The organism is Rhizobium sp. BK591 (assembly GCF_014195045.1).
Taxonomy (GTDB): domain Bacteria; phylum Pseudomonadota; class Alphaproteobacteria; order Rhizobiales; family Rhizobiaceae; genus Rhizobium; species Rhizobium anhuiense.
Window position 1 is genome coordinate 1 of record NZ_JACIAZ010000003.1, and the last position, 113,199, is coordinate 113,199.

General features: G+C 61.6%; 109 protein-coding genes and 1 tRNA gene (1 of these 110 only partly in view). 58 read left to right on the forward strand and 52 right to left on the reverse strand.

The features are described from left to right. The 7 genes from FHX10_RS13060 to FHX10_RS13090 all read left to right on the forward strand — a co-directional run. Positions 1–804, forward strand: an 804-nt coding sequence (locus FHX10_RS13060; RefSeq protein ID WP_281413911.1) for a cytochrome c-type biogenesis CcmF C-terminal domain-containing protein, incomplete at its 5' end; no start/stop codon positions are given. After that, positions 801–1,256, forward strand: coding sequence for a cytochrome c-type biogenesis protein CcmH (locus FHX10_RS13065; RefSeq protein WP_132574664.1), 456 nt, complete (start codon positions 801–803; stop codon positions 1,254–1,256). The genes FHX10_RS13060 and FHX10_RS13065, both read left to right, overlap by 4 nt. 213 nt (positions 1,257–1,469) lie before the next feature. Further along, on the forward strand, positions 1,470–3,062 hold the full coding sequence (locus FHX10_RS13070) for a Do family serine endopeptidase (protein ID WP_025570247.1): 1,593 nt from the start codon (positions 1,470–1,472) through the stop codon (positions 3,060–3,062). Between the two features lie 66 nt (positions 3,063–3,128). Next, complete coding sequence (locus FHX10_RS13075; protein ID WP_373289194.1) at positions 3,129–3,884, forward strand: response regulator transcription factor; 756 nt, start codon at positions 3,129–3,131, stop codon at positions 3,882–3,884. Continuing rightward, a complete protein-coding gene (locus FHX10_RS13080) occupies positions 3,881–5,290 on the forward strand; it encodes a sensor histidine kinase (RefSeq protein ID WP_184389479.1) in 1,410 nt (469 codons plus the stop codon). Before FHX10_RS13075 ends, FHX10_RS13080 begins: the two co-directional genes overlap by 4 nt. Before the next feature lie 135 nt (positions 5,291–5,425). Next, a complete protein-coding gene (locus FHX10_RS13085) occupies positions 5,426–8,398 on the forward strand; it encodes a bifunctional [glutamine synthetase] adenylyltransferase/[glutamine synthetase]-adenylyl-L-tyrosine phosphorylase (RefSeq protein WP_184389481.1) in 2,973 nt (990 codons plus the stop codon). 103 nt (positions 8,399–8,501) lie between these two features. Next, positions 8,502–9,152: a glutathione S-transferase family protein gene (locus FHX10_RS13090; RefSeq protein WP_063474875.1), complete on the forward strand. Its 651-nt coding sequence runs from the start codon at positions 8,502–8,504 to the stop codon at positions 9,150–9,152. A 25-nt stretch (positions 9,153–9,177) separates the two neighbouring features. Here FHX10_RS13090 and FHX10_RS13095 read toward each other — a convergent pair whose 3' ends face one another. From FHX10_RS13095 to FHX10_RS35460, 3 genes are all read right to left on the reverse strand, one after another. Beyond that, entirely contained in the window at positions 9,178–11,487 is a 2,310-nt protein-coding gene (locus FHX10_RS13095; RefSeq protein WP_025570257.1) for a PAS domain-containing sensor histidine kinase, read from the reverse strand. Positions 11,488–11,679: 192 nt separating this feature from the next. Beyond that, complete coding sequence (gene pepN, locus FHX10_RS13100) at positions 11,680–14,328, reverse strand: aminopeptidase N (RefSeq protein WP_184389483.1); 2,649 nt, start codon at positions 14,326–14,328, stop codon at positions 11,680–11,682. 188 nt (positions 14,329–14,516) lie between these two features. Further along, positions 14,517–15,623 (reverse strand): methyl-accepting chemotaxis protein, encoded by a 1,107-nt coding sequence (locus tag FHX10_RS35460; protein WP_184389485.1) that lies wholly within the window; start codon positions 15,621–15,623, stop codon positions 14,517–14,519. 341 nt (positions 15,624–15,964) lie between these two features. Here FHX10_RS35460 and FHX10_RS13110 point away from each other — a divergent pair, with 341 nt between their 5' ends. Both FHX10_RS13110 and FHX10_RS13115 read left to right on the forward strand, forming a co-directional pair. Beyond that, positions 15,965–16,903: a DMT family transporter gene (locus FHX10_RS13110; protein WP_097545380.1), complete on the forward strand. Its 939-nt coding sequence runs from the start codon at positions 15,965–15,967 to the stop codon at positions 16,901–16,903. 245 nt (positions 16,904–17,148) lie between these two features. After that, on the forward strand, positions 17,149–18,021 hold the full coding sequence (locus FHX10_RS13115; protein ID WP_097596419.1) for a hypothetical protein: 873 nt from the start codon (positions 17,149–17,151) through the stop codon (positions 18,019–18,021). Here FHX10_RS13115 and FHX10_RS13120 read toward each other — a convergent pair whose 3' ends face one another. From FHX10_RS13120 to FHX10_RS13145, 6 genes are all read right to left on the reverse strand, one after another. Continuing rightward, a complete protein-coding gene (locus tag FHX10_RS13120; RefSeq protein WP_179867927.1) occupies positions 18,022–18,180 on the reverse strand; it encodes a hypothetical protein in 159 nt (52 codons plus the stop codon). A 94-nt stretch (positions 18,181–18,274) separates the two neighbouring features. Further along, a complete protein-coding gene (locus tag FHX10_RS13125; protein WP_047616129.1) occupies positions 18,275–18,466 on the reverse strand; it encodes a hypothetical protein in 192 nt (63 codons plus the stop codon). A 132-nt stretch (positions 18,467–18,598) separates the two neighbouring features. Beyond that, positions 18,599–19,489, reverse strand: a complete 891-nt coding sequence (locus tag FHX10_RS13130) for a uracil-DNA glycosylase family protein (RefSeq protein WP_097545377.1) — start codon at positions 19,487–19,489, stop codon at positions 18,599–18,601. A gap of 68 nt (positions 19,490–19,557) precedes the next feature. Further along, positions 19,558–20,850, reverse strand: a complete 1,293-nt coding sequence (locus FHX10_RS13135; protein ID WP_097545376.1) for an Hsp70 family protein — start codon at positions 20,848–20,850, stop codon at positions 19,558–19,560. A 216-nt stretch (positions 20,851–21,066) separates the two neighbouring features. Next, the gene (locus FHX10_RS13140) at positions 21,067–24,183 is read right to left on the reverse strand and encodes an efflux RND transporter permease subunit (RefSeq protein WP_184389487.1); all 3,117 of its coding nucleotides are present in this window, start codon (positions 24,181–24,183) and stop codon (positions 21,067–21,069) included. Further along, positions 24,180–25,481: an efflux RND transporter periplasmic adaptor subunit gene (locus FHX10_RS13145; protein ID WP_184389489.1), complete on the reverse strand. Its 1,302-nt coding sequence runs from the start codon at positions 25,479–25,481 to the stop codon at positions 24,180–24,182. The genes FHX10_RS13140 and FHX10_RS13145 overlap by 4 nt, the downstream gene beginning before the upstream one ends. A 297-nt stretch (positions 25,482–25,778) precedes the next feature. Here FHX10_RS13145 and FHX10_RS13150 point away from each other — a divergent pair, with 297 nt between their 5' ends. Further along, entirely contained in the window at positions 25,779–26,657 is an 879-nt protein-coding gene (locus tag FHX10_RS13150; RefSeq protein WP_063474868.1) for a phosphotransferase family protein, read from the forward strand. Between the two features lie 10 nt (positions 26,658–26,667). Here FHX10_RS13150 and FHX10_RS13155 read toward each other — a convergent pair whose 3' ends face one another. After that, positions 26,668–27,456: an SDR family oxidoreductase gene (locus FHX10_RS13155; protein ID WP_184389490.1), complete on the reverse strand. Its 789-nt coding sequence runs from the start codon at positions 27,454–27,456 to the stop codon at positions 26,668–26,670. A 251-nt stretch (positions 27,457–27,707) separates the two neighbouring features. On the opposite strand from FHX10_RS13155, the gene FHX10_RS13160 reads away from it, so the two are divergent. Both FHX10_RS13160 and FHX10_RS13165 read left to right on the forward strand, forming a co-directional pair. Further along, positions 27,708–29,372 carry an electron transfer flavoprotein-ubiquinone oxidoreductase gene (locus FHX10_RS13160; protein WP_184389491.1) on the forward strand — a complete coding sequence of 555 codons (1,665 nt, stop codon included), beginning with the start codon at positions 27,708–27,710 and terminating at the stop codon, positions 29,370–29,372. 136 nt (positions 29,373–29,508) lie between these two features. Continuing rightward, the gene (locus FHX10_RS13165; RefSeq protein ID WP_047616146.1) at positions 29,509–30,123 is read left to right on the forward strand and encodes a L,D-transpeptidase; all 615 of its coding nucleotides are present in this window, start codon (positions 29,509–29,511) and stop codon (positions 30,121–30,123) included. A gap of 81 nt (positions 30,124–30,204) precedes the next feature. On the opposite strand, the gene FHX10_RS13170 is transcribed toward FHX10_RS13165, so the two are convergent. Beyond that, positions 30,205–31,110 carry a DMT family transporter gene (locus FHX10_RS13170; RefSeq protein WP_048338694.1) on the reverse strand — a complete coding sequence of 302 codons (906 nt, stop codon included), beginning with the start codon at positions 31,108–31,110 and terminating at the stop codon, positions 30,205–30,207. A 95-nt stretch (positions 31,111–31,205) separates the two neighbouring features. On the opposite strand from FHX10_RS13170, the gene FHX10_RS13175 reads away from it, so the two are divergent. Then, entirely contained in the window at positions 31,206–31,727 is a 522-nt protein-coding gene (locus FHX10_RS13175; protein WP_174824460.1) for an Lrp/AsnC family transcriptional regulator, read from the forward strand. A 27-nt stretch (positions 31,728–31,754) separates the two neighbouring features. Here FHX10_RS13175 and mgtE read toward each other — a convergent pair whose 3' ends face one another. Continuing rightward, positions 31,755–33,128, reverse strand: a complete 1,374-nt coding sequence (mgtE, locus tag FHX10_RS13180) for a magnesium transporter (RefSeq protein WP_048338692.1) — start codon at positions 33,126–33,128, stop codon at positions 31,755–31,757. Between the two features lie 311 nt (positions 33,129–33,439). After that, on the reverse strand, positions 33,440–34,453 hold the full coding sequence (locus tag FHX10_RS13185; RefSeq protein ID WP_183903985.1) for a zinc-binding alcohol dehydrogenase family protein: 1,014 nt from the start codon (positions 34,451–34,453) through the stop codon (positions 33,440–33,442). Between the two features lie 103 nt (positions 34,454–34,556). On the opposite strand from FHX10_RS13185, the gene FHX10_RS13190 reads away from it, so the two are divergent. Then, positions 34,557–34,994 (forward strand): winged helix-turn-helix transcriptional regulator, encoded by a 438-nt coding sequence (locus FHX10_RS13190; protein WP_052215230.1) that lies wholly within the window; start codon positions 34,557–34,559, stop codon positions 34,992–34,994. Here the strand turns inward: FHX10_RS13190 and FHX10_RS13195 are convergent. After that, entirely contained in the window at positions 34,920–36,146 is a 1,227-nt protein-coding gene (locus FHX10_RS13195) for an MFS transporter (protein ID WP_063474204.1), read from the reverse strand. The two genes, FHX10_RS13190 and FHX10_RS13195, sit on opposite strands and share 75 nt — an antisense overlap. A gap of 300 nt (positions 36,147–36,446) precedes the next feature. Here FHX10_RS13195 and FHX10_RS13200 point away from each other — a divergent pair, with 300 nt between their 5' ends. Then, positions 36,447–37,391 (forward strand): diacylglycerol/lipid kinase family protein, encoded by a 945-nt coding sequence (locus tag FHX10_RS13200; protein WP_047616159.1) that lies wholly within the window; start codon positions 36,447–36,449, stop codon positions 37,389–37,391. A 19-nt stretch (positions 37,392–37,410) separates the two neighbouring features. Here FHX10_RS13200 and FHX10_RS13205 read toward each other — a convergent pair whose 3' ends face one another. Next, on the reverse strand, positions 37,411–38,763 hold the full coding sequence (locus tag FHX10_RS13205; protein WP_097594999.1) for a glutamine synthetase family protein: 1,353 nt from the start codon (positions 38,761–38,763) through the stop codon (positions 37,411–37,413). Between the two features lie 81 nt (positions 38,764–38,844). On the opposite strand from FHX10_RS13205, the gene FHX10_RS13210 reads away from it, so the two are divergent. After that, positions 38,845–40,212 (forward strand): aspartate aminotransferase family protein, encoded by a 1,368-nt coding sequence (locus FHX10_RS13210; protein WP_097595000.1) that lies wholly within the window; start codon positions 38,845–38,847, stop codon positions 40,210–40,212. Between the two features lie 252 nt (positions 40,213–40,464). Here FHX10_RS13210 and FHX10_RS13215 read toward each other — a convergent pair whose 3' ends face one another. Further along, positions 40,465–40,989 carry a prepilin peptidase gene (locus tag FHX10_RS13215; protein WP_097595001.1) on the reverse strand — a complete coding sequence of 175 codons (525 nt, stop codon included), beginning with the start codon at positions 40,987–40,989 and terminating at the stop codon, positions 40,465–40,467. Between the two features lie 258 nt (positions 40,990–41,247). Here FHX10_RS13215 and FHX10_RS13220 point away from each other — a divergent pair, with 258 nt between their 5' ends. From FHX10_RS13220 to FHX10_RS13285, 14 genes are all read left to right on the forward strand, one after another. Then, a complete protein-coding gene (locus FHX10_RS13220; RefSeq protein WP_097595002.1) occupies positions 41,248–41,442 on the forward strand; it encodes a Flp family type IVb pilin in 195 nt (64 codons plus the stop codon). A 99-nt stretch (positions 41,443–41,541) separates the two neighbouring features. Next, positions 41,542–42,459: a Flp pilus assembly protein CpaB gene (gene cpaB, locus FHX10_RS13225; protein ID WP_097595003.1), complete on the forward strand. Its 918-nt coding sequence runs from the start codon at positions 41,542–41,544 to the stop codon at positions 42,457–42,459. 55 nt (positions 42,460–42,514) lie between these two features. Beyond that, positions 42,515–44,002: a type II and III secretion system protein family protein gene (locus tag FHX10_RS13230; protein WP_047616169.1), complete on the forward strand. Its 1,488-nt coding sequence runs from the start codon at positions 42,515–42,517 to the stop codon at positions 44,000–44,002. Continuing rightward, complete coding sequence (locus tag FHX10_RS13235; protein ID WP_097595004.1) at positions 43,986–44,291, forward strand: hypothetical protein; 306 nt, start codon at positions 43,986–43,988, stop codon at positions 44,289–44,291. The genes FHX10_RS13230 and FHX10_RS13235 overlap by 17 nt, the downstream gene beginning before the upstream one ends. Positions 44,292–44,385: 94 nt before the next feature. Continuing rightward, positions 44,386–45,987, forward strand: coding sequence for a TadE/TadG family type IV pilus assembly protein (locus FHX10_RS13240; RefSeq protein WP_184389492.1), 1,602 nt, complete (start codon positions 44,386–44,388; stop codon positions 45,985–45,987). After that, entirely contained in the window at positions 45,984–46,463 is a 480-nt protein-coding gene (locus tag FHX10_RS13245; protein ID WP_063474209.1) for a TadE/TadG family type IV pilus assembly protein, read from the forward strand. Before FHX10_RS13240 ends, FHX10_RS13245 begins: the two co-directional genes overlap by 4 nt. Further along, on the forward strand, positions 46,457–47,083 hold the full coding sequence (locus tag FHX10_RS13250; protein WP_184389494.1) for a TadE/TadG family type IV pilus assembly protein: 627 nt from the start codon (positions 46,457–46,459) through the stop codon (positions 47,081–47,083). Before FHX10_RS13245 ends, FHX10_RS13250 begins: the two co-directional genes overlap by 7 nt. A 28-nt stretch (positions 47,084–47,111) precedes the next feature. Then, a complete protein-coding gene (locus FHX10_RS13255; protein WP_184389495.1) occupies positions 47,112–48,254 on the forward strand; it encodes a pilus assembly protein in 1,143 nt (380 codons plus the stop codon). Beyond that, positions 48,251–48,790: a L,D-transpeptidase gene (locus FHX10_RS13260; RefSeq protein ID WP_184389497.1), complete on the forward strand. Its 540-nt coding sequence runs from the start codon at positions 48,251–48,253 to the stop codon at positions 48,788–48,790. The genes FHX10_RS13255 and FHX10_RS13260 overlap by 4 nt, the downstream gene beginning before the upstream one ends. Positions 48,791–48,809: 19 nt before the next feature. Continuing rightward, a complete protein-coding gene (locus tag FHX10_RS13265) occupies positions 48,810–50,258 on the forward strand; it encodes a CpaF family protein (protein WP_028758839.1) in 1,449 nt (482 codons plus the stop codon). Next, positions 50,255–51,208, forward strand: a complete 954-nt coding sequence (locus FHX10_RS13270; protein ID WP_028758840.1) for a type II secretion system F family protein — start codon at positions 50,255–50,257, stop codon at positions 51,206–51,208. Before FHX10_RS13265 ends, FHX10_RS13270 begins: the two co-directional genes overlap by 4 nt. 7 nt (positions 51,209–51,215) lie before the next feature. Continuing rightward, positions 51,216–52,160 (forward strand): type II secretion system F family protein, encoded by a 945-nt coding sequence (locus FHX10_RS13275; protein WP_184389498.1) that lies wholly within the window; start codon positions 51,216–51,218, stop codon positions 52,158–52,160. Positions 52,161–52,175: 15 nt separating this feature from the next. After that, positions 52,176–53,480: an AAA family ATPase gene (locus FHX10_RS13280; RefSeq protein ID WP_184389500.1), complete on the forward strand. Its 1,305-nt coding sequence runs from the start codon at positions 52,176–52,178 to the stop codon at positions 53,478–53,480. A 60-nt stretch (positions 53,481–53,540) separates the two neighbouring features. Beyond that, the gene (locus FHX10_RS13285; RefSeq protein WP_028758843.1) at positions 53,541–54,101 is read left to right on the forward strand and encodes a hypothetical protein; all 561 of its coding nucleotides are present in this window, start codon (positions 53,541–53,543) and stop codon (positions 54,099–54,101) included. 220 nt (positions 54,102–54,321) lie between these two features. Here FHX10_RS13285 and FHX10_RS13290 read toward each other — a convergent pair whose 3' ends face one another. Beyond that, positions 54,322–54,840: a tetratricopeptide repeat protein gene (locus tag FHX10_RS13290; RefSeq protein ID WP_028758844.1), complete on the reverse strand. Its 519-nt coding sequence runs from the start codon at positions 54,838–54,840 to the stop codon at positions 54,322–54,324. Positions 54,841–55,098: 258 nt separating this feature from the next. Between FHX10_RS13290 and FHX10_RS13295 the strand changes: the two genes are divergently transcribed. After that, the gene (locus FHX10_RS13295; RefSeq protein ID WP_028758845.1) at positions 55,099–55,599 is read left to right on the forward strand and encodes a hypothetical protein; all 501 of its coding nucleotides are present in this window, start codon (positions 55,099–55,101) and stop codon (positions 55,597–55,599) included. Positions 55,600–55,627: 28 nt separating this feature from the next. Here FHX10_RS13295 and FHX10_RS13300 read toward each other — a convergent pair whose 3' ends face one another. The 4 genes from FHX10_RS13300 to FHX10_RS13315 all read right to left on the reverse strand — a co-directional run bounded on the left by FHX10_RS13300 (position 55,628) and on the right by FHX10_RS13315 (position 61,273). Next, positions 55,628–57,112 carry an ArnT family glycosyltransferase gene (locus tag FHX10_RS13300; RefSeq protein ID WP_184389502.1) on the reverse strand — a complete coding sequence of 495 codons (1,485 nt, stop codon included), beginning with the start codon at positions 57,110–57,112 and terminating at the stop codon, positions 55,628–55,630. Position 57,113: 1 nt separating this feature from the next. Next, a complete protein-coding gene (locus FHX10_RS13305) occupies positions 57,114–58,613 on the reverse strand; it encodes a glycosyltransferase family 39 protein (protein WP_184389504.1) in 1,500 nt (499 codons plus the stop codon). Between the two features lie 12 nt (positions 58,614–58,625). Beyond that, positions 58,626–59,642, reverse strand: coding sequence for a glycosyltransferase family 2 protein (locus FHX10_RS13310; protein WP_028755911.1), 1,017 nt, complete (start codon positions 59,640–59,642; stop codon positions 58,626–58,628). Positions 59,643–59,779: 137 nt separating this feature from the next. Then, positions 59,780–61,273, reverse strand: a complete 1,494-nt coding sequence (locus FHX10_RS13315) for a glycosyltransferase family 39 protein (RefSeq protein ID WP_183908349.1) — start codon at positions 61,271–61,273, stop codon at positions 59,780–59,782. Between the two features lie 180 nt (positions 61,274–61,453). Here FHX10_RS13315 and FHX10_RS13320 point away from each other — a divergent pair, with 180 nt between their 5' ends. Further along, positions 61,454–62,416, forward strand: a complete 963-nt coding sequence (locus FHX10_RS13320; RefSeq protein WP_063474218.1) for a lysylphosphatidylglycerol synthase domain-containing protein — start codon at positions 61,454–61,456, stop codon at positions 62,414–62,416. Here FHX10_RS13320 and FHX10_RS13325 read toward each other — a convergent pair. From FHX10_RS13325 to FHX10_RS13340, 4 genes are read right to left on the reverse strand one after another with little or no spacing between them, the layout of a single operon-like run. Beyond that, complete coding sequence (locus FHX10_RS13325) at positions 62,384–63,625, reverse strand: RNA polymerase sigma factor (RefSeq protein WP_127430681.1); 1,242 nt, start codon at positions 63,623–63,625, stop codon at positions 62,384–62,386. The genes FHX10_RS13320 and FHX10_RS13325 overlap by 33 nt on opposite strands. 9 nt (positions 63,626–63,634) lie before the next feature. Further along, a complete protein-coding gene (locus FHX10_RS13330) occupies positions 63,635–63,994 on the reverse strand; it encodes a YciI family protein (protein ID WP_028755915.1) in 360 nt (119 codons plus the stop codon). A 2-nt stretch (positions 63,995–63,996) separates the two neighbouring features. Continuing rightward, on the reverse strand, positions 63,997–64,356 hold the full coding sequence (locus tag FHX10_RS13335) for a YciI family protein (protein ID WP_028755916.1): 360 nt from the start codon (positions 64,354–64,356) through the stop codon (positions 63,997–63,999). A 10-nt stretch (positions 64,357–64,366) separates the two neighbouring features. Continuing rightward, positions 64,367–64,723 carry a YciI family protein gene (locus tag FHX10_RS13340; RefSeq protein ID WP_183908347.1) on the reverse strand — a complete coding sequence of 119 codons (357 nt, stop codon included), beginning with the start codon at positions 64,721–64,723 and terminating at the stop codon, positions 64,367–64,369. Between the two features lie 154 nt (positions 64,724–64,877). Between FHX10_RS13340 and FHX10_RS13345 the strand changes: the two genes are divergently transcribed. Then, complete coding sequence (locus tag FHX10_RS13345; RefSeq protein WP_183908345.1) at positions 64,878–65,093, forward strand: hypothetical protein; 216 nt, start codon at positions 64,878–64,880, stop codon at positions 65,091–65,093. Positions 65,094–65,102: 9 nt separating this feature from the next. On the opposite strand, the gene FHX10_RS13350 is transcribed toward FHX10_RS13345, so the two are convergent. The 3 genes from FHX10_RS13350 to FHX10_RS13360 form a co-directional block, all read right to left on the reverse strand. Beyond that, positions 65,103–66,608 carry an AMP nucleosidase gene (locus FHX10_RS13350; protein WP_183908343.1) on the reverse strand — a complete coding sequence of 502 codons (1,506 nt, stop codon included), beginning with the start codon at positions 66,606–66,608 and terminating at the stop codon, positions 65,103–65,105. Positions 66,609–66,695: 87 nt separating this feature from the next. Next, complete coding sequence (locus tag FHX10_RS13355; RefSeq protein ID WP_028755920.1) at positions 66,696–66,875, reverse strand: hypothetical protein; 180 nt, start codon at positions 66,873–66,875, stop codon at positions 66,696–66,698. Positions 66,876–67,136: 261 nt separating this feature from the next. Then, a complete protein-coding gene (locus FHX10_RS13360; protein WP_097631093.1) occupies positions 67,137–67,475 on the reverse strand; it encodes a DUF2147 domain-containing protein in 339 nt (112 codons plus the stop codon). A 447-nt stretch (positions 67,476–67,922) separates the two neighbouring features. Between FHX10_RS13360 and FHX10_RS13365 the strand changes: the two genes are divergently transcribed. Next, on the forward strand, positions 67,923–68,189 hold the full coding sequence (locus tag FHX10_RS13365; protein WP_028755922.1) for an SEL1-like repeat protein: 267 nt from the start codon (positions 67,923–67,925) through the stop codon (positions 68,187–68,189). 135 nt (positions 68,190–68,324) lie between these two features. Here the strand turns inward: FHX10_RS13365 and FHX10_RS13370 are convergent, their stop codons facing one another. The 3 genes from FHX10_RS13370 to FHX10_RS13380 form a co-directional block, all read right to left on the reverse strand. Beyond that, positions 68,325–69,440 carry a pyridoxal phosphate-dependent aminotransferase gene (locus FHX10_RS13370; protein ID WP_184389509.1) on the reverse strand — a complete coding sequence of 372 codons (1,116 nt, stop codon included), beginning with the start codon at positions 69,438–69,440 and terminating at the stop codon, positions 68,325–68,327. A 104-nt stretch (positions 69,441–69,544) separates the two neighbouring features. Beyond that, complete coding sequence (locus FHX10_RS13375) at positions 69,545–69,946, reverse strand: pilus assembly protein PilZ (RefSeq protein WP_028755924.1); 402 nt, start codon at positions 69,944–69,946, stop codon at positions 69,545–69,547. A gap of 222 nt (positions 69,947–70,168) precedes the next feature. Next, positions 70,169–70,570 (reverse strand): DUF2177 family protein, encoded by a 402-nt coding sequence (locus FHX10_RS13380; protein WP_183908341.1) that lies wholly within the window; start codon positions 70,568–70,570, stop codon positions 70,169–70,171. Between the two features lie 162 nt (positions 70,571–70,732). Between FHX10_RS13380 and FHX10_RS13385 the strand changes: the two genes are divergently transcribed. After that, positions 70,733–71,179 (forward strand): host attachment protein, encoded by a 447-nt coding sequence (locus FHX10_RS13385; RefSeq protein ID WP_028755926.1) that lies wholly within the window; start codon positions 70,733–70,735, stop codon positions 71,177–71,179. 53 nt (positions 71,180–71,232) lie between these two features. Here FHX10_RS13385 and FHX10_RS13390 read toward each other — a convergent pair whose 3' ends face one another. Beyond that, the gene (locus tag FHX10_RS13390) at positions 71,233–72,099 is read right to left on the reverse strand and encodes a LysR family transcriptional regulator (protein ID WP_028755927.1); all 867 of its coding nucleotides are present in this window, start codon (positions 72,097–72,099) and stop codon (positions 71,233–71,235) included. A 91-nt stretch (positions 72,100–72,190) separates the two neighbouring features. On the opposite strand from FHX10_RS13390, the gene FHX10_RS35115 reads away from it, so the two are divergent. Continuing rightward, positions 72,191–72,442 (forward strand): hypothetical protein, encoded by a 252-nt coding sequence (locus FHX10_RS35115; RefSeq protein WP_063474224.1) that lies wholly within the window; start codon positions 72,191–72,193, stop codon positions 72,440–72,442. Here FHX10_RS35115 and FHX10_RS13395 read toward each other — a convergent pair. Further along, positions 72,393–72,725: a hypothetical protein gene (locus tag FHX10_RS13395; protein WP_028755928.1), complete on the reverse strand. Its 333-nt coding sequence runs from the start codon at positions 72,723–72,725 to the stop codon at positions 72,393–72,395. The genes FHX10_RS35115 and FHX10_RS13395 overlap by 50 nt on opposite strands. Before the next feature lie 46 nt (positions 72,726–72,771). Further along, positions 72,772–72,909, reverse strand: a complete 138-nt coding sequence (locus FHX10_RS13400) for a hypothetical protein (RefSeq protein WP_168332345.1) — start codon at positions 72,907–72,909, stop codon at positions 72,772–72,774. Between the two features lie 170 nt (positions 72,910–73,079). On the opposite strand from FHX10_RS13400, the gene FHX10_RS13405 reads away from it, so the two are divergent. Continuing rightward, a complete protein-coding gene (locus tag FHX10_RS13405) occupies positions 73,080–73,517 on the forward strand; it encodes a glyoxalase superfamily protein (RefSeq protein WP_183908339.1) in 438 nt (145 codons plus the stop codon). Positions 73,518–73,604: 87 nt separating this feature from the next. Next, a complete protein-coding gene (locus FHX10_RS13410) occupies positions 73,605–74,972 on the forward strand; it encodes an MATE family efflux transporter (RefSeq protein WP_097623047.1) in 1,368 nt (455 codons plus the stop codon). Between the two features lie 90 nt (positions 74,973–75,062). Here FHX10_RS13410 and FHX10_RS13415 read toward each other — a convergent pair whose 3' ends face one another. From FHX10_RS13415 to FHX10_RS13450, 8 genes are all read right to left on the reverse strand, one after another. Next, the gene (locus FHX10_RS13415) at positions 75,063–75,224 is read right to left on the reverse strand and encodes a hypothetical protein (protein WP_164735939.1); all 162 of its coding nucleotides are present in this window, start codon (positions 75,222–75,224) and stop codon (positions 75,063–75,065) included. A 101-nt stretch (positions 75,225–75,325) separates the two neighbouring features. Further along, complete coding sequence (locus tag FHX10_RS13420; protein WP_168332343.1) at positions 75,326–76,162, reverse strand: helix-turn-helix transcriptional regulator; 837 nt, start codon at positions 76,160–76,162, stop codon at positions 75,326–75,328. A gap of 66 nt (positions 76,163–76,228) precedes the next feature. Beyond that, positions 76,229–76,402 carry a DUF1127 domain-containing protein gene (locus FHX10_RS13425; RefSeq protein WP_184389510.1) on the reverse strand — a complete coding sequence of 58 codons (174 nt, stop codon included), beginning with the start codon at positions 76,400–76,402 and terminating at the stop codon, positions 76,229–76,231. 122 nt (positions 76,403–76,524) lie between these two features. After that, entirely contained in the window at positions 76,525–77,322 is a 798-nt protein-coding gene (iolB, locus tag FHX10_RS13430) for a 5-deoxy-glucuronate isomerase (protein WP_183908337.1), read from the reverse strand. 154 nt (positions 77,323–77,476) lie between these two features. Next, a complete protein-coding gene (gene iolE, locus FHX10_RS13435; protein WP_097542958.1) occupies positions 77,477–78,394 on the reverse strand; it encodes a myo-inosose-2 dehydratase in 918 nt (305 codons plus the stop codon). A 66-nt stretch (positions 78,395–78,460) separates the two neighbouring features. After that, the gene (gene iolD / locus FHX10_RS13440) at positions 78,461–80,311 is read right to left on the reverse strand and encodes a 3D-(3,5/4)-trihydroxycyclohexane-1,2-dione acylhydrolase (decyclizing) (RefSeq protein WP_183908335.1); all 1,851 of its coding nucleotides are present in this window, start codon (positions 80,309–80,311) and stop codon (positions 78,461–78,463) included. A gap of 194 nt (positions 80,312–80,505) precedes the next feature. Next, a complete protein-coding gene (gene iolC, locus FHX10_RS13445) occupies positions 80,506–82,440 on the reverse strand; it encodes a bifunctional 5-dehydro-2-deoxygluconokinase/5-dehydro-2-deoxyphosphogluconate aldolase (RefSeq protein ID WP_028758256.1) in 1,935 nt (644 codons plus the stop codon). Between the two features lie 92 nt (positions 82,441–82,532). Next, positions 82,533–83,408, reverse strand: a complete 876-nt coding sequence (locus FHX10_RS13450) for a MurR/RpiR family transcriptional regulator (protein WP_028758255.1) — start codon at positions 83,406–83,408, stop codon at positions 82,533–82,535. A gap of 207 nt (positions 83,409–83,615) precedes the next feature. Here FHX10_RS13450 and FHX10_RS13455 point away from each other — a divergent pair, with 207 nt between their 5' ends. The 4 genes from FHX10_RS13455 (at position 83,616) to FHX10_RS13470 (ending at position 88,141) form a co-directional block, all read left to right on the forward strand. Then, positions 83,616–84,731, forward strand: a complete 1,116-nt coding sequence (locus tag FHX10_RS13455) for a Gfo/Idh/MocA family protein (protein ID WP_183908333.1) — start codon at positions 83,616–83,618, stop codon at positions 84,729–84,731. A gap of 184 nt (positions 84,732–84,915) precedes the next feature. Further along, on the forward strand, positions 84,916–86,133 hold the full coding sequence (locus FHX10_RS13460) for an NAD(P)/FAD-dependent oxidoreductase (RefSeq protein WP_183908331.1): 1,218 nt from the start codon (positions 84,916–84,918) through the stop codon (positions 86,131–86,133). A gap of 241 nt (positions 86,134–86,374) precedes the next feature. After that, positions 86,375–86,465: transfer RNA gene (locus tag FHX10_RS13465), tRNA-Ser, on the forward strand. Positions 86,466–87,133: 668 nt separating this feature from the next. Further along, the gene (locus tag FHX10_RS13470) at positions 87,134–88,141 is read left to right on the forward strand and encodes a porin (protein WP_097661205.1); all 1,008 of its coding nucleotides are present in this window, start codon (positions 87,134–87,136) and stop codon (positions 88,139–88,141) included. A 90-nt stretch (positions 88,142–88,231) separates the two neighbouring features. Here FHX10_RS13470 and FHX10_RS13475 read toward each other — a convergent pair whose 3' ends face one another. Both FHX10_RS13475 and FHX10_RS13480 read right to left on the reverse strand, forming a co-directional pair. Further along, on the reverse strand, positions 88,232–89,128 hold the full coding sequence (locus FHX10_RS13475) for an alpha/beta fold hydrolase (protein ID WP_047616240.1): 897 nt from the start codon (positions 89,126–89,128) through the stop codon (positions 88,232–88,234). 65 nt (positions 89,129–89,193) lie between these two features. Further along, the gene (locus FHX10_RS13480; protein WP_048338679.1) at positions 89,194–91,269 is read right to left on the reverse strand and encodes a lytic transglycosylase domain-containing protein; all 2,076 of its coding nucleotides are present in this window, start codon (positions 91,267–91,269) and stop codon (positions 89,194–89,196) included. Positions 91,270–91,483: 214 nt separating this feature from the next. Here FHX10_RS13480 and dapA point away from each other — a divergent pair, with 214 nt between their 5' ends. Then, complete coding sequence (gene dapA / locus FHX10_RS13485) at positions 91,484–92,368, forward strand: 4-hydroxy-tetrahydrodipicolinate synthase (protein ID WP_028758248.1); 885 nt, start codon at positions 91,484–91,486, stop codon at positions 92,366–92,368. A gap of 116 nt (positions 92,369–92,484) precedes the next feature. Then, entirely contained in the window at positions 92,485–92,964 is a 480-nt protein-coding gene (smpB, locus tag FHX10_RS13490) for an SsrA-binding protein SmpB (RefSeq protein WP_012557117.1), read from the forward strand. Between the two features lie 108 nt (positions 92,965–93,072). Here the strand turns inward: smpB and FHX10_RS13495 are convergent, their stop codons facing one another. Further along, positions 93,073–93,654, reverse strand: coding sequence for an NYN domain-containing protein (locus tag FHX10_RS13495; protein WP_028758247.1), 582 nt, complete (start codon positions 93,652–93,654; stop codon positions 93,073–93,075). A 297-nt stretch (positions 93,655–93,951) separates the two neighbouring features. Here FHX10_RS13495 and rpoZ point away from each other — a divergent pair, with 297 nt between their 5' ends. From rpoZ to FHX10_RS13555, 12 genes are all read left to right on the forward strand, one after another. After that, positions 93,952–94,356 carry a DNA-directed RNA polymerase subunit omega gene (rpoZ, locus tag FHX10_RS13500; protein WP_003574261.1) on the forward strand — a complete coding sequence of 135 codons (405 nt, stop codon included), beginning with the start codon at positions 93,952–93,954 and terminating at the stop codon, positions 94,354–94,356. Positions 94,357–94,537: 181 nt separating this feature from the next. After that, positions 94,538–96,772 (forward strand): RelA/SpoT family protein, encoded by a 2,235-nt coding sequence (locus tag FHX10_RS13505; protein ID WP_047616251.1) that lies wholly within the window; start codon positions 94,538–94,540, stop codon positions 96,770–96,772. A gap of 194 nt (positions 96,773–96,966) precedes the next feature. Then, the gene (locus tag FHX10_RS13510; RefSeq protein ID WP_080759973.1) at positions 96,967–97,116 is read left to right on the forward strand and encodes a DUF3563 family protein; all 150 of its coding nucleotides are present in this window, start codon (positions 96,967–96,969) and stop codon (positions 97,114–97,116) included. Between the two features lie 157 nt (positions 97,117–97,273). Further along, on the forward strand, positions 97,274–97,864 hold the full coding sequence (locus tag FHX10_RS13515; RefSeq protein WP_028759157.1) for a DUF2062 domain-containing protein: 591 nt from the start codon (positions 97,274–97,276) through the stop codon (positions 97,862–97,864). A 38-nt stretch (positions 97,865–97,902) separates the two neighbouring features. Beyond that, positions 97,903–98,307 carry a holo-ACP synthase gene (gene acpS, locus FHX10_RS13520; protein ID WP_028759158.1) on the forward strand — a complete coding sequence of 135 codons (405 nt, stop codon included), beginning with the start codon at positions 97,903–97,905 and terminating at the stop codon, positions 98,305–98,307. Between the two features lie 149 nt (positions 98,308–98,456). After that, a complete protein-coding gene (lepB, locus tag FHX10_RS13525; RefSeq protein WP_028759159.1) occupies positions 98,457–99,200 on the forward strand; it encodes a signal peptidase I in 744 nt (247 codons plus the stop codon). Continuing rightward, entirely contained in the window at positions 99,197–99,916 is a 720-nt protein-coding gene (gene rnc, locus FHX10_RS13530; RefSeq protein WP_047616253.1) for a ribonuclease III, read from the forward strand. The genes lepB and rnc overlap by 4 nt, the downstream gene beginning before the upstream one ends. A gap of 7 nt (positions 99,917–99,923) precedes the next feature. Beyond that, entirely contained in the window at positions 99,924–100,865 is a 942-nt protein-coding gene (gene era, locus FHX10_RS13535) for a GTPase Era (RefSeq protein ID WP_047616255.1), read from the forward strand. A gap of 151 nt (positions 100,866–101,016) precedes the next feature. Then, entirely contained in the window at positions 101,017–101,769 is a 753-nt protein-coding gene (locus FHX10_RS13540) for a Crp/Fnr family transcriptional regulator (protein ID WP_047616257.1), read from the forward strand. Positions 101,770–102,093: 324 nt separating this feature from the next. After that, positions 102,094–102,579 carry a response regulator gene (locus FHX10_RS13545; RefSeq protein WP_063474238.1) on the forward strand — a complete coding sequence of 162 codons (486 nt, stop codon included), beginning with the start codon at positions 102,094–102,096 and terminating at the stop codon, positions 102,577–102,579. Positions 102,580–102,644: 65 nt separating this feature from the next. Next, positions 102,645–103,415, forward strand: coding sequence for a DNA repair protein RecO (recO, locus tag FHX10_RS13550; RefSeq protein WP_047616261.1), 771 nt, complete (start codon positions 102,645–102,647; stop codon positions 103,413–103,415). A 101-nt stretch (positions 103,416–103,516) separates the two neighbouring features. Then, positions 103,517–104,512: an aldo/keto reductase gene (locus FHX10_RS13555; RefSeq protein WP_127430669.1), complete on the forward strand. Its 996-nt coding sequence runs from the start codon at positions 103,517–103,519 to the stop codon at positions 104,510–104,512. Positions 104,513–104,788: 276 nt separating this feature from the next. On the opposite strand, the gene FHX10_RS13560 is transcribed toward FHX10_RS13555, so the two are convergent. From FHX10_RS13560 to FHX10_RS13570, 3 genes are all read right to left on the reverse strand, one after another. Further along, positions 104,789–105,646, reverse strand: a complete 858-nt coding sequence (locus FHX10_RS13560; protein WP_048338678.1) for an MOSC domain-containing protein — start codon at positions 105,644–105,646, stop codon at positions 104,789–104,791. 362 nt (positions 105,647–106,008) lie between these two features. Then, positions 106,009–106,668: an HD domain-containing protein gene (locus FHX10_RS13565; protein WP_174824459.1), complete on the reverse strand. Its 660-nt coding sequence runs from the start codon at positions 106,666–106,668 to the stop codon at positions 106,009–106,011. Between the two features lie 180 nt (positions 106,669–106,848). After that, positions 106,849–108,753 (reverse strand): putative bifunctional diguanylate cyclase/phosphodiesterase, encoded by a 1,905-nt coding sequence (locus FHX10_RS13570; protein WP_184389511.1) that lies wholly within the window; start codon positions 108,751–108,753, stop codon positions 106,849–106,851. Positions 108,754–109,162: 409 nt separating this feature from the next. On the opposite strand from FHX10_RS13570, the gene FHX10_RS13575 reads away from it, so the two are divergent. Continuing rightward, positions 109,163–109,516, forward strand: coding sequence for a hypothetical protein (locus FHX10_RS13575; RefSeq protein WP_174824458.1), 354 nt, complete (start codon positions 109,163–109,165; stop codon positions 109,514–109,516). A gap of 142 nt (positions 109,517–109,658) precedes the next feature. Beyond that, entirely contained in the window at positions 109,659–110,174 is a 516-nt protein-coding gene (locus tag FHX10_RS13580; RefSeq protein ID WP_063474242.1) for a superoxide dismutase family protein, read from the forward strand. Positions 110,175–110,284: 110 nt separating this feature from the next. On the opposite strand, the gene FHX10_RS13585 is transcribed toward FHX10_RS13580, so the two are convergent. The 4 genes in view from FHX10_RS13585 to FHX10_RS13600 are tightly spaced (at most 57 nt apart) and all read right to left on the reverse strand, a layout consistent with a single transcriptional unit that may run on beyond the window. Beyond that, a complete protein-coding gene (locus FHX10_RS13585) occupies positions 110,285–111,175 on the reverse strand; it encodes a mechanosensitive ion channel family protein (protein WP_063474243.1) in 891 nt (296 codons plus the stop codon). A gap of 57 nt (positions 111,176–111,232) precedes the next feature. Next, positions 111,233–111,763, reverse strand: coding sequence for a tyrosine phosphatase family protein (locus tag FHX10_RS13590; RefSeq protein WP_097595039.1), 531 nt, complete (start codon positions 111,761–111,763; stop codon positions 111,233–111,235). Then, complete coding sequence (locus tag FHX10_RS13595) at positions 111,760–112,368, reverse strand: YfbR-like 5'-deoxynucleotidase (RefSeq protein ID WP_097595040.1); 609 nt, start codon at positions 112,366–112,368, stop codon at positions 111,760–111,762. Before FHX10_RS13595 ends, FHX10_RS13590 begins: the two co-directional genes overlap by 4 nt. Beyond that, positions 112,365–113,199, reverse strand: the 3' portion of a protein-coding gene (locus FHX10_RS13600; protein WP_184389512.1) for a YgfZ/GcvT domain-containing protein. Its footprint extends 29 nt past the window's final position; 835 of the gene's 864 nt are visible here — the last part of the coding sequence; its start codon lies off the right edge, out of view; it ends in the stop codon at positions 112,365–112,367. The genes FHX10_RS13595 and FHX10_RS13600 overlap by 4 nt, the downstream gene beginning before the upstream one ends.

Genomic DNA, 113,199 nt, shown 5'->3' on the forward strand with positions numbered 1-113,199 from the left:
ATGGCGCCGCTGATCGTCATCGTGCCCTTTGGGCCGATGCTTTCCTGGAAGCGCGGCGATCTGCTCGGCGCCCTGCAGCGGCTCTATGTCGTCGCAGCTCTCGCCTTCCTGGCCGCCGTGGCCTTCTTCTATGTCCAACATGGCGGACCGGTGCTGTCAGTGCTCGGGCTGGCGGCCGGCCTGTTCCTCATCCTCGGCGCCATCGCCGATCTCTGGTATCGCGCCGGTATCGGCAAGGTTTCCGCCAGTATCGCCTGGCGCCGGCTTTCCGGCCTGCCGCGTTCGGCCTTTGGCACCGCTCTTGCCCATGCCGGGCTCGGCGTCACCGTGCTCGGCATCGTCGCCGTCACGACCTTCCAGAGCGAATACGTCATCGAGATGAAGCCCGGCGCGATCACCGAGGCCGGCGGTTACAGCCTGCATTTCGACGGCATGCAGCCGGCGACCGGGCCGAACTATACCGAGGAGCGCGGCCACTTCACCATCCGGCGCGCCGGTGTCGCGGTGGCCGATACCTGGTCGGCCAAGCGTCTTTACACCGCCCGGCAGATGCCGACGACGGAGGCCGGCATTCTGACCTTTGGGTTCAGCCAGCTCTATGTCTCGCTCGGCGACGCCACCAAGGACGGCGGCATCGTCGTGCGCATCTGGTGGAAGCCGTTCATTCTCTGCATCTGGGGCGGAACGGTGATCATGGCCTTCGGCGGCCTCGTCTCGCTCACCGACCGCCGCCTGCGCGTCGGCGCCCCGCGTAGGAAGGCGAAAGCCGCGAAGCCTGCTGCTGCAATGGAGCCGGCGGAATGATGCGGCGTCTCTTGCTGGCTTTCGCTTTGCTGCTGATGGCGGCCCCCGCCTTTGCGGTCAATCCGGACGAGGTGCTGGCCGATCCGGCGCTTGAGGCGCGCGCCCGCGCCCTGTCGGCGGAACTGCGCTGCATGGTCTGCCAGAACCAGTCGATCGACGATTCCAATGCCGATCTGGCCAAGGATCTGCGCCTGCTGGTGCGCGAGCGCATCAACGATGGCGACAGCGACGAGGCGGTGCTGAACTATATCGTCTCGCGCTATGGCGAGTTCGTGCTGTTGAAGCCGCGTGTCGGCATGAAGACGGTGCTGCTCTGGGGCGCACCAGTGCTGCTGGTGATCGCCGGCGGGCTGTCATTGCTGGTCTTTGCGCGCAACAGGGCCGGTAAGCCGACCGGCAGCAAGCTGACAGCCGACGAACAGGCGAAGCTGAGTGAGCTTCTGAAGAAATAACCGACCGGGCTGAGCCGGCGGACGAGCATATCTGGCCGCGTCCGCGCTACCCGGGAAGCTGGCGGCACGTTTGGCCAAAAGCAAACATTACAAACATTACCAACTTTTCATTGGCCGGACAGTTCGCAGTAAGGTGCGGCGTCCTATATCTTCATTCATCGACTGATCCGGCGTCGCCGGTCTGAAGATTTAAGAACAAGAGAAGGTGCTCCAATGCTCAAGAATTTCAACGGACGTCCGTCCCTCGCCACTGTGCTCAAGGCTTCTACCGTCGCCGGTATCGCAGCCGCTGTGCTCGCAACCGGCGTTCCGCTCGAAATCACCCGGTCTTATGCCGAAGCTGTCAAGGTTCAGGCGCCTGCCGTTCCGAGCTTCGCCAATGTGGTCGACGCCGTCTCGCCGGCTGTCGTTTCCGTCCGGGTCGAAAACCGCGTCAATCCCGTCTCCGACAACAATGACGGCTTCTCCTTCGATTTCAACGGCCGCGGCTTCGACGACCTTCCCGACGATCACCCGCTGAAGCGGTTCTTCAAGCAGTTCGGCCAGGATCCGAATGACCAGCAGGGTCATCCCAGGCGCTTCGGCCAGAACGGCCCGAATGGCGGCCCGAACGGTCCGGGCGGCAAGGGTCGTCTGCGCCCCGTCGCCCAGGGCTCCGGCTTCTTCATCTCCGAAGACGGCTATATCGTCACCAACAACCACGTCGTGTCCGATGGCCAGGCCTTCGTCGCCGTGATGAATGACGGCACCGAGCTCGATGCCAAGCTGATCGGCAAGGATCCGCGCACCGACCTCGCCGTCCTGAAGGTCGACGGCAAGGGCAAGAAGTTCACCTACGTCAACTGGGCCGACGACAACAATGTCCGCGTCGGCGACTGGGTCGTTGCCGTCGGCAACCCCTTTGGTCTCGGCGGCACGGTCACAGCAGGCATCGTCTCGGCCCGTGGCCGCGATATCGGCTCCGGCCCTTATGACGATTACCTGCAGGTGGATGCTGCCGTGAACCGTGGCAACTCCGGCGGTCCGACCTTCAACCTCAGCGGCGAAGTCGTCGGCATCAATACCGCGATCTTCTCGCCGTCGGGCGGCAGCGTCGGCATCGCCTTCGCCATTCCCGCCTCGACCGCCAAGGATGTCGTTGCCGATCTGATGAAGGACGGCCAGGTGTCGCGCGGCTGGCTGGGCGTGCAGATCCAGCCGGTGACCAAGGATATCGCCGAGTCCATCGGCCTGTCCGAGCCGAGCGGCGCCCTTGTCGTGGCCCCGCAGGCCGGATCGCCGGGTGACAAGGCCGGCATGAAGGCGGGCGACGTTGTCACTGCGCTGAATGGCGAAACGATCAAGGATGCACGTGATCTCAGCCGCCGCATCGGTGCGATGCAGCCGGGCAGCAAGGTCGAGCTTTCGGTCTGGCGTGCCGGCAAGGCCCAGTCTCTCACCGTCGAGCTCGGCACGCTGCCGATCGATCAGAAGGATGCGTCGGCCGATGACAACAACCAGCCGCAGCAGCCTGAGGCACCGGCTTCCGAGAAGGCGCTTGCCGATCTCGGCCTGACGGTCGGTCCTTCCGACGACGGCAAGGGCCTGGCGATCACCGGCATCGACCCGGATTCCGACGCTGCCGACAAGGGCATCAAGGAAGGCGAGAAGATCACTTCGGTCAACAACCAGGAGGTCTCCAGCCCCGAAGATATCGTCAAGGTGCTGAACCAGGCCAAGAAGGACGGCCGCACCCGTGCGCTGTTCCAGATCCAGTCCGGTGAAGGAAGCCGTTTCGTTGCGCTTCCGATCAACGGCCAGGGCTGATCCTTAAGAAAACGAGAGCCGTGCGGACGAAAGTCCGCGCGGCTCGATTCTTCTGAGCTTTGAAGGATGATCGCCATGAGCGCCGCCCCGCAGGAAAATGCTTTGAGCCTTGCCGAAACGCAGCCGGTGGGTAATGTCGGCCGCATGAAGATTCTCATCATCGAAGATGATCTCGAAGCCGCGGTCTACCTCACGAAAGCCTTTCGTGAGGCGGGCATCGTCGCCGATCACGCCAGCGACGGCGAGAGCGGCCTGTTCATGGGGTCGGAAAATACCTACGACGTCATCGTCATCGACCGCATGTTGCCGCGCCGCGACGGGCTCTCCGTCATCAGCGAGCTGCGCCGCAAGGCCATCCATACGCCTGTCCTCATCCTCTCTGCACTCGGTCAGGTCGATGATCGCGTCACCGGTCTTCGCGCCGGCGGCGACGACTACCTGCCGAAGCCCTATGCCTTCAGCGAACTTTTGGCGCGCGTCGAAGTGCTCGGCCGCCGCAAGGGCACGCCGGATCAGGACGTCGTCTATCGCGTCGGTGATCTCGAACTCGACCGGCTCTCCCATGAGGTGCGCCGCAGCGGCAAGGAGATCCTGCTGCAGCCGCGCGAATTTCGCCTGCTCGAATATCTGATGAAGAATGCCGGCCAGGTGGTGACCCGCACCATGCTGCTCGAAAATGTCTGGGACTACCATTTCGACCCGCAGACCAACGTCATCGACGTACATGTCTCACGCCTGCGCTCGAAGATCGAGAAGGACTACAACCAGCCCCTCCTGAAGACCATCCGGGGCGCGGGGTACATGATCAAGGATGAGGGATGAGCCGTTTCAGGGTTCTCTTCAAGTCCACCGCAGTCCGCCTTTCGGCACTCTATATCCTGCTTTTCGCCATCTGCGCCGCGACGCTGGTCTTCTATGTGACGGCGATGTCGGAACGGCTGCTGACCGGCCAGATCCGCGACGCCGTCCGCCAGGAGGTGGAGCAGGTGCAGCGCGCCTATGACACCGGCGGCATGAACCTTCTCCTGCGCACCATGGAGCGGCGTGCCCGCCAGCCGGGCGCCAATCTCTACATCATCGCCGGTCCCTCGGGCGATATTCTCGCCGGCAACGTCGCGTCGGTGCAGCCGGGTGTCTTCGAGGAGATCGGCTGGACCTCCGCGCCCTTCATCTATCAGCGCTATACCGACAGCGGTATCGAGCGCCGCCACAAGGCGATCGCCAATATCTTCGTGCTCGACAACGGTCTCAGAATCCTGATCGGCCGCGACCTCGGCGATCCCGAGCGTTTCCGTCTGCTGGTGCGCCAGGCGCTGATGGTGGCCCTGGCGATCATGGGGCTCGGCGCCATCATCATCTGGTTCGCCATCGGCCGCAACGCGCTGAAACGCATCGACCGCATGTCCGATGCCAGCAAGAAGATCATGGCCGGCGACCTGTCGCAGCGCCTGCCCGTCGGCGGCTCGGGCGATGAATTCGACCGTTTGTCGATGTCTTTGAACACCATGCTGGAGCGTATAGAGAAGCTGAACGAGGGTCTGCGGCAGGTGTCCGACAACATCGCCCACGATCTCAAGACGCCGCTGACGCGGCTGCGCAACAAGGCGGCCGATGCGCTCGATATCAGCGATGGCGATACGCGGCGCGCAGCACTGGAAGGGATTATTTCCGAATCGGATCAGCTGATCCGCACCTTCAACGCCCTGTTGATGATCTCCCGCGTCGAGGCCGGATCGGTCGCCGCCGAGATGTCGCCCGTGGAGCTTTCGGCGATCGTCTCCGATAGCGCCGAGCTTTACGAACCGGCGGCGGAAGAAGCCGGGCTTGGCCTCAGTTCGAGCATCGAACCGGATGTCGAGGTGCAGGGCAATCGCGAGCTGATCGGCCAGGCGATCTTCAATCTGCTCGACAATGCGATCAAATATTCCTCCGATACCGAAGGCGCGGGCAAAGTATCGCTGAAGCTTTCCCGCCGCCCTGATGGTATCTGCCTGTCGGTCGCCGACCACGGACCGGGCGTTCCGGCCGACCGGCGCGACGATGTGGTGAAGCGCTTCGTCCGCCTCGACGAAAGCCGGTCGAAACCCGGGACAGGCCTCGGGCTTTCGCTGGTGGAAGCGGTGATGGAGCTGCACAACGGCCGGCTGGAACTCTCCGATACCGATCCCGACAAACCCGAACAGCGCGGATTGACCGTCAGCATGATCTTCCCGGCCAAGGCTGCCTGATCTCTTCCGCCGAAATACGATCGGTTGAATCGCGTATTGGCGGTTTTCGGCCAAGACCCTAGTTTAATCTCGATCGAAGGCGCGGACTGCGATTCTGCGTCGTCGTTTCCTGAGGTGCCAAAGCAGGGAGAGCGCATGCTGACGAAATCGACGCATGGCCTGAAGGATGTCGCCGAAGGGCTGCTGCGTCCGCTGAACCAGACGGAATTGAAGTTGGCGCTGGCCGACCTTCAAGAGGCCGGCAAAAGCGAGCCGTCGGTGGCGACGATGCTGAAGACGGAAGGGCCGCTTCGCGATTTCATTGCGGCGGTGCTGACGCTGTCGCCCTTCCTGCGCGAAATCGCCAATCTCGACCCCGCCATCCTCGCCGGCGCCGTCACCGAGCCGCTGGAGCCGCAGATCGAGGCGCTGGTCGCCGAGGCCAGGGGGTGCTGGCGACCGGAAGGCGAGGGGGCGGCACCCGCCGAATCCGTGGTGATGAGCAGGCTGCGCATCATCAAGCGCAAGGTGGCCTTCCTCGTGGCGCTCGCCGATCTCTCGCGCATCTTCGACGGCCGTGCGACGACGGCCTGGCTGAGCGAGCTTGCCGAGGCTTCGGTCGCTGCTGCCATCGACCATCTGCTGCTTGCTGCGCATGAGGGCGGGAAGCTGCGGCTGCGGGATCCGGCGGCACCGAGCAACGGCTCAGGGCTGATCGTGCTCGGCATGGGCAAACTCGGCGCATCCGAACTCAACTATTCCTCCGATATCGACCTCGTCGTCTTCTTCGACGAAGAAGCAGGCATGGTACCCGACCCGGATGACGCGATCGAGGTCTTCCCGAGAATGATGCGCCGGCTGGTGCGCATCCTGCAGGAGCGCACGGCCGACGGCTACGTCTTCCGCACCGATCTCAGACTGCGCCCCGATCCCGGCTCGACGCCGCTGGCGATCCCGGTCGATGCGGCGATGATCTATTACGAGGGCAGGGGCCAGAACTGGGAGCGGGCAGCCTTCATCAAGGCGCGCGCGGTTGCCGGCGACTTGGCGGCGGGCGGCGATTTCCTGCGCGGACTCGCCCCTTTCGTCTTCCGCAAATATCTCGATTACGCGGCGATCGCCGATATCCATTCGATCAAGCGGCAAATCCACGCGCATAAGGGCCACGGCGCGATCGCGGTCAAGGGCCACAATGTCAAGCTCGGCCGCGGCGGCATTCGCGAAATCGAATTCTTCGTCCAGACCCAGCAGCTGATCGCCGGCGGCCGCATGCCGGCCTTGCGCGGCCGGGCGACGGAAGAAACGCTCTGTGAACTCACCAAGGCGAAATGGATCGACGCGGAAACCCGTGACGAACTGACGGAGGCCTACTGGTTCCTGCGCGATGTCGAGCACCGCATCCAGATGGTGCGCGACGAGCAGACCCATCTGTTGCCGGAGACGGATGCCGACCTGAAGCGCATTGCCTTCATGATGGGATTCACCGACACGCCGAGCTTCTCCGAGCGGCTGGTCGGCGTGCTGAAAACGGTCGAGCGGCGTTATGCCCACCTGTTCGAGCAGGAGAGCAGGCTTTCCACCGATACCGGCAACCTGGTCTTCACCGGCCAGGGCGACGACCCCGATACGCTGGAGACGCTGAAGAAACTCGGTTTCACCAGGCCGTCCGACATTTCCCGCATCATCCGCACCTGGCATTATGGCCGCTACCGCGCGACGCAATCGGTGGAAGCGCGCGAAAGGCTGACGGAATTGGCACCGGAGCTCTTGCGGGTCTTCGGCGAAAGCAAGCGCGCCGACGAGGCGCTGCTGCGCTTCGACAGCTTCATCTCGGGCCTTCCCTCCGGCATCCAGCTTTTCTCGCTGCTCGGCAGTAATCCGGCGCTCTTGTCGCTGATCGTCAACATCATGTCCTCGGCCCCCCGGCTTGCCGAGGTGATCGCCGCCAAGCCGCATGTCTTCGACGGCATGCTCGACCCCGGCCTGATGGCCGAACTGCCGACCCGCGATTATCTCGGCGAACGGCTGAAGGGCTCGCTCGCCCAGGCGCGCCACTATGAGGAGGTACTCGACCGGCTGCGCATTTTTGCCGCCGAGCAGCGTTTCCTGATCGGCATCCGCCTGCTGACCGGCGCGATCAACGGTGCGATGGCCGCACGCGCCTTCACCCATCTGGCCGATCTCATCATCGCGGCGGCACTCGATGCCGTGGTGAGCGAAATGCGGGCCGCCCATGGCGACTATCCCGGCGGCCGCATCGCGATCGCCGGCATGGGCAAACTCGGCAGTTTCGAGCTGACGGCCGGTTCCGACATCGACCTGATCCTGCTCTATGATTACGACGATGCGGCCTCTGAATCCGATGGACCGAAGCCGCTCGACGCGACGCGTTATTTCACCCGCATCACCCAGAGGCTGATCGCCGCCTTCTCGGCGCCCACCGCAGAAGGTGTGCTCTATGAGGTGGACATGCGGCTGCGCCCGTCCGGCAACAAGGGGCCGGTCGCCACCCGCATCAATGCTTTCGGCAAGTACCAGCGCGAGGAGGCATGGACCTGGGAGCATATGGCGCTCAGCCGCGCCCGACTGATCTGCGGCAATGAAAGCCTGATCGCCGAAGCCGAGCATATCGTCCAGGAGGTGTTGTCGGCCGATCGCGACGTTGCCAAGGTGGCGCATGACGTCGCCGAGATGCGCGAAATGGTCGACAAGGAAAAGCCGCCATCCGGCCCGTGGGATCTGAAGCTCATCTCCGGCGGCGTCATCGATCTCGAATTCATCGCCCAATATCTGGCGCTGATTGCGCCGACCAGAGGCGTCGGCATTGCCGTGAACGGGATGAGTACCGGCGAGGCCCTGAAGGTGCTTGGCGACCGGCTGATGGCGACAGCCGATCTCGACACATGCCTTGAGGCCTTCGCGCTTTATACCGGCCTCTCGCAACTGATCCGCCTGTCCATTGACGGTCCGTTCGATCCGAAGGAGGCGCCGTCGGGTCTCGTCGAACTCGTCTGCCGCGCCGGCGACTGCCCTGACATCAAGACCCTGGAAGCCGAGGTAAAGCGGCTTTCGAAAGCGGTTCGGAAAATATTCCAGAATGTCGTGAAGCCCGGTAATTCAGGCGCATGATTTCACATCAGCTGGAATGACCGCGAGGATTATCTCGAACATGGGCTGTCGGAATCTCGTTTAGCCGGTCGTCTTCAAGGCAGGCACGCTCGGGAGAACACCAATGACGATTACCATTACCGCCTTTGAACACTCGCCCGATCGCGGCAAGGGGCTGGCGCGTGACATGCGCGTTCGCTGGGCACTCGAAGAAGTGGGGCTGCCTTACGACGTTCGCCTTGTTTCGTTCAAGGCGATGAGAGAACCCGCGCATCTCAGACTTCAACCGTTCGGACAGATTCCGACCTATGAGGAAGGCGATCTCGCGCTGTTCGAGTCCGGAGCAATCGTCTTCCATATCGCCGAGCGTCATGCGGGCCTGCTGCCGGAGGATGCGAATGCCCGGGCGCGCGCGATCGCATGGATGTTTGCCGCGCTCAACACCATAGAGCCGCCGATCTTCGACCGCGCTCTCGCCAGAATCCTGGAGCGCGACGAGCCTTGGTATGAGCAGCGCCTGCATGCCCTCGAGGTCAGCATCCGGAAACGGCTGGACGATCTTTCCCGTCGCCTTGGCGATGCCGACTGGCTGGACGGCGCCTTCAGCGCCGGTGATCTTCTGATGGTGACGGTGCTGCTCAGGCTGAAGGGATCGGATATATTGGACGATCATCCGAACCTCTCCGCCTATGTCGCCCGCGGCGAAGCGCGGCCCGCATACAACAGTGCTTTCGCCGCTCAGTTGGCGGTTTTCACCGCCGCATCGGCCGGCTGACAACGGTCGGATTTTGACGTGGCCTTTAAATATCGTCGGGGATGCGCAGCGAGATCACGGTGCCCACAGCTTCGCGTGAGCGGATTTTCATGCGGCCGCCATGCAGCGAGGTCAGCGAGCGGGAGATGGCGAGCCCGAGGCCGGAGCCGCCCTTGCTCTTGGCATACTGGCTTTGCACCTGTTCGAAGGGCTGGCCGATTTTTGCCAGCGCCGAGCGGGGAATGCCGATGCCGGTGTCGGCGATGGTGACGAGGACGGCGCCGTCGACGCGGCGGGTGCGCACCGCGACGCGGCCGCCATTGTCGGTGAACTTCACCGCATTGGAGAGCAGGTTGAGCAGCACCTGTTTCATTGCCCGGCGGTCGGCCATCAGCGTCAGGCCGGAGCAGATGCGTTGTTCGATGACGATGTTCTTTTCGGCCGCGGGCATGGCGGTGAAGCGCAGGCTTTCCTCGATCAGCGGCACGAGGTCGATGCGCTCGCGGTGCAGCCGGAGGTGGCCGGCCTCGATCTTCGACATGTCGAGAATGTCGTTGATGACGTTGAGCAGATGTTTGCCGCTGTCATGGATATCGCGGGCATATTCGTCGTATTTCAGCGAGCCGAGCGGCCCGAACATCTGGTTCTGCAGGATTTCCGAGAAGCCGAGGATGGCGTTGAGCGGCGTGCGCAGCTCATGCGACATATTGGCGAGGAATTCCGATTTCGCCTGGTTGGCAGCCTCGGCGCGTTCCTTCTCCGCCTGATAGTTGGCGTTGGCCGTCGAAAGCTCGGATTTCTGGATCTCCAGCGTCTGGCGCGAGGCCGAGAGATCGCCGATCGTCGCCATCAGCCGGCGTTCGGATTCGCGCAGCCGCTCCTGATGGCGCTTCATCAGCGTGATGTCGGTTCCGACCGAGACCCTGCCGCCATCGCGGGTGCGCCGCTCGTTGATCTGCAGCCAGCGCTCGTCGGCAAGCTGCACTTCCGTTGTGCGCGAATAGCCCGAACCGTCGGCATCGGCGATCCGCCGCTCGATGACGGGACGGGCGGCGGCGGCATTGACCACCGAGCGCTCGGTGCCGGGCACCAGCACACTGTCCGGCAGACCATAGGCCTGCTGGAAATGCGTGTTGCACATGACGAGGCGATCGTTCTTGTCCCAGAGCACGAAGGCTTCCGAGGTGCATTCGATGGCGTCGGCCAGGCGCTGGTCGGCTTCCGCGTAGCGCTGGGCGAGCCGATGCTGTTCGGTCACGTCCATGGCGATGCCGATCAGGTGCATGCGGCCGGAATTGCTGCGGATCACCTGGGCGCGGGCGCGCATCCAGACATAATGGCCGCCGGCGTGGCGCATGCGGAAGATCTGATCGACCTGGCCGGAATCACCCTTGGCGATGGCGCGGGCGATCTCGTAGAGCCCGCCGTCATCGGGATGCATCAGCCGCGCGGCTTCGCCGAAGCCCATCGTCTTGTCGGAACCCGGCAGGCCGAGCATGTCGTACATCGAACGCGACCAGAAGAATTCGCGATTCTCGAAATCGAAATCCCAGAGGCCGCAGCGACCGCGCGACAGCGCCGTCTCGACGCGCAGGTTCGATTCCAGGAAGATGTCGTCGGCATCGCGGGCGCGCTTCACCTGGGTGTAATAGGCGTAGAGGATGACCAGCAGGATCGAGGAGATGCCGGCAAACAGCGTGACGTTAAGCGCCAGTTGCTCGCGCCAGAGCCGGCCGATCTCGTCGAGCGAGGTGGCGGCGACGATATAGCCGCCGGCATTGCCCATCAGCGTGATCTCGGCATAATGCGGCACGCCGCCGATCGTCGTTTCGATGACGCCGGCGCGATCGCCGAAACGCCGGATCGCCGAGACCTCGGGGAAGAAATCGCCGACATTGCTGCCCACATGCGAAAGCCCGGCGGTGGTCGAGGCAAAAACCTTGCCGCTTGCCTGGACGAGCAGCACGAAGGCGCCGTTGTCCAGCCGGTCCTGCGGCAGGAATTTGGCAAGCCGGGCCTGCGCTTGGCCGACGTCGCCGCTATCGAAGATGTCGGCTGCATCGGCAAACACGGCAGAGGCGGTTGCCGCCGAAAGGGCCGTGGCATGGCGGGCCGAGGACTCCAACCGTCCATATTCGCTCATCATGCCGAAGAAATGCGAGGCGGCGACGACGGAGAGGAAAGCGACGATCAGCGCCGGAATGGCCCGCTTCAGCACGAGCTCGGCTTTCGGCAGATGCCGAAGCAGCGGTTCCGATGTCGCGCGGCCTGAAAGGCTGTCTCGCCAGGCTTTCAGCCCGTCAAAATCGACACGCAGCCGTCCTTCGGCCACGGTTGCCCGTCGCACGTCCATCATCTCTTCGCCTTGTCCCTCGTGTGATTCGCGCGCCGCTCGCTCGAACCTGACTTAGAGAATCATGGGTGATTCGCCTTGTCCAGAGGCAAAGGTAAAAATCCGTTAACTATTTATAATTTTGTGCTTTTCAGACGATTCGAACCGATCGGCGACCGGCCGCCGAGTTTTCGTCGGCGGCCAGTCGAATCAAAACTACCCTTTAAGCGTGCGCTCGACGATATCGCGCACGTCGGTCGAAAGATCGGCCGACTGCTCGATCTCGGTCAGCGCCGAGCGGGCGTGATCGGCCCGCACCCGTTCCAGCGAGCGCCAGGAGCGCATCGAAGTGAGAATGCGGGCGGCAAGCTGGGGGTTGCGCTCGTCGATATCGAGAATCTGGCCGGCGAGGAAGCGATAGCCTTCGCCGTCGGCGCGGCCGAAACCGGTCGGATTGGTAAAGGCGAAGGTGCCGACCAGCGAACGCACCCGGTTCGGATTGGTCCGCTTGAACAGCGGGTCGTCCATCAGGGCGAGGACCCGCTCCAGGGTTTTTGCGCCAGGAATGCCGGCCTGGATCGCGAACCATTTGTCGATGACCAGGGCATTGTCCGCGAAGCGGTCGCGGAAAGTTGCCAGCGCCTCGCTGGTCTCCGCGCTGTCAGGGAAACGATGGGCGAGGATCGTCAGCGCATGGCTGAGATCGGTCATGTTGTTGGCCGCATCGAAGGCGGCCTTGGCGCGGGCCGGAGTCTGTTCGGCATGCGAGAGGTAGGTGAGGGCGGTATTGCGCAGCGCCCGCAGGCCGGCGCTTTTCGCATCCGGGCTGAAATCGCCTGACGTCGTCATCGCCGCGTAAAGGCCGGCAAAGACGTCCTTTCCGGCATCGGCGATCTGGTTCAGGATCGCCTGCCGGCCGGCATGGATGGCATCGGGATCGTTGTTGCCGCCGAGTTCGCGGGCGATATCGGATTCGCTCGGCAGAGCCAGCGCCTGGGCGCGGAAGGCAGGTTCGAGGCTCTCGTCGGCCGCTGCCGCAATCAGCGCCTCGATGAAAGTCGCCTCGCAGACGACTGGCTTGCCCTCGCGGGCGTCGCGTGCCGCTTTCAGGAGGTTCGGCAGCGCCAGATCGGTCAGCGCCTGCCAGCGAGCGAAATGATCGGTCTCATTGCGGGCGAGACGGGCGAGGTCGGCCGGGCTCTGATCGAAATGGAGGTTGATCGGCGCCGAGAAGCTGCGGTTGATCGAAACGACCGGCCGCGAGCCAACACCATGGAATACCGCCGTCTGGGTGCGGCCGGTGAGATGCAGCACCTCGCCGGCATATTCCGCACCGTCGACCGCGGTCGGTTCGATCTTGCCGCCGTTTTCGCCAAACAGCGCCAGGCTGAGCGGAATATGCATCGGCTCCTTGCTCGGCTGGCCGGGCGTTGCCGGGATCATCTGTTCGAGCGACAGGGAGAAGCTGCCGGCTGCCGCATCATAGCTGCCCGATGCGGTGACGAGCGGCGTGCCGGCCTGATGGTACCAGAGCGAGAATTGCGTGAGATCGCGCCCGCTCGCATCCTCGAAGCATTTGACGAAATCCTCGATCGTCACCGCCTGGCCGTCATGGCGGTCGAAGTAGAGATCCATTCCCTTCTTGAAGCCGTCCTTGCCGAGCAAAGTCGCGATCATGCGCGTGACTTCGCTGCCCTTTTCATAGACGGTCGTCGTGTAGAAATTGTTGATCTCGCGATATTTCGTCGGCCGCACCGGATGAGCGAGCGGGCCGCTATCTTCCGGGAACTGCTCCGATTTGAGATGGCGCACTTCGGCAATGCGCTTGACCGGGCGCGAGCGCTGGTCGGACGAGAATTCGTGGTCGCGATAGACCGTCAGGCCTTCCTTGAGGCACAGCTGGAACCAGTCGCGGCAGGTGATGCGGTTGCCGGTCCAGTTGTGGAAATATTCATGCGCGATGATCGCCTCGATATTGGCATAGTCGGCATCGGTCGCGGTCTCGGGATCGGCAAGCACGTATTTGGCGTTGAAGACGTTGAGGCCCTTGTTCTCCATTGCCCCCATGTTGAAGTCGGAGACGGCGACGATCATGAAGATGTCGAGGTCGTATTCACGTCCGAACCGCTCTTCGTCCCACTTCATCGAGCGTTTCAGCGCGTCCATGGCATAGGCCGCGCGCGGCTCCTTGCCGTGCTCGACATAGATCTTCAGCACCACCTCGCGGCCGGACATGGTGTTGAACGTGTCTTCGACGACGCCGAGATCGCCGGCGACGAGGGCGAAGAGATAGCTCGGCTTCGGATGCGGGTCGAACCAGGCGGCGAAATGTTTGCCGGGGCCATAGCCGGCGCCGCCGAGGAAGTTGCCGTTCGACAGAAGCAGCGGGTTGGCGTCCTTGTCGGCGATGATGTTGACGGTGAACGGCGCCAGCACGTCGGGCCGGTCGGGGAAATAGGTGATGCGGCGGAAACCCTCCGCCTCGCATTGCGTGCAGTAGATGCCGCCGGTGCGGTAAAGGCCCATCAACTGGGTATTGGCTTCGGGGTTGATGATCGTGGTGATCGTCAGTTCGAAGGGCGTGCTCTCCGGCAGGTCGCGCACCGTCAGGCTTTCCGGTGTTGCGTCGTAGCGCGAAGGCTCCAGCTCCACCTGGTCGAACAGCAGTCCCGACAGAGCCAGCTCATCGCCGTCGAGGACGATCGGCGCTTTGAGATCGGCGCCCGGACGACGATGAAAGATCAGTCGCGCCTCGACCTTTGTCTCCGTCGGGTCGAGCTCGAAAGTGAGGTCCACGCGTTCCAGCACGAAGTCGGTGGGACGGTAATCTGCCAGATGAATGACCTGGCCGGTATCTGTTCGCATGGTGTTTCCTGAAGACCGTTATTAGACAACCGCGGAATACAGAGGCGGGCGCACTCTGCCATAAATTTTGCCGGGCATGATTACATTAAAGTCTGAACTAAAGTTAAAGCAAATTGCCCGCGAACGCGAAGTTCGCGGGCAAAATACCTTGTTGGGGCTGATGAACGTGGTCGCCAGGGGGAGGGACTCTACTTAAGATTGAGCGCAGCCTTGATTGTCGCGTCGTTTTCGGTCTGCTGCACGACGACGCCGTACCAGCCGAGCCCGTCATAATCCTCATAGCCGAGCGTACGCGCGAAGGCGACGATCGAACCGTTATTATCGTAGTAGCTGCCTTTTGACTGGCCGGACGGGTTGGCGAGCACGAAATGGGAAAACAGCACGGCAGGATTGGTGGTGGCGATGACCCGGCTCTTGCCGTCGAGCAGCATGACCGTCGTTCTTTCCGCCAACTGCGGCGGCAGGTTCGCCTCTTTCTCGACGATCGCCTGGCCCTGGTTCTGCCAGTCGAAATAGACGCCGAGCGTGCCGATCAGCCGTCCGTCGAGCTTGCCCTCTTCGCGGATACCTGTGGCGTAGACGAGCGCATGCCTGTTGTCGTGCAGCGGGCTCGCTTTGACCTCGTCGACAATGTAGGCGTCGCCGGAAGCGCAGCCCGATGCGGCGCGGAACCACGGATCGGTGGCCAGGCTCGTGCCGGCGATCTTGCGCTGGAACTTGGGATTGGCCGACGCGATCACCTTGCCCGAGAGATCGGTCATGACGAGATCGAGATAGACGGTGTAGAAGCGGTTGATGGCGCCGAGACGCTCCGCCGCAAAGGCGACGGTTTCCCGGTCCGGGTTGTGCAGCGCCTGCCAGAGCGCCGGGTCCGTCGCCCACCAGCGCACATCGGCCGTGCGCTCGAAGAGATTGCGGACGATGAGCTGCACCAGCGTCTGCGCCAGATCGGTGAGGCGAACGCCCTCCATCTCCTCGACCAGCGAATCCGCCATGGCGCGGCTGAGGCCGATGCGGCCGAGCACGTTGCTCTCGAACCGGCCGGTAATGTCGGTTGCGATCTGCGCCAGCCGCTGCACTTCGTTGGCAACGACGGCAAAGCCCTTTCCGGTCTCGCCGGCGCGTGCCGCCTCGATCAGCGCATTGATCGCCAGCAGCTTGATCTGCTTGACGATATGCGTGTTGTCGGCGCTGAAGCGCTCGAGGTCGGTGCTGATGCCGTCGGTGACGACGCGCATCGAGCGCGGAGTCGCATTCTGCGACTGGGCAATGGTTTCGGCGCTAAGCGGCTTCATCAAAATGATCCTGGCAGGAACGGGCAATTGTTTGTGGCGAAGAAAATTTCGGGATAAGCCACAAACGATGCTTGCCTATGGTTTTCAATTGGTTAACGCCGAGCGGTCAGCGGTGAACATTTTAGGGTGAAACGGCTCAAGACAGAAAGATTTAAGGGCGGTGGCGCGGTTGAGGCACGGTTGCGCCTGTGGCCGAACGCGATTTTATGATTCTCATGCGTGGCTTGCGGTTTTTTCGCCCATCGGGATTTTCTTTCGCTACGATGGCAGATGTCATCCATTGCGTTCCCGAGTCGAACGCGTCTCCCCATTCCGCTTAAGTCGATATAAGAGCCAGGATCATGCACTCGGTTCTCAGAAACCCGATGAGAGGCATTGCGCTGAAAGTCTCGTCGGTCGTGGTCTTCCTGGCCATGCAGACCTTCATCAAGCTGGCCGGCTCAGACATCCCGCCGGGTCAGGTCACCTTCTGCAGGTCCTTCTTCGCGCTCTTTCCGATCATGGCCTATCTCGCCTATATCGGACAGTTGCGCGCCGCCTTCTACACGTCCAATCCGATCGGTCACCTCAAGCGCGGCACGATCGGCATCATGTCGATGGCTTTCGGTTTCTATGGCCTGCTGCATCTGCCGCTGCCGGAGGCGATTGCGCTCGGCTACGCCCTGCCGCTCGTCGCCGTCGTCTTCGCTGCGGTTTTTCTCGGCGAGACCGTGCGTATCTATCGCTGGAGTGCCGTCCTGGTCGGCATCGTCGGCGTCGCCATCATCTCCTGGCCGAAACTCACACTGTTTCGCAACGGCGGCATGGAAGCGGAACAGGCCGTCGGCGCGCTCTGCGTGCTGCTCTCGGCCGTTCTCGGCGGCATGGCGATGATCCAGGTGCGCCGCCTCGTCGAGGAGGAGAAGACGGCAACGATCGTGCTGTATTTCTCGATCACCGCATCGGTCTTCTCGCTGGCTTCTCTTCCCTTCGGCTGGCTCCTCCTGCCGTGGCCCTCGGCGCTCTACCTGATCGCCGCCGGCTTTTGCGGCGGTGTCGCGCAGATCCTGCTGACGGAAAGTTACCGCCATGCCGACGTCTCCACCATCGCGCCGTTCGAATATACCTCGATCCTGCTCGGCGGCATCGTCGCCTATTTCGTCTTCGGCGATGTGCCGAGTGTGACCATGCTGATCGGCACCGCGATCGTCATCGGCGCCGGCATCTTCATCATCTATCGCGAGCATCAGCTCGGCATCGAACAGAGAGAGGCGCGCAAGGCCTCGACGCCGCAAGCCTGACACCTGCAAGCACATGATATCGAAGGTTTTAACGCGGGGATTGTCCACGCTTGATGCTTGCTCTCAAAGCATGAAAAGAATGGTGAATTCTTGGGATACCACCGGCCTGCGGAATGTGATTGTTGAAGATGAGAGAGTATCATTTATTCCAAGCTGTGCATGTTTGAATGGCCGCTGATGCCGGAGGAGCTCTCGGTGTCGTTGCTCCGAACGCTGGCCTGCGAGCGGAGGTGGAGAAAAGCATAATGACATTCACAGCGGCGCAATTGGCGGGGAACCCTTCCTTTCTGATGAGCATCCGCTTTTTGGCTGGGCAGATGCGCGGCATGTTCGATGCCGGTCCGCGGTTGGCGCGACTGCTCGCCTCGCATCAGCGCTGGCTTCTGACCCAGACGGCCTATGCCCTCAACCTGGAATATGATCCGCGCGACCCGACGTCGGGTTTCACCGCCGTCCGGCTGACAGCACGCATCACCGGGCACAAGGTGGCAAGCCGCAACACCGTGCTGGCCTTCATCGAAGAGCTCTTTACCTACCGCTTCATTGTCCACACGCCCGGCGACGAGCGGCGGCGGCCTCGTCATTTCGAGCCGGCCGATGTCAGCCATCAGGCGATGTTTGCCTGGATTCTCGGCAATCTCGCTGCGCTCGACCTGCTCGACGGTGGTCAAAGGGCGGTCTTTTTCCAGGCAAACCCATCCTTGATGCGGCTCGTTCAGCCGCGCATCGCCCGCCATTGCCTGGAAGATGCCGCCTGGCGCGAGCCGCCGGAGCAGGTGGCACTGTTCCTTTGGACGGAAGCCGGCGGCCTCGTCGTCGACAACTTCATCGCCCGGATGGATATAGAAAGCCGCGAGCCGGACAGGTTTTCGGTCGGCCGCGTCGAAACCCGGGCGCTCGCTGCCGATTTCATGATGTCGCGCACCCATCTGCAGCGAGTGCTGGCGAAGGCGGCGCAGCGCGGCTGCGTCGGTTGGTATGACGAGCCGCGCAAGACGCACCTTTGGATATCGCGGGATTTCGTCGAGGAATATTGCGCCTGGCAGTCGGTCAAGTTCGCCTACGTCGACGAAGCTTTCGAATGGGCGAAAGCCCAGATCGAGGATATGGCCGTCTGATCAGAGGACGATCGCCGCAGCGCCTGCGCCAATACGCTCGCCGCCATCAGCCGGATTGACGGAAAGCTCCCGCTCATATTCCCGCGCGGCGCAGACGGCGACGCGGATATGCTCGAAGGTTTCGATGTTGCGCAAAAGCGATATCAGGATTGTCGACATTGGCGTTACTCTTGATACGAAAGGGCAGCAATTCAACGTGCGACAGCGTCCTTTGCGCGTCCGAAGACGCGCAGCGGCTGTCGGCGGCTGCCGCTCAATATTGCTGGAAGTCCGAGAAAATCGCGTCGGGGCGCGCCGTGCGGCTGTTGATGCCGGTGCCGCGGGCAATCATCTGTTCGTTCGTGGCAAAGCCGTAACGGCTGTAGCCCTGAGTGGAGCGAACATGGTCGCCGGCGAGGCGAAGGGTTTCAAACCCGCAATGGATAGGACGAAAACGCTTGTTCATGGCCTTGGTTCCTGTGATTCCTCCCAAGACACATCTTCATATTGCGATGCAGCATTGATTTCGCAATGCGTCACGGCGGGATGCAGCCATGCGAAGGGTGCATGGCTTGATTCATAAAATATTCAACATTGGCTAATTTCTAAGCAAAGAGAGGGACTTAAGCTTTGCTTGAAAGGCGAGCAGGTCGTTCCAGGCCAGCCGCTTGTTGACAGGTGCGGTTAATAGATCCTGCGGATGCAGGCTGGCTATGGCAGGAATGACACAGTCCGCAACCGCAATCTCCTTCCAACGGCCGCGCAGGCCGTGAATCGTGTCGTTTTCGCCGAAGAAGAAACGCGCCGAAAAATTGCCGAGCAGCAGGATCGCCTTGGGTTCGGCAAGCGCGATCTGCCGTTCGATGAACGGGCGGCATATGTCCATTTCCGCCGCCGACGGCGCACGATTGCCAGGTGGCCGCCAGGGGATGACCTGCGTCAGCAGAACGGTCGAGCGCGTCAGCCCGATCGCCGCCAGCATCTTGTCGAACAGCTGGCCGGATTTTCCCGAGAAAGGCGCACCTTCGCGATCGTCTTCGGCGCTCGGCGCCGAGCCGATCACCATGATCCCGCTTTCGACATCGCCGCTGGCAAAAATCGTCGAGCGGGCGCTGTGCTTGAGATTGCAGCCGTTGAAGGCTTCGATCGCGGTCTTGAGCTCCGCGAGCGATCGCGCAGTTTCGGCGACGAAACGCGCCTGCTGCACCGCCTCGCCATCCGGAATGGCAGGCTGCGGGCCGGACGCTGCGCGTTCGGCAGGCGCCGGGCGCGCCGCTGCATTCGGACGCGGCGGTGTCTGGCGTTCGCCGGCGGGCGGCTGTTGCTGCTGCGCCTGTGTCGCCGCCGGGCGGCGGGCGGCCTTCATCGCCTCGAACTCGGCGAAGCGGTCGATCGCCTCTTCTTCCAGCAGCCATTCCACGCCGGCATCCGCATGGAAATGCAGAAGTGCCGCAAGCTCGGCGGGGGAAAGGTCGTTGGCGGAGATCATGCGACAGGTTTAGCGGAGAGACAGTGGCATTGAAAGGGCAGGCGACGGATTGCAGGCCCTTGTCAGCGCTATTGCACAGTCCATTGCCCGATGTCGTCGCGTTCGCCGATCAGCGCCAGGCCATGGGCGATCGACAACAACTCGCCGCCGCTTTCGATCCGGTCGCGCTCGAAGCGTTCGGTGAAGATGCGGCGCACCGCCGGTACGAAGGAGGTACCGCCGGTCAGGAACACCTTGTCGATCTCCGAGGGCTTCGTCTCGGTCTTCTCGAGCACGTCGTCGAGTGCACCTTCGATGCGGGCGAGATCCTCGGCGATCCAGCCTTCGAAGTCGCTGCGCTTGATGCTGCGACGCCCGCCGCGACCGAGCGGTGCGAAATCGAAAGGCGCCTCTTCCGAGGCCGAGAGCGCCATCTTCGTCGCCGACACCGCCTGATAGAGCGGGTAACCCTCGTCATGGTCGATGAGGTCGATGAAGATTTCGAGCTTTTCCGGTTCCAGGCTGGTGCGCACCAGCTTCTTCAGATCCTCGAATTCGCGCGTGGTCTTGAAGATCGACAGCTGGTTCCAGCGGCCGAAGCTGGAATAGTAGTTGGACGGCACTTCGAGAATCTTGTCGAAGCTCTTGAAATGGCTGCCCTTGCCGATCAGCGGCGCGACGATGTTGTCGATCATCCTGTAGTCGAAATGGTCGCCGGCGACGCCGACGCCGGAATGGCCGATCGGCGTTGCCGTCAGCCTGCCGGCAACGGTCTCGAAGCGGATCAGCGAATAGTCGGTCGTACCGCCGCCGAAATCGGCGACCAGCACGGTGGCATCCTGCTTCAGGTTCTGCGCGAAGTAGAAGGCGGCGGCGACCGGCTCATAGACATAGTGGATTTCGGGAAAGCCGAAGCGCGACAGCGCCTCGTTGTAGCGCTCGGTCGCCAGCGCCGGGTCGGGGCTGGCGCCGGCAAAATGCACCGGCCGGCCGGTGACGATGCGGCTGACGTCAGAGGGCCAGTTGTCGCCGGCATAGTTGCGCAGGCGCCTGACAAAGACCTCCATCAGATCTTCGAAATTATGCCGCTTGGCGAAGATCAGCGTGCCCTGGAACAGGGCGCTCGCCGCAAAGGTCTTGATCGATTGCAGGAAGCGGCATTCGCCGGGATTGTCGATGAACTGCCGGATCGCCGCATGGCCCGCCTCCACCTTCAGCGCTGATGCGCCGAGCTGTGCATCCTTCATGAAGGAAAGCGCCGTGCGCATGCTGTCGGCCGTGCCTTCCGTGCTCGTGAACGCCATCGAGCGCGTCGCCCCGCCATCTGCCAGGGCGAGAACCGTATTCGTCGTGCCGAAGTCGAAACCCAGCGCCTGAGCCATGCCCGCACCTCTTCATGCCGATTGTTGTTGGAGACGGAGCTTTGCTCCGCAAGGGCGAACGAACGCCCGGATCAAGGAGGGCGGGTGATGCCACAGAGGCGTGATACATTCAAGAGGAGTGGAAGTTGATGTGATCGCGGCGCACTTCCTCTCCCGGTTGGAAGAAGAAGTGCGCCGCAAGGGCTGATCGGCAATGCCGAACTCAGAGGGCCGTCATCACTCGGCAGCCATCGCCCTTACCTCCTGCACCTTCGGCTCCTCGACCTTCTTCTGGCCGATCAGCCGGCCGAGGTGGTTTCCGAAGCGGTCCATCTCGACGAAGATGACGGGGGTGATGAACAGTGTCAGCATCTGCGAGACAACAAGGCCGCCGACGACGGCGATGCCGAGAGGCTGGCGCAGCTCCGAGCTTGCGCCGGTGCCGAGCGCGATTGGCAGGGCGCCGAGCAGGGCGCAGAAGGTGGTCATCATGATTGGTCGGAAGCGTCGCACGCAGGCCTCGTGGATCGCCGCCGTCGCCTTTTCTCCGGTCGTGCGCATGGTCTCCACCGCCACGTCGATCATCATGATCGCGTTCTTCTTGACGATGCCGATCAGCATCAACAGGCCGATAAGGGCGATGATCGACAGGTCGAAGCCCATGATCTTCAGAGCCAGCAGCGCACCGAAGGCCGCGGCCGGCAGGCCGGAGAGGATGGTGAGCGGATGGATGAAGCTTTCATAGAGCACGCCGAGCACGACATAGATGGTCAGAATGGCCGCCAGGATCAGATAGGGCGTATTGCCCTGCGACTGCTCGAAGATCTCAGCCGTGCCGCCATAGGAGGTGAAGACGTCGGCCGGCGTGGCGATGTCCTTCTTGATCTGATCGATCGCCGCCGTCGCATCGCTGAGCGAGACGCCTTCCGGCAGGTTGAAGGAAACGGTGGTCGAGACCAACTGGCCGGTCTGGTTGATGGTGACCGGGCCGGTGGTGCGCTGGACATGCGCGAAGTTCGAAAGCGGCACCAGGCTGCCATTGGACGAGGCGACACGGATCTCCGACAGCTTCTGGTCGTCCCAGGGTTTGCTGGTGTCGTATTCGACGATGACGTCGTAGCTGTCGCCGGTCGACTGGATTTCCGCCGCTGAATAGCCGCTGAAGGATTCCTGCAGCGTCGTACGCAGCGTGTCGTTGTCGATACCGTAGGCTGCTGCCCGCTCGGTATCGATGACGATATTGGCCTGCAGCGCGTTGTTCTGGGCGTCCGACGTCACGTCGGTGAACAGCCGGTCCTTGCGCATCGCCGCCTGGATCTTGCCGGCCCAGAGGTTGGTCTGATCGGCACTCAGCGCCTGCACCACCAGCTGATACTGGCTGGCGGTCTGGCGGCCGCCGAAGCGCAGGCTCTGGTTCGGCGTCACGAAGGCCTGCAGTCCGGGGATCTTGTTGATCGCCGTGCGCAACTCGCGCAGCGTCTGGTCAAGCGGCGGGCGCTCTTTCTTGTCTTTGAGTTCGACGAACATCGAGCCGTTGTTCTGCGGTTTGTTCGGGTTGCCGCCGATCGTCGACATCACGTGATTGACCGCCGGGTTGGCCTTGACGGCCGCTGCCGCCTGCTGCTGCAGCGCCTCCATGGCGGAATAGGAAATATCCTGGCGGGCCTGCGTGCTGATCGTCAGGCGGCCGATATCTTCCTGCGGGAAAAAGCTCGTCGGCAGCGTCATGAAGAAATAGACCGTCAGCGCCACCGAGCCGAGGAAAATCCCGAGGATCGTCAGGCGATGTCGAAGGCACCAGCCGACCGCCCGGTCATAGCCGTTGAGCGTCCGCTCGAAGCCGGCATCGAAGATGCGGATGAGCAGCGGCGGGCGGCTGTGATTGTTGGACAGGCGCGAACCGAGCATGGGTGTCACGGTCAGCGAGACCACGGCCGACGAGATGATGGCGATGGCGACCACCATGCCGAATTCGTTGAACACGCGGCCGACGACGCCGCCCATCAGCAGGATCGGGATGAAGACGGCGATGAGCGAAACCGACATGGAAATGATGGTGTAGCTGACTTCGCCCGCCCCCTTGATCGCCGCTTCCCGCACCGGCATGCCTTCCTCGACATGGCGCAGAATGTTCTCGAGCATGACGATCGCGTCGTCCACCACCAGCCCCACCGCGAGCGTCAGCCCCAGGAGCGAAATGTTGTCGATGCTGTAGCCGAGCACATACATCATGCCGAAGGTCGAGATCAGCGACAACGGAACGGCAAGTCCCGGAATGATCGTTGCCGTGGCGTGGCCGGTGAAGAGGTAGATGACGAGAACGACGAGACCGATCGTCAGGAGCAGCGTGAACTTCACGTCGGCAATGGCGGCGCGAATGGGTTTTGCCGCGTCGTTCATGACCACGGTGTTGACCGAAGGCGGAATTTCGGCGTGAAGCTGCGGCAGCTTGGCGTTGATCGCATCGACCACATCGACCGTGTTGGCATCCGGCTGACGCTGGATGGCGAGGATGATGCCGCGCTGGCCATCATACCAGCTGCCGGTATACTGGTTCTCGACGCTGTCCTGCACATCGGCGATGTCGCCAAGGTGGATCGGCGCGCCGTTCGGATTGGCAATGACCAGCGAGCGGAACTGTTCGGCGTTAATGCGCTGCGTATTCGCCGTGATCGTCATGCTCTGCGAATTGTTCTGCAGCGTTCCCACGGGCTGCTGGCTGTTGGCGGCAGCAAGCGCCTTGTTGACGGTGTCGATGCCGATGCCGCGGGTCAAAAGCTTGTTGGGGTCGACCTCGACGCGCACGGCGTAGGTCTGGGCGCCATAGACGCTGACCTGGGCAACGCCGGGAAGTGTGGAAAGCGATGGCGAGATGATGTCCTCGGCGATCTCGTCGAGCTTGCTGCGCGGCATGGTGTTGCTCTGCACCGAGAGCAACATGACCGGCGCATCGGCCGGGTTCGTCTTGCGATAGCTCGGCGGCGTCGTCAGGTTGTCGGGCAGTTGCCGGGTCGCATGCGAGATTGCCGCCTGCACGTCGGCTGCGGCCGCGTCGATATCGCGGTTGAGGTCGAACTGCAGCACGATGCTGGTGCTGCCGAGCGAACTGGAGGCGCTGATTTCGCTGATCCCGGGAATGGTCTCGAACTGCTTGATCAGCGGCGTCGCAACCGAGGTCGCCATCGTCTGTGGGGAGGCGCCGCTCAACTGCGCCGAAACGTTGATCGTGGGAAAGTCGACCTGCGGCAGGGCCGCGACCGGCACGAGTTGGTAACCGGCAAGGCCGGCCAGAATGGCGCCAATGGCAAGCAGCGTCGTCGCGACAGGGCGCTGGATACAGAAATTGGGGATCATTGCTGAGCTCCGACCGTGATCGTCTCGGACTGCTGCTGCCGAGGCTCTTCGGCGGAGGCGACATCAAGCGTCTTTTCGTCGAACTGCTCGTTGATCGCCTGCTGGTCGCTCAACTGGCCCTGGCCCTCGACGACGACATGGTCGCCAGCCTGAAGGCCGGATTCTATGGCGGTGAAGCCGCCATTTGCGCGGGCGATGGTGACGGGAGTCAGATGCGATTTGCCGTCCTTGGCGACGAAGGCGAAGAAACCCTCGGGACCGGGGCTGACGGCAACCGTCGGCACCACCACCTGCTGTTCGTCGTTGTTGAAATGCACCACGATGTTGACCGACTGGCCGGGCCAGAGAGCGCCGGAAGCATTCTCGAATTTCGCCTTGGCGAGGATCGTGCCCGATGCCGTGTCGACGGTGTTGTCGTAGAAGCTGATCTCGCCCTTCCTGACCTGGCCCTTGGCGGAACTGGGCGCGGTGCTGACCTCGACCGGACCGGCTGCCAGAGCTTTCTTCAGCTCACGCAGATAGCGCTCCTGCAGGTGGAATTTCACATTGATCGGATCGTATTTCGCGATGGTGACGATTGCCGAGCCGGCATTGAGGAAGGCGCCCTTGCTGATGGCGATATCGCCGAGCCGGCCGTCGAAGGGAGCGCGGATGTCGGTGTTCTCGAGGATGATCTGATCGGAGGCAAGCGCGGCCTTGTCGGCATCGACGGTGGCAGCGGCGGTGTCGCGGGCGGCGACCGCCTGGTCGAGGCTCTGCTGGGTCCCGGCCTTCTGGTTGAAGAGATCCTGCGCGCGCGTCAATGCGGTCTCGGATTCCGACAGGGTTGCCCTGTCGCGCACGATCATCGCATTGTCCTTGTCGACAGCCGCCTTGGCCGTCCGGTCGTCCAGCTTGGCGATCAGGTCGCCGGCTTTGACGGTTGCCCCATCCTGCGCATGGATGCTGACGATCAGGCCCTGTTCCTGGGCAGCGATGGTCGTATTGTCATCGGCATCGGCCCAGCCGGAAGCGGTCACATCCGTCGGCAGCGTCGTTTTCACCGCTGCGACTGTTTTGACGACGGTCGGGCCACCACCGCCGCGTCTGCGCCCACCGCCCTGATGTTGCCCACCGTTCTGCGCTTGATCGGTTTGCGCCTGATCGGCCTGCTGCCCGCCGCCATTGCCGGCTGCCGGCTGCTTGATGAACTGCGAGAGGTAGGGGATGCGGGAGGCATAAGGGATCAGATTCCCGAATTGCCAGACGCCGACGGCGGCAACTGCGATAACGCTGACGGTGATCCAAAATTTCTTCATGGGCGAGACCGGTCTTTGGGCAAGGTTGCGGGGGGCAAGGTTGCGAATTTTATGCTCTGATTGAGCCGCTTATATTGCGGCGCAAAAAAGACATAATTCCCGGAGCGCGATCACTAAGTGGTTATAACGGCTTAAATTTTTGTAATGAATATTCCGTAATATTCAAACTATACTAATATAGATCCAGTGTAACCCGATGGCCGATGCGCAGGCGGTTTGCCCGGCGATAATGTCGATCTGCATGCCGTCCATCGCGCGGGAAGAACACGGGGAAAAAACCAGAGAAGGCAGGTCGTCATGACTGAGTTGGATGCCAGCGAGTTTCGCTCCCTCATCACAAGCGTATTTCCTGAACTCACGGCCTCCGTCTTCAAGCTGGCGGCGAAGGGCTGGGATTCGATGGCGGTCGACGTCGATGACACGCTGATCTTCAAGTTTCCCCGCAATCTCGGCGCGGAGAGAGCGCTTCAGAAGGAAGCCGCCTTGCTCGACATCGTTCGTCCGTCGCTGTCGATGGCGGTTCCAGACATGCGCATTCATGACGGGCCGCCGATCTTCTCCAGCCATGCCAAGCTAGACGGCGAGCATCTCATTGCCGAAGATTACGACGCGCTTCGCGAAGGCGATCGTCAGCACCTCGCAGAAGATCTCGCCCGTTTTTACGCCGAGTTGCACGTGCTCGATGCCGATCGGCTGCGCTCGGCCGGTGCCGGCCCCATTCAGCCATGGCAATCGCCGGAGGCGGTGCGAACGAGGGCCTTGCCGCTGCTGCCGCCGGACATCAAGAGCTTTGCCCAGGCCATCATTTCCGATTTCGAAGCCTTGCCGCCCGATCCTTTTGGCAGCATCTACGGCTTCTTCGACGGCCATGGCTGGAACATGGCCTTCGACCATAGGCAAAAGCGGCTGAACGGCATTTATGATTTTGCCGATTCAGGCTTTGGCCCGTTGCACCAGGAATTCATCTATTCGAACTTCATCTCGCCCGATCTGACCGCCCGCATCGTATCGGCATATGAAATGCTGACCGGACGCAGGCTCGACCGGCGGCGCATTGCGATCCTGACGGGTTTCCATCGCCTTTCCGAACTCGCCGAACTGGCGGACGATCCGGCGAACGTCGAACAGATGATCCGAAGTGTGGCGACATGGGCGGCGGCCGCCCGCGTCGGCTGAGAGCCGATGGTCAGACGGACCGTGCCGCGCCGCCGTCGCAGCGGATGAGCGAGCCGGTGATGTAGCTTGCCGGCTGGCTGCACAGGAAGGCAGCCGTTGCGGCAAATTCCTCCACCTTGCCGTAGCGGCCGACCGGAATGCGCGCTTCCTTGTCGGCGCGGATTTCCTCGAGGCTCTTGCCCGTTCGCTTAGCCGCAGCCCCATCGAGATCGTCTAGCCGTGCCGTCAGGATGCTACCCGGCAGGAGCAGGTTGGTGGTGATGCCGAAGCCTGCGACTTCGGAGGCAAGCGTCTTGCTCCAGCCGGCAAGGGCGGGGCGCAGCGTATTCGACAGCGCCAGATTGGCGATCGGTTCGATCACGCCGGATGAGGCAACCGTCAGGATGCGGCCCCAGCCCTGCGCCTTCATGCCGGGCAGCAGCGCGTTGGTGAGCGTGATCACGCGGGCGACCATGGATAAGAAATAGGTCTCGAGCTTTTCGCTCGTCATCTCCTCCGTCGTGCCCGGCGTCGGTCCGCCGGTATTGTTGACGAGGATATCGAGCCCGCCGAACTTTTCCTTCACCGCCGTCGTCGCCATCTCGACGAAGCGTTCGTCGCCGAGATCGGCCCAGATCCAGTCGGCCCGGCCTTTGCCTTCGCTGTTGATCGCCTTGCAATTGGCTTCCAGCTGTTCGCCGCTGCGCCCGCAGAGCAGCACGTTCGCGCCTTCCCGCGCCAGCGCCACGGCGATGCCGAGGCCGAGGCCGCGCGAGGAGGCGAGGACAAGCGCCCGTTTGCCTGTGATGCCGAGATCCATGATATCCTCCGATATTTTTCCAGCGATGTATAAGGCGCAGGCGGCGGAAAAGGAAAGGGAATGTCGCCGGGTTGGTGGCGTTTGATAATTGACGTTGACGTAAACGTTATATAATTCTGACTGGTGGGGCATATCATTGTGCGAATTGGAAGATTGGCTGTCGTATCCCGGCTCGACAATGCTTTCTCGTTTTGACAAGAAAGTGCCATGACGGGGATGACGGCCGCGTGCGGCCAAGCGGAGACGAGTGAATGACCGAGACGACTGATCTGCCCGAACGCGAGAGCATGGAATTCGACGTTGTGATCGTCGGCGCCGGTCCGGCCGGTCTTGCGGCGGCGATCCGGCTGAAGCAGGTCAATCCGGAACTCTCGGTCGTGGTGCTGGAAAAAGGCTCTGAGGTCGGGGCGCATATCCTCTCGGGTGCGGTCGTCGATCCGATCGGCATCGACCGGCTGCTGCCCGGCTGGCGTGAGGAGGAGGGGCACCCGTTCAAGACCGAGGTCAGCGCCGATCACTTCCTGCTGCTCGGCCCGGCCGGCTCTATTCGCCTGCCGAATGTGCTGATGCCGCCGCTGATGAACAATCATGGCAATTACATCGTCTCGCTCGGAAACGTCTGTCGCTGGCTGGCGACCAAGGCCGAAGAACTCGGCGTCGAGATCTATCCGGGCTTTGCCGCAGCGGAAGTGCTCTACAATGACGAGGGCGCGGTGATCGGCGTTGCCACCGGCGACATGGGTATCGAGAAGAACGGCGAGCCTGGCCCGAATTTCACCCGCGGCATGGAACTGCTCGGCAAATATACCCTGATCGGCGAGGGCGTGCGCGGCTCGCTCGCCAAGCAGTTGATTGCCAAGTTCGATCTCCAGAAGGACCGTGAGCCGCAGAAATTCGGCATCGGCATCAAGGAACTCTGGCAGGTCAAGCCGGAGAACCATCGGCAGGGTCTGGTGCAGCACTCCTTCGGCTGGCCGCTGGGCATGAAGACCGGCGGCGGTTCCTTCCTCTATCACCTCGAGGACAATCTGGTGGCGGTCGGCTTCGTCGTTCACCTGAACTACAAGAACCCCTATCTCTATCCTTTCGAGGAATTCCAGCGCTTCAAGACGCATCCGGCGATCCGCACCACTTTCGAGGGCGGCAAGCGGCTGTCCTATGGGGCGCGCGCCATCACCGAGGGCGGCTACCAGTCGGTGCCGAAGCTCACCTTCCCCGGCGGCGCGCTGATCGGCTGTTCGGCCGGTCTGGTCAACGTGCCGCGCATCAAGGGCAGCCACAATGCGGTGCTGTCGGGCATGCTGGCGGCCGAGAAGCTGGCGGCGGCGATCGAAGCCGGCCGCAGCCATGACGAGGTCGCCGAGATCGAGAACGAATGGCGCAAGGGCGACATCGGCCGCGACCTGAAGCGGGTGAGGAACGTCAAGCCGCTGTGGTCCAAGTTCGGCACCGCCCTTGGCGTGGCGCTCGGCGGCTTCGATATGTGGACCAATACGCTGTTCGGCTTTTCCGTCTTCGGCACGCTGAAACACGGCAAGACCGATGCGCAGTCGCTGGAGCCGGCATCGCAGCACAAGCCGATCGCCTATCCGAAACCGGACGGCGTCCTGACCTTCGACCGGCTGTCCTCGGTGTTCCTGTCGAACACCAATCACGAGGAAGACCAGCCGGTGCATCTCAAGGTCAAGGACATGGGCCTGCAGAAGCGTTCCGAGCACGATATCTATGCCGGCCCGTCGACACGCTACTGTCCGGCCGGCGTCTATGAGTGGGTGGAGAAGGACGGGCAGGACACCTTCGTCATCAACGCCCAGAACTGCGTGCACTGCAAGACCTGCGACATCAAGGACCCCAACCAGAACATCAACTGGGTGCCGCCGCAGGGCGGCGAGGGGCCGGTCTATCCGAATATGTGAGGCGGATTATCCCCGCTGCCGACAATTTTCACGTGCTGACGCCTTCGTGATCGCTTATTGCGGGCCGTCGTTAGTCGTTCGTTAACCATAATTTCCTTAGCTTGCGACATCATGTTGACGCACTAAGGACACATTCATGACGATCTCCCGCCGGGGCTTTCTGATCGCTCTGCCGCTTTTTGTCGCCGGCTGCTCTTCGACCGGCCTGAACAGCCAGACCAATTACGCCGCACTTCCGGAAGAAAAATTTCCGCTGAAGCAGGTGCCGATCGACAAGATCAAGCCGGAGCTCCGCCGCCAGGAAGTGGCCTATGAAACCACACACGCTGCCGGCACAGTGGTGGTCGATACCCCGGCGCGCCGCGCCTACTATGTCCTCGGCGACGGCAGGGCAGTGCGTTATGGGGTGGGCGTCGGCCGCGAGGGGCTGGCCTTTGCCGGCGACGCCTATATCGGCCGCAAGGCCGAGTGGCCGAGCTGGACGCCGACCGAAAACATGCAGCGCCGCGAAGAACGCTATCGCAAGCTTGCCGGCGGTATGCCTGGCGGCCCGAACAACCCGCTCGGTGCGCGGGCGATGTATCTCTACCGCGGCGGCGGCGACACGCATTTCCGCATTCACGGCACCAACCAGCCGCAATCGATCGGTCTTGCCATGTCGAGCGGCTGTATCCGCATGATGAACCACGACGTGATCGACCTCTATAGCCGCGTCGAAGTCGGTGCCAGGGTCGTTGTCATCCAGGCTTGAGCGACTAAAATCTGGTTCATTGAAAAAGCCGCCGCAGCGATCGCTGTCGACGGCTGTTGACGTGTTGGTTCCCGCTGATGGTCAATGGCGCGGCGCGGCAATACCCGTCGAAAGCGCCACCCCGATGCCGGTGATCACCGCGGCGCTGATTTCGGTGATGCCGATCGCTTCGCCGAGCAGGAATCCGCCGCCGAGGGTTGCGAGCACCGGTGTCAGCGCCGTGAAGGCGGCGGCCTGCGTTCCGCCGAGTGTTCTGACGGCGGTGCCATAAGCCAGCATGGCGATCAGGCCGGACAGAATGCCCTGGCTCAGCACCTGCAGGCCGATATCCGGGAGAGAAGCCTGCGGCAGTGAGATGCCGAAGACAAGGGCAAGCGCGCCCATGATCAGGAAGGACCAGACGGCGATCAGGGCGCTCGCCTGTACGGCGGTCAGGCCGGAGCGGCGGAAGGCATGTGTATAGCTTGCCCACAAAACGGCGCCGGCCGGCAGCAACACGAAGCTCGTCCAGGGCAGCGAGGCGTCCGCAAGGCTCTGCGTCAGCAGGATCAGTACTCCGGCGATGATCGCGGCGAGCCCGGCGATGCGCGTGCTGTCAGGTCTTTCGCGAAACAGCGCAATGCCGATCAGCGCCGCAGCGAGCGGCATCGAGCCGCCGAGCAGAATGCCTGAAGAGGCGGCGGGCGTCGAATGGATTGCCAGCGTGGTCAGCAGGAAGAAGACGGCGCCGGAACCGGCGACCATGATCGCCAGCAGGTGGAGCGGCAGGGCCTTCGGCAGCAGTCCCGTCTTCAGCCAGACGGGTGCAAGCACCAGCGCCGGAATTCCGAAGCGGATCAGTCCGATGTCGATCGAGCCGAGTGGCGTTGCGGCGCTGTGGCGGGTGACGAGAAACCATGTCGCCCAGATCAACACGGTCAGAGTGCCGCTGGCATAGCCCAACGCCTGCGACGGCGACTTGTCGTTCGTAAATGCAATGGTGGTCATCGTCCTGTCCTTTCTCTCGTCCGGAGCCTCTCCGGTTGAGAAAAGACTAGCGCTAGAGGGCAGGGCATGTCCTTGCTATCTCTGGCTCTAAAATCATGCTAGACGCAATCTTCTGCCAATCCGTGCCGACAGGGATCGCGAAAATGCCAAATCTCGATAAATTCGATATTGCCATCCTGAAGTGCCTGCAGGAGGATGCGCGCGCCACCAATGTCGAGATCGCCGAGAAGGTGAACCTTTCACCGTCGCCCTGCCTGCGCCGCATCCGCAATCTCGAACGCTCCGGCGTCATCCGCGGCTATACGGCCGATATCGATCGCAAGGAGGTCGGTCTCGGCTTGACCGTCTTCGTCGAATTCAAGGTCGTCCATCACAGCCGCGAAAATTCCGAGGCGCAGCAGAAGGCGCTGCTCGCCATCCCCGAGATCGTCTCCTGCTTCCTGATTTCGGGCACGGCCGATTTCCTCGCCGAAGTGGTGGTGGAGGATCTCGCCGCCTACGAACGGCTTCTGACGGAAACGCTGCTGACGCTGCCGAATGTCAGCGACATCCGCTCCAACTTCGCCATCCGCAGCATCAAGACGCATGGGCCGTTGAAGCTGCCCGAGGGGAAATAATTCTCCTCGGGCTTGCCGTTTTGGGCGCTACAGCAGCGTTCCGCTGAGGATGAGTAGCGCCACCGAGAAGTAGATGACGAGCCCGGTGACGTCGACCAGCGTGGCGACGAAGGGGGCCGAGGCGCTGGCCGGATCGAGCCGGAGTTTCTGCAGCACGAAGGGCAGCATCGAGCCGCAGATCGAGCCGAAGGTGACGATCCCGATCAAGGCGGCGAATACCGTGACGGCGACCATCTGCCAGTGCGGGCCGTAATCGTAGAGCCCGGCCGACTGCCAGAAGACGATGCGGACGAAGCCGACCAGGCCGAGGATCGCGCCGAGCACGATGCCGGTCGGCAGCTCGCGCAACAGCACCTTCCACCAGTCGGAAAGCTTCAGCTCGCCGAGCGCCAGGGCCCGGATGATCAGCGAGGTCGCCTGCGAACCGGAATTGCCGCCGGAGCTCATGATCAGCGGGATGAACAGCGTCAGCACCACGGCCTTTTCCAGCTCGCCTTCGAAATGCTGCATGGCGCTTGCCGTCAGCATTTCGCCGAGGAAGAGCGCGGCGAGCCAGCCGGCTCGCTTGCGGATCATGCCGGCGAAGCTGATCTTCATGTAGGGCTGGCCGAGGGCTTCCATGCCGCCGAACTTCTGCGCGGCTTCCGTCGTGTCCGATATCATCGTGTCGATCACGTCGTCGACGGTGACGATGCCGAGCACCTGCCCATGTTCGTCAATGACGGGCAGGGCGAGCAGGTCGTGCTTGCGGATCAGCCGGGCGACATCTTCCTGCTTCATCAGCGGGTCGGCCGAAACCGGCGCACCCTTCTGCGCCACCGTGAGGATCGAAGCCTCCGGCTCGCCGGTGATGAGCCGGCGCAGCGTCACCACATGCATGAGCGCGTGGCTGATCTCGTCGAGCACGTAGATGGCATAGACGGTCTCGCGCGAGCGTTCGACCTGCCGCACATGGTCGAGCGTCTGGGCAACGGTCCAGCTGTCAGGCACGCTGACGAACTCGGTCGTCATGATGCCGCCGGCCGTGCGTGGCGGATAGCCCATCAGGTGCTGGATCGCGATGCGCACCGGCTCGTCGAGGCTGGAGAACAGCCGGGCGCGAGTCTCGCCGTCGAGTTCGAGCAGCACGTCGGCGACGCGGTCGTTGGACATGCCGTGCAGCAGCCGTGCGGCGTCCTCCGCGCTGATCAGTGCAAGGATCTGTGCAGCGTTGCGAAGCTCCGGCCGGTCGAGAATGTTGACGGCATAGTCCAGCGGCATGCCGGTGAGCACACGCCCGGCATCCTGGACGGCGAGCGCGTTCAACGCATCGACGCGTTCGGCGATCGTTGCGCCGCGGCTGTTGTTGATGAAGGCACGGGCGGCATGGCCTGCCCGAAGAGGGAAGCGATTGATATTCATGTGAGGCTCGCCTTTCCGTCGATCCGCCGTAGCGTCCGATCGGGCGAGCCGACAGGAGTCGGTCAGCGCACGAGGGCCGCCTACGGCAAAGGCAATCGACTGCTACTGTCGCTTGGCATCGTGAAGATGGCTCCGTTGAAATCCGTGGCCGACAGGTGTCGGTCACGTGTTTGCTAGGTGGTCCCGAACGCGGAAAAAGTCAAGCGGGGTCAATGCTTAACGCCAGAATGTCGCACCCCGCGATGCGGCACTCCGGACGGGGATGGTTTGTACGACCTTGCGGAACCGAAACATCGGCCCTGCTGGCGATCTCAGAATCCTGCAAGCACCGCCTTGCCCTTCATCCTGCCGCTTTCGACCATGGCATGCGCCTTCTTGAGATTGGCAGCACTGATCGGCCCGACGATCTCCGAAAGCGTAGTGCGAATCTTTCCGGCGTCGACGAGTTCGGAAACCTTGTTCAGCAGCTTGTGCTGCTCGATCATGTCAGGCGTGCCGTAGAGCGGGCGGGTGAACATCAGTTCCCAATGAACGGAGATGGCTTTGCGCTTTAAGGGCACGATGTCGAGCGTCTTCGGGTCGTCGATCAGCGCGAAGCGGCCCTGCGGCGCAATCGCTTCGACGATGTCGCCGATATGGCTGTCGGTATTGGTGGTCGAGAAGATGAATCCCGGCGCGCCGATGCCGAGCGCTGCCACCTGAGGCGCGATCGGTTTGGAATGGTCGACGACGTGATGCGCGCCGAGTTCCTTCACCCAACCCTGCGTTTCCGGCCGCGACGCGGTCGCGATCACGGTGAGATCGGTCAGGGCCCGGGCGATCTGGATGGCGATCGAGCCGACGCCGCCAGCGCCACCGACGATCAGGATGGAGCGTGCCGCTCCCGACACTGCGTCCTGTACCTTCAGCCGGTCGAACAGGGCTTCGTAGGCTGTGATCGAGGTCAGCGGCAGGGCGGCCGCGGCCGCGAAATCCAGGCTCTTCGGTTTGGCGCCGACGATGCGCTCGTCGACGAGATGGAATTCGGCATTGCTGCCCGGGCGGCTGATGACGCCGGAGTAGAATACTTCGTCGCCTGGCCGGAACAGCGTGACCTCTGCGCCAACAGCCTTGACGATACCGGCGGCGTCCCAGCCGAGCACCTTAAGCTCGTCAGCGGGTGGTGCGGAATGGGCGCGGACCTTCACATCGACGGGATTGACCGAAATGGCCTTTATTTCGACGAGCAGATCGTGACCCTTGGCCTCCGGCATCGGCAGTTCGACATCGATCAGCGAGGTCTCGGCGGAAATCGGTTGGGGCGTTTTATAAGCGACGGCGCGCATGGGAGACTCCTGTGTTAATTGCACGGAAGCTAGATGCGCACTATGTTCTGACAACGCAAGAATGCACAAATTCTGTACGTAGTACCCAAAAGGATACCGTAAAATGTCATTGCCGCGCGCCAAGCTCGTCACGAACTTTCCCGGGTGCCCGGTCGAGGCGACGCTGACTTACCTCGATGGGAAGTGGAAGGGCGTGATCCTCTTTCATCTGATGGAAGGAACCCTGCGTTTCAACGAACTGCGCCGCAAACTGCCGGCCGTGACCCAGCGCATGCTGACCAAGCAACTGCGCGAACTGGAAGAGTCCGGTCTGGTGTCGCGCACCGTCTTTCCGGTGGTGCCGCCGCGCGTCGAATATGCAATGACGCCGCTCGGCATGACGCTGAAGCCGGTCATTCGAGCGCTCGCAGCATGGGGCGATGATTATGTCTTCTGCAGCCCGGAAGGCCGCGAGTTGCGCATGGCCTCAGACGGCCTGCGCGCTCCGGCTGCGGCGCTCGAGGTGGAACGAGGCTGCAAACACGAAGAGGCCGAGGAATGAGAGCGCTGCGCCGACATAACCGGTTGCCGCAAAACCGTAACCCCAGGCGATGACGAGGCCGCCGAGCCAGGCGCCGATCGCATTGGCGATGTTGAAGGCGGAATGGTTGGAAGCGGCGGCAAGCGTCTGCGCATCGGCGGCGACATCCATCAGCCGCGTCTGCAGCGCCGGGCCGGCGGCAAAACCGCAGCCGACGAGGAAGACGCAAAGGCCGAGCATATAGGGGTTGGCGGCGGTCAGCGAAAAGGTGGTCAGCACGACAATGTTATAGACCAACGACCCGCCGATCGTGCCGAGCAGCGACTTGTCGGCGAGCCACGAGCCGATGAAATTGCCTGCGTTCATGCCGACGCCGAAGAGAACAAGCATGATCGGGACCGCACTTTCCGGCAGCATCGCCACTGCAGTCGTCGTCGAGGCGATATAGCTGAACATCGCGAACATGCCGCCATAACCGACGGCGGCGATGCCGAGCGTCAGCCACACTTGCGGCCGGCGGAAGGCGCCGAGTTCGCGCAGGAACCCCGCTTCCTCGGAAACCTGGTCCTTCGGAACGTAGAACCAGATCAGCGCCACAGTGAGCAGGCCGAGCACGCCGACCGACAAAAACGCCACCTGCCAGTCGAGCGACTGGCCAAAGAACGTCGTCAGCGGCGTGCCGAGGAGGGTAGCGACCGTCAGGCCGAGCATGACGCGGCCGACGGCACGGGCGCGGCGGTGCACCGGCACCATCGAGGCGGCCACAAGAGCCGCGACGCCGAAATAGGCGCCATGCGGCAGGCCGCTGATGAAACGCAGCAGGGTGAAGGTCTCGAAGGTCGGCGCCATGGCGCTTGATATATTGCCGGCGGCAAAGATCAGCATCAGGGTCAGGAGCAGCGTGCGGCGCGCCATCTTCGCGGCGAGCACGGCGATGACGGGTGCGCCGACGACGACGCCGAGCGCATAGGCGCTGATGACGTAGCCGGCCTGCGGTGTGGTGACCGAGAAAGTCTCGGCGACATTGGGCAGCAGCCCCATGATCGCAAACTCGCCGGTGCCGATGCCGAAGCCGCCGCAGGCGAGCGCCAGTTGCACCAGCGCCACGGTCGTTGCCGACGGCAGCTCTTCATCGCGGCTATCGACGGAAATATTGACGGCAATCTCACTCACGAGAGCTCCTCGAGGCGGTTTCTGCTTGGAAATGGCCCTTGGCGCAGGCGCGGCCGCGAGCCGATCGTAAAATGGCGGGAGGTGGAGACCCATGTCCCCGATACTTCATCTATCCCTAACGTTCAGGCTGGCGTCGAGTGCATTTTTTGCAGTGCAGCGTCCTGCTATGTGCATACGTCTATTGCAAATTTTGCATTTCTGTCATTTCTGCGGGGAAGCGGTGGCGCTTGAAATCGCCATGATCGCAACCATCTGATGGACAAAGGCAGGATTATCTCCACGCCAGGGACTGGAGCCCTTATGAAGCTTGTAGGCTTTTTCAATCGCGACGGCGGTACCTTCAAGACCACCGACATGCTGGCCTACGAAAAGAGGGCAGAGGCGGCTTTCCGCGAAGCGGGGCACGATTTCGATGCTATCGTCTTCTCCGGAAAGGAAATCATTCCCGCCATGGAGCGAGCGGCCAAGCGGGACGATATCGACGGGATCGTCGCCGGCGGCGGCGATGGCACGATTTCGGCGGCGGCCTCGATCGCCTGGAAAAACGGCATTGCGCTCGGTGTCGTGCCTGCGGGCACGATGAACCTCTTTGCCCGCTCGTTGCGTGTGCCTCTCGACATCTGGCAGGCGCTCGATGTGCTCGCCACCGGCGAGATCGACAATGTCGATATCGCCAGCGCCAACGGCCGGCCCTTCATCCACCAGTTTTCCGCCGGCCTGCATGCCCGCATGGTGCGCTACCGCAACGCTTACAGCTATCGCTCGCGGCTCGGCAAGATCCGGGCGAGCACGAAGGCGGCCTTGGGCGTCGTGTTCAATCCGCCGGAATTCGAGGTCGATTTCGAGGCGGCCGGCATGAGGGAGCGTCGCAGGGTGTCGGCGATTTCAGTCTCCAACAACCCCTTCGGCGAGAATGCGCTGCTCTATGCCGATAATCTCACAAGCGGCGAACTCGGCTTCTACACGGCAAATCCGCTGAAGCCTCTGGGTGTCGCCCGTCTCGCCATCGATATGCTGCGCGGCAAGTTCCGCGAGAATGCCGACGTCATGGTGATGCACCCGGCCGAAGTGCACCTGCATTTCCCGAAACTGCGCTTCAAGGCCAATTGCGTCATGGACGGTGAGTTGCTGCCACTCGAACGCGATGTCTCGATCCGGCTGCATCCGGGCGAATTGAAGGTTCTCGTCAAGCAGGGTCTTGCGGCGCAGGTGCACGCCAGCGAACGCCGCGAGCCCGCCGCGTAAGTCGGCGGCCGCGTAGATTTCAGAGCCGCGGCAGGTAGGTGCGATAGTCGAAATCCGAGACGGTGCGCAGATGCGCCAGCGCTTCCTTGCGCTTGGTGTCGCCATAGAGCGCCTGATACCGGGCGCCGAAGATATCGGCGATGAAGGGCGAGGTGCGGAAGCTTTCGACGGCGCTCAGGAAATCATGCGTCAGGCGTGCGGTATTCGCCGGCATGTGCGACGGCGTCGTCTCTTCGCCGGGGTCGAGTTCGTCGTCGAGACCGGTGAGCATGCCGCCAAGGATCGCCGCGAGCAGCAGATAGGGATTGGCGTCGGCGCCGGCGACGCGATGTTCGATGCGTGCAGCCGGCCCGTCCTTGTCGGGTATGCGGATCGCCGTGCCGCGATGGCCGCTGCCCCAGGTCAGATCGACCGGTGCGAACGAGCCCGGCTGGAACCGCCGGTAGGAATTGGCGAAGGGCGCGAAGATCAGCTGCGCCTCGCGCATGGTGTTAAGCAGGCCTGCCGTCACCGATTTGAGCCGCTTCGGCTCGCCGCCTTCGGCATCGAGGATGTTGCGGCCCTGGCCGTCGATGATGCTCGCATGCACATGCAGGCCGGAGCCGGCATGTTCGGAATAGGGCTTGGCCATGCAAGTCGATTTCAGCCCGTGCCGGCGCGCCGCCTGCTCGGCGATGCGCTTGAGATAGAGGCAATCGTCGGCGGCTGCCAGCGCATCGGGGCGGTGCAGCAGGTTGACCTCGAACTGGCCCGGGCCGAACTCCGCCGTCGTCGCATCCGCCGGCAGCCCCTGCGCCCTCGCATAGGCCCTCAGCGTTTTGAGATAATCGTCGAGCGCGTCGACGGCGCTCATGTCGTAAAGTTGGAAACCGTTCGGCTCGCCGCGATAGGTCAGGCTTTCGGGCGGGGCGGGGCGTCCGGTCTCGCGCCAGTCTCCCGCCATCACGTAGAATTCCAGCTCGGTCGCCACCACTGGCGTCAGGCCGCGCGAGGCATAGCGCTCCAGCACCGAGGCGAGGATGGCGCGCGGGTCCATGAAGCTCGGGCTGCCGTCGAATTCGTGCATGCTGGCGAGCACCTGCATCGAGCCTTCGGGCGCCCAGGGCATCGGCGCCAGGCTGCGCCGGTCGGCAACGAGCATGCCGTCGGGATCGCCGATCGTCAGCGACAGGCCGGTGATGTCGTCATTGTCGTCGCCCCAGATGTCGAGCGATTGCGTCGAGGTCGGCAGGCGGATGTCTCCGGACCAGATCTTGCTTTCGGCGCCGATCGGAAGCTGCTTGCCGCGCAGGTCGCCGTTCATGCCGACGATCAGGACCTCGAAACGCGGGTCGCCGCCTTCGGCCGTGCCGTCCATCCTGTCGCTCGCCATGACCTTGAAAATCCTCCGGGACAAGGCCAAGCTCCTAACCCATCGACATCAGCCTTTCAATCCGCGAGGGTCTTTACCACCATGCCTGATAGCTACCCGCCCTCGAACCTTGCGGCGATCGACGCCGCGCACCACCTGCATCCCTTCGCCGACATGAAGAAGCTGAATGCCGAAGGCACGCGCATCATCCAGCGCGGCGAGGGCGTCCACATCTTCGACAATCACGGCAGGAAATATCTCGACGGCTTCGCCGGCCTCTGGTGTGTCAATATCGGCTATGGCCGCCGGGAGATCACTGACGCCGTCGCCAGACAGATGAACGAGCTGCCCTATTACAACACCTTCTTCGGCACGACCTCGACGCCGACGACGCTGCTGGCGCAGAAGGTCGCCTCCCATGCCGGCGCCCGTTTCAACCATATCTTCTTCACCGGCTCCGGCTCGGAGGCCAACGACACCTGGTTCCGCATGGCCCGGGTCTATTGGAGCGCCGTCGGTAAGCCGTCGAAGAAGATCGTGATCTCGAGGAAGAACGGCTATCACGGCTCGACCGTCGCCGGTGCCAGCCTCGGCGGCATGAAATACATGCACGAACAGGGCGACCTGCCGATATCAGGCATCGTCCATATCGGCCAGCCCTACTGGTACGGCGAGGGCGGCGATCTCTCGCCCGCCGAATTCGGTCTCAAAGTCGCGCGCGAGCTCGAAGCGAAGATCGACGAGCTGGGCGAGGAGAATGTCGCAGCCTTCGTCGCCGAGCCGGTGCAGGGCGCCGCCGGCGTCATCATCCCGCCCGAGACTTACTGGCCGGAGATCGATCGGATCTGCAAGGCGCGCAATATTCTGTTGGTGACCGACGAGGTGATCTGCGGCTTCGGCCGGCTGGGCGCCTGGTTCGGCCACCAGTATTTCGGCGTCGAGCCCGATCTGGCGCCGATTGCCAAGGGGCTCTCCTCCGGTTACCTGCCGATCGGTGGCGTGCTCGTCAGCGACCGCATCGCCGATGTGCTGATCAACGAGGTCGGCGAGTTCAATCACGGCTTCACCTATTCCGGTCACCCGGTCTGTGCGGCCGCCGCACTCGAAAACCTGCGCATCATCGAGGAGGAAAGACTGGTCGAACGCGTGCGCGACGATATCGGTCCCTATTTCGGCACGGCCTGGGCAGTGCTCGCCGAACATGATCTCGTCGGAGAAGCCGTCAGCATCGGCCTGATGGGCGGCCTGCAGCTTGCCGCCGAGAAAAGCACGCGCACCCGTTATGCCAAGCCCGATCAGGTCGGTGCGCTGGTGCGCAACCACGCGCTGGCGAACGGCCTCGTGCTGCGCGCCACCGGCGACCGCATGCTGGCCTCGCCGCCGCTCGTCATCAGCCATGCGGAGGTGGACGAGATAGCAAGGATTACCAAGCTGGCGCTGGACGCGGCCTGGAAGGAGCTGAAGTCCTGATGCCGTTCAGCCCCGCTGGTTGACCCAGGCTTAACCGAAACGGTAGCTGCCGCCGCCACGCCCATAGAAATAGGGCAAGTCGACCACTGAGAGCTCAGGTGCGGCTACGCCGAGATTGCCTAGAGCCATTGAATCATGGCTGGTGGCGGCGCTTCGCTTCGACCCACCGGTCGAAGATCCGTGGCCGCAGGCGCGCAACATCCTGCTTTGGCAATGGGGCGGTTGCGAGGAAGCGGCTGTGCCGATGCCAGGTCACTGCTGTCGGATAATGGGCAAAGCCAAGGTGAGGAGCGCGGCGAAAACCATGACGACGCCATAGGGCACCTTCCGGCTCGCCCGGATTTCCTCCACGCGCATGAAAAAGGCGAGATGTGCGACGGGCAGCGGCACCGGCAGCCGCAGGACCAGGAGCGTCACGATGCCGAGGACGAGGAGCAGAAACGAAAACGGCAGCATTCCGTGCCATCCGATAAAAAGGCCGATCGGCAGGAAAAGCTTGGCGTCTCCTGCGCCAAACAGCCGGAACGCCCAGAGCATCACCCCCAGCATGAACATCAGCAGGCCGGCCCCGACGTCGCCGCCAATTCCGCTCGAAGCAAATAGCGCAGCGCCGACGTCCTGTGAGCCAAGTATCACGACCACCGCGCGCAATGCATAAAGTACAATCAATGCGAGCACGATCGAGTTGGGGATCTTCCATGTGCGGAAATCGGTCCATGCGGCATAGAGAAAAAGAAATACCGAAAGCGAGCTAATGACATCGATTATGTGCAGCATGGTATTCAACCCTTTGGGCTACTATAGTCGGATCTTTAAGTCGTATTCCAATAAATCCAGACGAGCGTGTCAGTTTTTACAAATGACGACCGGACTTTGGTCTTAACCATAAAGTATAGATGCCGAACGCCTCCGTATAAAACAATTGACTAAATTAGGCTTAAGAGATTATTAATATTCCCAGTCGAAGAGGCGGTCTCGACGACAAGGTGGCCGGGGGAAATTACGGCGCACAACTTATCTGGGAGGAAATTCTCGATGAAAGCCTTTGTAAATAGCGTACGCGCTTTCGCGCGGGAAGAAGACGGCGTCGCACTCACGGAATACCTCATTCTGCTTGCCTTGCTGATTGGCGGCGTGATCACGGCGGTGACATTGGCCGGCGACAATCTGACCGCGGTTTGGAATGCATGGGCAGGGTGGTTCACGACTGCGCTGGCTGTTCCAGCCTGATATTGGCGTTCGAAGAAGCGAGGGGTTTTTGTTAACCCCTCTCTCCTAAATTAGCATCAATGAATGGATGCGTTCCGTCCAGTGTAGCGAGTAGCCGCGATGCGTTCTTCAACGATTTTAAGTCTCGTTATTGCGTTTGTTCTCGCAGCAGCAGCAGTTTTCGGCATGCGCGAGTATCTCTCCGATCAGAAGGCCCGGCTGCTGGCGATGAACGGCATGAAGGCCGAGGAACGGACACTCGTTGTCGCCGCCAAGGCGATGCGCTTCGGCGATCGGATCCGATCCGAAAATCTCAGAGCCATTCCGTGGCCCTCCAATGAAACACCTACAGGCTCGTTCGTCAGCATCGAGACGGTCGTCGGTAGCGATGCCCAGCCGCGTTATGCCATGGCGGCGATCGACCCCGGCGAGCCGGTGCTATCCTCGAAAATCACTGGTACCGGCGAACGCGCCACGCTGTCGGCGGCCCTCGACCAGGGCATGAAGGCGGTTTCCATCCGCGTCAACGACGTGCTCGGCGTTGCCGGCTTCGTCAGGCCTTCCGATCGCGTCGACGTACTTCTGACGCGAGTCGTGCGCGGGCCGGCCGGCAACGATCAGACCTTCGTCGACGTGTTGCTGCAAGGCGTCAAGGTGCTGGCGGTGGACCAGACGGCAGACGAGCGCAAGGACGAGCCATCCGTCGTGAAAACCGTGACCTTTGAGGTCACGACCGATGAGGCGCAGCGCCTGACCCTCGGCTCCAGTATCGGCACGCTCTCACTGGCGCTTCGCAATATTGCCTCTTCCTCTGTCGAGCAAACCCGACCGATCACCGTCGCCGACCTCGGTGGCGGGGCGATGGCGACGGAACTCGGCAATGATCTGGAAAAGAATAAGTTGCCAGAACCCGAAAAACAAGTGCAGATTGTGGAGGAAAAGGTCGAACCGGTGTTGCCGGTCGAGCCGAAGTGGGTGACGGTGGGGGTCTGGAACACGACGAAGCGCGAGGAGCACCGAGTCGGCCTGATCCAGTGATGTTTATGCGGCCTGCCGCGGCGCGGCCAGCCGAATGAGGGGGGCTAAAGCAGGCATGGCGAACGACAAGAGACGAATCGCAAGGACCAAAAGCCTTGCGGCACTGGCGGCAGTGTTTTCGGCCTGTGTGTGTTTGGGGCCCGGATTTGCCGGCTGCGCCAACGCACAGGAAAAGTCGGTCACCCTCGGCAAATCGGTCCAGCATGTGACGTTGCCTCCGAACGAGACGCTGACGCTCAATACCGGCCAGCCCTTCGGTGATCTCGTCATCGGTAGCGCCGATATGATCGACGTGGTGCCGCTTTCCGATCGATCGCTGTTCATTCGCGGCAAGAAGACCGGCGCCACCAATATCTCGGTCTATGGCGACGACAAATCGCTTCTCGGCGTCATCGACATCCGCGTTGCCAGCGATTTCACCGAAGTCGCCGCCGCCATTCGCTCTGCCGCACCCTCGGCCCGGGTCAGAGTGGTCAACTCCAACGATCGTATTCGCCTGACAGGCATCGTCCGCGACGGCATCGAATTGCAGCGGGTGATGGAAATCGCCCAGTCCTATTCCGAGCAGCCGGTGCTGAACCAGTTGCGCGTCAGCGACAGCCAGCAGGTGATGCTGGAGGTCCGTGTCATCGAAGCCTCGCGTCAGACGGGTCGTGATCTCGGGATCGGTTGGTCCGGGCATGGCAACAACGGCATCGGCAAGGCAACGACCAGCCAGGGTATCACCGTGGACGATAACGGCAACCTGGCCCGTAGCCTCCTTGACCCCAAGGGTGCGGCAACGGGTATGCTGCCCTTCGGCCAGTTGATCGCCAAGGTGCTGGAAATCTCCGGCGGCCGCATCGACGTGGTCATCAATGCGCTCGAGCAGAAGGGATTGGTGCGTCGCCTGGCTCAGCCGAACCTCATCGCAATGAGCGGCTCGACCGCCAGCTTCCATGCCGGCGGTGAAGTGCCGATCCTGAAGACGACGAACAACGGCACGACAGTCGCCACCGAGACGGACTATCGCCCCTTCGGTGTGCGGCTGACCTTCAAGCCGGTGGTGCTTGACGACGGCGTCATCAATCTGGAGATCGAGCCGGAGGTTTCCGAGCTTGATCCGTCGATCAACGTCAACGGCAATCCAGGTTTCATCTCGCGTGCTGCGAGCACCACGGTAGCGCTTCGCGACGGCCAGAGCTTTGCCATGGCAGGCCTGCTGCAGTCGATCAATGCCAAAGACATCCAGCAACTGCCGGGCCTCGGGAAGATACCGATCCTCGGCGCACTGTTCCGTTCGACGAGTTTCCAGAAGAAGGAATCCGACCTCGTCATCGTCGTCACCCCGCACATAGTGCGACCGGCTCGCCCGGGCGAGGACCTCTACAGTCCGCTCGACCAGACGCGTTCGTCCAACGACGTCGAGCTTTTTGCGCTCGGTGTCCTGGAAGTCGACAAGGACATGCTCCGACGCTTTCGCAATGGCGTAGGCGTGACTGGGCCCTATGGCCATCGTCTCGACCTGAACCAGGGAGTCCAAGCCGTTGCTACAAAACGCTAAACGCGTCCTTTTCGTCCTTGCAGCCGCCGGCCTGGCTTCCGGCTGTGCCGACTACATGAACCATCGCGACACGATCACCTTCGGGGCCGGCAACGCCATGGAAGCAAACAAGGCCATCCATACCGAGGAGCCGTTCCCACCGGAAGCTCAGCGAACCCGCATCGCAAGCGACGGCAAGGTAATCCGCAGGGCGGTCACTCAGTATCAGAACGGCGGGGTGGGCGTTATTCAGCCGTCGCCGGCAATGGGGGCGAATGGGGCGGCGAGTGGGGCCACCGTCAGCCAGTAGCTGATCGAAAGGCATGAACGGCGGCAGCGCGCCGGAAGGGGAAATGCACGAAACAGGGTCGTCACGGCGATAGCGCCGCGATGGGGGTATGCCAATGCTGAGCAGGGTTATCAGACGGTTCTGGAACGATCATCGTGGCTATGTCATCGCCTTGACGCTCATCGCCATGCCGATGCTTCTCGGCTTTTCGCTGCTGATCATCGATGTCGGCCGCAGCAGCAACCTGCATACCGATCTCCAGAACGCGGTCGATGCGATGGCGCTAGCCGGAGCCCGCGAACTCGATGGCCGTGATGATGCCATTTCGAGGGCGCAGACGGCGATCGAGAAAATCGCCAATAGCGCGGCTTTTTCCGGGGGCGGGACCGGCATGTCGCTTGGCTCGCATATTACTGTGGCCTACCACGCCGGCAACGATGCCGGGAGCACGGTCGCCGTACATTTTCTGAAGAGCATTCCGGCCAACGACGACACGCCCATCCCGTCTTCAATGCAAACGACCACGGCCAGCGAAGCGTCCTACGCCTGGGTCATCGCCAAGCCGCAGGCGATGACGACGATCTTTCCGATCCCGGTTGGCTTCACCCGCGATACGATCAATATCGCCGCCGACGCCGTGGCGGTATACCACGCCAGCGCCTGCGACGTGACGCCGATCTTTATCTGCAATCCGTTCGAGCCGGCGGGCAACACGAGTGAAAGCGCCAGCGAAGTTGCAGCCGCGGCCCTGCACACCAATTTTGCCGCCGGCAATCTCTACGGGCGACAGATCGAGCTTCACAGCACCTCGGCGTCCAATCCCGGTCCCGGCAATTTCGGGTTCCTGCGGACCCCCTTGGGCAATGGTGCGTCCGTGCTGGCGGAGGCTCTCGCCACCGGCAATCCGGGTACCTGCTACACGCAGGACAGCCTCGATACGGAGACCGGCGCAAAGGCGGGGCCAGTCGAGGACGGCGTGAATACGCGCTTCGGTTTTTACTCCTCGTCGTTCAACAAGGCGAACGGCGACTATCGTTACCGACCGGCCCAAAACATACGCTCCGCCCAGTCGATCAGCGGCAAGGGAAAGAAGGGCTGCGATACTTATGATCCGGTCACGGTCGGAGCCGTTGTCGGCGATGCCACCAAGGCTTTGCCGCTCGGCTACGGAGCGTCCATGACCTCGCTTGCCGGCGGCAAGATCAGCAGCAGCAACAATTGGCAGTACATGACATATTGGAATGTCGCGCAGGGAACGGCCGCGCCCTCGGTGAGCACCGTCCTCGGCAGCCACTCCAGTTATCCGGCGCCGACCGGAACGCCAAGCCAACCCTCTGCTTACGATGTTTATCGTTACGAGCTCGCAAACCCGTCTCTCATCAGCCATGCCTCGGCCAATGGTGAGACCGGGACACCGGCAACCGGCGGCCAGTGCTACACCGGCCCGGACCTTTCGAACTATACGGCGGCCGAATACGGTGATCGCCGCGAGATCTTCTCAGCCATCGTCAATTGCGGCTATGAAGCCTCGGTCGGCCATTTGAACGGTCATAAGGCCACGCGCGCTGTGGCCTTCGCGCGCATGTTCCTGACCAAGCCGGCGATAAAGGATGCCGGCGAACGATACCTTTCCCTGGAGATGATCGACATCACCGGCAAGGGTGGTCGCGGTACGCTCGACGAATTCCTGCGGGAAGAAGCGGAGCTGGTCAGATGATGGCGCTCCGCAACTTTATCCGGCATCGGCTTTGCCTCGGCTTCTGGCGGCGGGAGGAAGGCGCGGTGCTTGCCGAAGCGCTACTCGCCATCCCCTTTGTGACGCTCTTTGCGGCGGGGATACTGGAGTTTGGCAGCATCTTCTGGGAGCGGATGCAGATCGACGCAGGCTTGCGCGATGCGGGGCGTTACCTTTCGCGATGCCGGCCGGTGTCGGGAACCTATGTGCCGACATGCAATCAGGCGACTGCGAAGACGATCGCCTTTTACGGAACGCAAACACCTGCGGCGGGCGCTATACCCCGTGTCCCCGGCTGGAAGGATGCTGCCGACATCACCATCACTGCACCCGATGCGGATGGGAATATCACCATTTCCACTGCTCATCTCTACGAGACCTCGCCGGTGTTCGGCTTTCTCGGAATCGACGCCATCACGATCAGCTCATTCCATGAAGAGAGGTACATCGGATGGTGACCTCTAGGGCGATCAAGACCTTCTGGCAGGATAGCAGCGGCGCCAGCCTTGTCGAAGCATTGCTGACCTTTCCGATCGTCATGCTGGTATTCGCCGCCTTCATCGAGTTCGGCTATGCCATGTCGCAGTGGAACCAGACGGTCAAGGCACTGCAATATGGTGCCCGTTTGGCCGCTGTATCCGATCCGCTGACGACGAATTTCACTGCCGTTTTCCCAATCGAAGCTGCCAATCCGCTCAACAATGGCAAAGCGGCCCCGAACGATGCCACGATATCCTCAACCTGCGGACCGGCTCTAGCGAACTGCAGCACGGCGGCATTGAACCGGATCGTCCTGGGAAGCGACGGCGTTTGCAACGCGGGAACTGATCCTCACCCCGGCATTTGCGACCTCAATTGGCGCATCACGCCGGATAAGCTGATGGTCACCTATCAGCGATCCGGGCTCGGCTATTGGGGCCGGCCGGACGGGCCCGTGCTGACGATGCGGTTGGAGGTGCGCAATATCACCTTCGATCTGCCGATCCTCGGCGGGCTGTTGGGACTGAACGACGTCACCATCCCGGCCCATCCGGTGACGATCACGACGGAAGATCTAAAGACGTGCTCAACCTGCTGACTCCTTAAATTATGCGTAGGAAAGCGAAATGACAGCTCACATGAACATTGCCGCATCCACCAAGATCCTGGTTCTCTCCGACGACGCGGCTGCAGCGAGCTTCATGCTCGATACGTTCGGGTCGCTTTCGCGTTACGATGTCCGCCATCTCTCGCTGAAGGCGCTCTCAGAAAAGGGCCGTTTCGATCCGACGCAATTCAACCTGATCGTTCTCGACGTCGACAATGGGAACTTGCTGCACCAGCCGGAGCTTTTCGCGTTTCGCGCCAGCTATCGGGACATTCCGCTCGTCGTCGTTTCCGAAGACCTAGCGGACGATATGCTGCGGCTGCTCTTCCGTCTTAACGGCAATGACTGGCTGAAGAAGCCGCTCGAGCGCCGCGCCTTGATCGACATGATTTCGACCCATGCGCCAGGCACCGGGGCCAGCGACAGCCGGGTGCATGCCGTGGTCTCGGCCGTCGGCGGCGCGGGCGCCAGCATGATCGCTTCGTCGCTTGCGCATGTGCTGGCCCAGCCGACCAAGAATTCCACGCCGCGGATCGACTTGTTCGACACGGATTTCTGCTCCGGGGCGCTTGGCTATTATCTCAACCTCGTCAACGACTACGACTTGAAACCCGTCATCGCCAATCCTTCCCGGGTCGATCTGGAATTCATCGATCTGGTGCGAAAGCGTCATTCGGGGGGCTTTTCACTGCTGTCCTTCAAGCAGCCATCAGTCCTTCTGGCGCCGAAGGGGCGGGAACTCGTGCTGCGTATGCTCGACGTGGCCGCCTTCGAGAGCGATCACACGATCATCGACGTTCCCTATTATGACACGCCGTGGAAATACGAGGTGCTCGCGTCAGTCAACAGCATCTGCATCGTCACCGAAATGACGGTCCCTGCGCTTTCTCAAGCCAAGGATTTGTTTGCCAATCTGGTTCGGCTGCGTGGCAGTTCGGATCAGATATTCATCGTCATCAACAAATACCGCAGCAAGCTTTTCGGGCTCGGCCTGCGCCGACAACAAACGGAAAAGATCTTCAAGGAGATCCCGACGCACGTCATTGCGGATGACTGGGATACTCTGAGCGAGGCGGTCAACCGCGGCGTGCTGCCATTTCAGGTGAATTCCCGGGCGCGCTTCTGCGGCGCGGTCGGTAAGCTTGGAGCGCTGGTGCGATGAAGGCGATCGTCGGCCTTGCAGTTTTGGCAATTCTGGCCGCTGTCGGCGACGCCGCGGCAGCCGGGCTTGTGCCGCGAAGCCTTGGGCCGACGACAAGCGCCCTGGTGACGATCGAAAAGAACTACGCGGCCGGGACAATCGTGATCGTCACCGCAAACCGTACGCTCGATCTCGTCATCTCCGATGGACGCGCGATCCGTTACAAAATCGGAGTCGGACGAGACGGATTTCGCTGGAGCGGTACCGTCAAGGTTGGACGCAAGGCAGAGTGGCCTGACTGGCGCCCGCCTGCCGAGATGAAGGCGCGCGCAGCCGGACTTCCGGACCTGGTACCGGCCGGTCCGCTCAATCCGTTGGGTGCTCGCGGGATCTATCTCTACAAGGGCGGGACCGACACGCTCTACCGCATTCATGGAACGAACGAGCAGTCGACGGTCGGCGGTTTCGCGTCATCGGGCTGTTTTCGCATGAGCAATGCCGACGTCATCGATCTCTATGAGAGAGTGAAAGTCGGTTCCACGGTCATTGTAAAATAAGAGTTCAGGGGCGGGAAACATGGCGAACGGTATCATCGGGCGTTTCTACAAGCAGCGGGAGCCGGAAAGCCGCGAAGATCTGGAGGCGGCCGAACTGTCTTTGGTCGGCGCAGTTGAGAACATGCCTGCCCAACCGGCCTCCGACAGTGCCACGGCGAGTGGCGAAGAGGCTTCGTTCGGGCCGGACATGGTTTCCGAGCGGGTCAATCTGCACCGCTACCTGCTCGATCGCATCAACCTCGGGATCCTCGACACGCTCGACAACGAGGAGATCGCGACCGAGATCCGGCCGTTGGTCAAGGACTATATCCGGAACAACAACTTTCCGCTGAATGCCAAGGAAATCAATGATCTGATCCGCGATATCACCGACGAGATGCTCGGGCTTGGACCGATCGAGCCGCTGCTGGCCGATGATACAATCGCAGATATTCTCATCAACGGCTACAACAGCGTCTATGTCGAGCGGAGCGGCAAGCTCGAGGGCACCGCCGTGCGGTTCAAAGACGAGGACCACCTGCTTCGGGTGATCAACAAGATCGTCTCGGCGGTCGGCCGCCGCGTGGACGAGGCAACGCCGATGGTTGACGCCCGCCTCAAGGATGGCTCGCGTGTCAACGTCGCCATCCGGCCAATCTCGGTCGATGGACCGCTCGTTTCCATTCGCAAATTCACACGCAAGCCGCTGACGATGGAGCGCCTGGTGCAATATGGCGCCATGGCCGATGCGATGCGCGTCCTTCTCAGTGCCGCGGTCAAGGGCAAGGTGTCCATGGTCATTTCAGGCGGCACGGGTTCCGGCAAGACCACGTTGCTCAACGCTCTCTCGTCGCAGATTTCTCCAAGGGAGCGCCTGATCACCATCGAGGATGCGGCCGAGCTTCAACTGCAGCAGCCACATGTCGGGCGTCTGGAAACCCGGCCGCCGACGCTCGACGGGCGCAACGAGATCCGGCAACGCGAGCTTTTGAAAAACGCCCTGCGCATGCGCCCCGACCGCATCATCGTCGGCGAAGTGCGCGGCGACGAGGCGTTCGACATGCTGCAGGCGATGAATACCGGTCACGAGGGGTCGATGACAACAATTCACGCCAACACGCCGCGCGACGCCGTCGGTCGGCTTGAGCAGATGGTCGGCATGGCAGGGATGCCGATGTCGCAGTTGAGCATTCGCTCGCAGATCTCCTCCGCCATCACCATGATCGTACAGGTCCAGCGCCTGAGCGACGGCAGCCGCAAGGTCGTCTCGATTTCCGAGATCACCGGCATGGAGGGCGAAGTCGTGCAGATGCAGGAGATTATGAAATTCAAGAAAACCGGCACCGACGAAGGCGGGCGGATCCATGGAGAATTCCGCGCCACCGGCATCCGGCCGCGGTTCGTTGAGGAATTTGCCGAACTCGGGATCGAGATCCCTGTGGCGATTTTTGATCCCGGCAAACCGCTGCAGACGGGACCTGTCCAATGACCCTGACGCTCCTTTACGCCGCCGTTTTCACCGCTGCCCTTGTTGCGGTCGAAGCAATCATGCGCAACTACTTCAAGAGCACGGAACGACACCGCGCCGTGAACCATCGGCTGAGCTTGCTCGAGGTCAGCGATGATCATCGCAAGACCTATAGCGATATGCTGAAGGAGCGCGGGGCCGGCGGCGGTTGGCGGCAAACCCCTATCATGCAGCGGCTGCTGCAGTTCTACGCCCAGTCGGGAATCAAGTTCGATGCCAGGCGATTTGCTCTCTTCGCGATCGCGGGCGCCCTTTTGACGTGGCTGGCCGCGGGGTTCCTCGTGCCGAGCACTCTGTTCAGGATCCCTGTCTTTCTCCTGATCTGTCTCCTCATCCCGGCGCTCATCGTCTGGCGCGCCCGGGCGCGCCGCATGAGAAAATTCGAACTGAAGCTTCCTGAAGCGCTCGATGTCGCCAATCGCAGCTTGGCCGCCGGCCACCCGCTGCCGGCGGCGATTTCTTTGGTGGCACGCGAGATGCCTGATCCGATCGGCACCGAGTTCGGCCTGCTCTCGGATGAACTCACCTACGGCGTGACGCTGGACGATGCCCTTGTGAACTTGGCGGACCGGGTCGGCGTCGAGGATCTGAACCTGCTTGCGATATCGCTGAGCGTACAGGCCGGAACCGGCGGAAACCTCGTGGAGATCCTGCAGAACCTTTCGAAGACGCTGCGCGACCGGTATATGCTGAAGGCAAAGGTCAAGGCGATTTCCTCGGAAGGACGCATCACCGCGATCTTCATGTCGCTCTATCCGTTCCTGCTTTACGCGATGATCAAGGCGTTGTCGCCGACCTACTTCGATCCCGTCTGGGATAGCGGCCACGGAACCATGGTGGTGAGCGTGCTGCTGGCCGTCATGGCGATCGGGAATGTCATTCTCTACAAGATGGTCAACTTCGAGTACTGAGGCTGTTATGTCGAGTGAGTATGGAATTTACCTCATCGTCTTCTTCGCAGTGCTGATCTTTTCCGCAGCAGCATCGGAATTGTTTTTTCGACAGCGCGAGGTCTCGGTCCGGGTGTCGAAGAGCTCGGCGGCAGCAGGCGATGAGTTCCACCTTGGCGATACGACGATTGCCGATCTCGGCGAGGCGGAAAACCGCCTGATCCGTCGCTATTTCGAGATTACGCGACGTGACACCAATGTGAACTCCACCCAGAACCGGCTGATCCGGGCGGGCTATTTCGCTGCCGGCGCCGTGACCACCTTCCAGATGGTCCGCGCGGTGGTCTGTATCGGCATGCTGGTCGCAGCGGTCTGGGCCCTGAACCGGTTCGCGCCTGATATGTCGCAGATGGTGACGCTGATCCTTGGCATGTTTGCTGCGGGTGCGACCTTTATTCTGGTCAACATCTATATCGACCGGCGCGGCGCCGCCAAGGAGAGGGAGTACCGCCGCCTCTTTCCCGATTTCATGGATATGCTGATCGTCTGCCTCGATGCGGGCATGAGCATCGAGGCGGCGGCGAACCGCGTTGCCCGGGAATTCGTTGCCAAGCGGCAGGACTTCGGCCTGCATCTCTCGATCATGATGCTGGAGGTGCGGGGCGGCCGGCGATTGCGCGAGGCACTCGCCAACCTTGCCGTCCGCCTGAGGATCGACGAGGCCCGGGCCCTTTCCGTTCTGTTCCGCCAATCGGAGGAACTCGGGACCAGCGTAACGCAGACGTTGCGGGTCTACTGCAAGGAAATGCGCGACCTCCGTATCGTGCGCGCGGAGGAAAAGGCAAACGCCCTGCCGGTCAAGATGCTGTTGCCGCTCGGCGCGTTCCTTTTTCCGGTAAGCCTCGTCATCGTTCTTGTACCCGTTGTTATCCGTGTCGTCAGTCTTCTCATCGGCATGAAACCCGGCGGTTGAGCCAAGCGAGGTCCTATGCAGTATTCGTTCGAACAGAATCGTAACGAGGCCATCATTTCCCTCGATCCGCGTATGCCCATGGCACCGGCAAGCATCGAACAAGCCGGACTGGATCCGTCGTTCCTGCTTCGGCTGGCCTCAAAATGTGCGGCCGAGCAGGATACGACCACGGCATCTCATCTGGCTGACCGCATGAAATTGCCGAAAGTGATCGTCAATATCCTGATCAAGGAGCTCGTGAAACTCGCCTATCTCGAGGCTCGCGGCTTGGCTGGTGAGGATGTGCGATCCGATATTCGATATGCGCTTTCCATGAAGGGGTTCGAATATGCCCACGCGGCGTCGCGTCAATGCCAATATGTCGGGCCGGCGCCGGTGTCGCTCGACGCGTTCTGCCGGCAAGTCGGTTTGCAGTCCATCCATTACGAGCGCGTGACCCCGGAGCGGCTGACCGACAGCCTTGACGGGCTGGTGCTCTCGCACGCCCTGGTCGAAAAACTCGGCCCGGCCATCAACTCCGGTCGCTCCATCCTGCTTTATGGACCGCCCGGCAACGGAAAGACGAGCATCGCCGAGCGGACGTCGCAACTGTTTCGCCAAACGATCTGGGTGCCCTATGCCATCGAGGTCGGCGGCCATGTCATCAATTTCTATGACGAAGCGGTGCATCACCCCGTATCGGAGGCTGACACGGAATCTCATCCGAAAGCGGATCAACGATGGATCGAATGCCGCCGTCCGGTGATCAAGACGGGCGGGGAATTGACCCTCGATCAGCTCGATCTCACCTTCAACGAAGGACCAAATGTCTATGAAGCGCCCATACACTTAAAGGCATCAGGCGGCGTTTTCATCATCGACGACTTCGGACGCCAACAAGTGGCACCGCAGGCGCTCATCAATCGCTGGATTGTGCCGCTCGAGCGCGGATATGACTTCCTGACGCTGCACACCGGCAAGAAGTTCAAGGTTCCCTTTGACGAGCTGGTGGTATTTTCGACGAATATCGCACCGAAGGACCTTTCCGACGAGGCGGGCTTGCGGCGACTCAAGTACAAGATCTTTGTGAACACGCCGTCGCGCGACGAATATATCAGAATCTTCAAATCCTATGCCAGCGGCACCGGATTGGCTGTCTGCGATCCTGACCTGAACCTGTTCTATGATCGCAAGTACAACAGCGATGTGCCGGCGTCTTGCTATCATCCGAAATACCTTCTGGATTTTGTCGGTTCTTACTGTGATTTCAATGGCATAGATAGAAATGCATCGCTCGAAATGCTCGAACGGGCATGGGAAGGCGTGTTTACATCGGAATGATTGCGCACTTGCCGCCGATCGCGGCCAGGTAGATTTGATGACTTACGGGGGAGTAAACGAATGACCAGCATTCCGAGTATCGAGGTCGAAGCAGAACGCCCAAAACCAGGCAATTTGCGAACAGTAGAGCAGAGGGGCTCAAAAAGCCCGCTGCTCATCGGTTTGCTCCTGATGCTCCTGCCGGTGAATGCCGGCGTTCTCATCTATACCGCCAAAAACTCGGCGGATGTTCGCGAGAGCCGCGAGACCATCGCCGCGCTGAAAAGGTCCATCGACGGCCTGAAAGGACAGATTGAAAAGCAGTCGCGCAAGATCGACGACAATGCCAAGGCCGACGACGTCGCGCTGATCCGCCAGGGGATGGATGAGCTGCAAAAAGCCGTGGTCAACGAACGGCACAACGACACAGACGGTCTTCGCATGGGTTCCGCTTTGGTCCTGAGCGCGCCCGGCAAGGAACCGGCACAATATTTCGCACCCCGTGCTGCGCCGGCGGAAACTCTGATGCCGGATAGCAGTCTTGCGTCGATCGCAGCCGGGGGCATTGCCGTCAGCGACCTGCCGCGTTACGAACGAACACTCTCGCCGGAAGGCCAGCTCATCCTTCGCAAGGCACGGTAGATAAAGGCTTCACCTGCAAAGCACGTGGCATCAAACGTGCTTCATGTGACGTGCTTCAGCTCTTTGCTTTTACATGATCTCCCTGCCGCAAGCCGCCGCACAGTTTTGCGCGACAGTTTTAAGGCAATCGCCGGACGCTGCCAGGGGCGCCGCGCCGATGCTCGCAACGCGGCAAGGGCGCTCTCATCTCGACACAGATTGCCGATCGCCGAAGGGCCGATCACCGCTGAGCGTAATTGACGCTGTTCTTCATCAATTCGAGATTACGGGCAGTGACTTCGTTTCCGGGATCAAGCTCATAGGCTTTCAGGAAATACCCTCTGGCAGTGCGCAAATCGCCGCGTAAAAGGTGAGAATATCCAATATTGTTGTAGTAGACCGGGGTGTTGCCGATCATGCGCGAGAGTTGCTGGTAGGCGCGGTCGGAGGTGTCGAAGCGGGCAACCATGTCGGCTGAGGCTGCTAAGCCTAGCCAAGCGGCCGGATCCTGCGGAAAAACGTCAACTGCTCGCTTGTAAATGGCGTAAGATTTTCCGTAGTTCTTTTCCTGAAACTGCAGTTTGCCGGTGGTTATCAACTCGTCGTTCTTATAGAAGGCGACGGCTGAGTCATCCTCGAGGGTCTTTGCACTATCGCCATAAGCAGCCAGACCATCGCTGGATGACTGGCAACCAGCTAAAATCGCTCCGGTCGCTATCAAAAGCGCGATGCATTTCGTTCCAACTCTGATCTGCAACATTGGCAATTTGATCCCCATCAGACATTCTTACCCAAGACTCGGATGTGTTCACCTGAGATCATCGTGAAAAAAAGCTAACAACTCAAGAATTTAAGCATATACTCACAAAAAAGCGAGAGAGGCGGTCTTCGCCGGAATGCGACAGTGTGATAAAAATGCCTACTATCCAAGGTAGGCATCATCTGCCTCGTGACTCCTGAGTAGAAATCAAATCGACGTCGCCTATCCTGCTCGTCAGGTCAACGGATGGAACGCCGCATGTGGATCGCGATTTTCACGCTGATGCGACTTGGGCCATCGCTGGCTTACGCGATAGCATCGATCTTCGTACTCAGCATACCGCTCCTGGAAAGCCACCCCTCAAGTGCCTCCGCCTGGTGGCTTTACATGACAATACTTCCGGTCATGCGCGAGCCCATCTATCTGCTTTTGGCGATACCCGGCATTGGAATTTGGAGCGCCACGGTCCTGTTGATGCTTGCATCGATTTTCGGGGTCAGAGTGGCCATGCAGCCACAAAGACACCCCCGTTCAGGCTTCATCCATGCCCATATCGCGCTGATCGCGACCGGTCTGCCTATGGGGCGGGGAGCCGTTGCGCAAGCCGGCCTTTCCGAGTTTGCGTTGCCTCAATTTCAACGAGGCGACTGGTCGTTCCTGCCGCTATCCCAACCGCTTGGGACCTTCCTTTTCATATCCGTGTTTTTGGCTTGCATTTGCTGCCATTTGACAGTCATCAAGCGTGCAATATCGGCGTGATAGAAAAGGGTCAAAATCCTGATTTCGTTCAGCCCGGCTGGTTGACCCAGGCATAACCGAAACGATAGCGGTCGTCGCCGCGCTGATAGAAATAGGGCTTGTCGATCACCAATGCCTCAGGCGTGGATGCGCCGAGATTGGTCTGTAGCCATTGCGCCATATCAGGCGGCAGTGCTTCGCTGCCGTCCTTGGGGAGGAGCCACACCAGGAGAAGCGGTCGCCGGCCGGAGAGATCCGGGCTGAAACCGGGATAATCCACCGAGAGGACCGGCACGCCGGGAATATCCTGCCTGAGATTGCCGGCGAGCAGACTGTCGCCGGCAAGGATCGCCGCCGGTTCGGCCTGCTGGCGCAGGGTTTCCAGCATCGGGGCATAAGGCCTGTTCAGCCGCTCGTAATGGCCGGTGAAACGTGCGGCCGCGACGCTGCCGTAAAGGGCCGCCGGTACGCCGATCATGATGATGGCGACGACAGCCATGAAACGCCGGAATGCCTTGGCGGTCGTGACACCTGCGGCCTCGATCTTCAGGCAGACATAGAGCGGCAAGATGAAGAGCATCGGCACCAGCCAGCGATCCTTGATGCCGGCAGCACCCCCGAAGACGATCAGAAGCAGAATGCCGATGAGGAAGACGAGCATCATCCGCTCGAGCAACTGCGTCCATTGCGAGCCGGAGCCGAGCGCCGGACGAAGGCTTTTGCCGAAAATGATCGCGAATATCGCCACGGTCAATCCGGCAAAGCTGATGACGGCGAGGGCGAGCGAGCTGACGCCCATCGCCACCTGCGCGGGATAGCTCGCATGGCCGCTGGCGGTCATCTTCTCCAGGGTGCGTGCTGTGGCGAAATCGAGATTGTCCTTCAGCCAGAACAGATGTGGCAGGATGATGATGAGCGCCACCACCGCCGTCAGTACCAGCCGCCTATCGAAGATCCGCGGCCGCAGACGCGCATCCGCCAGTGCGGCGATGAGGGCTGCCGCCGGCAGGATCGCAAAATTATATTTGGCAAGCAGGCCGAAACCGATGCCGACGCCTGCTATCAGATAGGAGGCAAGACTCGGCTGTTTCAGGCTGCGGATGAAGCCGTAGAAGAAGATGCCCGCCGAGAAGAACACGGCGACCGTATGCGTCAGGTCGCGCTGCATCTCGAAAACCATCTGCGGGATGGTGAGCAGGCCGAGCGTGGCGATCGCCACCAGCGCCTTGTCGCGCAGGACGAGCCGCGCTGTCAGGCCGTAGAGCAGGTAGGAGATGAACAGCAGAAGATTCTTGACCACCGAAAGGGCGGCAAGCGAGACGCCTGTCAATTGGAAGACGGTGTATTGCAGCCAGTTGTAGAAGGGCGGCTGCGGGCCGTAGCCGGCGGCAAGCCATTGCGAGCGGAAGACCTGTTCGGCCTCGTCGAGATCGAGCGAATGCGAGGTTGCGAGCCGTACGCCGACCTGAAGCATGAAATAGGCGGCCAGCAGGGCGAAAATCCAACTGATGTCGCGACGATTGGTCTCGGTCATCCTATCTGGTCTCCGGCCGAACCCAGCCATAACCGAGCGCGAAATTGTCGCCCGGTCGGCCGAAATAATAGGGAAGCGACAGCGAGCCGATCTCCTGCGGTGCGATGCCCGCCGCCGTCAGCGCCGATGAAAACCGCTCCGGCATGACGGCATCCGCAGCCGTCGCCGTTTTCTTGCCGCGCCAGACGATCAGCACCGGCCCCTTGGCCTCGGCATAGGCCGGAATGCCCGGTGCCGGAAAATCCGGGATCACCACCGGCACGTCGGGAAGCTGCAGCCGCATGTTGCCGCCGATATAGGGATCGGAAGCGATCACCAGCGCCGGTTCAGCCTGTCGCGTCATATCGCGCGAAAAACCCGCCATCGGCACATTCGGCCTGCTGTAGATGCCGATCAGCCCGGCGCCGACGACACGGAAACCGAGCGCGATCAGCACGCAGGCCATCAGCACCGGCAGCACCGGCCGGAAGCGGCGCAGCCCGGCGGCAAGGTCGAGGTCGGCAGCCTGCATCTTCGCCAGGAAATAGAGCGGCAGCACCAGCAGGAACGGGTCGAGCCAGCGTTCGCGCACGGTGGTGGAGCCGGTGAACAGCACGATCAAAGCTATGCCGGCAAGACTTGCGAGCATCATCCGCTCCATCATCCCGGTCCAGCGGTTTCCGGCCGAAAGCGCCCGGACGAAATCCCGGCGGAAGGTGGCGGCGAAGATTGCGACCGGCAGCGCCGCAAAGGCGATGATGGCGACGAGAAAGGCGAGAAGGCCTTTGCCGATCCGTACAATGCCGGCCGGTTCGCTGCCGGCGGCCATCTTGACCAGAGTGTCGGAGGAGGCGAATGCAAGATTGCCCTGCAGCCAGATCGCGTGCGGCAGGACGATGACGAGCGCAACGGCGACTGCGGCCAGCATGCGCCAGTCGAGCGCCCTGCGCCGCCATTCGGCATCGGGCAGGATGGCGATCAAGGCGGCGACGGGCATCAGCGCGAAATTATACTTCGAGATCAGTCCGATGCCGGTCGCAAGCCCGAGCACGAGATAGCTGCCGATATCGGGTCGGTCGAGCGTGCGGAAGAAGCCGTAGAGAAACAGCGAACTGGCAAAGAGCAGCGCCGTCGTGTGGGTCAGATCCTGCTGGGCCATGTAGGAGACCTGGGGCAGGGTGATCAGCGCCAGCATGGCGACGGCGGCAAGCGCCTGGTCCTTCAGCACGCGCTGCCCGGCAAGGCCATAGAAGAGATAGGACAGGAACAAGAGGATGTTCTTCGGGACAATAAGCGCGCCGATCGACATGCCCGTCACCGAAACGACGGCATATTGCATCCAGTTGTAGAAGGGCGGCTGCGGGCCGTAGCCGGCCAGCAGATATTGCGAGAAGAAGGATTGCTCGGCCTCGTCGAGCTCCAGTGAATGCGGAAGCACGATGCGCAGCACGATGTTGAGCACGAAATAGGCTGCAAGCAGCAGGCCCGCGGTCTTGATCGTCCTCGTTGCGCGCTCCAGCATCGGGCTGCCGGCTTAGGCTTGGCTGTGATCGTCGAAGATCTGTCGCACGATGTAGTTCGGAGAGGCGTCGTCGCGATAATAGGTGCGCGCAATCATCTCAGCCAGAATGCCGGTGGTGATCATCTGCACCGACGACAGCAGCAGCACGACGCCGACCATCAGCATCGGTCGCGTTCCGATATCGTTGCCCAGGATGAACTTGTCGAAGCCGAGATAGAGCAGGATCAGCATGGCGACCGCGCCGAGGCCAAGACCCAGAGAGCCGAAGAAATGCCCGGGCCGTGCCTTGTAGCGCATGAAGAACATCACCGACAGCAGGTCGAGGATGACGCGGAAGGTGCGCGAAATGCCGTATTTCGAAACACCGTGCTCGCGGGCATGATGGGTGACGGCCATCTCGCCGATGCGCGAGCTCGGGACGACACCGGCGACCCAGGCCGGGATGAAGCGGTGCATTTCGCCCATCAGCTTCACCTGCTTGATGATCGAGGCACGGTAGATCTTCAGGCTGCAGCCGTAATCGTGCAACTTGACGCCGGTGATACGGCCGATCAGGTAATTGGCGCACCACGACGGGATCTTGCGCAAGAACAGACCGTCCTTACGGTTCTTGCGCCAGCCGACCAAAAGGTCGAGTTCGCGCCGTTCCAGTTCGGCGACCATCGAAGGAATGTCCTTCGGATCGTTCTGGAGGTCGCCGTCCATCGTCGCGATCAGCCGGCCTCGCGCGGTGTCGATACCGGCCTGCATGGCGGCGGTCTGGCCGAAGTTGCGCTGCAGCTCGACGATTCTGAGCGCCAGCCCCTCGCGTCCGACAAACTTGCGGGCGTTGACGAGCGTCGCATCGGTGCTGCCGTCATCGACGAGGATCAGCTCCCAGCGATGCGGGTAGCCGGCCATCGCGGCCGCGACACGCTCAACAAGCGGACCGACGCTTTCCTCTTCGTTGAAAATGGGCACGACCAGCGACAGTTCGAGCGATTGTACCGGATCATTCGTGTCGCGAATGGGCTCTACCGTTGTCTGCAACTTTCATCTCCAAAAGGCCGGGCGGCCGAGTATTCTTTACTGCTGCCGCCGCGCTTGCGGAAGGCTACTACATGAAGTGTCCGCCGGTTGCCAGCGGCAATGGCGGTTTCCCAGCAATCGGCTGCGCTGCCGGCGCGCTATTTCGCGCCTCCCTCCACCCAGGAGTAACCGATGGAGAAGCTACGTTTGCCGTCACCGAAGAGATAGGGCAGCGTCAGCGTGTTCAACTCTTGCAGATGAATGCCCGATTTGACGAGATCGCGGGCGAAACCGGGGGCAATTGTCGGGTCGTCTGCGGTCTCACCGCGCCAGATTACCAGCACCGGCCCCTTCGCCGTCGCATATTCGGGAACCCCGACACCCGGGAAGAACGGTATCACGACGGGAACATCGGGAAAGGCCAGCCTCAGATTGCCGGCCACGAACTTGGTCCCCGCCACGATGAGAACCGGCTTGCGGGTCGCGGTCAATTCAGCGACGTAACCGGAGAAGGGTACGTTCGTTCTCGTATAGGTGCCGATGTAGTGAATGCCGACGATCCGAAAAAGAAGGATCGACAGGATGACGACCATGAAGACCGGCACCACGGGCCGGAAGCGGGCGAGGCCGGCAGAAAGATCGAGATCGGCGGTTTCCAGTTTCAGGAACAGATAAAGCGGCAGGACGAGCAGGCACGGGTCGAGCCAGCGCTCGTGGATATCACTGGCGCCGGCAAAAAGGACCACGCCGACGAAGGCGACCAGGCTGATGACCATCATCCGCTCGATCACCCGGATCATCGGGCTGGACGAGGAGAGCGCGCGAAAGAAATCGCGCCGGAAGGCGGCCGCGAGGAGAACGATCGGCAATGCGACGAAGCCGAGGACGGCGATGACGAGAGACAGCAACCCCTGTCCGATGCGCGGCAGGCCGGCGGGGGCCAGGTCTTCGGCGGTCATCCGCTCCAGTGTCGGCGCAGAGGCGCTGGCGAGATTGTCAGGCAGCCAGAGCGCATGCGGCAGCACGATCAGAATGGCGAGGACGACCGCCGGCAGCAAACGCCAGTCGATCAGACGGCCGCGCCATTTCCGGTCCGGCAGCACGGCGATCAGGGCGGCAGCCGGCAGGATGGCGAAATTGTATTTCGAGATCAGCCCGATGCCGGTGGCGATGCCGATGATCAGGTAGCTCCCGATCGTCGGCTGGCGCAGCGTGCGGAAAAAGCCGAAGAGGAAAAGCGAGGTTGCAAACAGCAGCGCGACGGTATGCGTCAATTCGCGCTGCGCCATCAAACCCACTTGCGGCAGAGTGATCAGGCTCAGCATGGCGACGGCTGCGAGCGAGCGGCCCTTTAGCACCTCGCGGGCTGCAAGCCCGTAGAACAGATAGCAGCCGAAGAGAATGATGTTCTTCGGCACCGACAGCACCCACATCGATATGCCGGTCACCGAAACGATGGCATATTGTATCCAGTTATAGAAAGGCGGCTGCGGGCCATAGCCGGCAAGCAGGTATTGTGAGTAGAAAGATTGCTCCGCCTCGTCGAGATCGAGCGTATGAGGCAAGGCGATGCGCAGCGCGATGTTCAGCAGGAAATAGACTGCCAGAAACATGCTGGCGCTCGTAATGCTTCTGGTAATCCGCTCCAACATCGATCTCCACGTCAAGCCGGCAAGGCGTATCATATACCGGTCAGCGCCCGGATCGTCGGCGGGAAGGCGCCTTCGCCTCCATCGCCATCAACTCCGCCGTTGTGCGCAACCTGCATTTCTCTTAAAAGGCCTGGCGACGGGACCGGTCCCATGCCGACCCAAGCGAGGAATGCCTACTACATGAAGAGCTCGATCGTTGAAAGCCGGCAATCCTGGTTTATGCGCAATCGCATGACCATTCTGACGGTCGTCATCGTCGCAGCCTATGCGCTCTTCATCCAATGGTTCTGGGGGTGGCCCGTCATCATCAGGCAATGGGCCGATGTCGGCGCCGGTCCGGTGATCGGCGCGCTCGTGCTTTTGACGAGCACCTATTTCCTGCGCACCTGGCGCATCTATGATTATTTTCCAAAGGAAACGGCCGGCCGGTTCGCCGTCCTCTTCCGCGTCACGCAGATCCACAACCTCTTGAACATCATGCTGCCCTTCCGCACCGGCGAGACCAGCTTTCCGCTGCTGATGCGCACCGAATTCGGCATTCCGCTGACGCGCGGAACCTCGGCGCTCTTCGTCATGCGGCTGCTCGACCTGCACGCGCTTCTGGCCGCCGCCGGCATCGGCTTTGCCGTCGCCGCCGCCAATGCGGCTGTTGCCTGGTCGCTCTGGACCGCCTTTCTGCTGTTGCCGGTCGCAGCCTTTGCCGCCCGCAAGCCGCTGCTGCGCCTCGCCGCCCGGCTGCTGCCTAATAAGGCGCAGAAATTCGTCGCCGAGATCGAAAACGGTTTGCCGCTCGATGCCGTGGCCTTTGCGCGCGCCTGGGCGATGACCATCGTCAACTGGCTGGTGAAGGTGATGGTGCTTGCCTGGGCGCTCGGCCTGATGGGCGTGTCGCCGATGGCGGCAAGCTTCGGCGGCGCGCTCGGCGGCGAGCTCTCCTCCGTGTTGCCGATGCATGCGCCGGGCGGCGTCGGCACCTATCCGGCCGGCATCACCGCCGGCGCCATCGCTCTCGGTGCCTCGAGCGAGCGGATGGCTCTGGCCGCGCTGGCGCAGGCGAGCATCAATGCCCACCTGCTGATCATCGTCTCGGCGCTCACCGGCACGGCGATCTCACTGCCGCTCGGACGCCGCGGCAAGCTCTGAAATCCGTTTTCTCAGAAACGCCTGCTCCGGCTCCTGCCGGCAGAGCGACAGCGCCGTTTCATAGGCGGCGATCGCCTCTTGTCTCCGGCCGAGACGGCGCAGGAAATCGGCGCGCGCCGAATGGGCGAGGTGATAGGCCTGCAGCTCCCGGCGGGCCAGAATGGCATCGATCAGTTCCAGCCCCTTTGCCGGCCCGTCCGCCATCGCGATCGCCACGGCGCGGTTGAGCTCGACGATCGGGGAGGGCTGGGCCGCCAGAAGCAGATCGTAATAAAAGGCGATCCGCCGCCAGTCGGTCTCTTCGGCAGCCGGCGCCCTGGCATGCTCGGCGGCGATCGCCGCCTGCAGCGTATAGGTGCCGATCTCTCCCGCCCGCATCGCCTCCTTGAGTAGCGCCAGGCCTTCCCTAATCTTCGCATGATCCCAGAGCGAGCGGTCCTGATCGGCAAGCAGCACCAGCGATCCCTCTTCGCCGCGGCGGGCGGCGCGGCGGGAGTCCTGCAGCAGCATCAAAGCCAGCAGGCCGGAGACGTCGGGATGCGGCAGCAGCGCCAGAAGCAGCCGCGCCAGACGTATCGCCTCTGCGGTCAGGTCGGCGCGGACCACGTCTTCGCCCGAAGAGGCGGAATAGCCCTCGTTGAAGACGAGGTAGATGACGTGTAGCACCCGGTCGAGCCGCGGCGGCAGCGCTTCGCGGCCCGGCACCTCGTAGGGGATTTTCGCCGCGCGGATCTTGCCCTTGGCGCGCACGATCCGCTGCGCCACCGTCGGCGCCGGAATGAGGAAGGCATGGGCGATCTCTTCGGTGGTCAGTCCGCAGATTTCTCTGAGTGCCATCGCCATCTGCGCATCGGCCGGAATGAGCGGATGGCAGCAGGTGAAGATCAGCCGCAGCATGTCGTCCTCGATCGGTTCCATGTCGCCGATCTCCGTTGCGTCGGGGGAGTAGAGGCTGTCTTCGATGTGATGCTGCGAAGCATCGAAACGCGCCCGCCGCCGGATCGTGTCGATCGCCTTGAAGCGTCCCGTCGAAACGAGCCAGGCGAAGGGATTGCCGGGAATGCCGTCCGTTGGCCATGTCCGGGCGGCCGCAGCGAAGGCGTCGTGCAGCGCTTCCTCCGCCCGGTCGAAATCGCCGAGCAGGCGGATCAGCGTCGCCAGCACCCGGCGCGACTGCGTTCGATAGATCTCCTCGATCACGCGTTCCAACGGGCCACCTCAGTCCGGCAGGGTCAGCATTCGCACGGGCCTCAGTTCGACCGCGCCGAAACGTGCCGATGGGATCCGCCCGGCAATCTCCCTGGCTTTCACCATGTCAGGCGCCTCGATGACGTAAAAGCCGGCCAGATGCTCCTTGGTTTCGACATAGGGGCCGTCGGTGGCTGACAGGCTGTTGTTTCGAACACGCAGCACGGTCGCCTTATCAGGCATCTCAAGCGCATCGGCATGGATCATGATGCCGTCGCGGCGCAGCTCCTCGTCGAAGGCGAAATGCGCTTTGACGAGTTCATCGGTTTCCGCCGCGGTCAGCCTGCCGTCGGTGTCGGCACTGTTATAAATCAGGCAGATGTAGCGCATGGCTATTTCCCATCCTGGATGGAGTAAGTCGGGCGCACTTCGATTGAGCAATATTTGAGGATCGGAAAACTCGACACGATCGTCTTCGCCTCCTCGATGTTCTCGGCTTCGATCAGCACAAAACCGCCGAGGTGCTCTTTGATTTCGGCAAATGGGCCATCGGTCGCAAAGGCCTCGCCATTGCGCAGGCGGACCGTGATCGCCGTTGACGGTTCATGCAAGGCGAGCGCCACCTGCAGATGACCGCTCTCGCGCCAGCGATTGTCGCTGGTGATGCACTCCTGTGTGAGCGCATCCCATTCGGTCTGAGGGACCAGCTTGCTTTTTTCCGTGTCGAACCAGATCTGGCATAGAAATTTCATCGGTCTCTCCTCATTTAGCTCCGAATTCGTGGATTGGCCGCACTTCGATCGCACCGAGCCTGGCGAGCGGAATGCCGGCGGCGATGCGGATCGCCTCGTTGAGATCCTTTGCCTCGATCAGGATAAAGCCGCCGAGCGCCTCCTTCGTCTCGGCGAAGGGACCGTCCGTCACCGACATCTCGCCGCCCCGCACCCGCACGGTCACCGCCGATGTCGGCGGCTGCAGCGCCTGCGCGACAATCATATGCCCGTTTTCGGCAAGGTCCTTGTCATAGGCCAGGGAATTGGTGTCGAGTTCGGCCTTCTCCTCTTTCGTCATGGCGTCGAGCACACCGCCATCGAACCAGACCTGACAGAGATATTTCATCGCAGGCAGCCTCCTTGTGAGTATTCAATAACCCTGGACGACCGAGCTCCACGCATTTCGACAGCGGCGGAAAAAATCTTTGTTCCGGCCGGCTGTCGAAATCGCCAGACAGCACTCGACAAGGCTTCATCGAAACCTGTCGAGGAGAACGACAATGAGCATTCTTGAAATCGCCCTGGCAAGCCAGATCTGGGCACGCCGCCGCGAGAAGCGTCAATTGGGGCTGGACGATGCCGATGCGCTGAAGGCTCTTCTGCGCATCGCCTTCGTCATCGTCGCCTTCACCCTGCTGATTTCAGGGCTGAACCTTGCCGCCGGCAGGCCGCAGATGCTGGCCGACGGCTCGGCGTCGGTTGCGGCAGGCAGATGAGCAAACGGCCTATTGGAAGGCCGTTTCGAAGAAGCTGCGCAGCTTGCGCGAATGCAGCGCTTCCTTCGGCATGGCGGCCAGCTTCTGGACGGCGCGGATGCCGATCTGCAGATGCTGGTTGACCTGCGTGCGGTAGAAGGCCGTCGCCATGCCCGGCAGCTTCAATTCGCCGTGCAGCGGCTTGTCGGAGACGCAGAGCAGCGTGCCATAGGGCACACGGAAGCGGAAGCCGTTGGCGGCGATCGTCGCCGATTCCATGTCGAGTGCGATGGCGCGCGCCTGGGAGAGCCGCTTCACCGGCCCGCGCTGGTCGCGCAGTTCCCAGTTGCGGTTGTCGATCGTGCCGACGGTGCCGGTGCGCATGATGCGCTTCAGCTCGAAACCCTCATAGCCGGTGATTTCGGCAACGGCCGCTTCCAGCGCCACCTGCACTTCGGCCAGCGCCGGGATCGGCACCCAGACCGGCAGGTCGTCGTCGAGAACATGGTCCTCGCGCATATAGGCATGGGCAAGCACATAGTCGCCAAGCCGCTGGCTGTTGCGAAGACCGGCGCAGTGGCCGAGCATCAGCCAGGCATGCGGGCGCAGCACGGCGACGTGGTCAGTGATCGTCTTGGCGTTGGAGGGGCCGACGCCGATATTGATCATGGTAATCCCGGCATGGCCCTTCTTCTTCAGATGGTAGGCCGGCATCTGCGGCAGGCGGGTAAGCGCCGCATCCGTTTCCGGCGCGTTCGAGCCGGGCAGGGTGACGACATTGCCGGGCTCGACGAAGGCGGTATAGCCATCGCCGCCGCCCTCGGCCATCAGCTTGCGCGCCCAGCCGCAGAATTCGTCGATATAGAACTGGTAGTTCGTAAACAGCACGAAATTCTGAAAATGCTCGGCATGCGTCGCCGTATAATGCGACAGTCGGGCGAGCGAATAGTCGATGCGTTGCGCGGTAAACGGCGCAAGCGGCGAGGGCTCTCCCGGCGGCGGGATATATTCGCCGTTGGCGATCTCGTCGTCGGTGGTGTTGAGATCTGGCGTGTCGAAGATATCGCGCATCGGAACGTCGATGAAGGCGTTGGTCGATGCCTCCACATGCGCACCCTCGCCGAAGGCGAAGTGCAAGGGGATCGGCGTCGTCGATTCCGAGACGATGACAGGAACATTGTGGCTCTTCATCAGCAGCGCCAGCTGCTCCTTCAGGTAATGCTTGAAGAGCTTCGGCCGGGTGACCGTCGTCGTATAGATGCCGGGTGCTGTGACATGACCATAGGAAAGCCGGGAATCGACATGGCCGAAGCTTGTTGTCTCGATGCTGACCTGCGGATAAAAAGCGCGGTAGCGCGAGGAGATCGGCGCGCCCTGTGCGAGTTCGGTGAAGTTCTGGATCAGAAAAGCCGTATTGCGCTCGTAAAGCGCCGTCAGCGCCTCGACCGCCTTGGCGGGATCATCGAAACTCTCGGGCTGGAAAGGAGGTGGAGAGGATGTGTCGAGGGGCGACAAAGGGGAGATTCGTTTGTTCATGACGCATTATAGAGAGTTGTTTTTGACAAGCAAACGACGCGCGCCGACGGATTCCGATTTTTTATCCTCTTCCGCGTCTGGTGCCTATCATCGCACCGCAGGCGCGCAGAAGGTGCCGTTTCTCTCCAGGCAGGTATAGCTCGCCCCGAAATGCGATTGGGCACCGCCACCGCCTTCGTGCACCACGACCGCCGAAAATGTGACCGCGAAGATCGCCGCAAACAGGGTGATGATGCTAAAGCGTCTTGCCAGAATATAGAGGTCCATTGCCTTGTCCCCGATACGCAACTCTATCGTGACAAGAGTTTTGTCATGCCGCGGCTGAACGAGTGCTGAGATGCCGGTTCATCCGCCGTTCAGCTTGCGGGGCAGGCTCCGGAGGGGTGCGGAGAGGATTTATAAGGGGTCGTCAGTCGGATCGGCCCCATTCGGCCATCGCCGGACGGCTGACCGAATGGGGCCGCAAAGGGCATCGAAGCATACCGGTGTGCCGGCATGCTTCTGTATTGGGGATGATCTGTCGATGGATCAGAGCCGCGTCCAGGTCTGCGACTTGCAGAGGATCTTCATCACGCAGCCCTGCATTCTCAGCGAATTGCCGGAAACCTTGCCCGAGCCGCTATAGGTCTTTTCGGCGGCCGGGTCGGTGATCTCGCCCGCATAGCTGCCGTCGGTTCCCGCAAGCGTGCCGATCTTCCGGCCGGCATATTTACCGGTCTTCAGCGTCACGCAATAACTGCCGCCGCAGGATGCGATCACCGCCGTATCACCGGCGGCCGTCTTCCAATTGCCGACGATCGGCTCCTCGGCATGCGCGATGCCCGCAATCATTGCAATAGTGCCGGCGAGAACGAAGCTGCGGATCATCTTTTCCTCCATGATGTCCCTTGATCGGCCGCGAAAATAACTGACGCGAACGTAAAGGTAAATAAGCCCGATCGTTGTTCTGCGGATCGAGTGAAAAACCGGAGAAAAAAGCCATGCGGCGAGCTTGCAAAGATATCGCCTGCTGATTTCATGATGAACGATCCCTTTATTTTCAAATCTGAATCTTTCGTAAAATTGGCGCGAAAATCCTTAATTCGCAAGGAATCTGATGTTTAACAAAAACCCAAATTTACCAAGCATTTGCACTTTGTTTGTCTAGAATTAATCATGCATTTTAGGCGTTTTTTGAAGGCCGTTCGGCATAGTGAAGCCATCAAACGAGCGGGGCAAACCCGCCGGACCGGAAGGGCCGCCAAGCCGCGATAGACGGCAAGGCCCGGAGGTAAAACAGGGTAAGTCATAAACAGGCTAACAGGGATAAAACCGATGGCACGCTTTGAAATGCACAATGCTGAAACGGCCACCATGGGTGGCGACAACAACGCCGATGTCTTCTGCGAAATGGGTCTGATGTATGCGACCGGCCGCGGCTGTGAAGTCGATCTCGTCGCCGCCCACAAATGGCTGAACATCGCTGCCATCAAGGGCAACGATCGCGCCGCCGAGCTTCGTGCCGACGTGGCCGCCGCCATGGACAAGATGCAGCTCGTGGCAGCGCTGCGCGCCGCCCGCGAGTGGATGACGGTTCACTGACACCCACCTGCCGGCAATTCGGTAGGAACGATATAACAACCTCGGAAAGAGGGAGCTGGCGGGGCGCTTTGGACGGGGCCGACGCCGGGAGAAGGGAACCGCGACCGGATCCTCCACCGGCCGCGGTTCTTGCCCTTATCGGCCGATCTTTTTCAGCACCTGCGGCAGCGCGTTTTCGAGGAGCGCCATATCCGCCTCCGGCCCGACGCTGATGCGAATGCAGCGATTGAGCGGCGCCACGCCAGGCATGCGGATGAAGACGCCATGCTCCATCAGCCCGTCGACGATCGCGCGGGCATAAACGCCGTCGCGTCCGGCGTCGATCGCCACGAAATTGGTCGCCGAGGGCAGGGGCTCGAGACCGTTCGCCCGGGCGATAGCGCCGATCCGCTCCCGCGCCGCATGGATTTTCCCGACCACCTCGACGAGATAGGCCTGGTCCTTGAGGGCGGCCAGCGCTGCTGCCGTCGCCAGCCGGTTCATGCCGAAATGATTGCGGATTTTGTCGAAGGCCTGCGCCGTGCCTGGCGTCGAGATCACATAGCCGATGCGTGCGCCGGCAAGTCCGTAGGCCTTGGAGAAGGTGCGGGTGCGAACGACGTTCGGCAGCTCGATCAGCGAGGAGATCGACGGCAGCGACCCTGCCGGCCCCGTCTCGCTATAGGCCTCGTCGAGCACCATCAGCGTCGTCTCGGGCAGCGCCCGGGCGAAAGCGACGATGCTCTTGGCATCCCACCAGCTTCCCATCGGATTGTCGGGATTGGCAAAATAGACGAGCGGCGCATTCTCCCGCTTCACGGCATCGAGCAGGCCGTCGAGGTCCTCGCGGTCGTTGGCGTAGGGAACGGTCACCAGCCGGCCGCCGAAACCGGCGACGTGGAAATTGAAGGTCGGATAGGCGCCGAGCGAGGTGACGACGGGCGCGCCCGGTTCGATCACCAGCCGGACGATCTGGCCGAGCAATTCGTCGATGCCGCTGCCGATGGCGATGTTGCCGGCCGAGACGCCGAGATGGGCGGCAAGCGCTTCCCTGAGCGCGAAATTCTCCGGATCATTGTATTTCCAGATATTGCCGGCCTCCTCGCGCATCGCGGCAAACACGGAAGCGGCTGGGCCGAAACCGTTCTCATTGGCGCCGATGCGCGCCGAAACGGCAAGTCCGCGCTGGCGTTCGATCGCCTCGGGGCCGACAAAGGGAACTGTGGAGGGCAGGGCGCTGGCAAGGGGGGTGAAGCGCGAAAAGGCGGACATGCGAAAGCGGGTTCCCGGGCATATTGACAATTGACGAAACAATAGGCCCGGGCACGGCCAACGCAAGCAAGATTATTTCTGCAACAAGCCTGTTATGGGACGGTTCACGCCCTGAAGATCGGCGCACGTCGGGCGGCGATCGCTTCCATGTTGCCCACGAGGAAATCGGTGCGCACGACGCGGCGTAGAACCTCGGGGTCCATGATGTTGATGAACCGGACGCCGATGCGTTCCTTGTGGCGATAGACCTCGGCGCAGCCGATGCGATAGGCGAGGCCGAGAATGTTGAGATAATAATGCTTCGGCAGGCCGGCCGTGGTCGAGACGATGAAGGTGGCGCCGCCTTGGGATATATCGATGATCTCGGCGCTTCGCATCGAGACGCCGGTCAGGCATGGCCGGACGGCGACGATGCGGGCCGGCCGCTTGACGATGAATTCTTCCCAGCGCTGGTCGTAGACGGCGGACTTGACCGTGGCAAGGTGTGTAGCGCGGAGCATAGTCATTCACATTCTCCGTCAGTCAGGACACATTGGGGGTTTATCTCAATCAAGCTGACCTTGATCTCATTCAGGCTGGCTTGATCGAGCAACTGGTCTTGATCCCAACCAAGGTCACATGAATGTTTTGCACATTCGTCAAATATAAAATTACAATTTTAACGAGTTCAAACTTTGTTCCCAAGCGGGACGCCTTCATGTTCATTATCGGGACGCGGTTTTGTGGTTTCAGCCCAGAAATCTGACGGCAAGATATCCGCCGGCGGCGGTCAGCGCCGTCAGAGCCGTGCCCCAGGCCATGTCGACCAGGCTCATGACGACTGGCCAGTTGCGAAGCGTGGCAAGATTGGTGATGTCATAGGTGCCATAGGCCGCCAGTCCCAGAATGGCACCGTGGAGAAATGCGGTGACGATCGAGCCTTCCGACAGCGCCGGCAGCACGGCGAGCACGACCACGGCCGCGGCAAAGAGCAGGTAGAACAAGGCGGCGATCGCAAGATTGGGCGAGGGAAGCATCAGCGCGCCCAGCTGGTCGCGATAAAAATTGCGGGCGATGAGGCCGAGCCAGATTCCGTCGCAGACGAGAAGGGTGAGAACGGCGCCGGCATAGGCGAGCAGTGATGTCTTCATCGTCAGTCTCCCGAACTTGGCCCTTTTTACGCAGCAAAGGCCGGCCGGATCGCTGCCCGTTCGATTTCGTTGCAATTTTCCCGAACTCTTTCAATGGCCAGGCGTTCTGCCTTGAACGATGAAGCATGGCGCGCTTCGAATGACGACAGTGAGGAATTGAAAATGACTGATGTCAAAGTCCCTTGGAAATCATGGGTCGTGGTCTGCAATGGAGCCAAGGCTCTGATCATGCAGAATGCCGGCGATGCCCAACTGATGAACCTGAAGGTGCTGGAAACCCTGACGCAGCCGAGCGCGCCCGATCGCGAGATTGGCGCCGATAAGCCCGGCCGCAGCCATGCCGCCAACGGCTTCAGCGGCAGCGCCGTCGAGGAGACCAACTGGCAGGATCAGGCCGAAGCCCAGTTTCTGAAACAATTGGCCGAAAGGCTGGACGAATTGGCGCAGGAAAAGGATGCCCGCCGCATCATCCTCGTTGCGCCGCCGAAGGCGCTCGGCGCGTTGCGGCCGGCCCTCAGCGCCGATACGCAGGCAGCGATCTCCGCGGAATTGGCGAAGGACTATACCAATATGCCGGTCGACGAGATCGAGCGGCATCTCGCGGCCTGAGCCCGTTCGCAGTAACTTGAGGAAACGCGGGTCGAGAGGCCCGCGTTTTCGCGTCATACCAATGGCATCCGCCCAGCAAACAGCTCTTCACGATCGGCAAAGAGCGCCGCCAGGCGGTCGATGACGATCCTGACCTCCGGCCGTTGCCGCTCGTCATCATGCGCAACAATCCACATCTCATACGTCAGCTCGTCGATCACAGGCCCGGCGCGGACGAGCCTGCGCTCGTGATCGCCGATAAAACAGGGAAGCACGCCACGGCCGGCACCGCCGCGGATCAGGTGAAACAGCATATGCGGCGTGTTCGTCCAGCTGGTGATCCAGTAATCCGGCTGTTCGAAAGTCCATTTGTCGGCCGGCGTGATGGCGGTATCGGTGCCGAGCGAGATCCAGTTGCAATTGGCCTCGTCATAATCTGCCGCCTGATAGGCCGCATGTGCCACCTTGACCGAACGGCGGATCGCGACGTTGCCGCTCTCCGGCCGGCTGTGGCCAACGGCGATATGCGCTTGCCGATAGGTGAAATCAACACTCGCATCTGAGGTTTTGTAGCACATGCGGAAGCTGTCCTTCGGCGTCCAGACGCTGGCCAGATGATCGGCGATGAAGCGCAAGGTCCAGCTGTCGGCGGCCGTCGAGACGATCGGTAGTGTCAGCACCTCACCGCGCCAGTCCGAGATCGCACGCGCGGCATCCTGCATCAGCCGGACGCGATCGAGCAGTTCCTGCCCATCCTTGGCGAGCAGATAACCGGTGGGGCCGCGGCTGAACAGCGAGCGGCCCGTCACCCGTTCGAGCGCCAGCATGCGCCGGCCGATGGTCGGGGCGCTGAGCCCGGTGCGCTGAGCCGCCGCCGAAAGCCCGCCGCCGGTCGCGACATGGAAGAAAAGCTGCAGGTCGTCCCAGCTGGCATCTTTCATGGATGAAAACCCCCTTTCCCCCACGCCTCTACATCGGATGGGCGCGAAGGCTTAGCTCAAGTGCACGAGCCAATAGATGGAGGACGAAGCAATGGATCTCAACTGGGTTACTCTCTTTAAGGAAGTCGAAACCCGCAATCGCCGGATCCGCCGCGATCGTTTTGCCGATCCGCTTGATAGGCCGGAATGGCGCGGATTTCTCTGGGTCGTTCCGATCATCGCGCGTCTCGCTGCACGGCGGGGCGCCGAAACAAAGGCGATGCGCCGCGATGTTTCGCGGATCGCAAAAAGCCTCAGCTTTCGAAGCTCAGCCGCAGCACGTGGTGCAGGAATTCCGGATTGAGCAGCATGTTGAAGCTGATCGTCACCAATTCGCCTTCGCGCTTGACGACGGTCGAGCCGATCTCGTCATGGATGCCGAGGATTTCGAGGAAGAAATGGCTCGGCATTTCCAGGTTGGGGCTGACTTCGAGCAGGGCGCCGGCGAGCGTGATCGTGCGGATCAGGCAGCGCACCTGCGTTCCGGTGCTGAGATGATGGCCGACGAAGATGATGTTGCCCGGCCTGTCGAGATTGAATTCCCTGTAAGCACGTTCCGGCTTGGGATGTTCTGTGTCGAGGTGCATCTGAAAGGCCCTTTTAGCCTCCGCTGGTATAGGACAGGATATTAGCTTAGGAATGCTGACGCTTGCTGAAGAACATCGTTAGAATTGAATGCGTCCGCGAAATCTGCGGGAAAATCGCACCGATTTCGGGCAGGTTTGCTCCAAATTTGCTCATTTCCCAGCGCATCTGCGCCATTCTTGACATGCCTGCGTCCTTGCCGCATACAAGGGTCGGTTCGAGGCACCGGCCGCTCGCGGATGAAAATCCATGGTGAAGCCCTCGCGATCATGGTCACGGCCCCTTGTGCATGCTGACTGGCGGCAATGCGAGCTCCCATCCGCAGTCGAAGAGCATGCCTTGTGAAGGCTCACTCCATGACGACCTATCCTGCCATCGAAGAATTGAAGGTTCAGGCCAAGCGTCTGCGCCAGGCGATGAACGATCGCGGCACTCCGCTGACCCACAGTGCGGCGCTGGAAATGATCGCCCGCCAGCACGGCGTGCGCGACTGGAACACGCTCGCAGCCCTTGCGGCAAAACCCAATGCCGCTCCAAAGGCGCCGCTTTTCGTCGGCGCGCATATTCGCGGCCGTTATCTCAACCAGCCGTTCACCGGCGAGGTTCTGGCGCTTTCGGCCCTGCCGGGCGGCGATCTCCACAGGATCACCATCCATTTCGACGAGCCGGTGGATGTCGTCACCTTCGAGAGCTTCTCGGCCTTTCGCCGGCGCGTGAACGCGCAGATCGATGCCGACGGCGTGTCGCCGAGAAAGACCTCGAACGGTCTGCCGCATCTGGTGCTCGACCTGTAAGTTGCTTCTCTTTTTCTTTTGAGGCGGCCCGAATCCGCATGCTTACAAGCCGGGCTCGGGACTCGCCGATATGACACGGATTTCTCCATGACCGATCTTTCCCAGGGCAATGCGTTCCTCACCGGCGGGCTGCCGGGCGTCTTCATCAAGACGGCGGCGCCGATCGTCGCGATCACCACCGTCAACGGCCTGTTCACCGTCGTCGACGCCTATTTCCTCGGTGCCTATGTCGGCCCGGACGCGCTCTCTGCCGTCAGCCTGATTTTCCCGGGGCTGATGCTGCTGATCGCCCTGCAATCGCTCGTCTCGAACGGCATGGCAAGCATCCTCGCCCGCCGGCTGGGTGCCGGCAATCGCGATGGTGCGCGTCGGGTCTTTGCCGGCGCGCATGCGCTGGCGCTCGCCGTTACCCTTATCCTCAATTTGGTCTACTGGACGGTGGGCCGGCAGATCATCGGTGCCGGTGCTGCCGGCAATTCCGCCGTAACCGATGGCGCAACGCTGTTCATGGGCGCGATGATCGCCTGTGGGCCGGTCAGCTTCTTTCTGTCGCTGCATCTCGACGGATTGCGCTGCGAAGGCAAGATCGGCTTCATGACGCTGGTGACGCTGTCGGCCTCGCTGCTCAACATCTTCGCCAACTGGCTGTTCATGGCGGTGATGCATTGGGGCGTGCTCGGTTCGGCAGCCGGCTCTATCGCCTCGCAATTCGTCTGTCTTGCAGCCGTGCTCGCCTACCGCTGGCGTCGGCCCACGGCACTCAGGCCGTCCTCTGGAGCAGCACTTGCCGAATGGCGTGGCATCGTCGCCTTCGGCGCGCCGATGAGCCTCGGCTTCATCGGCATATCGCTGGCCTCGGCCGCCATTCTGATCAATGTCTCGCTCTGGAGCGTGGCAGATCATGTCGCCACGATTGCCGCCTACGGCATCATCACCCGGATCATGACCTTCACCTATCTGCCGCTGCTTGGCCTCAGCATCGCCCTGCAGACGATCGCCGGCAACAATCACGGTGCCGGCCTCGGGCTTCGCGTCGGCCGCAGCCTGCAGATCGCCATGCTCGCAGCACTCGTCTATTGCACTTTGGTGGAGGTTACCGTCGAGTTGCTGGCTGGCCGCCTTGGCGCCGTCTTCGTCGCCGATCCCGCCATAACAGCCGAGGTCAGGCGAATTCTGCCCTGGACGATCGCCGCCTATTTTCTCTTTGGGCAGATGCTGATCCTGTCGTCCTATTTCCAATCGATCGGCGATGCGCCGCGCGCCGCGATCTTCGGCCTGTCGCGGCCCTATCTGCTGACCCTGCCGCTCACCTTCCTGCTTCCCTTCATCTTCGGCGAGCAGGGAATCTGGATGGTGCCGGTCTTTGCCGAGGCAGGCATGGTCATCCTTGCCGTCCTGGTGCTGTCGCAGAACGCCAAACGCCGCGGCTGGCGCTATGGGCTTCTGCCCGCCTGATACGGCAAAGCCGTGCCGCCTCGTGAATTGACCCTCGAAGGTTAACATCAACCCTCGAGGTCAGTTCACTGGCGGCTCTATCTGATACCGTCATTCATTGGCGCTCGAAGCGGCCGATGTCGCAGCTTCCGCCTCGTTCAACGCCTCGGCGCATTCCTGGCAGCAGACCTCGACAGTCTTGCCCCCGAGCTTGACGGTGATGGTTTCCGGACCGAGTTCGCAGTCGCAGGCAGCGCATGTGGTCTTCTTCATCTGGTGATCCTCCGGTTATCGTCCCCAGATCGGGACAGGCTCATAAGATCATCGAAGACCGCATCGCCGCTGTCGAAATCTTTAGCGATTTACGGAGGCTTTTACCTCAGCCGTAGTTGCGTCGAGCGCTGGAATTCGGCCGGAGTCTGCCCGAAGGACTGCTTGAAGGACGCGCTGAAATGGCTGTGGCTGGAAAAGCCGAGATCGAGACCGAGCGCCGTCAGATCCTCATACTGGCCGAGCAGATCGAGCGCCCGGGCAAGCCGCAGCCGCAACTGGTAGCGATAAAGCGGTGTGGCCTCGACCTGCTGGAAGACCTGGGTGAGATAAACCGACGACACGCCGACTTCCGAGGCGATTTCCGCAAGCGTCCAGCGTCGTGCGAGATCGGAGGAGAGCACCAGCTTGGCCCGGTCGACAAGTTTCTGCCGGCCGGCGCTGGCGCCCGCTGCGTGCGATGTGCGCTCGCCGAGCGAGCGGCGCACCAGCGTCAGCGCCAGTATCTCCGCCTCCAGCGTTTCGGCGACGTTGCGGCGCAGACCATGACGCAGGAGCGCGACCAGCGCCTGGGCGCGCGGATCGATCCGCCGGCGCTGACGGCGGAAGGAAAAGGCCTGGCCGGGCTGCACCTGATCCTTCGGCGTGAGTTCTTCGAGCATGGATTCGTCGATCGCCAGATCGATGCAAGCATCGCCGCCCTCGATGGGGTGGCTGATCCGATATCCCTGGCCGGCATTGAAGAACACGACCTGATTGGCTTCGGCCACCGTGTCGTTGCGGCCGACATGCCGCATGAATACGCCGCGATAGGGATAGACGAGGCTCGTCCTGTGGGCGCATTCCTCGTCGCTCTTGTGGCGGCATTCGCCATTGCAGACAATGTCACGAATGGTGACCGTCTTCGTTTTCAGGAGCGGTGCTGTTGAAAACTGCGACATGGCATGTTCCGGGTCAGGCAGGTCGCCCGGTGAGGCGACCTGCCGGCACAATATCACGCTCAAGTTTCAGTAGCGACTGTAGACATGGACGTCGCTTTCGGTCTGCCCCCTGGAAAGGCCGATATCCTTCAGCTGCTCGTCGGACAGCTCCATCAGCGCATTGCAGTTGCGCCGTTCGTTCATCTTGCGCGCCAGCCAGTGTGCTGCGTTGATGATGGCAAGGAACAGGCCGGGCCGCATATTGCGGGCCGAGATTGGAATTCGAGCTATGCATGGTGATCCTCCATCCGTGTTTGGATGGAGCAGTGAACCATCAGCGGCGATTTTGCGCTGTCAGATTATTTAGCGATCTGAGACAGCCCTCACGCCTTCATCAGCCACTCATGTTCGGCGGCATTGTGGAATTTCCAGATCCGCTTCGGTCCGGCCATGACGTTGAGATAATAGAGATCATAGCCATGGCAGGCGGCACAGGGGTGATAGCCCTTCGGCACCAGCGTCACGTCACCGTCCTCGATCGCCATTGCCTCGTCGAGCGAGCGATCGTCGGTGTAGACGCGCTGGAAGCCGAAGCCCTGCGGCGGATTGAGGCGATGGTAATAGGTCTCTTCCAGGAAGCTCTCATTCGGCAGGTCGTCCTGGTCGTGCTTGTGCGGCGGATAGGAGGAGGTGTGGCCGCCCGGCGTGATCACCTCGACGACCAGCAGCGAATGGGCCGAGCTGTCGTCTTCCGGCATGATATTGTTGACGTAGCGCACATTCGTGCCCTTGCCGCGCGTTACCTGCGGATGCGTGCCGGGCGGGATGGCCTTTGCCTGATAGGTGCCGCCGCCGGGCGCCGAGCAGACGGCAAGCTCCAGATCGGTCTCCGCCGTCACCGACCATGTCGATTCCATCGGGATATAGAGTGCATGCGGGGCGCCTTCGAACGGGTTCATGCGGCCGCCGAGCGTGCCGAAATCCCTGGTGCCGGCCGATGCCTTGCCCTTGCCGGTCACCCAGACGAGGCAGACTTCGCGATCGCCCGTCTCTCCCGAAACGGTCTCGCCCGGCTTCAGCCGATGCAGATCGAAGCCGACATAGGTCCAGCCGGCATTTTCCGGGGTGACGTGCGTGACGCGGCCATGCGTGCCGGACGGTTTCACCTTGAGGTTTGGCATTGGTGTTTCTCCTCGTAAATTGGCGGATGCGGCCTCCCTCATCCGGCTGCCGCCACCTTCTCCCCGAGAGGAGAAGGGACATGCCTCGCCGTTTCCATTCGCCCTTCTCCCCAGTGGGGAGAAGGTGCCCGGAGGGGAGGGGTCTTTCGTTCTGTTACCCCTTTGGAAAACCTTCCGTTTCCACGGTATAACCCGCGGCCGTCATGACGCGCATCAATTCGGCATGGCCGATCTCGGCCATTTTCTGCGGCGGCGCCTTGCGCGGATCCTGTTCCGCCTCGACGACGAACCAGCCTTCATAGCCGTGATCGGCCAGCCGCTGGACGATGGCGCCGAAATCGAGCGAGCCGTCGCCAGGCACCGTGAAGGCGCCGAGCGCCACCGCATCGAGGAAGGACTGCCGGCTGCGGTCCAGCCCATCGACCACGGCCTTGCGGATGTCCTTGACGTGAACATGGTTGATGCGGGCGTGGTGGTTTTCGATGGCGCGCAGCACGTCGCCGCCGGCAAAGGCGAGATGCCCGGCATCGAGCAGCAGCGGAATGCCTTCACCCGACGAGCGCATGAAGGCGTCGAGTTCCGGCTCGGTTTCGACCACGGCAGCCATGTGGTGATGATAGGAAAGCGGCATGCCCTGCTCGGCGCACCATTCCCCGAATTCCGTGACGCGTCGCGCATAGGCCTTCATCTCGTCATCGGAGAGGCGCGGCTTGGTGGCGAGCGGCTTGGAGCGATCGCCCTGGATGGAGCGGCCGACTTCGCCATAAACGATGCAAGGCGCATTGACCGCCTTGAACAGCGCGATCATCGGCGCGATGCGGTCCTTGTTGGCGGCAAGCTCCTCATTGACAAGCGTGCCGGAGAACCAGCCGCCGCACAGCGTCACGTCGGCGGCGCGCAGAATCGGGAGCATCTCTTCCGGATTGCTGGGGAAACGGCGGCCTTGCTCCATGCCCGTGAAACCGGCGCTGCGCGATTGCCGCAGGCATTCCTCGAGGGACACATCGTCGCTGAGCTCAGGAAGATCGTCGTTCCACCACGCGATGGGCGACATGCCGAGTTTGGCCTTCATCAACATTCTCCTTAAAAGTATTGCGGAAGAGCCGGGACGCTCTTCCGAAAAAATGACAGCAGTCGGTCAGCCGATGCGTTGGGCGGCGCGTGCTTCGACATAGCCCTTGCGCGCTTCGTTGACCTGTTCGCGAGGACTGACCTCAGGCACCACGACATCCCACCAATGGCCGCCGGCTTCCGTGGTAATGAGCGGATCGGTGTCGATTAGGAAGACCGAGGTGCGGTCGTTCGTCTTCGAATCGATGATCGCCTGCTCGAGTTCCGCGATGGAACCGACCTTGACGGCGATGGCGCCCATGCTTTCGGCATGCGCGCGGAAATCGATCTCCGGCATCACCTCGTGATAGGAGTCCTTCAGCAGATTGTTGAAGTTGGCGCCGCCTGTTCCCATCTGCAATCGGTTGATGCAGCCATAACCGCGATTGTCGAGCACGACGATGTTGAGCTTGAGGCCGAGCATGACCGACGTCGCGATCTCGGAATTCATCATCATGTAGGAGCCGTCGCCGACCATGACGACGACATCCCGTTCGGGATGCGCCATCTTGGCGCCGAGACCGCCGGCAATCTCATAGCCCATGCAGGAGAAGCCGTATTCCATATGATAGCTGCCAGGCGCGGTCGCCGGCCAGAGCTTGTGCAATTCGCCGGGAAGGCCGCCTGCAGCGCAAAGAACCGTCGTATTCTCGCCGCCGATCGTGCGTGCCACCGCGCCGATCACCTGCGCATCGGAGGGCAGGGCGGCATTGCTCGTGGCCATCGCCCTGGCCGCAGCCTCCATCCAGACCTTCTTCTCCGCGGCCGCCTTCTCCGCGAGTGCTGCCGGCGCCTTCCAGCCGGAAAGCCCTGCCGAAAGCGCCTTCAGCCCTTCGCGGGCATCGGCCACCAGCGGATGGCTATCGTGCTTCACCGCGTCATAGGCGGCGATATTGAGGCCGACCATCTTGAGGCTGTCGTTCTTGAACAGCGCCCAGGAGCCGGTGGTGAAATCCTGGCAGCGGGTGCCAACGGCGATGACGAGGTCCGTCTCTTCCGCGATCGCATTTGCTGCCGAGGTGCCGGTGACGCCGACCGAGCCGAGCGCCAGCGGATGGGTCTCGTTGATCGATGACTTGCCGGCCTGGGTGACGACGACGGGAAGGCCGTGGGCTTCGGCAAAAGCGGCAAGCTCCTTTGTCGCCTGCGAATAGAGCACGCCGCCGCCGGCAACGATCACCGGCTTCCGCGAGGCCTTGATCAGCGCAATGGCATTTGCCAGCTCGTCCGCATCCGGCTGCGGCCGGCGGGTTGTCCAGACCTTTTCATCGAACAGGCTTTCCGGATAATCATAGGCTTCCGCCTGAACATCCTGGCAGAGCGACAGTGTCACCGGGCCGCAATCCAGGGGGTCGGTCAGGACCTGCATGGCGCGCTTCAGCGCCGTGATGATCTGCTCGGGCCGGGTGATGCGGTCGAAATAGCGCGAAACCGGACGGAAGGCATCATTGGCCGAAACCGTGCCATCGCCGAAATCCTCGATCTGCTGCAGCACCGGATCCGGCGCACGGTTGGCGAAGACGTCGCCCGGCAGGAAGAGAACGGGAATACGATTGACATGCGCGACGCCCGCGGCCGTCACCATGTTCAGTGCGCCGGGACCGATCGAGGTCGTGCAGGCCATGAAGCGCGTGCGGAAATTCGCCTTGGCATAGGCGATCGCGGCATGCGCCATGCCCTGTTCGTTGTGGGCGCGATAGGTCGTCAATTCGCCGCGCACCTGATAGAGCGCCTCGCCGATGCCGGCGACGTTGCCGTGACCGAAGATCGCCCAGACGCCGCCGAAGATCTGCACCTTCTTGCCGTCGACGATCGTCATCTGCTTCTTGAGGAAATGCGCGACGGCCTGCGCCATCGTCAACCGTATCGTCTTGCCCATCGGGTCCTCCCGCAATCTTTCTTTCACGTTTTTTCCTTCCCCAACCCTCCCCACAAGGGGAGGGGTTAACCTGGCGGGCTCTCACCATTCTCGCCGCAGGGTCTCGTCCAAAAGAACGTTCGCTCATGGCGTGAGGCGAGCCTCAAGTTAAGTCCCTCCCCCTTGCGGGGAGGGGTTGGGGAGGGTCTTAATTCTCAGTGACGCCCACGCGTCTTCAGCCACGCTTCGGTCAGTTGCCGGAAGCGGCCGGCCATGTCGGCGATCGCCTCCTCGTCGTTTATTTCGCCCGAAAGCCAGGCGCGCGCCGGATCGGCAAAGATCGTCCGGCCAACGGCGAAGCCCTTGACGGAGGGAGCCGCCAGCGTCGCCTCGAAGCAGGAGATCAGCTCGTCGGCGGGCGCCTCGAGGCCCAAGAGCACGATACCGCGGCACCATGGATCATTTTTGGCGATCACCGCATCGATTTTCTTCCAGGCTTGGCTCGATGCCTGCGGCTCGAGTTTCCACCAGTCCGGCTTGATGCCGAGCGCATAAAGCTCTTCCAGCGCGGTCGCGATCGTATCGTCGGTGAGCGGCCCGTTCTTGCCGGCGATGATCTCCACCAGCAACTCGCGGCCGACCTTGCGGGCGGCCTCGAATAGCGTGCGCAGTTTCTCCTGCTGCTCCGTCTTCAGGTCAGCCGGATCATCGGGATGATAGAAGCACAGGCACTTGATGCAATGACCGAGCGGCCATTCCACAAGCTGCGAGCCGATATCCTGGCTGAATTCGAAGCGCAGCGGCTTCGAGCCCGGCAATTCCACCGGTCGGCCGATCCAGGAGAAATTCTTCGTTGCCGCGTCGAAGAAGGCGTCGCGGCCGAAACGTTCGTCGATCAGCATGCCGTAGCCGTCGCGGCCGTTCGACACCCGTGCCGCCGCCGCGACCGCCAGCCGCTTGAAGGCGCCGATCTTCTCATGGCCGACGCCGAGCTCATCGGCGACGCTGACGAGCTGCGAGCGGTGGTCGATCGCCAGCGCCATCAGAAGCGGGACTTCGCCGCGCCGGGTCGAGGCCCAGTGGATATGGTTGATCGCCTCGTCCTTGCGCAGTGCCCGGTGTTTGCTGCCGTTCGTCAGGAAGAAGTCGAGTTCCGCCCATGTCGGATATTCCGGCGAGCAGAGCAGGCGGGAAACGGCGAAGGCGCCGCAGGCATTGGCCCAGGTGGCGCACGTCTTCAGCGGCTCGTCGCGCAGGAAGCCGCGCAGGAAGCCGGACATGAAGGCATCGCCGGCACCGAGCACGTTGAAGACTTCGATCGGGAAACCCTGGCCGACGATGCCGGCCTCGAGATCGTCGGCAATCGGCCCGTCATAGACGATGCAGCCCATCGCGCCGCGCTTCAGTACGATCGTTGCCGGCGACAGGCGGCGAATCTCCTTCAGCGCACCGAGCACGTCGTCGGCGCCGGAAGCGATCAGGATTTCCTCTTCTGTCCCGACGATGAGGTCGCAGTCCGGCAGCGTCTCCTTCATCTTCGAGGAGACCCGGTCGGATTTCACGTAGCGCTCGAAGCCTTCCGCATGGCCGGCAAGTCCCCACAGGTTCGGCCGGTAATCTATGTCGAAGATTACCTTGCGGCCGTTCGCCTTGGCGATACGGATCGCCTTGCGCTGCGCGGCCTCGGTATTCGGCCGCGAGAAATGCGTGCCGGAAACGAGAACGGCGCGCGACGATCTGATGAAATTTTCGTCGATATCGCCTTCATCGAGCGCCATATCGGCGCAGTCCGATCGATAGAAGATCATCGGCGAGACGCCCTCGGCCTCGACCGCAAGCAGCACCAGCGCCGTCAGCCGCTCCTTGTCGGTGATGATACCGTCTGTGGCGACACCTTCGCGCGCCGACTGCTCGCGGATGAAGCGTCCCATCTGCTCGTCGCCGACGCGGGTGATGAGGCCGGATTTGAGGCCGAGCCGCGCCGTGCCGATGGCGATATTGGCCGGGCAGCCACCGACGGACTTGGCGAAGGAGGCGATATCCTCCAGCCGTGAACCGATCTGCTGACCGTAAAGATCGACCGAGGAACGGCCGATGGTGATCACATCAAGCGCCGGCTCCGGCTGCGAACCCGGATTCGATTGTACCATGATGTCCTCCCGCTAGATTTTGCGCGGCTTCCAGTGCCTGCGAATTTTCAATAATGAAACATTGGTTCCGATATTTTGTCAATTCGGAATGTTTATTCCATTTTGCCTTTTACAGGTTTTGACTGCTGCCGCTTGCGCCGCCGCTCGGCAATTGCAACCGGCAGTGCCATGGTGAGCGCCATCGAGGCCGAAAGCGAGCGGAAGCCGGCGAAATCGGCCTCCGCCACCTCGAACCAGTGCGTGGCACAGGCGGCAAGCGGCGAGAAAGCCGAATCGGTGATCGCGATAACGGGCACGCCGCGGTCGGCAAGTTCCTGGCTCTGGCTGAGGCTGTCGGCCGCATAGGGCGAGAAGCTCGCCGCGATCGCCGCATCCCTGGGTGTTGCAAACTGCACCATCTCCGGATCGACGCCGTTCGGCGAGGCAACGATCTGGTGGCGGATGTTGAGCTTGGAAAAAGCGTAGGTCATGTGCGCCGTCAGCGGGTAGGAGCGCCGTTTGGCGATCAGATAGATCGTCTCGGCGCCGGCAAGGATATTCACCGCTTTCGTGAAAGTATCGCTCTGCACTGTCGCCGCCAACCGGTTGACTGACTGGTTTGCCGCGGCAATGAAGCCGGAGAGCAGATTGGCGTCCTCATCGTCGCCGCTCGATTGCTCCAGCGTGACGAGCCGCTCTTCGTAACTCAGCGTCCGGTCGCGCAATCTTTCGCGAAAGATGCTCTGCAGGTCGGAAAAGCCTCCATACCCCAGATGATGCGCCAAGCGCACCAGCGTCGAGGGCTGGACGTCCGAGGCGGCCGCGATGCTCGCCGTCGTGCCGAAGGCGATTTCGTCGGGATTGCCGAGCGCGAAGGCTGCGACCTGCGCCAGCCGCTTCGGCATGTTCGCCTTGCGCTCGATGATGGTGCTGCGCAGGCTTTCAAAATCGCGCGGCACACGTGCGTGCCTCTTGGGATCGTTATCCATGCTTGCGGCTCACGAGATGAAACAAATATTCCATATTGTCGAACATAGACGATTTCAAACGACACGCCTAATTGTTTTTAATCGCCTGTAATTGAAGGCTTTTGGACAATTGTGCGGGGAAGGGCGCGAGAAATGCCATGCGTAACTGTCTTGTCAAAATGATCCAAATATTCCAAAAATCTGCGCGCAGCTCTGGAGGAGACGGAAATGAAGCCACTCGGCATCGGTTTGATCGGCACCGGTTATATGGGCAAATGCCATGCGCTGGCGTGGAATGCGGTGAAGACTGTGTTCGGCGATGTCGAGCGTCCGCGTCTCGTGCATCTGGCCGAAGCCAATGCCGGGCTTGCTGAGGCCCGTGCCGGTGAATTCGGCTTCGAGAAGGCGACGGCGGACTGGCGGGCGCTGATCGCCGACCCCGAGGTCGACGTCGTCTCCGTCACGACGCCCAATCAGTTCCACCCCGAGATGGCGATTGCAGCCCTCGAAGCCGGCAAGCATGTCTGGTGCGAAAAGCCGATGGCGCCGGTCTATGCCGATGCCGAGCGCATGCTGGAAACCGCAAAGCGGTCCGGCAAGGTCGCCGCCCTTGGTTACAATTACATCCAGAATCCCGTCATGCGGCATATCAGGACGCTGATTGGGGAGGGCGCCATCGGTACGGTCAACCACATCCGCGTCGAGATGGACGAGGACTTCATGGCCGATCCCGATGTCTTCTTTTATTGGAAGAGCGAGCTTTCCGCCGGCTACGGCGCCCTCGACGATTTCGCCGTGCATCCGCTATCGCTGCTTTGGTATCTCTTCGGCCATGTCGAGGCCGTCATAACGGATATGGTGAAACCCTATGCCGATCGCCCTTTGACCGAAGGTGGTCGCCGTGCCGTCGAAAACCACGATGGCGCCAACGTGCTGATGCGGCTTGGCGGCGGCATCTCCGCCGTGTTGATGGCGAATCGCGCCGCCTGGGGCCGCAAGGGCCGCATCGCCCTGCAGATTTTCGGCTCGAAAGGCTCGATCGTCTACGACCAGGAGCGCATGAACGAATTCGAACTCTATCAGGCCGAGGGCCGCGGCTCCGAACAGGGCTTCCGCAAGATACTGGCGGCGCCCGCCCATCGGCCCTATGATCGCTTCATCCCGGCGCCCGGCCATGGCCTCGGCTTCAACGATCTGAAGATCATCGAATGCCGCGAGCTGATCCGGGCAATTTCAGGCGAGCCGTCGTCGATCGTGACATTCGAAGACGGTCTCAGGATAGAGAAGTCGGTGCATGCCATGGCACAGTCCTTCCATGAGCGCCGCTGGATCGAGATCGGCTGAATGTAAGAGGCCGCTTTCCGTTGACGGCGTATCAGGCCGCTGCATAATCCTTAAATCGGAATCGATTTGAAGAGTATGCGGCAAATTGAAAGTGCTACAGCGTCCTTTGCGCGTCTGAAAAACGTGCGGCGTTGGAGGGGATAGCCTCGGCGCGAGTGTCGGGCGCAGCTTCAGGAGTGAGATCGTGACGGATAGACTGGTGATCATCGGCGCGGGACAGGCCGGTTTCGCATTGGCGGCCAAGCTGCGTGCGTTGAAGGACACGCGCCCGATCACCCTTATCGGCGCGGAGGACGTGGCGCCCTATCAGCGCCCGCCGCTTTCGAAGAAATACCTGCTCGGCGAAATGGCATTCGACCGTCTGCTGTTCCGCGCCGAGCACTGGTATGCCGACAACGATGTCGACCTTCGCGTTTCGACCTGGGCCGAGCAGATCAAGCCTGACACCAAGCAGGTTCTCCTGCAGGACGGCTCCGTTCTCGATTACGGCACGCTGGCGCTGGCCACCGGCTCGACGCCGCGCCGGCTGCCGGCCGCAATCGGCGGTGATCTCGAAGGCGTCTATGTCGCCCGCGACAAGCGCGATGCCGATCTGCTCGCCGAAGAGATGCGTCCCGGTCGCCGCGTCCTCATCATCGGCGGCGGTTATATCGGTCTCGAGGCGGCAGCCGTCGCCCGCCATCGCGGCCTTGAGGTGACCGTCATCGAGATGGCCGACCGTATCCTGCAGCGCGTCGCGGCGAAGGAGACCGCCGACATCATGCGCGGGATCCATGAAAGCCATGACGTGATGATTCGGGAAAAGACGGGGCTCAAGCATCTGATCGGCACGGATGGCCGCGTCACCGGCGCCGCACTTTCCGACGGTTCGGTCATCGATATCGACTTCGCCGTCGTCGGCATCGGCGTTGCGCCGAACGACCAGCTCGCCAAGGAAGCCGGACTCGAAGTCGCCAACGGCATTGTCGTCGACGAATTCGCCCGCACCTCCGATCCGTCGATCTTTGCCGCCGGTGATTGCGCGGCCCTTCCCTGGCAGGGCGGCCGCATCAGGCTCGAATCGGTGCAGAACGCCGTCGACCAGGCCGAAGCGGCGGCTGCCGTCATCGCCGGCGGCAGCGAGCCTTATGAGCCGAAGCCATGGTTCTGGTCCGATCAGTATGACGTCAAGCTGCAGATCGCCGGCTTCAATCTCGGCTATGATGAGACGCTGCTGCGCCCCGGCGCCCGCGAAGGCGCCCACTCCGTCTGGTACTTCAGGGATGGCCTGCTGATTGCCGTCGATGCGATAAACGACGCGAAAGCCTATGTGACCGGAAAGAAACTGCTGGAATCCGGGATCAATCCCGACAGATCGATTCTCGCCGACCCCTCTGCCGACCTCAAGAGGCTGCTCGGCTAAATCAGCACCTGTTGGCGCCGGCGGTAACGCCGTCCTGGATTCGCTGATCCTGCCGGAGGCCGGGCGGCAAGGCTCGGCGTCTTTCGCCAAGACAACGAAGCGCGATTAATTTCTTCTGATCACGGCAGGAAATGCCGTTCTGTTTGCGCAGCCAGCCGAAAGGCTGCCTGCTGTATTTCTTCTGGTGAAAATTCAAAAAACTCTTGCATTCACAGGCCGGTCACCATAGTTAGGCCGCACCGGAGAGGTGGCCGAGTGGTCGAAGGCGCTCCCCTGCTAAGGGAGTATACGTCAAAAGCGTATCGTGGGTTCGAATCCCATCTTCTCCGCCATTCCGATTTTCCAAGAGTCTGCCGCTTCTTAGTTCCTGCCAGGAATCATATTCGCTTCGTCGATTACAGCGCCGCGCGTCTTTTCAGGCGGACAATGGACGCTGAAGCGACTTTGAGTCGCTGCGTAATTCCTTAAATCGGTTCCCGGTTTTATTGAATGATGCAGCGGGGCTTTGCGGCCACGCGACGGGAAGGTCTCTCCGCCTCGAGCGAGAGAATCGCTTTGCGGGAATCACTTCCCGCGCCCTGCATCGGCAGGTGACGAAAGCGGATTGGTGCACCTCCGGTTACGCTTCCCAGCGCTACGGTATCCCAGAAAGAACCGGATTTTGTCAAAAAAGTGTCGCGAATGTGTCACAAAGCGCATGTCCAATTCTTTGTCGATCAGAGCTAAGCAGCCGCAAAATCAGGGTTTTCTTAACAAAGCATAAAGGAAATCGGGGCTGGTTGCCCGACTTGTGTCCTTTCAGCAACAGAATGTCGGGAAGGCTCCCGCAAACCCCCCATCCGAGTAAGTTGGTGATTGCGTGACGGCTTCCGTCTTGTATTTTCAGCGTCGGAAGCAAGGGCGACTGATCGTCCACTTCTTGAAACACGGGGATGGGGCAGGGAACGCTGCTCAGCGAAAGATCCCAAACCCGATCGAAACTTTGAATTGGAGGTCATTTATGAACATCAAGAGCCTTCTTCTCGGCTCCGCTGCTGCTCTCGCAGTAGTTTCCGGTGCTCAGGCTGCTGACGCTATCGTTGCTGCCGAGCCGGAACCGGTTGAATACGTCCGCGTTTGCGACGCTTACGGCACCGGCTATTTCTACATCCCGGGCACCGAAACCTGCCTCAAGATCAACGGCTACATCCGTTTCCAGGTTAACGTCGGCGAAGATGTCGGCGGCGACTCTGACTGGGATGCCTTCAGCCGCGGTCAGGTTCAGTTCACGGCCAAGAGCGACACCGAATACGGTCCGCTGACCGGCGTCATCGTCATGCAGTTCAATGCTGACAACGCCACCGATCAGGGTGCCAAGCTCGACTCCGCTTACCTCGACATCGCCGGCTTCCGCGCTGGTCTGTTCTACAGCTGGTGGGACGATGGCCTCTCTGGCGAAACCGACGATATCGGCTCTCCGGTCACCCTGCATAACTCCATCCGTTATCAGTACGAAACCTCTGACTTCTACGCTGGCATCAGCGTCGATGAACTCGAAGACGGCTTCTACAAGACGGACGAAGAAGCCAACAACGTTGGTGTTGCAGTCGGTCTCGGCGGCAAGGCTGGCGCGTTCAGCTACCAGATCACTGCCGGCTACGACGTCGACAACGAAGAAGGTGCTGTCCGTGCAATGGGTACGGTTGACATCGGTCCCGGCACGCTCGGCCTCGCTGCCGTATACGCTACCGGCCCGAGCTCCTACTACACCAAGGCTGAATGGGCTGTTGCTGCCGAATACGCAATCAAGGCAACCGACAAGCTCAAGATCACCCCTGGCGTCCAGTACTACAGCGACTACTACGTTTCTGGCGACGACTTCGGCAACGGCGATGCCTGGAAGGCCGGTCTGACGGTTGATTACCAGATCGTCGACAACTTCTACGCCAAGGCTTCGGTTCAGTACCTCGATCCGGAAGATGCTGACGACTCCACGACGGGCTACTTCCGCCTGCAGCGTGCGTTCTAATCTGACCAGATTAGGCAATACGGAAAGCCCGGCTCTTGAGCCGGGCTTTCTGCTTTTGGTCACTGTCTCGATAGATGGAGATCAAAGCGCTTATCGGCAATTGGCGAGAAAAGCCTGAATCATTGCGGGGATTCTGCCGAGATGGAGGAGCGGTGCATGCCCTTGCTTCGCCGCGGTGTGCAGAACCAGTCCGGAATGGCGGCGTGCCATTTCGTCGGCCGTCTGCTTTGAGAGCAGCGACGTATTCTCGCCGCGGATCAACATGAGCGGCAACCGGCTCAGGCTTTCGAATTGCTCCCACAGATCGGGTAGCGGCTGGCTGAAATCGACCGATTTGAGTGCCTCTGCGATCGCCGGATCGAAATCGGCGACCGGCCTTCCGCCGACGTCGCGATAAAGCGCAAGCGCCATCTCGCGCCAGTCTTCCCCCGCAAGTGCGGTAAACGACGCCCCATGATTTTCCTTCAATATATCGGCCGCCTCGCTCCACTCCGCCGGCTGCCTGCCGTTGTTGAGGTAATCTCGGATTCGTGCCAGCCCCTCAGCTTCGATCACAGGCCCGATATCGTTGAGGATGACGGCTTCGAGGAGAGCCGGACGCGTCGCTGCGATCAGATGCAGGATCAGCCCGCCGCGCGATGTGCCGATGAAGATCGCCCGCTCGAAGCCGAGCGCCGCGCAGGCGGCTATGACGTCGCCGGCTTCGACGGCGAGATTGTAGTTCGCCTTATTCTCGTCCCATGCCGAGTTTCCCCGGCCGCGCGAATCGAGTGCGATGACCCTGCGCGGCGATGTTCTGTCGCGGGAGAGAAGCAGCGCCAGCCGATGAAAATCCCGCGTATTGCGGGTCAGCCCGGGCAGGCAGATTACCGGCAGCCGTCCGCCTGTTAGGGCCTCGTCGGGCCGGTAGTCGCGGGCATAAAGCCTCAGCCCGTCGGAAGATGTGTAAAACCGTTCCTGGAAATCGCCTGCGTAAGTATCCGGCATCGCATCCACTCGAGATCTGTTGATCCCGAAGATGTAGCCTGCTTTGCGAGCCGCACCAAACGGCTTCAGGAGGCGCTGCGTCCGCCGATCAGGTCGCGTTCGATATCGGTCGGCTGGCCAAGGCGGGCCTTGTAGACTTCGTAATTCTCCATCACCCGCTGCACATAGTTGCGCGTTTCGGGGAAGGGGATGCGCTCGATCCAGTCGACGATCTCGTCGATCGGCCTGCCGCGCGGATCGCCGTAGCGGCCGATCCATTCCGGCACCCGCTTCGGCCCGGCATTGTAGGCAATGAAGGTGAGGATATAGGAGCCGCCAAAGGCGTCTATCTGCTCGCCGAGATAATGCGCGCCGAGCGTCGCGTTGTAGCCGGCATCGGCCGTCAGTTTGTCTTTGGAATAGGTAATATTGTGGCGCTTGGCCACCGCCTGGGCTGTTCCCGGCAGAAGCTGCAGCAGGCCGCGCGCATTCGCCGCCGAAACGGCGGCCGGGTTGAAGGCGCTTTCCTGCCGGGCGATGGCATAGGCGAGTGCCTTGCCGGAGCCTGATATATTGGCGTTCGCTGGGATCACGCCGACCGGAAAGGCCAGCGCTGCGACATCGATGCCGCGCCCGTAAGCGATCTTGCCGATCTGCAACGAGAGATGATGATCGCCGGATTGCTCGGCCTTTGCTGCAAGGACGGCCAATTCACCGGGGCTCTGCAGCTGATCGGCGAGCGCGAGATAGAGAATATCGGCCCGCCATCCATGGCCTGCGGCTTCCAGCCGGGCGATCGCCTGCACGGCTTCGCGCGCCTGGAAGCGTTGCCGGTCGGCCGTGCTCGGTGAGGGATAGGCGACGTTCAGCGTCTTTCGCCCCAGCCGTTCGGCCGCGAGCTGACCGTAGAAGGTGCCGGGAAAACTCGCGGCTTTCGTATAGAATTCACTGGATTGGCCGGGGCCGCCGGCCTCCGCTGCCCGGCCCAGCCAATACCAGGCGCGTGAAACCGAGATCGGCCCGTTTGATGTCTGGAGGATCTTGCGGAAGTGTCTTTCCGCCGTTGTCGGGTCCTGCAGGCCGCGAAGCGCGTACCATCCGGCATGGAACTCGGCCTCGACGATATCCGTCGGGCTTGTTGCGGCGTAGTTTGCGACGATGCGATAGGCGGGCTTGAATTGCCCCTGGTCGACGAGGCCGCGGCTGATGATCCGCTGCTCGTTCCACCACTCGCCGGAATTGACGAGTTCGCTGCGCTCGGGCGGCATCTGCTCCAGCAGCGCCGCCGCTTCGGCATATTTGTCCTGCTTGCGCAGATATTCGATCCGGGCAAACAGCAGGCCGGCATCGCCGCGCCATCTCGCATCGACGGCGTTAAGCAGGGCGCCGGCATTGCCGGCCTTGGCGTCGACGGCAGCCCAGGCCTTGTAGAGCGACTGCGCCTGGCCCATGTCGCCGAAGCGCTTGGCCTGCGCCACCCGGCCGCGATACATCAGATAGTCCATCCGCGCCTTATGGTCGGCAGGCGTCAGCAGCGCGGAAAACTCGATGAGGATCTTGTCTTCCGTCGCCTTGTCGAGAGCCTCTCCGCGCCAGACCTTGCGGATATATTTTGCTGCCTGCGCCTGCTTGCCTGTCGCAACCAGCGCCCGGCCGAGGATGACGGCGCCCTGCATCGTCTCAGGCGCAGTATCGCCGAAGGCGGCGAGCACGGCGGAAGGGGCGGGATTTTCGTCATAGAGCGCGCGCTCGGAATAGGCGCGCAGCCGCGAAAGACCCGGCCAGCCCTTGAGCTCCTGCGCGGCGCTGGCGATTTCATAGGAGGGAACGCCCTTCAATCCAGAAACGGCGATCGCCCAGGTGAGGATATGGCGGTCAAGCGTATCGTCGCGCATGCTGTCGCGGATCGAAAGCGCCAGCTGCGGGTCCTTGTCGGAAAGCGCGTCGAGGCCGGTTTTCAGGTCGCTGTTGACAGGCGCCACTGCCGGATTGCGCGGGATGGCGCCTGTTGTGATCGCTTCCGGTATGGATGTCTCGGGGATGAAGCCGAGCGGCTTGACATCAGGCATGGCAGCGCTCTCGCCGGGAAGCGGCGACGCAACGCTGCCCCACGCGGCGGCAATGAAGCCGAAGGCGGACAGAATCAGGACAGCTTTCTTCATCCGGGATCTCGCACCGAAAACACGCCCTGCCATTAGGCTAGAGGCATCTTAACGAAACCTTACCGTACCAGGTAAAATTCATTCACATCTGCTATCGGAATTTGCCCTAAACCGAACTCTCCGCGCTTGTCGCGATGATTTCGGCGCTCTATGGTGCGCAACTCTTATTCATGGAATGCGGCCGAAGCAAGGATTTGGTCGTGAGGAGCTTTGCATGTTCAATGGGTCCATTCCCGCCCTCGTCACCCCCTTCACCGACGCCGGACTGATCGACGAAGATAGTTTCGCCGCTCATGTCGACTGGCAGATCAAGGAAGGCAGCGCCGGTCTCGTTCCGGTCGGCACGACGGGCGAATCCCCGACGCTGTCGCATGCCGAACACAAGCGGGTCGTGGAACTTTGCATCGAGGTTGCTGCAAAACGCGTCCCCGTCATGGCCGGCGCCGGCTCGAACAATACGCGTGAGGCGATCGAGCTTGCCCAGCATGCCGAAAAGGTCGGTGCGAACGCCGTTCTGGTCGTCACTCCCTATTACAACAAGCCGACGCAGAAGGGTTTGATCGCGCATTTTTCGGCGATCGCCGAGGCCGTCGATCTGCCGATCTATATCTATAACATCCCCGGCCGCTCGGTGGTCGACATGACGCCGGAAACGATGGGGGCGCTCGCCAAGGCGCACAGCAATATCGTCGGCGTCAAGGATGCAACGGGTAAGATCGAGCGCGTCTCCGAACAGCGCATCACCTGCGGCACGGATTTCCGGCAGTTGTCCGGCGAGGATGCGACGGCGCTCGGCTTCAACGCCCATGGCGGTGTCGGCTGTATTTCGGTAACGGCCAATGTCGCCCCGCGGCTCTGCGCCGAGTTCCAGGCGGCGACGCTCGCAGGCGATTATGCCCGCGCCCTGGAATATCAGGATCGGCTGATGCCGCTGCACAAGGCGATCTTCCTCGAGCCGGGTCTTTGCGGCGCCAAATACGGGCTCTCCAGGCTTGGCCGCATGAGCCGCAACGTCCGCTCGCCGCTGCTTTCGACGCTGGAGCCGGCCACGGAAACGGCAATCGACGCCGCGTTGCGCCATGCCGGCCTGCTGAACTGAAAAGACCGGCCATCTTCACAAGGCCGGGTCGCTCCCTTACATAAAGGGCAAGCCCTCACATAGAGGTCGGGAATGAGGGCGCGGCTTTTCGCGCTCTAAATGAATGGAATGTCGTCATGGCCCCCAAAGGCAGCCAGCGCGTGGTGAACAAGGTCGTGGCCGAAAACCGCAAGGCCCGCTTCAACTACGAGATCATCGATACCTACGAGGCCGGCCTCGTGCTGATGGGCACGGAGGTCAAATCGCTGCGCGAGGGCAAGGCCAATATCGCCGAATCCTATGCCTCGGATGAGGGGGGCGAGATCTGGCTGATCAATTCCTATCTGCCGGAATATCTGCAGGCCAACCGCTTCAATCACGAACCGCGCCGACGCCGCAAGCTGCTGCTGTCGGGCCGTGAGATTCATCGCCTGCGTTCTGCCGTCAACCGTGAAGGCATGACGCTGATCCCGCTGAAGATCTATTTCAACGATCGCGGTCGGGCGAAGATGGAACTGGCGCTCGCCAAGGGTAAAAAATTGCATGACAAGCGCGAGTCGGAGAAAGAACGCGATTGGAACCGGCAGAAGAGCCGCCTGCTGAAGGACAATGGCTGATCTAAGATCGGCCGCTGTCGTTCAGCACGCATGCCAAAGCATGGCGATGCGGGAAGGCGGCTGCCGTGCCGCTGAGCTTCGCAGCTCCGCTTCGAGATGGTGGAGGGATCACTCCTCGAAATCGCTGGCCGGGACGACTTCGACCGGACGGGGCGCCCGCTCGGAGGGATCACGACCGATTTCAGCCTTCAAAGACAAGAGATCGATGAAATGATCGGCCTGCCGACGCAGGTCGTCGGCGATCATCGGCGGCTGCGTCGCCATGGTTGAGATCACCGAGACCTTGCGGCCTCTGCGCTGCAGCGCCTCGACCAGATTGGTGAAATCGCCGTCGCCGGAGAAGATGACAAGATGATCGACCGTTTCGGACTGTTCCATGGCGTCGATCGCAAGCTCGATGTCCATGTTGCCCTTGATCTTCCGGCGACCCATGGAATCTGTGAATTCCTTGGCGGGCTTGGTGACGACTTTGTAGCCGTTGTAGTCGAGCCAGTCGATCAGCGGCCGGATCGATGAATATTCCTGATCCTCGATCAGAGCGGTATAATAATAAGCGCGCAGCAGATAACCGCGTTTCTGGAATGCTTTCAACAGCTTGCGGTAATCTATGTCGAAGCCGAGGCTCTTGGATGCAGCGTAGAGGTTGGCGCCGTCAATGAAGAGTGCAATTTTTTCGCGTGGGTCAAACATCGCTTACCAATCCAATGAGAGCAATCGAAATCCGCAGGTGACAAACTTCAATAAAAACAATATCTTGCGTTTCTATTTCGCTTTGATCCTTACTTTATGAATTATTCATATATGAAAGATTTAGGGCACGATTCGGCATATTCCAAGCAACCTTCGGTGGAATTATGACATTCTCCATGGAAATTTAGCTCAGTCGCGGATAAAGACGAGGGGCGCCGGAATGAAAAACTTGTATTTGCCCGGTTTTAATTGTATCGGGCGTGCTAATCCCGAAATGACGACCGCAAAGGACAGGCAATGGCCCGTGTCACAGTTGAAGATTGCATCGACAAGGTGGAGAACCGCTTCGAGCTGGTTCTGCTCGCCAGCCACCGCGCCCGGCTGATTTCCCAGGGTGCCTCGATCACCATCGATCGCGACAATGACAAGAATCCTGTCGTGGCCCTGCGCGAAATCGCCGACGAGACGCTTTCGCCCGATGACCTCAAGGAAGATCTGATCCATTCGCTGCAGAAGCATGTCGAAGTCGACGAGCCCGAGCCCGATCCGGCAAGCATGATCGCCGCCGGCGGCGTCGCCGCAGCCGACAGCGAGGAGCAGGACGACCTGCCGGAGACGATCACTTTCGACCAGATGTCGGAAGAAGAGCTGCTTGCCGGCATCGAAGGCCTGGTGCCGCCGGAAAAGAGCGACGACTACTAAGCGCATAGGCCGGATCCCGGTCACATCGGTCAGATGTGATACCGAAACAGCTTCATGCGATGCAAAAGAGCGATGATTACCAATCGTCAATCTTGCGCCTTTATTGCTTAGGCATATTATTGCCCATGTGTGCGCCAATCGTTGATTGGCGCGCTTTTATTTTTATCGGAGTGGCTTTGGAATGATGCGGCAGTACGAGCTCGTGGAGCGGGTTCAGCAATACAAGCCCGATGCCAATGAAGCACTGCTGAACAAAGCCTATGTCTACGCCATGCAGAAGCATGGCCAGCAAAAGCGCGCGAGCGGCGATCCCTATATTTCTCATCCGCTCGAAGTCGCCGCCATCCTCACCGACATGCACCTCGATGAATCGACGATCGCGGTTGCCCTTCTGCACGACACGATCGAGGATACGACGGCGACGCGCGCCGAGATCGACGAACTGTTCGGCGAGGATATCGGCCGCCTGGTCGAGGGGCTGACGAAGATCAAGAAGCTCGATCTCGTCACCAAGAAGGCCAAGCAGGCGGAAAACCTGCGTAAGCTGCTGCTCGCCATATCCGATGATGTGCGTGTGCTGCTCGTCAAGCTTGCCGATCGCCTGCACAATATGCGCACCCTCGATCACATGTCGGCCGACAAGCGCGCCCGCATCTCCGAGGAGACGATGGAAATCTATGCGCCGCTGGCCGGCCGCATGGGCATGCAGGACATGCGTGAGGAACTCGAGGAACTCTCCTTCCGGCATATGAACCCGGAAGCCTACGAGACCGTCACCAAAAGGCTGGAAGAGCTTTCGAAGCGCAACGAGGGCATCGTCAAGAAGATCGAGGCCGAACTGCGCGACCTGCTGGTCGCAAGCGGGTTGACGAGCGCCTATGTCAAGGGCCGACAGAAGAAGCCCTATTCGGTCTTTCGCAAGATGCAGTCGAAGTCTCTTTCCTTCGAGCAGCTTTCCGATGTCTACGGCTTCCGCCTGATCGTCGAGGACATCCCGTCCTGCTATCGGGCGCTCGGCATCGTCCACACGCGCTGGCGCGTCGTGCCCGGCCGCTTCAAGGACTATATTTCGACGCCAAAGCAGAATGATTACCGGTCGCTGCACACCACCATCGTCGGTCCGTCCAGCCAGCGCATCGAACTGCAGATCCGCACCAAGCGCATGCACGAAATCGCCGAATTCGGCATCGCCGCCCACGCGCTTTACAAGGACGGCGCCACCAATGCCGACGGCGACATCCTTTCGCGCGAATCCAACGCCTATTCCTGGCTGCGCCATACGATCGAGGCGCTCGCCGAGGGCGACAGCCCGGAAGAATTCCTCGAACACACCAAGCTCGAGCTCTTCCAGGACCAGGTCTTCTGCTTCACGCCGAAGGGCAAGCTGATTGCCCTGCCGCGTGGCGCCACCCCGATCGATTTCGCCTATGCGGTGCACACCAATATCGGCGACACCACGGTGGGCGCCAAGATCAACGGCCGTATCATGCCGCTGGTGACGCGGCTTGCCAATGGCGACGAGGTCGAGATCATCCGCTCCGGCGTGCAGGTTCCGCCCGCCGCCTGGGAAGAGATCGTCGTGACCGGCAAGGCGCGCGCCGCCATCCGCCGCGCCACCCGCATGGCGATCCGCAAGCAATATGCCGGCCTCGGTCACCGCATTCTCGAGCGTACCTTCGACAGGGCCGGCAAGATCTTCTCGCGCGAGGCGATGAAGCCGGCACTACACCGTCTCGGCCAGAAGGATGTCGAGGATGCGATTGCCGCCGTCGGCCGTGGCGAGATGTCCTCGCTCGATGTGCTGCGCGCCGTCTATCCCGATCATCAGGACGAGCGCGTCACCGTGAAACCATCAGGCGACGACGGCTGGTTCAACGTGCGCAGTGCGGCCGGCATGATCTTCAAGATCCCCGGCAAGACCAAGGCCGGGCCCGACGGCGGCCATTCGGAAGTCGACACGCATGCCGATATCGGTCCGATCCGCGGTCTGTCCGGCAATGTCGACGTCAAGTTCGCGCCGACTGGTGCTGTGCCTGGCGATCGCATCGTCGGCATCATGGACCAGGGCAACGGCATCACCATCTATCCGATCCAGTCGCCGAGCCTGCAGCGCTTCGACGATCAGCCCGACCGCTGGATCGACGTCCGCTGGGATCTCGACGAAGCCAACAAGTCGCGTTTCATGGCGCGCATCATGGTCAATGGGTTGAATGAGCCCGGCACGCTCGCCAAGGTCGCCCAGACGGTCGCAGGCCTCGACGTCAATATTCGCCTTCTGAACACGGTGCGGGTGGCGGCCGATTTCACCGAAATGATGCTCGAGGTCGAGGTCTGGGACTTGCGCCAGCTCAATCAGCTGCTCGCCCAGATGAAGGAACTGGATTGCATCGCCACCGTTCGGCGGCTTTACGAGTAAGCTTTTGTTAAGCCTGTCAGTGGGCTGGGCGAGAGATTGCATATTTTATGATCGTTTTGTGCGCAATGTGGAGCATCAAAAAGGCAAGCAATGCATTAGGCGCATGGCTGTCTCCATGTTGCGGCTGTAGTAATTAACCTGCGCCGGGCCTATCTTCTGATCATCGAAACGCAAACAGAAGATGAGACAAGATAATGTTTGACCCTATCAGGAAAATCGCTCGTGCCTTCCGCGCTCAGACCACGCAGGAACGTGAAATGGCATATCTCAATGGCTCGCTCGATCGTATCGATCTCGAATTTCGTCAGCGCCAGGTCGACCGTGGTCTATTCCGCAATCGCTAATACTGAGCTTTATACTTGAGGCGAGTGAGGGACGTTTTGCATAACGGACGCCCCTCGGCTGAAGAAGTTCCTCTCCGCTGAGAGAGCTGAGCTGTTTTTCGGGCGGTATCATTTGCCGCTCTTGTCATGGTCATGTGCGCTGCACTAAATACCGGCCATGTTGTTTCGCCGTCGCAAGCCTGCGGGATTCAAGGAAAAGATGCGAGAGCTTTTATGGCCCCGCAAAGGTTTCCTTCGCCCGATCCGTTACCTGACAATGCGCATCCTGCGCCTGAGCGCCTCGCCGCACGCGGTTGCGGCTGGCGTCGCCGCGGGTGTCTTCGTCTCGTGGACGCCGTTCATCGGCGTGCATTTCGTCATGGCCTTCGTCATCACCTATTTCCTCTCCGGCAGCATGGTGGCCGCCGCCCTTGGCTGCGCGGCCTTCGGCAATCCGCTGACCTATCCCTTCATCTGGGGCATCACCTGGGAGATCGGACATCTGCTGCTCAGCCGCGAGGATCATCTGGCCGGTCAGACGGTGGATCTGGCCGCGCTTTTCCATAAGCTGAATTTCACCGAGCTGTGGAAGCCGGTGCTGGAACCGATGCTGGTAGGCGCCATTCCGCCGGCGATCGTCACCTCCGTTGCGCTCTATGCGCTGACGTTCTACACCGTGAAGGGTTTTCAGACGCGCCGCCACATACGGCTGATCGAGCGGGCGCGCCTGCGCCTTGCCAGCCCGGCCGGCGACATGCCGAGCGTTTGAACCCGATCGAGAATTCTCAAGCGACGGAAGGTTCCGGCATGATCATCGGCATTGGCAGCGATCTGATCGACATTCGCCGCATCGAGAAATCCATCGAGCGCTTCGGCGAGCGCTTCACCCATCGCTGCTTCACCGAGGTCGAACGCGCGCGTTCCGACCGCCGGGCAAATCGCGCCGAATCCTATGCCAAGCGTTTCGCCGCCAAGGAGGCCTGTTCCAAAGCACTCGGCACCGGTATCGCCCAGGGCGTTTTCTGGAAGGACATGGGCGTCGTCAACCTGCCGAGCGGCAAGCCGACCATGGTTTTGTCAGGCGCCGCCGCCCTGATCCTCGAATCGCTGCTGCCCGCAGGCCACAAGCCCGCCATTCATTTGACAATAACCGATGATTATCCCTTGGCGCAGGCCTTCGTCATTATCGAGGCGTTGCCCGAGAACCTTTGATCCGGAGTGTTATCGCGACCCCCGTAAGCCTGTAGTCGCGACCTCTCGTCGCTTTTGACGTTGTCGCCATTGCCGCAATCGGCCGAAGCCGCTAGAGAGAACGACAGAAAGAATTGCGCCTCCGCGGCGTCTTGAAGGAATAAGACTGCGTGTCCGAAAAAGTCGAAGCCAAGCCGAACGCCCTCTGGGAAAATATCAAAGTCATCATCCAGGCGCTGATTTTGGCGATGGTGATCCGAACGGTGCTGTTCCAGCCCTTTACCATTCCGTCCGGTTCGATGATGCCGACGCTGCTCGTCGGCGATTATATCTTCGTCAACAAGTTCGCCTACGGCTATTCGAAATATTCGCTGCCCTTCTCCCCCGACATCTTCAGCGGCCGCCTGTTCGGCGCCGATCCGAAGCGTGGCGACATCGTCGTCTTCCGCTTCCCGCCAAACCCCGAGGTTGATTACATCAAGCGCTGCATCGGCCTGCCGGGCGATCACATCCAGGTGACCGACGGCGTGCTCTACGTCAACGGTAAGCCGGTTCCGAAGGTGGCGGACGGGACCTTCACGTCGGATTACAAGCTCGATCCGGGCGCCGATGTGCCGGTGTTCCGCGAAACGCTCGACAGCGGCAAGACCTACGACACGCTCGATCAGTCTCCGGTGTCGCGGGGTGACAACACCCGTGAATTCATCGTGCCGGAAGGCCATTATTTCATGATGGGCGACAACCGCGACAACTCGCTCGACAGCCGGTTCGACGTCGGCTTCGTGCCTGCCGAAAATCTTGTCGGCCGCGCCAGCGTCATCTTTTTCTCGCTCGGCAACGACACCTCCTTCCGAGAAATCTGGAAGTGGCCGACGAACATGCGTTGGGACCGCCTCTTCAAGGTTGTTGAATGAGCAAGGCGCAGACGCTTTCTGCGGCGGACCGCGCAAAGCTTGAAGGCCTGATCGGTCACGACTTCGCCGAAAAGGAACGCCTCGATCGGGCGCTGACCCATGCCAGCGCCCGCACGGAAAAGGGCGGCAATTACGAACGGCTGGAATTCCTCGGCGACAGGGTCCTCGGGCTCTGCATCGCCGAGCTTCTGTTCCGCACCTTCGGCACGGCAGGCGAAGGCGAGCTCTCGGTTCGCCTCAACCAGCTCGTCAGCGCCGAAACCTGCGCAGCGGTCGCCGACGAACTCAATCTTCACCTCTATATCCGCACCGGCGCCGATGTGAAGAAATTGACCGGCAAACGCATGATGAACGTGCGCGCCGATGTCGTTGAAAGCCTGATCGCCGCGATCTATCTCGACGGCGGCCTTGAGGTCGCCCGTCGGTTCATACTGCGCTATTGGCAGGGCAGGGCGGCGCGGGCCGATGGCGCCAAGCGCGACGCCAAGACCGAGCTGCAGGAATGGTCGCACGCGAAATTCGGCGTCACTCCGATCTACCGGGTTGATGAACGCAGCGGACCGGATCATGATCCGCGTTTCAAGGTGACGGTGGAAGTTGCTGGCATTAAGCCCGAAACCGGCGTAGAGCGGTCGAAGCGTGCCGCCGAACAGGTTGCGGCGACGAAGATGCTTGAGCGCGAAGGCATTTGGCAGCAATCGCCTGCCGGAAACTGACGGGACAATGACACAAGAAGAAGATATCGCGGCCGAAGCTGCCGCAGAAACCAGTGGTCCGACGCATTCGGGCTTCGTCGCGCTGATCGGGCCGACCAATGCCGGCAAGTCGACGTTGGTAAACCGCCTCGTCGGCGCCAAGGTCTCGATCGTCAGCCATAAGGTGCAGACGACGCGGGCGATCGTGCGCGGCATCGCCATCCACGACAATGCCCAGATCGTCTTCATGGACACGCCCGGTATCTTCAAGCCGCGTCGCCGGCTTGACCGCGCCATGGTGACCTCGGCCTGGGGCGGTGCCAAGGATGCCGATCTGATCGTGCTCTTGATCGACAGCGAGCGCGGTTTGCGCGGCGATGCCGAAGCCATCCTCGAAGGCCTCAAGGAGGTCCGGCAGCCGAAGATACTGTTGCTCAACAAGATCGACCGCGTCAATCGCGAGGATCTCCTGGCGCTGGCCGCTGCCGCCAACGAGAAGATCGCCTTCGAGCGCACCTTCATGATATCGGCCGAAAACGGCTCCGGTTGCGACGACGTCATGGACTATCTGGCGAAGACCCTCCCGGAGGGGCCGTGGTACTATCCGGAAGACCAGATCTCCGATTTGCCGATGCGTCAGCTCGCCGCCGAGATCACCCGCGAAAAACTGTTTCTGCGCCTCCATCAGGAGCTTCCCTATGCCTCGCACGTCGAAACGGAGAAGTGGGAAGAGCGCAAGGACGGCTCGGTGCGGATCGAGCAGGTGATCTATCTCGAGCGCGACAGCCAGAAGAAGATCGCCCTCGGCAAGGGTGGTGAAACCATCAAGGCGATCTCGACTGCCTCCCGCAAGGAACTGTCGGAAATCCTCGAACAGCCGGTCCATCTCTTCCTGTTCGTCAAGGTTCGTGAGAATTGGGGCGATGATCCCGAGCGGTTCCGCGAAATGGGCCTCGATTTCCCGAAATAAAGCATGGCAAAGATTTCATCGGGCACGCGCCAGCCCTTTGTTTTCGCATAAAAAACCTGCCTCGCTCGTGGAACAAATCCGTGGCCTGCGCATTCTTTGATGAGCGGCACGCCAACGTTGGCGCGCCGGTTTTGCGACGGCAAGGGCAAATATGGCGACGTCGAGACCCATCCATTCTTTCAAGACCCCTTGCGAGCAATGTCCTTTGCGCCCCTTGCCGCATTTCAGGGAGTTCAGCCGCGACGAGCTGGAATTCGTCTCGCGTTTCAAGAGGGGCGAGCTTGCCGTCGATGCCGGCTCCACCATCCTCGTCGAGGGCGCACACAGCGCTCATCTCTTCACGGTGCTTTCCGGCTGGGGCTTCCGCTACAAGATGCTGGAGGACGGGCGCCGCCAGATTCTGAATTATATCATGCCGGGCGACCTGATCGGCCTGCAGGGAACGATCGCCGGCGAGATGCAGCACTCCGTCGAAGCGCTTTCGCCCGTTTCCCTGTGTGTCTTCGAGCGTGACCGGTTGATGACGCTCTACAACAAACATGCCTCGCTCGCCTTCGACATCACCTGGATCGCCGCGCGCGAGGAACGCATCCTGGATGAGCATCTCCTGAGCATCGGCCGCCGCACGGCGCTGGAAAGAGCCGCCTACCTGATCGCTTTCCTGTTCGAGCGCGGCCGGAAGCTCAATATCTTCAACGGCCGCAAATTCATCCCCATCACCCAGCAGCACATTGCCGACACGCTTGGTCTTTCCATCGTCCACACCAACAAGACTCTGAAAAAGCTCGCCGAACGTGGGTTGATTCGCTGGCAGGAGCGCGGCTGCGAGGTGCTGAACGGCGAAGAGTTGATGGCGATCGCCGGTTGGGAAGGGCTCGGAGAGGGCAAACGCCCGTTCATCTAAATTCCATTCTCCGCGTCCCGGGCAAGCTCTATCGCTTTGTTTTGGCGTTATTGCGATCGATTTCGATCGCTTGCTACCATCCACATTTGATGGGCAAACTCTCGCATTTCTGTGAGATCGGTCCGCCTGCGACGACAAAACTGCCGGTAGCCGTCTTGGCTTCGCGCAAATCACAGTCATCCGTCTGAGGACACGATTATTTGTCGACAGACCCCTGGCCAACCAGCTTGGCTATGTCTTTTTTAAATGCAGATTAGCATCAGGGAAAATAAGGTCGGGCATCATCTTTCCTCCGATTTTGATTCTTATCGACCGGGCAGAAAAATGGTTTATTCAGACAAGGTGGCGGAATTCACCGATAGCGTGCCATGCGGGGCACCGGAGGGCAATGATGTTGGCGAAACGGCCGGGGCGCTGCGACAGGCGCTCGACGAGGGGCATCGAATCATGAGCGCAATCCGTGTTCTGGTTCTTGAGGACAGTCTGATCATCGCGATGGAGGCGGAGGATATTCTGCGCCTGGCCGGCGTCGAGAGCATCGATATCGTCGGCAGCGTCGAGCAGGCGAGGGCTGCCATCGCGGCGGAGACATATGATTTCGCCCTTCTCGACGTCAATCTCGGTGACGGCATGAGCTTCGGATTTGCCCGCCATCTTTTCGATATCGGCATCCCCTTCGGCTTCGTCAGTGGCTATTCCGATACGGGCGATTTCCCACCCGACCTGCAGCACATCCCGCTTTTGGTCAAGCCTTTCGACGAAACGGCGATGCGTGACTTCCTGCTGAGGCTTTTCCCGGCTGTCGCCTGACGCGGTCCATGACAGAAACCGGTCCTTGGATTAGGATGGATTCGTCATCCGCAAGGACTCTTTCGATGCAGTGGCAAGACCATGCGATCATTCTGGGCGTCAAGCGCCACGGTGAGACGAGCGTCATCGCCGAGGTGATGACGCGTGATCGCGGCCGCCATCTCGGCCTGGTGCGTTCCGGCCGCTCGCGCGCCATGCAGCCTGTGCTGCAGGCGGGCAATGCCGTCGAAGTCACCTGGCGCGCTCGGCTTGACGAGCATCTCGGAGATTTCCGCGTCGAGCCGGTGACGCTGCGCGCCGCCCGCCTGATGGAAACGGCGACCGCCGTCTACGGCGTCCAGGCCATGGGCGCGCTGCTGCGGCTGCTGCCGGAGCGTGACCCGCATCCGCATCTCTTCGATGCGCTTGAAGTAATCCTCGATCACCTGCACAACCCGGCCGATGCCGGCGAACTCTTCGTGCGTTTCGAGCTTGCGGTGCTGAATGATCTCGGCTTTGGACTCGATCTTGCCGAATGCGCCGCAACCGGCGCCCGTTCCGATCTCGTCTATGTCTCGCCGAAATCCGGGCGTGCCGTCAGCCGCACGGCCGGTGCCCCCTGGGCGGACAAGATGCTGCTCCTGCCGCCGTTCCTCAGTGCCGAAGGCAATCATGCGGCCGACTTCGATAGTCTCGCAGCAGCATTCCGGCTGACGGGGTTCTTTCTGCATCGCCACGTCTATGAGCCGCGTGGCATCGAGGCGGCGGCGGCCCGCGACGGTTTCGTTCAGGCCGCGCTCAAGGCGCTCAATCCAGCCTTGCGGACGCTTTCCCCTCCGAATGGTATTTCCGCCTGACCTCGTTTTTTACGGGTGCAAAACATCCTCCGGATTTGGCGGTTTACCTGCCGAAGAGCGCTTCCTATGTCTTCACAGGATTGCCAATCAAGGAGGACCTCATGCTGACCAAGACCGCATCACCGACGACGATCACGCTCTGGAACGGCCGCGAAATTCCGCGCCTCGGCATGGGATGCTGGGCGATCGGCGGTCCCTTCTTCGCCGGCGACACGCCACTCGGCTGGGGCGATGTCGACGACGATGAATCCGTCGAAGCGATCCATCGCGCCATCGAACTCGGCATCCGCTTCTTCGACACGGCGTCGAATTACGGCGCCGGCCACTCGGAGGACATGCTCGGCCGGGCGATCGGCAATCGCGACGATATCGTCATCGCCACCAAATTCGGCTTTGCCACCGATCCGGAAACCAAGCAGGCAACCGGTGCCTTTGCCGATGAGGCCTTCATTCGCCGTTCGGTCGAGACCTCGTTGTGCCGCCTGAAGCGCGACCGCCTCGATCTGCTGCAGTTCCACATCAATGATTTTCCGCTGGAACAGTCGGATGCCGTCTTCGATACGCTGGAGGCGCTGCGGGCCGAAGGCAAGATCGATGCGTTCGGCTGGAGCACCGATTCTCCCGATCGCGCCGCCCGTCATGCCGGCCGCCGGGGCTATGTCTCGATCCAGCATACGATGAACGTCTTCGAGCCGGTGCCGGAGATGATTGCGGTGATCGAGGGGAAGGGGTTGATCTCCATCAATCGCGGCCCGCTGGCCATGGGTCTCCTCACTGGCAAGTTCACCGCCGACAAGGCGGTGGGCGCGAAGGATGTCCGCGGTGCCGCCCTCGACTGGATGGTCTATTTCAAGGACGGGCGCATCGCCCCCGAATTCGCCGCAAGGCTCGATGCCGTCCGTGATCTCCTGACCTCAGGTGGCCGCACGCTGACGCAGGGCGCGCTTGCCTGGCTTTGGGCACGCTCGCCGCGCACGCTCCCCATTCCGGGTTTCCGCACCGTCGCCCAGGTGGAGGAAAATGCCGGCGCACTGGAAAAGGGACCGCTGCCGGCCGATGTCATGGCGGGAATCGATGCCGCGCTTGATCGCGTCTGAAAAGGCTAGAGCCTTTCCGGGTTAGATTGCAGCATTCTGCCGGAGCAGGTTTTCGTCAGGGCAGAGGCGATTGGCGAAGGGCGTACCTCCTGGTACGTTCGAGCCGATCGCCTTTGATCCTGGCGGAAAGATGCCCGGCCCTTCGGGTTGGCTGAAACGGGCCGTCTGATCGACCGGCCGGCTTGGCCGTAGAGCTGGGCTACGACGCGCGCCGGCCGGTCGACCATCCGACTCCGTTTGAGCCAACAGAATGTTTCAATCTAACCCGGAAAGGCTCTAGGCTGCGGCGCGACGTTTGAGCGCCCAGCCTTCCGGTCTCTCTTCAACGATGCTGACGGCGTCGCCGACCGTAATCCTGCCGCTGCCGCGCGGCGTGACGTTCCAGCCGAACAGTGGGCCGGGCACGCGCCGGTCGGCCGACATGCGGATGCGGCCCATGGCCGGCATCGGGTTTGGCCCCTCGCGTGAACCGGTCAGCTGGTCTTGCGTCGTCATGATGCAGCGGGAGCAGGGTTTGACGAGATCGAAGCGGATGCCGGCGATCTCGATTGCCGCCCAGCGGTCCTCTGGCCAGGCCTCGTCCGTATCGATGACGATGTTCGGACGGAAGCGTTCCATGCCGACACTGCCTTCGCCATGGGCGGCGAGATCGGCATTCAATGCCTTCAACGAGCCGGTTGTCGTCACAAGGATCTGATAGCCGTCGGTGAAGGTGACGGGCGTGCCTTCGCCAGCCCATTCGGCATTCGCCGTTCGCCGCGCCTGGCCATCGAAGAAGACCAGCCGCACCTCGCGGCCGAGCCACTCGGAAAGCTGCCGGTTGCTCTCCGGATCGGCGACGGCGGCACTGACGGCAGATTTCCACACGGTCACATCCATGCGATTTTCAGGCTGAGGCGGCTGAACCGATATGTCAGGCTTTCCCTGCATCAGCAGCCGAAAGGCGTTCGCTTCCGGTCGCACCTCGATACGTGCGAGGTCTGGCAGCTCGCGCTGGGTGATGAAGTGCCCCTGCGCATCGGTGATCATCGCCCGTCGGTCGCCGGGAAGCCCGTAGGCGTCGATGTCGGCGGCCGGCAGCGCAATGCCGCGGGCGCTCTTGAGCGGGTAGATGAAGAGGTCGCTGACACGCATGTTGTGCTCCTAGAGTCTTTCCGGGTTAGATTGCAGCATTCTGCCGGAGCAGGTTTTCGTCAGGGCAAAGGCGATTGGCGACGGGCATACCTTTTGGTACGTCCGAGCCGATCGCCTTTGCCCTGGCGGAAAGATGCCCGGCCCACCGGCCGCACTGGTTCGCCATGCGAAGCAACAGGTGCGTCCGGCGATTTTAAAGTCTTGCAGATTTGCCAGGCAAATCTGCGGGAGGGTTGGCTGAAACGGGCCGTCTGATCGACCGGCCGGCTTGGCCGTAGAACTGGGCTACGACGCGCGCCGGCCGGTCGACCATCCGACTCCGTTTGAGCCAACAGAATGCTGCAATCTAACCCGGAAAGACTCTAGATTTCATCCATGAAGGCCGAGAGGAAGTCGCGCAAGCTCTTGTCGCGCGCGGCCGCCAGCCTGCGGCCGGTCTCGGTCTGGAACCCTTCTGCCAGTTTGAACAGCTTCGTCTGGAAATGGTCAATGGCATAACGCTTGTCATCGAGCGGACGGTCCGCTGCCACCGGATCGAACGGATCGTAGAGCCCGGATCCTAGTCGCCCGGCGATATAGAAGCAGCGTGCGGCGCCGATCATGCCGATCGCGTCCAGCCGGTCGGCATCTTGCAGGATCTTCGCCTCCAGCGTCTGCGGCGCCAACCCGGCCGAGAAGCTGTGCGCGGTGATTGCATGGGCCGCGGCGTCAATATCCGCTTCGCTCCAGCCGAGTTCCGCCAGGATTGCCGATGCCTTCTCCGCCGCCAAAGCCGATGCTTTTGCCCGCAACGGCGAATTCTTCTCGACGGCGACACAGTCGTGCAGCAGCACGGAAGCGGCAAGAACCCGCCCGTCGCCGCCTTCGCCCGCATGGATGCGCATGGCATTCCTGAAGACGCGCAGGATATGCGCAAGGTCGTGCGAGCCGTCGTCGCCGTCGGTCGCATGCGCAATCAGCGCCGCCGCGAGCGTTTCGTGTGGGGAGAAGGCTTCGGCCTCGAACATTGCGCCACCTGTCATAAGGAAAATCGTTTCCGCCAACAGGGCATCGGGGCGGAAGTGATGCCGGCGGGTAAAGTATGCGACAACGAAGACACCGGGAATCGTAGCCGATTGTGTAGCGGCTTGCCGTGCGAGTCGCAATCGACGGCACTGCCCGTCTGAGAAGACGAGAGCGCCGCAACGCCCTGAATTGGGATCTCAGTGCTTGGCTTGAGGACGATGCGCCACGGCGCCGTTATTTGGCGGCAGGGAGAGAAGATGGGCCACGTCACCTGCAGGTCTTGGCGGGCTGATATGATAGCCCTGGATCTCGTCGCATTCCTCGCGTTCGAGCAGCGCCAACTGCGCTGCGGTCTCGACACCTTCGACCGTGACGCGCATGCCGAGCGCATCGCCGAGCAGGATGATCGCGTGCATGATCGCATGCGCTTCCTTGTTGTCGACGATGTCGTTGACGAAGGATTTGTCGATCTTGATCTTATCGAAGGGGAAGCTCGAGAGGTAACTCAGTGAGGAATAGCCGGTGCCGAAATCGTCCATCGAGATGCGGATGCCGCGCTCCTTCAGCGCATGCAGGATCGGCAGCACCTCGCCCAGATTTTCCATCAGCACGCTCTCGGTGATTTCGAGCTCTAGCCGCGACGGCGACAGCGATGCAGCGCCAAGCGCCTCGCTGACATCCTGCGTCAGGTCGCTGCTGCTGAACTGGATCGCCGAGACATTGACGGCGACCTTGATGCCCTCCGGCCATTGCGCCGCATCGCTGCAGGCCTGGCGCAAAACCCATCGGCCGATATCGACGACGAGGCCGACCTCTTCGGCAAGCGGAATGAAATCCATCGGCGGAACGCGGCCTCGGACGGGGTGGTTCCAGCGGATCAGAGCTTCGAAGCCGCAGATGCGCCGCTGCGAGAGATCATAGAGCGGCTGGTAGTGCAGCTCGAATTCCTCGTTCTCAACGGCGGCTTTGAGGTCTGCCTCCAGCGCGTGGCGCAGCTGCATCTGCGCTTCCATCTCGCCGGTAAAGAAGCGCTCGCGCTTGCGCCCATCTGCCTTGGCATGTGACAGCGCCACGCCGGCGTTCCTCAACAGGATGTCGGTTTCCTCGCCATCATCAGGGGCGACTGCGATGCCCATGGAGACGCTGAGTTCCACCTGTTTTTCGCCGTGGAAGAACGGTGCGGAAAGCTCTTGGCGGATCTGTTCTGCAAGCGCCGTCACGTTCCACGGCTGCTGCTTCCCCGTCTGCAGGATGGCAAATTCGTCCGAACCGAGGCGCGCCAGGGTGTTCTCCGAACCGGCCGAGATTCGGATACGCGCGGCGACCTGCTGCAGGATCGTGTCGCCGGCCGAAACGCCCATCGTGTTGTTGATCGATTTGAACCCGTCGAGATTGAGGTGGACGAGGGCTATCTGCTCATCCGGCTTGCGCTCGGTGAGCGTCGCATCGACCTGCTCGCGGAAATGGATGCGGTTCGGAAGGCCGGTCAGCGGGTCGTGGTGGGCGAGATAGGTGATGCGCTCGGCCGCCCTTCGATCCTCGGTAATATCGGCATGTATGGCGATGTTGCTGCCGTCGGCAAGAATGGTCACCATGCTCTGAATGATGCGGCCATCGTCCATCACCCATTCGCGCCGGCGGATGCTGCCGGTTCTTGCGGTTGCGGAGGAATGTCGCCCGCTCCGCCGGCCGGGCTTGACCCCGGCGCTCTCTGTACCGCGCATTTTGGCCGTGAGATCGGCGATTGCCGCGCCGGCAGTGACATCTTCCTGCGTCAGGCCGAAGAGTTGACGGAAGCGGATGTTGGAAAGCGTCAGCCGCTGGTCGGCGTCGAAGACGCTGAGACCGAGCGGCAGATTGTTGAGAATGATTTCGAAGAGCTTTGTCTGTCCGTCGAATGCCTGGCTGAGGGCGGAAATATTGCCTCGCAGCGCATGGTTTTCCCTGAGCAGCGTCTCCGCGCTTCTTTCGATTTCGTCATAATCGCTTTCATGGACGCGATAGGTCGCGATCACAAGTTCCATCAGTCGCTGCGCATCGATCGATCCATCGGCGGCGACGGCCTGGCTACATTGCTGCCAGAAGAGCGCTTCAGCTTTCATGCCGATACATCTTGCGAGACGGCTGCGACGGCATGGTCGTCTTCATTGATGAACGTACCTCATTGCGTTGGGAAACCTCTAAAATTGATTTTTTATAAGCTGAACGCCTGGGTGGTGCCTTGTGACGCCCATTTTGTACGGGCCGGATTAATATTCGGTTGCAGTGCAGCAGCGGCGTTGACGCGATAGACGTTTGTTTTTTATGTGAAAAATCGCTGAAATACGGAGAAAATCGGCCCGTTGACGCTGGCGGAAGCCTGTGCCGAGGCGTTCCGTTAACGTTTGTCAATCATCGTTAATGAGAAGTTAACAACTTATTGACGCACTGCGCAAATCAGTTTAACCACCGAGTCAACAGTGATTTTCCACCTTCGTATTGCGTACAAACACCACCGGCAAAAGGCGGTGAATGGAGGTTTGTATGACCAGCACCACATCCGTTTCAGACACCTCATATGCATATCTGGCGACGCTTTCGCGGCTCGATGCCAATGGCGATGGCGTACTCAGCCGCGGCGAACGTGCCGCCGACAAGAAGCCCGGCATCATCAAGGAGCTCCTCGAAGAGGACAAGGCCAGCGAGACGCAGCCGAAGTTTTCCGGCAGCCTGATTGCGCTGATGATGGACACGCGTGACAGTGGCACGGCAAGCAGCATCGCCGTTTCCTATCCGTTGCAGCAGACCGCGCCGACAACGGGCGATCAGCCCGAGGATCTCTACCGCAAGACCTACGGCCAGTTCGATTTCGACGCCGTCGCCTGAACGGCATCCCGATCCAGGTGATCTGCAAGCCGGCCGTTTGGCCGGCTTTTCTCGTCCCGTCTTCTTCGTTCGATCTTCCTCGGTCAGGAACACCTTCCGGTTTGACACGTTCAGGAGGACAACCGAATGGAAGGAGATCTTCATGAAAGCCATGCGCACCATCGCCGCCCTGAGCCTGCTTGCGGTTGCATTGCCGGCGGCGGCTCAGGACAAGCAGACGGCGGTCGCCAATTTCGTCGGCAAGGACGGCAAGGAAGACGGCCGCGCCCAGCTGACGGCCGCCGCCACTGGCGGTGTGCTGATCGAAGTCGAGATATCGGGACTGCCGGCGAACAAATGGGTGGCCTTCCATGTTCATGAGACCGGCCGCTGCGACGCCGCGACCCATCACGAGTCGGCAGGCGGCCACTTCAACCCTGGCAAGGCCGAGCACGGCATCCTTGCCGCCAAGGGGCCGCACGCCGGTGATATGCCCAATCAATATGTCGGGCAGGACGGGGTGCTCCGGGCGCAGATCTTCGACAGCATGGTCACGCTCGACGACAAGACCGACGGCATTCGCGGCCGCGCCTTGATGGTGCATGCCAATTCCGATGATTATCGCAGCCAGCCCTCGGGGGATGCCGGGGAAAGACTGTCCTGCGGCGTCATCCAATAATCCACGGGGCAACTCCTTGATCGGATCGATTCAAGGGCAAAATTATGCACAAATTCAAGGTGTTACATCGTTATTTGCACGTCTTGAACGACAAGGCGCGCTGTAACCTTTCATTGCCGTGTCGCCGCCTGCTTTTCGGCCGCCGTCCTGCCGTTGGACTTCTTTGTCGGTGTTGCGTCTGAGGTATCCGACAGCGTGGCCGGACGACCCTTCTCGTCGAAGGCGAGTTTCACGCGCTTCACCATGTCACGGCTGAGCGACCACCAGTCGCCGGTCTTTGCCCAGTAGCGCAGCGTTACGAAGATCGCGCCGTCAGCGATGCTGTCGATAAAGACGCTGGGAGCCGGTGATGGCAGCACCCGCGAATCGGCTTTGGCGAGGCCCATCAGCGTCCCCATCGCCAGATCGATATCATCCTCATAGGCGACCTTGATCTTCACATCGTTCTGCCGCGTGGGCTCGCGGCTGAAATTGGTAATCGGCGTGTTCCAGAGCGTCGAATTCGGCGCCAATCGGTAGAGCCCGTCGCCGGTCCTGAGTTCGGTCGCAAACAATCCGATTTCGCGCACCGTGCCGGCCACGCTGCTGGTTTCGATATATTCCCCGACGCGAAACGGCCTGAGGATCAACAGCATGATGCCCGCAGCGATATTCTGCAGCGTCCCTTGCAGCGCCAGTCCGATCGCGAGGCCGGCTGCGCCGAGTGCCGCGATGATCGAGGCGGTCTGGACGCCGAACTGGCCGAGGACGGTGATGAACACCAGGATGAGCAGCGCATAGCGCAGCACGTTGGTGAAGAATCGCGCCAACGTCTCGTCTATGCCACGGACACGCGACAGGCCTTCATAGGCCCAGCGGCTGGTAAAGCCGGCAAGCGCCCAGCCAAGAACAAGCAGGATCACCGCGCCGAGGACGGAGAAGGAATACTGCACCGCCAGCGCGCTTGCCTGGCTGAGTGCGGTTTGCGTGGCGAGGAGGACATCGGCTGCCTGTTGTTCCATGATCTGGCCCTGTCGTTGTGCTTGGTCGGGGGCTAGATGGAGCGGCTGGCGGCAGCGTCAACCGCAGGCGGTGTCCCGGATATCAAGCACGAAGGGCGCATTGCCGTCGGCATCGGCGCCGCGGCCGATCGCCCGCACCGCCGCGACCAACCGGCCGCCGCGGTTCAGCAGCGCGTCACCGATCTCGACCAGCCGGGTATTCGGTGTTGCGAAAGGCGAGGCGGCCCGCAGCCGGCGGGCAAGCGTTTCCTCGCTCTGATCCGGTGCCAGCGACAGGGCGGCGATCAGGGCTGCGGCCGGCGATCGCGACACGCCCATCCAGCAATGGATGAGCAGCGGCGTCTCCTGCCGCCACGAGGCGGCAAAGTCGATAATCCCGCGCACATGCGTCTCGTCAGGCGCTACGAGATTGCCGGTGCCCTTGAAGGCGATGTCGTTCATACCGAGCGTCAGATGGCGATCGGCTGCGATCACGCCCGGCCGGTGAAAGGCCTGCTCCTTGGCAATCAGGCTGATCATGTCGCGCGCCTTGTGGCGCACCGCCATTTCCGCGATGCGGGCCAGCGGCGAGACGACGATGAAGCTCACGATACCGTCTCCCGCTCGGCGTCGATCGCCGCGAAACGCTCGCAGAACAACCGCTGCGCTTCGATCGCCGGCAAGGGCTCGATCATCAGCATTTCCCTGCTGATGCCGCGTGGCTGGCCGAAGAATTTCTGCGCCTCGGCGGGCGTGAAGCCGGCAAGCACCGTCGCTTCGAAATAGGCGGCGATCGCGTCGGCCTTCTTGATCCGGTCCTTGAGGTCGCGCGAGGGGTGCGGTGGCAGGCCGAAGCGCAGGTGCACGGCGGCCTCCAATCGCTTTTCCACCGTCTTGTAGCCGCCGCCGACCACCGATTTGAACGGCGATATCATATCGCCGATCACGTATTCGGGTGCATCATGCAACAGTGCCATCAGGCACTCCTGCGGCCGCGCGTCGTTGAAGCGGCGGAAAATATCCTCGACGACGAGACTGTGCTGGGCCACCGAAAAAGCATGATCGCCTGAGGTCTGGCCGTTCCAGCGGGCGACGCGCGCAAGCCCATGGGCGATGTCGGCGAGTTCGACGTCGAGCGGTGAGGGGTCGAGCAGGTCGAGCCTGCGCCCGGACAGCATGCGCTGCCAGGCACGCGGAGTTTTCGCCGTTGTCACGCGCTGGCCTCGTCGGCGCTGGCGGGAAAGACAAGGCCGGACCATGCCGGCAGGACGAAGGAAACAGGCGTTTCGCCGGCGAGCAGCGGCGTGCCTGCCGCCATCGCGGCGCCGGCGCGGTCGATGCGCACGATCGCAAGCCCATGGCCGCCTTCGACGGAGCCGAGCGTTCCCACGGGCTTGCCGGCGGCGGTGATCTCCGTCCCGGTCTCCGGCAAGCCTGTTGCGGCGGACACCGTGACGACGCGCCGGCGCGCGGTGCCGCGGTGCTGCATGCGCGAGACGACCTCCTGGCCAACATAACAGCCTTTCCGGAAGGAGAGGCCGCCGTTGAAATCCATCAGCACGTCATGCGGGAAGGCGTCCTGCAGGGCGAAGTCCGATCCCGATGTGACGATGCCGTGGCTGATGCGCAGCGCGTCGTAGAGCGCTTCCTGGCCGTCGCCATGTTTGCCGGGCCGGCGGATCAGCGTGACGCCGGCCTTGGCAAAGCGGCTATCCCGGACGCCTTGGCTGTCCCGCACGCCTTGGCTGCCGTCGGCGTCCTCACCCCAGGAAACGGTGACGCCCTCTTCGGCACTCGGCGCAAGTGTGACGGCGGCGCGCAGCTTGTACATGGTCAGCCGCTTCAGCAGGCCGTCGCGCTGGCCTGCATCGGTTTCGATCCTGTAGCCGTCGCCGTCCTGCCAGATCATGAAGTCGAACAGGATCTTGCCCTGCGGTGTCAGCAGTGCCCCGGGCCGCGCCTCGTCGGCGCCGAGCGAGGTGATATCGGTGGTGATCAGGTTCTGCAGGAAGGATTGGGCTTCCGCACCGCTGACGAGAAGCAAT

Coding starts and splice junctions, on each gene's coding strand:
- FHX10_RS13065 (WP_132574664.1), top strand. CDS start 801: ATGATGCGGCGTCTCTTGCTGGCTTTCGCTTTGCTGCTGATGGCGGCC.
- FHX10_RS13070 (WP_025570247.1), top strand. CDS start 1,470: ATGCTCAAGAATTTCAACGGACGTCCGTCCCTCGCCACTGTGCTCAAG.
- FHX10_RS13075 (WP_373289194.1), top strand. CDS start 3,129: ATGATCGCCATGAGCGCCGCCCCGCAGGAAAATGCTTTGAGCCTTGCC.
- FHX10_RS13080 (WP_184389479.1), top strand. CDS start 3,881: ATGAGCCGTTTCAGGGTTCTCTTCAAGTCCACCGCAGTCCGCCTTTCG.
- FHX10_RS13085 (WP_184389481.1), top strand. CDS start 5,426: ATGCTGACGAAATCGACGCATGGCCTGAAGGATGTCGCCGAAGGGCTG.
- FHX10_RS13090 (WP_063474875.1), top strand. CDS start 8,502: ATGACGATTACCATTACCGCCTTTGAACACTCGCCCGATCGCGGCAAG.
- FHX10_RS13095 (WP_025570257.1), bottom strand. CDS start 11,487: ATGATGGACGTGCGACGGGCAACCGTGGCCGAAGGACGGCTGCGTGTC.
- pepN (WP_184389483.1), bottom strand. CDS start 14,328: ATGCGAACAGATACCGGCCAGGTCATTCATCTGGCAGATTACCGTCCC.
- FHX10_RS35460 (WP_184389485.1), bottom strand. CDS start 15,623: ATGAAGCCGCTTAGCGCCGAAACCATTGCCCAGTCGCAGAATGCGACT.
- FHX10_RS13110 (WP_097545380.1), top strand. CDS start 15,965: ATGCACTCGGTTCTCAGAAACCCGATGAGAGGCATTGCGCTGAAAGTC.
- FHX10_RS13115 (WP_097596419.1), top strand. CDS start 17,149: ATGACATTCACAGCGGCGCAATTGGCGGGGAACCCTTCCTTTCTGATG.
- FHX10_RS13120 (WP_179867927.1), bottom strand. CDS start 18,180: ATGTCGACAATCCTGATATCGCTTTTGCGCAACATCGAAACCTTCGAG.
- FHX10_RS13125 (WP_047616129.1), bottom strand. CDS start 18,466: ATGAACAAGCGTTTTCGTCCTATCCATTGCGGGTTTGAAACCCTTCGC.
- FHX10_RS13130 (WP_097545377.1), bottom strand. CDS start 19,489: ATGATCTCCGCCAACGACCTTTCCCCCGCCGAGCTTGCGGCACTTCTG.
- FHX10_RS13135 (WP_097545376.1), bottom strand. CDS start 20,850: ATGGCTCAGGCGCTGGGTTTCGACTTCGGCACGACGAATACGGTTCTC.
- FHX10_RS13140 (WP_184389487.1), bottom strand. CDS start 24,183: ATGATCCCCAATTTCTGTATCCAGCGCCCTGTCGCGACGACGCTGCTT.
- FHX10_RS13145 (WP_184389489.1), bottom strand. CDS start 25,481: ATGAAGAAATTTTGGATCACCGTCAGCGTTATCGCAGTTGCCGCCGTC.
- FHX10_RS13150 (WP_063474868.1), top strand. CDS start 25,779: ATGACTGAGTTGGATGCCAGCGAGTTTCGCTCCCTCATCACAAGCGTA.
- FHX10_RS13155 (WP_184389490.1), bottom strand. CDS start 27,456: ATGGATCTCGGCATCACAGGCAAACGGGCGCTTGTCCTCGCCTCCTCG.
- FHX10_RS13160 (WP_184389491.1), top strand. CDS start 27,708: ATGACCGAGACGACTGATCTGCCCGAACGCGAGAGCATGGAATTCGAC.
- FHX10_RS13165 (WP_047616146.1), top strand. CDS start 29,509: ATGACGATCTCCCGCCGGGGCTTTCTGATCGCTCTGCCGCTTTTTGTC.
- FHX10_RS13170 (WP_048338694.1), bottom strand. CDS start 31,110: ATGACCACCATTGCATTTACGAACGACAAGTCGCCGTCGCAGGCGTTG.
- FHX10_RS13175 (WP_174824460.1), top strand. CDS start 31,206: ATGCTAGACGCAATCTTCTGCCAATCCGTGCCGACAGGGATCGCGAAA.
- mgtE (WP_048338692.1), bottom strand. CDS start 33,128: ATGAATATCAATCGCTTCCCTCTTCGGGCAGGCCATGCCGCCCGTGCC.
- FHX10_RS13185 (WP_183903985.1), bottom strand. CDS start 34,453: ATGCGCGCCGTCGCTTATAAAACGCCCCAACCGATTTCCGCCGAGACC.
- FHX10_RS13190 (WP_052215230.1), top strand. CDS start 34,557: ATGTCATTGCCGCGCGCCAAGCTCGTCACGAACTTTCCCGGGTGCCCG.
- FHX10_RS13200 (WP_047616159.1), top strand. CDS start 36,447: ATGAAGCTTGTAGGCTTTTTCAATCGCGACGGCGGTACCTTCAAGACC.
- FHX10_RS13205 (WP_097594999.1), bottom strand. CDS start 38,763: ATGGCGAGCGACAGGATGGACGGCACGGCCGAAGGCGGCGACCCGCGT.
- FHX10_RS13210 (WP_097595000.1), top strand. CDS start 38,845: ATGCCTGATAGCTACCCGCCCTCGAACCTTGCGGCGATCGACGCCGCG.
- FHX10_RS13215 (WP_097595001.1), bottom strand. CDS start 40,989: ATGCTGCACATAATCGATGTCATTAGCTCGCTTTCGGTATTTCTTTTT.
- FHX10_RS13220 (WP_097595002.1), top strand. CDS start 41,248: ATGAAAGCCTTTGTAAATAGCGTACGCGCTTTCGCGCGGGAAGAAGAC.
- cpaB (WP_097595003.1), top strand. CDS start 41,542: ATGCGTTCTTCAACGATTTTAAGTCTCGTTATTGCGTTTGTTCTCGCA.
- FHX10_RS13230 (WP_047616169.1), top strand. CDS start 42,515: ATGGCGAACGACAAGAGACGAATCGCAAGGACCAAAAGCCTTGCGGCA.
- FHX10_RS13240 (WP_184389492.1), top strand. CDS start 44,386: ATGCTGAGCAGGGTTATCAGACGGTTCTGGAACGATCATCGTGGCTAT.
- FHX10_RS13245 (WP_063474209.1), top strand. CDS start 45,984: ATGATGGCGCTCCGCAACTTTATCCGGCATCGGCTTTGCCTCGGCTTC.
- FHX10_RS13250 (WP_184389494.1), top strand. CDS start 46,457: ATGGTGACCTCTAGGGCGATCAAGACCTTCTGGCAGGATAGCAGCGGC.
- FHX10_RS13255 (WP_184389495.1), top strand. CDS start 47,112: ATGACAGCTCACATGAACATTGCCGCATCCACCAAGATCCTGGTTCTC.
- FHX10_RS13260 (WP_184389497.1), top strand. CDS start 48,251: ATGAAGGCGATCGTCGGCCTTGCAGTTTTGGCAATTCTGGCCGCTGTC.
- FHX10_RS13265 (WP_028758839.1), top strand. CDS start 48,810: ATGGCGAACGGTATCATCGGGCGTTTCTACAAGCAGCGGGAGCCGGAA.
- FHX10_RS13270 (WP_028758840.1), top strand. CDS start 50,255: ATGACCCTGACGCTCCTTTACGCCGCCGTTTTCACCGCTGCCCTTGTT.
- FHX10_RS13275 (WP_184389498.1), top strand. CDS start 51,216: ATGTCGAGTGAGTATGGAATTTACCTCATCGTCTTCTTCGCAGTGCTG.
- FHX10_RS13280 (WP_184389500.1), top strand. CDS start 52,176: ATGCAGTATTCGTTCGAACAGAATCGTAACGAGGCCATCATTTCCCTC.
- FHX10_RS13285 (WP_028758843.1), top strand. CDS start 53,541: ATGACCAGCATTCCGAGTATCGAGGTCGAAGCAGAACGCCCAAAACCA.
- FHX10_RS13290 (WP_028758844.1), bottom strand. CDS start 54,840: ATGTTGCAGATCAGAGTTGGAACGAAATGCATCGCGCTTTTGATAGCG.
- FHX10_RS13295 (WP_028758845.1), top strand. CDS start 55,099: ATGTGGATCGCGATTTTCACGCTGATGCGACTTGGGCCATCGCTGGCT.
- FHX10_RS13300 (WP_184389502.1), bottom strand. CDS start 57,112: ATGACCGAGACCAATCGTCGCGACATCAGTTGGATTTTCGCCCTGCTG.
- FHX10_RS13305 (WP_184389504.1), bottom strand. CDS start 58,613: ATGCTGGAGCGCGCAACGAGGACGATCAAGACCGCGGGCCTGCTGCTT.
- FHX10_RS13315 (WP_183908349.1), bottom strand. CDS start 61,273: ATGTTGGAGCGGATTACCAGAAGCATTACGAGCGCCAGCATGTTTCTG.
- FHX10_RS13320 (WP_063474218.1), top strand. CDS start 61,454: ATGAAGAGCTCGATCGTTGAAAGCCGGCAATCCTGGTTTATGCGCAAT.
- FHX10_RS13330 (WP_028755915.1), bottom strand. CDS start 63,994: ATGCGCTACATCTGCCTGATTTATAACAGTGCCGACACCGACGGCAGG.
- FHX10_RS13335 (WP_028755916.1), bottom strand. CDS start 64,356: ATGAAATTTCTATGCCAGATCTGGTTCGACACGGAAAAAAGCAAGCTG.
- FHX10_RS13340 (WP_183908347.1), bottom strand. CDS start 64,723: ATGAAATATCTCTGTCAGGTCTGGTTCGATGGCGGTGTGCTCGACGCC.
- FHX10_RS13345 (WP_183908345.1), top strand. CDS start 64,878: ATGAGCATTCTTGAAATCGCCCTGGCAAGCCAGATCTGGGCACGCCGC.
- FHX10_RS13350 (WP_183908343.1), bottom strand. CDS start 66,608: ATGAACAAACGAATCTCCCCTTTGTCGCCCCTCGACACATCCTCTCCA.
- FHX10_RS13355 (WP_028755920.1), bottom strand. CDS start 66,875: ATGGACCTCTATATTCTGGCAAGACGCTTTAGCATCATCACCCTGTTT.
- FHX10_RS13360 (WP_097631093.1), bottom strand. CDS start 67,475: ATGATCCGCAGCTTCGTTCTCGCCGGCACTATTGCAATGATTGCGGGC.
- FHX10_RS13365 (WP_028755922.1), top strand. CDS start 67,923: ATGGCACGCTTTGAAATGCACAATGCTGAAACGGCCACCATGGGTGGC.
- FHX10_RS13370 (WP_184389509.1), bottom strand. CDS start 69,440: ATGTCCGCCTTTTCGCGCTTCACCCCCCTTGCCAGCGCCCTGCCCTCC.
- FHX10_RS13375 (WP_028755924.1), bottom strand. CDS start 69,946: ATGACTATGCTCCGCGCTACACACCTTGCCACGGTCAAGTCCGCCGTC.
- FHX10_RS13380 (WP_183908341.1), bottom strand. CDS start 70,570: ATGAAGACATCACTGCTCGCCTATGCCGGCGCCGTTCTCACCCTTCTC.
- FHX10_RS13385 (WP_028755926.1), top strand. CDS start 70,733: ATGACTGATGTCAAAGTCCCTTGGAAATCATGGGTCGTGGTCTGCAAT.
- FHX10_RS13390 (WP_028755927.1), bottom strand. CDS start 72,099: ATGAAAGATGCCAGCTGGGACGACCTGCAGCTTTTCTTCCATGTCGCG.
- FHX10_RS35115 (WP_063474224.1), top strand. CDS start 72,191: ATGGATCTCAACTGGGTTACTCTCTTTAAGGAAGTCGAAACCCGCAAT.
- FHX10_RS13395 (WP_028755928.1), bottom strand. CDS start 72,725: ATGCACCTCGACACAGAACATCCCAAGCCGGAACGTGCTTACAGGGAA.
- FHX10_RS13400 (WP_168332345.1), bottom strand. CDS start 72,909: ATGTCAAGAATGGCGCAGATGCGCTGGGAAATGAGCAAATTTGGAGCA.
- FHX10_RS13405 (WP_183908339.1), top strand. CDS start 73,080: ATGACGACCTATCCTGCCATCGAAGAATTGAAGGTTCAGGCCAAGCGT.
- FHX10_RS13410 (WP_097623047.1), top strand. CDS start 73,605: ATGACCGATCTTTCCCAGGGCAATGCGTTCCTCACCGGCGGGCTGCCG.
- FHX10_RS13415 (WP_164735939.1), bottom strand. CDS start 75,224: ATGAAGAAGACCACATGCGCTGCCTGCGACTGCGAACTCGGTCCGGAA.
- FHX10_RS13420 (WP_168332343.1), bottom strand. CDS start 76,162: ATGTCGCAGTTTTCAACAGCACCGCTCCTGAAAACGAAGACGGTCACC.
- FHX10_RS13425 (WP_184389510.1), bottom strand. CDS start 76,402: ATGCGGCCCGGCCTGTTCCTTGCCATCATCAACGCAGCACACTGGCTG.
- iolB (WP_183908337.1), bottom strand. CDS start 77,322: ATGCCAAACCTCAAGGTGAAACCGTCCGGCACGCATGGCCGCGTCACG.
- iolE (WP_097542958.1), bottom strand. CDS start 78,394: ATGAAGGCCAAACTCGGCATGTCGCCCATCGCGTGGTGGAACGACGAT.
- iolD (WP_183908335.1), bottom strand. CDS start 80,311: ATGGGCAAGACGATACGGTTGACGATGGCGCAGGCCGTCGCGCATTTC.
- iolC (WP_028758256.1), bottom strand. CDS start 82,440: ATGGTACAATCGAATCCGGGTTCGCAGCCGGAGCCGGCGCTTGATGTG.
- FHX10_RS13450 (WP_028758255.1), bottom strand. CDS start 83,408: ATGGATAACGATCCCAAGAGGCACGCACGTGTGCCGCGCGATTTTGAA.
- FHX10_RS13455 (WP_183908333.1), top strand. CDS start 83,616: ATGAAGCCACTCGGCATCGGTTTGATCGGCACCGGTTATATGGGCAAA.
- FHX10_RS13470 (WP_097661205.1), top strand. CDS start 87,134: ATGAACATCAAGAGCCTTCTTCTCGGCTCCGCTGCTGCTCTCGCAGTA.
- FHX10_RS13475 (WP_047616240.1), bottom strand. CDS start 89,128: ATGCCGGATACTTACGCAGGCGATTTCCAGGAACGGTTTTACACATCT.
- FHX10_RS13480 (WP_048338679.1), bottom strand. CDS start 91,269: ATGAAGAAAGCTGTCCTGATTCTGTCCGCCTTCGGCTTCATTGCCGCC.
- dapA (WP_028758248.1), top strand. CDS start 91,484: ATGTTCAATGGGTCCATTCCCGCCCTCGTCACCCCCTTCACCGACGCC.
- smpB (WP_012557117.1), top strand. CDS start 92,485: ATGGCCCCCAAAGGCAGCCAGCGCGTGGTGAACAAGGTCGTGGCCGAA.
- FHX10_RS13495 (WP_028758247.1), bottom strand. CDS start 93,654: ATGTTTGACCCACGCGAAAAAATTGCACTCTTCATTGACGGCGCCAAC.
- rpoZ (WP_003574261.1), top strand. CDS start 93,952: ATGGCCCGTGTCACAGTTGAAGATTGCATCGACAAGGTGGAGAACCGC.
- FHX10_RS13505 (WP_047616251.1), top strand. CDS start 94,538: ATGATGCGGCAGTACGAGCTCGTGGAGCGGGTTCAGCAATACAAGCCC.
- FHX10_RS13510 (WP_080759973.1), top strand. CDS start 96,967: ATGTTTGACCCTATCAGGAAAATCGCTCGTGCCTTCCGCGCTCAGACC.
- FHX10_RS13515 (WP_028759157.1), top strand. CDS start 97,274: ATGTTGTTTCGCCGTCGCAAGCCTGCGGGATTCAAGGAAAAGATGCGA.
- acpS (WP_028759158.1), top strand. CDS start 97,903: ATGATCATCGGCATTGGCAGCGATCTGATCGACATTCGCCGCATCGAG.
- rnc (WP_047616253.1), top strand. CDS start 99,197: ATGAGCAAGGCGCAGACGCTTTCTGCGGCGGACCGCGCAAAGCTTGAA.
- era (WP_047616255.1), top strand. CDS start 99,924: ATGACACAAGAAGAAGATATCGCGGCCGAAGCTGCCGCAGAAACCAGT.
- FHX10_RS13540 (WP_047616257.1), top strand. CDS start 101,017: ATGGCGACGTCGAGACCCATCCATTCTTTCAAGACCCCTTGCGAGCAA.
- FHX10_RS13545 (WP_063474238.1), top strand. CDS start 102,094: ATGGTTTATTCAGACAAGGTGGCGGAATTCACCGATAGCGTGCCATGC.
- recO (WP_047616261.1), top strand. CDS start 102,645: ATGCAGTGGCAAGACCATGCGATCATTCTGGGCGTCAAGCGCCACGGT.
- FHX10_RS13555 (WP_127430669.1), top strand. CDS start 103,517: ATGCTGACCAAGACCGCATCACCGACGACGATCACGCTCTGGAACGGC.
- FHX10_RS13560 (WP_048338678.1), bottom strand. CDS start 105,646: ATGCGTGTCAGCGACCTCTTCATCTACCCGCTCAAGAGCGCCCGCGGC.
- FHX10_RS13565 (WP_174824459.1), bottom strand. CDS start 106,668: ATGACAGGTGGCGCAATGTTCGAGGCCGAAGCCTTCTCCCCACACGAA.
- FHX10_RS13570 (WP_184389511.1), bottom strand. CDS start 108,753: ATGAAAGCTGAAGCGCTCTTCTGGCAGCAATGTAGCCAGGCCGTCGCC.
- FHX10_RS13575 (WP_174824458.1), top strand. CDS start 109,163: ATGGAGGTTTGTATGACCAGCACCACATCCGTTTCAGACACCTCATAT.
- FHX10_RS13580 (WP_063474242.1), top strand. CDS start 109,659: ATGAAAGCCATGCGCACCATCGCCGCCCTGAGCCTGCTTGCGGTTGCA.
- FHX10_RS13585 (WP_063474243.1), bottom strand. CDS start 111,175: ATGGAACAACAGGCAGCCGATGTCCTCCTCGCCACGCAAACCGCACTC.